Annotated in this window: 102 protein-coding genes, 1 tRNA gene and 1 pseudogene (2 of these 104 running past the window's edge); 41 read left to right on the top strand and 63 right to left on the bottom strand. The window is 70.3% G+C overall.

The annotated features are described in order from the left end of the window. The 11 genes from JYA75_RS09845 to JYA75_RS09795 all read right to left on the bottom strand — a co-directional run. On the bottom strand, positions 1–885 hold the 5' portion of the coding sequence (locus JYA75_RS09845) for an ABC transporter ATP-binding protein (RefSeq protein ID WP_050035822.1). The gene continues 102 nt to the left of window position 1, outside the view; only the first 885 of its 987 coding nucleotides appear in the window; its start codon is at positions 883–885; its stop codon lies beyond the left edge, outside the window. Continuing rightward, the gene (locus JYA75_RS09840) at positions 882–1,787 is read right to left on the bottom strand and encodes an ABC transporter permease (protein ID WP_050035823.1); all 906 of its coding nucleotides are present in this window, start codon (positions 1,785–1,787) and stop codon (positions 882–884) included. The genes JYA75_RS09845 and JYA75_RS09840 overlap by 4 nt, the downstream gene beginning before the upstream one ends. Beyond that, positions 1,784–2,731: an ABC transporter permease gene (locus tag JYA75_RS09835; protein WP_006945898.1), complete on the bottom strand. Its 948-nt coding sequence runs from the start codon at positions 2,729–2,731 to the stop codon at positions 1,784–1,786. Before JYA75_RS09835 ends, JYA75_RS09840 begins: the two co-directional genes overlap by 4 nt. Before the next feature lie 53 nt (positions 2,732–2,784). Then, positions 2,785–4,320 carry an ABC transporter substrate-binding protein gene (locus JYA75_RS09830; RefSeq protein WP_203329933.1) on the bottom strand — a complete coding sequence of 512 codons (1,536 nt, stop codon included), beginning with the start codon at positions 4,318–4,320 and terminating at the stop codon, positions 2,785–2,787. Positions 4,321–4,381: 61 nt separating this feature from the next. Then, positions 4,382–5,905 carry an ABC transporter substrate-binding protein gene (locus JYA75_RS09825; protein ID WP_185713508.1) on the bottom strand — a complete coding sequence of 508 codons (1,524 nt, stop codon included), beginning with the start codon at positions 5,903–5,905 and terminating at the stop codon, positions 4,382–4,384. Between the two features lie 50 nt (positions 5,906–5,955). Next, the gene (locus JYA75_RS09820) at positions 5,956–7,500 is read right to left on the bottom strand and encodes an ABC transporter substrate-binding protein (RefSeq protein WP_203329932.1); all 1,545 of its coding nucleotides are present in this window, start codon (positions 7,498–7,500) and stop codon (positions 5,956–5,958) included. Between the two features lie 146 nt (positions 7,501–7,646). Then, entirely contained in the window at positions 7,647–8,522 is an 876-nt protein-coding gene (locus tag JYA75_RS09815) for an alpha/beta hydrolase (RefSeq protein WP_185713032.1), read from the bottom strand. Between the two features lie 23 nt (positions 8,523–8,545). Continuing rightward, positions 8,546–8,983, bottom strand: a complete 438-nt coding sequence (locus tag JYA75_RS09810) for a PPOX class F420-dependent oxidoreductase (RefSeq protein WP_006947587.1) — start codon at positions 8,981–8,983, stop codon at positions 8,546–8,548. Positions 8,984–8,987: 4 nt separating this feature from the next. Continuing rightward, entirely contained in the window at positions 8,988–10,025 is a 1,038-nt protein-coding gene (locus JYA75_RS09805; protein WP_043798453.1) for a patatin-like phospholipase family protein, read from the bottom strand. 293 nt (positions 10,026–10,318) lie between these two features. Further along, a complete protein-coding gene (dcd, locus tag JYA75_RS09800) occupies positions 10,319–10,909 on the bottom strand; it encodes a dCTP deaminase (protein WP_006947585.1) in 591 nt (196 codons plus the stop codon). 87 nt (positions 10,910–10,996) lie between these two features. Then, positions 10,997–11,614, bottom strand: coding sequence for a TetR/AcrR family transcriptional regulator (locus tag JYA75_RS09795; RefSeq protein WP_006947584.1), 618 nt, complete (start codon positions 11,612–11,614; stop codon positions 10,997–10,999). Between the two features lie 90 nt (positions 11,615–11,704). Here JYA75_RS09795 and JYA75_RS09790 point away from each other — a divergent pair, with 90 nt between their 5' ends. Then, positions 11,705–12,526, top strand: coding sequence for an oxygenase MpaB family protein (locus tag JYA75_RS09790; RefSeq protein ID WP_203329931.1), 822 nt, complete (start codon positions 11,705–11,707; stop codon positions 12,524–12,526). On the opposite strand, the gene JYA75_RS09785 is transcribed toward JYA75_RS09790, so the two are convergent. Continuing rightward, positions 12,477–13,760, bottom strand: a complete 1,284-nt coding sequence (locus tag JYA75_RS09785; protein WP_072636074.1) for an alpha/beta hydrolase — start codon at positions 13,758–13,760, stop codon at positions 12,477–12,479. The two genes, JYA75_RS09790 and JYA75_RS09785, sit on opposite strands and share 50 nt — an antisense overlap. 221 nt (positions 13,761–13,981) lie before the next feature. On the opposite strand from JYA75_RS09785, the gene JYA75_RS09780 reads away from it, so the two are divergent. Continuing rightward, positions 13,982–14,052, top strand: a tRNA-Gly gene (locus JYA75_RS09780). A 73-nt stretch (positions 14,053–14,125) separates the two neighbouring features. Here the strand turns inward: JYA75_RS09780 and JYA75_RS09775 are convergent. The 8 genes from JYA75_RS09775 to JYA75_RS09740 form a co-directional block, all read right to left on the bottom strand. Continuing rightward, positions 14,126–15,115, bottom strand: a complete 990-nt coding sequence (locus JYA75_RS09775; protein WP_044476610.1) for a putative sulfate exporter family transporter — start codon at positions 15,113–15,115, stop codon at positions 14,126–14,128. Between the two features lie 521 nt (positions 15,116–15,636). Continuing rightward, positions 15,637–16,671 carry an AraC family transcriptional regulator gene (locus JYA75_RS09770; protein ID WP_065922126.1) on the bottom strand — a complete coding sequence of 345 codons (1,035 nt, stop codon included), beginning with the start codon at positions 16,669–16,671 and terminating at the stop codon, positions 15,637–15,639. A gap of 224 nt (positions 16,672–16,895) precedes the next feature. After that, complete coding sequence (gene phaZ / locus JYA75_RS09765; protein ID WP_065922125.1) at positions 16,896–17,717, bottom strand: poly(3-hydroxyalkanoate) depolymerase; 822 nt, start codon at positions 17,715–17,717, stop codon at positions 16,896–16,898. Beyond that, a complete protein-coding gene (locus JYA75_RS09760) occupies positions 17,714–18,166 on the bottom strand; it encodes a MaoC family dehydratase (RefSeq protein ID WP_006937051.1) in 453 nt (150 codons plus the stop codon). The genes phaZ and JYA75_RS09760 overlap by 4 nt, the downstream gene beginning before the upstream one ends. 27 nt (positions 18,167–18,193) lie before the next feature. Then, positions 18,194–19,897: an alpha/beta fold hydrolase gene (locus JYA75_RS09755; protein WP_043798465.1), complete on the bottom strand. Its 1,704-nt coding sequence runs from the start codon at positions 19,895–19,897 to the stop codon at positions 18,194–18,196. Continuing rightward, complete coding sequence (locus JYA75_RS09750) at positions 19,894–21,411, bottom strand: long-chain fatty acid--CoA ligase (RefSeq protein ID WP_043798467.1); 1,518 nt, start codon at positions 21,409–21,411, stop codon at positions 19,894–19,896. The genes JYA75_RS09755 and JYA75_RS09750 overlap by 4 nt, the downstream gene beginning before the upstream one ends. Then, a complete protein-coding gene (locus JYA75_RS09745) occupies positions 21,408–21,635 on the bottom strand; it encodes a hypothetical protein (RefSeq protein ID WP_006937055.1) in 228 nt (75 codons plus the stop codon). Before JYA75_RS09745 ends, JYA75_RS09750 begins: the two co-directional genes overlap by 4 nt. Next, the gene (locus tag JYA75_RS09740; RefSeq protein WP_006937057.1) at positions 21,632–22,777 is read right to left on the bottom strand and encodes an acyl-CoA dehydrogenase family protein; all 1,146 of its coding nucleotides are present in this window, start codon (positions 22,775–22,777) and stop codon (positions 21,632–21,634) included. The genes JYA75_RS09745 and JYA75_RS09740 overlap by 4 nt, the downstream gene beginning before the upstream one ends. A 630-nt stretch (positions 22,778–23,407) precedes the next feature. On the opposite strand from JYA75_RS09740, the gene JYA75_RS09735 reads away from it, so the two are divergent. From JYA75_RS09735 to JYA75_RS09700, 8 genes are all read left to right on the top strand, one after another. Beyond that, positions 23,408–24,382, top strand: coding sequence for a quinone oxidoreductase (locus tag JYA75_RS09735; RefSeq protein ID WP_006937059.1), 975 nt, complete (start codon positions 23,408–23,410; stop codon positions 24,380–24,382). Positions 24,383–24,438: 56 nt separating this feature from the next. Continuing rightward, a complete protein-coding gene (locus JYA75_RS09730; RefSeq protein WP_203329930.1) occupies positions 24,439–25,335 on the top strand; it encodes a TauD/TfdA family dioxygenase in 897 nt (298 codons plus the stop codon). Between the two features lie 60 nt (positions 25,336–25,395). Further along, positions 25,396–26,448, top strand: a complete 1,053-nt coding sequence (locus tag JYA75_RS09725; protein ID WP_006937062.1) for a 3-keto-5-aminohexanoate cleavage protein — start codon at positions 25,396–25,398, stop codon at positions 26,446–26,448. 153 nt (positions 26,449–26,601) lie between these two features. Beyond that, a complete protein-coding gene (locus JYA75_RS09720) occupies positions 26,602–27,957 on the top strand; it encodes an MFS transporter (RefSeq protein ID WP_006937064.1) in 1,356 nt (451 codons plus the stop codon). Continuing rightward, positions 27,954–28,550: an alpha/beta fold hydrolase gene (locus JYA75_RS09715; RefSeq protein WP_006937065.1), complete on the top strand. Its 597-nt coding sequence runs from the start codon at positions 27,954–27,956 to the stop codon at positions 28,548–28,550. Before JYA75_RS09720 ends, JYA75_RS09715 begins: the two co-directional genes overlap by 4 nt. Before the next feature lie 150 nt (positions 28,551–28,700). Continuing rightward, on the top strand, positions 28,701–30,641 hold the full coding sequence (ftsH, locus tag JYA75_RS09710) for an ATP-dependent zinc metalloprotease FtsH (RefSeq protein ID WP_232334155.1): 1,941 nt from the start codon (positions 28,701–28,703) through the stop codon (positions 30,639–30,641). Positions 30,642–30,688: 47 nt separating this feature from the next. Continuing rightward, on the top strand, positions 30,689–30,955 hold the full coding sequence (locus JYA75_RS09705) for a hypothetical protein (RefSeq protein ID WP_029545826.1): 267 nt from the start codon (positions 30,689–30,691) through the stop codon (positions 30,953–30,955). A gap of 28 nt (positions 30,956–30,983) precedes the next feature. Continuing rightward, entirely contained in the window at positions 30,984–31,385 is a 402-nt protein-coding gene (locus tag JYA75_RS09700) for a TIGR03668 family PPOX class F420-dependent oxidoreductase (protein ID WP_065922122.1), read from the top strand. Positions 31,386–31,427: 42 nt separating this feature from the next. Here the strand turns inward: JYA75_RS09700 and JYA75_RS09695 are convergent, their stop codons facing one another. The 4 genes from JYA75_RS09695 to JYA75_RS09680 all read right to left on the bottom strand — a co-directional run bounded on the left by JYA75_RS09695 (position 31,428) and on the right by JYA75_RS09680 (position 35,317). Next, on the bottom strand, positions 31,428–32,840 hold the full coding sequence (locus JYA75_RS09695) for an alkaline phosphatase PhoX (RefSeq protein WP_065922121.1): 1,413 nt from the start codon (positions 32,838–32,840) through the stop codon (positions 31,428–31,430). A gap of 117 nt (positions 32,841–32,957) precedes the next feature. Continuing rightward, the gene (locus JYA75_RS09690; RefSeq protein ID WP_006939758.1) at positions 32,958–33,623 is read right to left on the bottom strand and encodes a metalloregulator ArsR/SmtB family transcription factor; all 666 of its coding nucleotides are present in this window, start codon (positions 33,621–33,623) and stop codon (positions 32,958–32,960) included. Next, positions 33,616–34,932 carry an MFS transporter gene (locus JYA75_RS09685; protein WP_006939757.1) on the bottom strand — a complete coding sequence of 439 codons (1,317 nt, stop codon included), beginning with the start codon at positions 34,930–34,932 and terminating at the stop codon, positions 33,616–33,618. Before JYA75_RS09685 ends, JYA75_RS09690 begins: the two co-directional genes overlap by 8 nt. A 145-nt stretch (positions 34,933–35,077) precedes the next feature. Then, a complete protein-coding gene (locus JYA75_RS09680) occupies positions 35,078–35,317 on the bottom strand; it encodes a hypothetical protein (RefSeq protein ID WP_006939756.1) in 240 nt (79 codons plus the stop codon). A 223-nt stretch (positions 35,318–35,540) separates the two neighbouring features. Between JYA75_RS09680 and JYA75_RS09675 the strand changes: the two genes are divergently transcribed. After that, positions 35,541–35,873: a hypothetical protein gene (locus tag JYA75_RS09675; RefSeq protein WP_029545834.1), complete on the top strand. Its 333-nt coding sequence runs from the start codon at positions 35,541–35,543 to the stop codon at positions 35,871–35,873. An 18-nt stretch (positions 35,874–35,891) separates the two neighbouring features. On the opposite strand, the gene JYA75_RS09670 is transcribed toward JYA75_RS09675, so the two are convergent. After that, positions 35,892–37,328 (bottom strand): hypothetical protein, encoded by a 1,437-nt coding sequence (locus JYA75_RS09670; protein ID WP_203329929.1) that lies wholly within the window; start codon positions 37,326–37,328, stop codon positions 35,892–35,894. 180 nt (positions 37,329–37,508) lie between these two features. On the opposite strand from JYA75_RS09670, the gene JYA75_RS09665 reads away from it, so the two are divergent. Continuing rightward, positions 37,509–38,066, top strand: a complete 558-nt coding sequence (locus tag JYA75_RS09665; RefSeq protein ID WP_203329928.1) for a CsbD family protein — start codon at positions 37,509–37,511, stop codon at positions 38,064–38,066. A 29-nt stretch (positions 38,067–38,095) separates the two neighbouring features. Next, entirely contained in the window at positions 38,096–38,788 is a 693-nt protein-coding gene (locus JYA75_RS09660; protein ID WP_050035839.1) for an IF2 family translation initiation factor, read from the top strand. Positions 38,789–38,816: 28 nt separating this feature from the next. On the opposite strand, the gene JYA75_RS09655 is transcribed toward JYA75_RS09660, so the two are convergent. The 5 genes and pseudogenes from JYA75_RS09655 to JYA75_RS09635 all read right to left on the bottom strand — a co-directional run bounded on the left by JYA75_RS09655 (position 38,817) and on the right by JYA75_RS09635 (position 44,284). Next, the gene (locus JYA75_RS09655) at positions 38,817–39,857 is read right to left on the bottom strand and encodes a TIGR03617 family F420-dependent LLM class oxidoreductase (RefSeq protein WP_203329927.1); all 1,041 of its coding nucleotides are present in this window, start codon (positions 39,855–39,857) and stop codon (positions 38,817–38,819) included. A gap of 20 nt (positions 39,858–39,877) precedes the next feature. Further along, positions 39,878–40,078 (bottom strand): hypothetical protein, encoded by a 201-nt coding sequence (locus tag JYA75_RS09650; RefSeq protein ID WP_006939743.1) that lies wholly within the window; start codon positions 40,076–40,078, stop codon positions 39,878–39,880. An 83-nt stretch (positions 40,079–40,161) separates the two neighbouring features. Continuing rightward, on the bottom strand, positions 40,162–41,766 hold the full coding sequence (fadD1, locus tag JYA75_RS09645; protein ID WP_203329926.1) for a fatty-acid--CoA ligase FadD1: 1,605 nt from the start codon (positions 41,764–41,766) through the stop codon (positions 40,162–40,164). Positions 41,767–42,022: 256 nt separating this feature from the next. Further along, positions 42,023–42,922, bottom strand: a pseudogene (locus JYA75_RS09640) (alpha/beta hydrolase); the annotation flags it as partial. Between the two features lie 39 nt (positions 42,923–42,961). Further along, positions 42,962–44,284: an NAD(P)-binding domain-containing protein gene (locus JYA75_RS09635; RefSeq protein WP_050035842.1), complete on the bottom strand. Its 1,323-nt coding sequence runs from the start codon at positions 44,282–44,284 to the stop codon at positions 42,962–42,964. Between the two features lie 190 nt (positions 44,285–44,474). Between JYA75_RS09635 and JYA75_RS09630 the strand changes: the two genes are divergently transcribed. Next, positions 44,475–45,080 carry a TetR/AcrR family transcriptional regulator gene (locus JYA75_RS09630; protein WP_050035843.1) on the top strand — a complete coding sequence of 202 codons (606 nt, stop codon included), beginning with the start codon at positions 44,475–44,477 and terminating at the stop codon, positions 45,078–45,080. Between the two features lie 10 nt (positions 45,081–45,090). On the opposite strand, the gene JYA75_RS09625 is transcribed toward JYA75_RS09630, so the two are convergent. Beyond that, complete coding sequence (locus JYA75_RS09625; RefSeq protein ID WP_029545845.1) at positions 45,091–45,705, bottom strand: TetR/AcrR family transcriptional regulator; 615 nt, start codon at positions 45,703–45,705, stop codon at positions 45,091–45,093. 112 nt (positions 45,706–45,817) lie between these two features. Between JYA75_RS09625 and JYA75_RS09620 the strand changes: the two genes are divergently transcribed. From JYA75_RS09620 to JYA75_RS09600, 5 genes are all read left to right on the top strand, one after another. After that, positions 45,818–47,374 carry a long-chain fatty acid--CoA ligase gene (locus JYA75_RS09620; RefSeq protein WP_203329925.1) on the top strand — a complete coding sequence of 519 codons (1,557 nt, stop codon included), beginning with the start codon at positions 45,818–45,820 and terminating at the stop codon, positions 47,372–47,374. Positions 47,375–47,385: 11 nt separating this feature from the next. Further along, complete coding sequence (locus tag JYA75_RS09615) at positions 47,386–48,597, top strand: acyl-CoA dehydrogenase family protein (RefSeq protein ID WP_006935246.1); 1,212 nt, start codon at positions 47,386–47,388, stop codon at positions 48,595–48,597. After that, the gene (locus tag JYA75_RS09610) at positions 48,594–50,528 is read left to right on the top strand and encodes an alkyl sulfatase dimerization domain-containing protein (protein ID WP_203329924.1); all 1,935 of its coding nucleotides are present in this window, start codon (positions 48,594–48,596) and stop codon (positions 50,526–50,528) included. Before JYA75_RS09615 ends, JYA75_RS09610 begins: the two co-directional genes overlap by 4 nt. Positions 50,529–50,741: 213 nt before the next feature. Continuing rightward, a complete protein-coding gene (locus JYA75_RS09605; protein WP_043798483.1) occupies positions 50,742–52,106 on the top strand; it encodes an MFS transporter in 1,365 nt (454 codons plus the stop codon). Positions 52,107–52,138: 32 nt separating this feature from the next. Next, entirely contained in the window at positions 52,139–53,335 is a 1,197-nt protein-coding gene (locus tag JYA75_RS09600; RefSeq protein ID WP_050036428.1) for a serine hydrolase, read from the top strand. A 55-nt stretch (positions 53,336–53,390) separates the two neighbouring features. Here the strand turns inward: JYA75_RS09600 and JYA75_RS09595 are convergent, their stop codons facing one another. From JYA75_RS09595 to JYA75_RS09575, 5 genes are all read right to left on the bottom strand, one after another. Then, a complete protein-coding gene (locus JYA75_RS09595) occupies positions 53,391–53,924 on the bottom strand; it encodes an acyl-CoA thioesterase (RefSeq protein ID WP_203329923.1) in 534 nt (177 codons plus the stop codon). Then, positions 53,921–54,436 carry a hypothetical protein gene (locus JYA75_RS09590; protein WP_050035848.1) on the bottom strand — a complete coding sequence of 172 codons (516 nt, stop codon included), beginning with the start codon at positions 54,434–54,436 and terminating at the stop codon, positions 53,921–53,923. Before JYA75_RS09590 ends, JYA75_RS09595 begins: the two co-directional genes overlap by 4 nt. Positions 54,437–54,547: 111 nt before the next feature. Then, positions 54,548–55,738, bottom strand: a complete 1,191-nt coding sequence (locus JYA75_RS09585; protein WP_203329922.1) for a fumarylacetoacetate hydrolase family protein — start codon at positions 55,736–55,738, stop codon at positions 54,548–54,550. Continuing rightward, positions 55,735–57,204, bottom strand: a complete 1,470-nt coding sequence (locus JYA75_RS09580; protein WP_203329921.1) for an aldehyde dehydrogenase (NADP(+)) — start codon at positions 57,202–57,204, stop codon at positions 55,735–55,737. The genes JYA75_RS09585 and JYA75_RS09580 overlap by 4 nt, the downstream gene beginning before the upstream one ends. Next, complete coding sequence (locus JYA75_RS09575; protein WP_065922115.1) at positions 57,201–58,538, bottom strand: enolase C-terminal domain-like protein; 1,338 nt, start codon at positions 58,536–58,538, stop codon at positions 57,201–57,203. Before JYA75_RS09575 ends, JYA75_RS09580 begins: the two co-directional genes overlap by 4 nt. Before the next feature lie 157 nt (positions 58,539–58,695). Between JYA75_RS09575 and JYA75_RS09570 the strand changes: the two genes are divergently transcribed. Continuing rightward, positions 58,696–59,496, top strand: a complete 801-nt coding sequence (locus tag JYA75_RS09570) for a GntR family transcriptional regulator (protein ID WP_231385949.1) — start codon at positions 58,696–58,698, stop codon at positions 59,494–59,496. Positions 59,497–59,830: 334 nt separating this feature from the next. After that, positions 59,831–61,108: an MFS transporter gene (locus JYA75_RS09565; protein WP_238406164.1), complete on the top strand. Its 1,278-nt coding sequence runs from the start codon at positions 59,831–59,833 to the stop codon at positions 61,106–61,108. Positions 61,109–61,330: 222 nt separating this feature from the next. Here the strand turns inward: JYA75_RS09565 and JYA75_RS09560 are convergent, their stop codons facing one another. Next, the gene (locus tag JYA75_RS09560; protein WP_006935226.1) at positions 61,331–61,528 is read right to left on the bottom strand and encodes a DUF4177 domain-containing protein; all 198 of its coding nucleotides are present in this window, start codon (positions 61,526–61,528) and stop codon (positions 61,331–61,333) included. A gap of 210 nt (positions 61,529–61,738) precedes the next feature. Between JYA75_RS09560 and JYA75_RS09555 the strand changes: the two genes are divergently transcribed. Next, positions 61,739–62,701, top strand: a complete 963-nt coding sequence (locus tag JYA75_RS09555) for an intradiol ring-cleavage dioxygenase (RefSeq protein ID WP_043798503.1) — start codon at positions 61,739–61,741, stop codon at positions 62,699–62,701. 148 nt (positions 62,702–62,849) lie between these two features. Beyond that, positions 62,850–63,266: a LysR family substrate-binding domain-containing protein gene (locus JYA75_RS09550; RefSeq protein ID WP_006935224.1), complete on the top strand. Its 417-nt coding sequence runs from the start codon at positions 62,850–62,852 to the stop codon at positions 63,264–63,266. A 347-nt stretch (positions 63,267–63,613) separates the two neighbouring features. Here JYA75_RS09550 and JYA75_RS09545 read toward each other — a convergent pair whose 3' ends face one another. Both JYA75_RS09545 and JYA75_RS09540 read right to left on the bottom strand, forming a co-directional pair. Beyond that, the gene (locus tag JYA75_RS09545; protein ID WP_006935223.1) at positions 63,614–64,252 is read right to left on the bottom strand and encodes a carboxymuconolactone decarboxylase family protein; all 639 of its coding nucleotides are present in this window, start codon (positions 64,250–64,252) and stop codon (positions 63,614–63,616) included. A gap of 24 nt (positions 64,253–64,276) precedes the next feature. Beyond that, positions 64,277–64,843 (bottom strand): VOC family protein, encoded by a 567-nt coding sequence (locus JYA75_RS09540; protein ID WP_006935222.1) that lies wholly within the window; start codon positions 64,841–64,843, stop codon positions 64,277–64,279. Between the two features lie 114 nt (positions 64,844–64,957). Here JYA75_RS09540 and JYA75_RS09535 point away from each other — a divergent pair, with 114 nt between their 5' ends. Genes JYA75_RS09535 through JYA75_RS09515 form a run of 5 tightly spaced genes read left to right on the top strand, consistent with a single transcriptional unit; the run spans position 64,958 to position 69,475 of the window. Beyond that, positions 64,958–65,599, top strand: a complete 642-nt coding sequence (locus JYA75_RS09535) for a TetR/AcrR family transcriptional regulator (protein WP_043798504.1) — start codon at positions 64,958–64,960, stop codon at positions 65,597–65,599. A 36-nt stretch (positions 65,600–65,635) separates the two neighbouring features. Next, complete coding sequence (locus JYA75_RS09530) at positions 65,636–66,031, top strand: nuclear transport factor 2 family protein (RefSeq protein WP_029545863.1); 396 nt, start codon at positions 65,636–65,638, stop codon at positions 66,029–66,031. Then, on the top strand, positions 66,028–67,212 hold the full coding sequence (locus JYA75_RS09525; RefSeq protein ID WP_029545865.1) for an acyl-CoA dehydrogenase family protein: 1,185 nt from the start codon (positions 66,028–66,030) through the stop codon (positions 67,210–67,212). Before JYA75_RS09530 ends, JYA75_RS09525 begins: the two co-directional genes overlap by 4 nt. Then, positions 67,209–68,567 carry a phosphotransferase family protein gene (locus tag JYA75_RS09520; protein WP_006935217.1) on the top strand — a complete coding sequence of 453 codons (1,359 nt, stop codon included), beginning with the start codon at positions 67,209–67,211 and terminating at the stop codon, positions 68,565–68,567. Before JYA75_RS09525 ends, JYA75_RS09520 begins: the two co-directional genes overlap by 4 nt. A gap of 14 nt (positions 68,568–68,581) precedes the next feature. Next, the gene (locus JYA75_RS09515) at positions 68,582–69,475 is read left to right on the top strand and encodes an isocitrate lyase/PEP mutase family protein (protein WP_006935216.1); all 894 of its coding nucleotides are present in this window, start codon (positions 68,582–68,584) and stop codon (positions 69,473–69,475) included. A gap of 155 nt (positions 69,476–69,630) precedes the next feature. Here JYA75_RS09515 and JYA75_RS09510 read toward each other — a convergent pair whose 3' ends face one another. The 7 genes from JYA75_RS09510 to JYA75_RS09480 form a co-directional block, all read right to left on the bottom strand. Next, positions 69,631–70,701 (bottom strand): branched-chain amino acid ABC transporter permease, encoded by a 1,071-nt coding sequence (locus JYA75_RS09510; RefSeq protein ID WP_161995326.1) that lies wholly within the window; start codon positions 70,699–70,701, stop codon positions 69,631–69,633. Continuing rightward, on the bottom strand, positions 70,698–71,582 hold the full coding sequence (locus tag JYA75_RS09505) for a branched-chain amino acid ABC transporter permease (RefSeq protein WP_006935206.1): 885 nt from the start codon (positions 71,580–71,582) through the stop codon (positions 70,698–70,700). Before JYA75_RS09505 ends, JYA75_RS09510 begins: the two co-directional genes overlap by 4 nt. 15 nt (positions 71,583–71,597) lie before the next feature. Beyond that, positions 71,598–72,305, bottom strand: a complete 708-nt coding sequence (locus tag JYA75_RS09500) for an ABC transporter ATP-binding protein (protein ID WP_050035854.1) — start codon at positions 72,303–72,305, stop codon at positions 71,598–71,600. Beyond that, positions 72,302–73,102, bottom strand: a complete 801-nt coding sequence (locus JYA75_RS09495; RefSeq protein WP_006935204.1) for an ABC transporter ATP-binding protein — start codon at positions 73,100–73,102, stop codon at positions 72,302–72,304. Before JYA75_RS09495 ends, JYA75_RS09500 begins: the two co-directional genes overlap by 4 nt. Next, positions 73,099–74,334 carry an ABC transporter substrate-binding protein gene (locus JYA75_RS09490; protein WP_050035855.1) on the bottom strand — a complete coding sequence of 412 codons (1,236 nt, stop codon included), beginning with the start codon at positions 74,332–74,334 and terminating at the stop codon, positions 73,099–73,101. Before JYA75_RS09490 ends, JYA75_RS09495 begins: the two co-directional genes overlap by 4 nt. Before the next feature lie 80 nt (positions 74,335–74,414). Beyond that, positions 74,415–75,959 carry a long-chain-fatty-acid--CoA ligase gene (locus JYA75_RS09485; protein WP_185713049.1) on the bottom strand — a complete coding sequence of 515 codons (1,545 nt, stop codon included), beginning with the start codon at positions 75,957–75,959 and terminating at the stop codon, positions 74,415–74,417. Between the two features lie 78 nt (positions 75,960–76,037). Beyond that, positions 76,038–76,964: a cyclase family protein gene (locus tag JYA75_RS09480; RefSeq protein ID WP_050035857.1), complete on the bottom strand. Its 927-nt coding sequence runs from the start codon at positions 76,962–76,964 to the stop codon at positions 76,038–76,040. Positions 76,965–78,055: 1,091 nt separating this feature from the next. On the opposite strand from JYA75_RS09480, the gene JYA75_RS09475 reads away from it, so the two are divergent. Continuing rightward, positions 78,056–81,091: an NAD-glutamate dehydrogenase domain-containing protein gene (locus tag JYA75_RS09475; RefSeq protein WP_203329920.1), complete on the top strand. Its 3,036-nt coding sequence runs from the start codon at positions 78,056–78,058 to the stop codon at positions 81,089–81,091. A 154-nt stretch (positions 81,092–81,245) separates the two neighbouring features. Here JYA75_RS09475 and JYA75_RS09470 read toward each other — a convergent pair whose 3' ends face one another. The 3 genes from JYA75_RS09470 to JYA75_RS28765 form a co-directional block, all read right to left on the bottom strand. Further along, positions 81,246–83,084, bottom strand: coding sequence for an FAD-dependent oxidoreductase (locus JYA75_RS09470; RefSeq protein ID WP_102800481.1), 1,839 nt, complete (start codon positions 83,082–83,084; stop codon positions 81,246–81,248). 261 nt (positions 83,085–83,345) lie between these two features. Next, entirely contained in the window at positions 83,346–84,218 is an 873-nt protein-coding gene (locus JYA75_RS28770; RefSeq protein ID WP_241009813.1) for a helix-turn-helix domain-containing protein, read from the bottom strand. Between the two features lie 2 nt (positions 84,219–84,220). After that, complete coding sequence (locus JYA75_RS28765; protein WP_241009812.1) at positions 84,221–84,844, bottom strand: PucR family transcriptional regulator ligand-binding domain-containing protein; 624 nt, start codon at positions 84,842–84,844, stop codon at positions 84,221–84,223. Between the two features lie 134 nt (positions 84,845–84,978). Between JYA75_RS28765 and gabT the strand changes: the two genes are divergently transcribed. Both gabT and JYA75_RS09455 read left to right on the top strand, forming a co-directional pair. Continuing rightward, a complete protein-coding gene (gabT, locus tag JYA75_RS09460; RefSeq protein WP_203329919.1) occupies positions 84,979–86,367 on the top strand; it encodes a 4-aminobutyrate--2-oxoglutarate transaminase in 1,389 nt (462 codons plus the stop codon). Continuing rightward, positions 86,364–87,809: an NAD-dependent succinate-semialdehyde dehydrogenase gene (locus JYA75_RS09455; protein WP_203329918.1), complete on the top strand. Its 1,446-nt coding sequence runs from the start codon at positions 86,364–86,366 to the stop codon at positions 87,807–87,809. Before gabT ends, JYA75_RS09455 begins: the two co-directional genes overlap by 4 nt. 96 nt (positions 87,810–87,905) lie before the next feature. Here JYA75_RS09455 and JYA75_RS09450 read toward each other — a convergent pair whose 3' ends face one another. Continuing rightward, positions 87,906–88,571, bottom strand: a complete 666-nt coding sequence (locus JYA75_RS09450; protein ID WP_006935192.1) for a TetR family transcriptional regulator — start codon at positions 88,569–88,571, stop codon at positions 87,906–87,908. A gap of 126 nt (positions 88,572–88,697) precedes the next feature. Between JYA75_RS09450 and JYA75_RS09445 the strand changes: the two genes are divergently transcribed. The 4 genes from JYA75_RS09445 to JYA75_RS09430 all read left to right on the top strand — a co-directional run bounded on the left by JYA75_RS09445 (position 88,698) and on the right by JYA75_RS09430 (position 94,384). Further along, a complete protein-coding gene (locus JYA75_RS09445; RefSeq protein WP_185713051.1) occupies positions 88,698–90,116 on the top strand; it encodes an NAD(P)/FAD-dependent oxidoreductase in 1,419 nt (472 codons plus the stop codon). Between the two features lie 279 nt (positions 90,117–90,395). Further along, positions 90,396–91,823 (top strand): gamma-aminobutyraldehyde dehydrogenase, encoded by a 1,428-nt coding sequence (locus JYA75_RS09440; protein WP_006935190.1) that lies wholly within the window; start codon positions 90,396–90,398, stop codon positions 91,821–91,823. 76 nt (positions 91,824–91,899) lie between these two features. Further along, positions 91,900–92,790 carry a universal stress protein gene (locus tag JYA75_RS09435; protein WP_203329917.1) on the top strand — a complete coding sequence of 297 codons (891 nt, stop codon included), beginning with the start codon at positions 91,900–91,902 and terminating at the stop codon, positions 92,788–92,790. 7 nt (positions 92,791–92,797) lie between these two features. Beyond that, entirely contained in the window at positions 92,798–94,384 is a 1,587-nt protein-coding gene (locus JYA75_RS09430; RefSeq protein ID WP_006935188.1) for an APC family permease, read from the top strand. Positions 94,385–94,427: 43 nt separating this feature from the next. On the opposite strand, the gene JYA75_RS09425 is transcribed toward JYA75_RS09430, so the two are convergent. Then, the gene (locus JYA75_RS09425; RefSeq protein ID WP_006935187.1) at positions 94,428–95,039 is read right to left on the bottom strand and encodes a TetR/AcrR family transcriptional regulator C-terminal domain-containing protein; all 612 of its coding nucleotides are present in this window, start codon (positions 95,037–95,039) and stop codon (positions 94,428–94,430) included. Between the two features lie 108 nt (positions 95,040–95,147). Here JYA75_RS09425 and JYA75_RS09420 point away from each other — a divergent pair, with 108 nt between their 5' ends. From JYA75_RS09420 to JYA75_RS09400, 5 genes are all read left to right on the top strand, one after another. Beyond that, positions 95,148–96,113 (top strand): nitrilase-related carbon-nitrogen hydrolase, encoded by a 966-nt coding sequence (locus tag JYA75_RS09420; protein ID WP_006935186.1) that lies wholly within the window; start codon positions 95,148–95,150, stop codon positions 96,111–96,113. After that, on the top strand, positions 96,110–97,126 hold the full coding sequence (locus JYA75_RS09415; RefSeq protein ID WP_203329916.1) for an agmatine deiminase family protein: 1,017 nt from the start codon (positions 96,110–96,112) through the stop codon (positions 97,124–97,126). The genes JYA75_RS09420 and JYA75_RS09415 overlap by 4 nt, the downstream gene beginning before the upstream one ends. A gap of 142 nt (positions 97,127–97,268) precedes the next feature. Beyond that, positions 97,269–98,594: a glutamine synthetase family protein gene (locus JYA75_RS09410; protein ID WP_239010554.1), complete on the top strand. Its 1,326-nt coding sequence runs from the start codon at positions 97,269–97,271 to the stop codon at positions 98,592–98,594. Between the two features lie 79 nt (positions 98,595–98,673). Beyond that, positions 98,674–99,042 carry a hypothetical protein gene (locus JYA75_RS09405; RefSeq protein WP_043798543.1) on the top strand — a complete coding sequence of 123 codons (369 nt, stop codon included), beginning with the start codon at positions 98,674–98,676 and terminating at the stop codon, positions 99,040–99,042. 107 nt (positions 99,043–99,149) lie between these two features. Beyond that, positions 99,150–99,986, top strand: a complete 837-nt coding sequence (locus tag JYA75_RS09400; protein ID WP_043798722.1) for a mycofactocin-coupled SDR family oxidoreductase — start codon at positions 99,150–99,152, stop codon at positions 99,984–99,986. A gap of 32 nt (positions 99,987–100,018) precedes the next feature. On the opposite strand, the gene JYA75_RS09395 is transcribed toward JYA75_RS09400, so the two are convergent. Then, the gene (locus JYA75_RS09395) at positions 100,019–101,332 is read right to left on the bottom strand and encodes an ISL3 family transposase (RefSeq protein ID WP_203329915.1); all 1,314 of its coding nucleotides are present in this window, start codon (positions 101,330–101,332) and stop codon (positions 100,019–100,021) included. A 155-nt stretch (positions 101,333–101,487) separates the two neighbouring features. Next, positions 101,488–102,249 (bottom strand): SDR family oxidoreductase, encoded by a 762-nt coding sequence (locus JYA75_RS09390; RefSeq protein WP_006935179.1) that lies wholly within the window; start codon positions 102,247–102,249, stop codon positions 101,488–101,490. Positions 102,250–102,421: 172 nt separating this feature from the next. Between JYA75_RS09390 and JYA75_RS09385 the strand changes: the two genes are divergently transcribed. Beyond that, positions 102,422–103,198 carry an SDR family oxidoreductase gene (locus JYA75_RS09385; protein WP_006935178.1) on the top strand — a complete coding sequence of 259 codons (777 nt, stop codon included), beginning with the start codon at positions 102,422–102,424 and terminating at the stop codon, positions 103,196–103,198. A gap of 42 nt (positions 103,199–103,240) precedes the next feature. Here the strand turns inward: JYA75_RS09385 and JYA75_RS09380 are convergent, their stop codons facing one another. The 10 genes from JYA75_RS09380 to JYA75_RS09335 all read right to left on the bottom strand — a co-directional run. After that, positions 103,241–104,053 (bottom strand): MaoC/PaaZ C-terminal domain-containing protein, encoded by an 813-nt coding sequence (locus tag JYA75_RS09380; protein WP_050035866.1) that lies wholly within the window; start codon positions 104,051–104,053, stop codon positions 103,241–103,243. 18 nt (positions 104,054–104,071) lie between these two features. Continuing rightward, positions 104,072–105,247: a lipid-transfer protein gene (locus JYA75_RS09375; protein ID WP_006935170.1), complete on the bottom strand. Its 1,176-nt coding sequence runs from the start codon at positions 105,245–105,247 to the stop codon at positions 104,072–104,074. Continuing rightward, entirely contained in the window at positions 105,244–105,684 is a 441-nt protein-coding gene (locus JYA75_RS09370) for a MaoC family dehydratase (protein ID WP_006935168.1), read from the bottom strand. Before JYA75_RS09370 ends, JYA75_RS09375 begins: the two co-directional genes overlap by 4 nt. Continuing rightward, positions 105,681–106,793: an acyl-CoA dehydrogenase family protein gene (locus JYA75_RS09365; protein WP_029545905.1), complete on the bottom strand. Its 1,113-nt coding sequence runs from the start codon at positions 106,791–106,793 to the stop codon at positions 105,681–105,683. The genes JYA75_RS09370 and JYA75_RS09365 overlap by 4 nt, the downstream gene beginning before the upstream one ends. Then, positions 106,794–107,777 carry an OB-fold domain-containing protein gene (locus JYA75_RS09360; RefSeq protein ID WP_006935165.1) on the bottom strand — a complete coding sequence of 328 codons (984 nt, stop codon included), beginning with the start codon at positions 107,775–107,777 and terminating at the stop codon, positions 106,794–106,796. It abuts the gene before it with no gap. Continuing rightward, positions 107,774–108,940, bottom strand: coding sequence for an acyl-CoA dehydrogenase family protein (locus JYA75_RS09355; protein WP_050035867.1), 1,167 nt, complete (start codon positions 108,938–108,940; stop codon positions 107,774–107,776). Before JYA75_RS09355 ends, JYA75_RS09360 begins: the two co-directional genes overlap by 4 nt. A 101-nt stretch (positions 108,941–109,041) precedes the next feature. Further along, positions 109,042–109,926: an LLM class F420-dependent oxidoreductase gene (locus tag JYA75_RS09350; RefSeq protein WP_006935161.1), complete on the bottom strand. Its 885-nt coding sequence runs from the start codon at positions 109,924–109,926 to the stop codon at positions 109,042–109,044. Continuing rightward, positions 109,923–110,795: an SDR family oxidoreductase gene (locus tag JYA75_RS09345; protein ID WP_006935160.1), complete on the bottom strand. Its 873-nt coding sequence runs from the start codon at positions 110,793–110,795 to the stop codon at positions 109,923–109,925. Before JYA75_RS09345 ends, JYA75_RS09350 begins: the two co-directional genes overlap by 4 nt. A 3-nt stretch (positions 110,796–110,798) precedes the next feature. Continuing rightward, on the bottom strand, positions 110,799–112,496 hold the full coding sequence (locus JYA75_RS09340; protein ID WP_050035869.1) for an AMP-binding protein: 1,698 nt from the start codon (positions 112,494–112,496) through the stop codon (positions 110,799–110,801). 14 nt (positions 112,497–112,510) lie between these two features. Next, positions 112,511–112,962, bottom strand: partial view of an NADH:flavin oxidoreductase gene (locus tag JYA75_RS09335; protein ID WP_006935158.1) — the 3' end only. The gene runs 742 nt beyond the window's last position; 452 of the gene's 1,194 nt are visible here — the last part of the coding sequence; its start codon lies off the right edge, out of view — the gene reads right to left on this strand; its stop codon occupies positions 112,511–112,513.

Here is a 112,962-nt window from a genome sequence, read left to right as displayed (position 1 = left end):
CCGGTGCGCGCAGCGCGGTGCGAACCGGCAGCCGACGGGGATCGAGCCGGGCGGCGGTGGTGAGCCGGGGATGGTGTGCAGGTCCGTCCGGCCGCCGATGTCGGGCACCGATCGCAGCAGGCCCTCGGTGTACGGATGCCGGGGCGCCGCGTAGAGCGCCTCGGTGCGGGCCCGTTCGATCACCTGTCCCGCATACATCACCACCACCTCCGTGCACAGGTCGGCGACCACGCCGAGGTCGTGGGTCACGAACAGCACCCCCATGCCGAATCGTCCGGCCATCTCGCGGATCAGATCGAGCACCTGTGCCTGGATGGTGACGTCGAGCGCGGTGGTGGGTTCGTCGGCGACGAGCAGTTTCGGCTCGCACGCCAGGGCCATCGCGATCATCACCCGCTGCCTCATGCCCCCGGAGAACTCGTGCGGATACTGCCGGACCCGGCGTGCGGCATTCGGGATTCCGACGAGGTCGAGTACCTCCACGGCCCGGGCCGTGGCGTCCTTCCGGCTCATGCGGCGGTGCCGGCGCACCACCTCGGTGATCTGGTCACCGACCGTGAACACCGGGTTCAGGCTGGTCATCGGCTCCTGAAAGATCATGGCGATGTCGTTGCCGCGCACGGACTCCAGTTCGCGAGCAGGCATGGTCAGCAGGTCCCGTCCCTGGAACCGGATGCTGCCGGCGACCGTTCGGGACTGCCGGGGCGGCAGCAGCCGCAGCACCGAGGAACACGTGACGGACTTGCCGGAGCCCGACTCCCCGACCAGCCCGACCAGTTCGCCGGCCGCGACGTCGAAGGACACGTCCTGCAGGACCGGCGTCCAGCCGGACGCGGTGGCGAACTCGACGCCGAGGCCGTCGACGCTCAGCAGTGGTTCGATCATCGTTCGCTCCGGTTCTCGCGGCCCACCGAATCGCGGATGCCGTCACCGAGGGTGTTGCAGGCCAGCACGGCAAGGACGATGGCGACGGCGGGAATCAGGACGGGCCAGGCGGTGTAGTTCCAGGCCTCGCGTCCCTCGGCGAGCATCCGCCCCCAACTCGGGTCGGGCGGCTGGACCCCGAGGCCGAGGAAACTCAGCGAGGATTCGGCGAGCATGGCGAAGCCGCAGGCGAGACTGACCTGCACGATCAGCGGGGACAGGGTGTGCGGAAGAATGTGCTTGCGCACGATACACGCGGTCGGGGTGCCGATGCTGCGGGACGCCTCGACGAAGGTGTTCTCCCGCACCGCGATCACCGCGCCGCGCACCACGCGGAAGAACCTGGGCCCGAAGACGATTCCGATGGCAATCATCGCGTTGGTGAGATTCGGCCCCATGACGCCGACGATCGCCATCGCCAGCAGCAGCGGCGGGAAGCTGAGGAATGCGTCGGCGATCCGGGACAGCAGCGCGTCCCAGCGGCCGCCGAGAAACCCCGCCGTCAGCGCTGGGATCACGCCGAACGCCAGCCCCACCGACACCGAGATCGCCGCGGCCGAGACGGCGACCCGCGCGCCGTAGAGCAACCGCGACAGCGTGTCCCGGCCGAGGTTGTCCGTGCCGAGCAGATAGCCCTCGCTCAGCGGCGGCAGCCGGCGCGCCGTCAGTTCCTGCACCAGCGGATCATGCGGCGCGATCAGCGGCGCGGCGAGACCCAGCACCGTGATCAGCGTCAGGAACACGGCCGCCGCGACGGCTGCGCGGCGGCCACGGAACCGGCGCAGGAACCGGCGGCGCGGGGATTCGACGACAACCGGGGACGCATCCTCGACGGTCTTCGGCGGCGTGATGGTTTCGCTCATGCGGCGCTCCTGGTCCGGGGGTTGAGGTAGCCGTACGAGATGTCGACGAGCAGGCTCATCACGACCGTCGCGAAGACACCGAAGATCACCACGCCCTGGATGGCGGGCAGGTCGCCGGACAGCACGGCCTGCACGGCGAAGTCCCCGAGTCCCTTGAGCCCGAACACCGACTCGATGACCGCCGTGCCGCCGAGCAGGAAGGCGATCTGCATGCCGAGCACCGTCGCGGTGGGGATGAACGCATTCTTGAGGGCGTGCTTCCACAGGACGGCACGTCGCCCGAGCCCCTTGGCCGTGGCGGTGCGGACGTAGTCCTGCTGCATCACGTCGATCATGGAACTGCGCAACTGGCGGGCGATCTCGGCCGCGGCAGCCAGTCCCAGCGCGATCGCTGGGAGCAGCAGGTGGCTGAGCCACGGCCACAGCCCCTTTGCGAGCGGTGTGTACCCGGTCGCGGGGAGTGCCTTCAACTGCAGGGAGAACACCAGCACCAGGATGAGACCGAGCACGAAGTTCGGTGTCGCGACGCCCAGCGTGGACCCGAGGCTGGTGGTCCGGTCCTGCCAGCTGCCGGGGCGGCTGCCGCCGATGATGCCGGCCGGAATACCCACTGCCAGCGCGACCAGCACCGACACGAGGGTCAACGACACGGTCACCGGCAGCCGGTCGACGATCATCTCGAGCACGGGGGCCTGATAGGTGAAGCTCGTCCCCAGGTCACCTCGCGCCAGACCGCCGAGGAAGTCGAGATACTGCACGACGACGGGCTGGTCGAGGCCGAGATCCACGCGCACCGCCTCGATCTGCTGCGGTGTCGCGCTCTCCCCGGCGATCCGATGGGCGGGATCGCCCGGGATCAGGAATATCAGGCCGAACGTGATGGCGGTGGCGATCAGCAGCAGCGGTAGCACCGCGAGCAGCCGTTGGCCGATCAATCGAAGCATCCTGCCGGTCCTTTACATCTCTCGAGGTGTCGCTCGGGGCGCTGCCGCAGCGGTCATTCGGCGGCCGTGAGGCCGATCCCTCCCCATTCGTCCAATGCGCGGTACGGCTGGTATCCGACGACCCGGTCGGTGAGGGTGGCGCCGAGGTCGGCGAAGGCCAGGGGGATCATCAGTGCCTGGTCCACGACCGTGGCGGAGACGTCGCCGATGAGCCGTCCCCGGGTCTGCTGGTCCGGTTCGGCGTTCGCGGCGGCCAGGGCCTCCGCGAAGCCGGGAGTGACGTCGTGCGACGGGTTCTGCGGCGAATCCGGGGCGAAGTAGGTGGCCAGCAGCAGCGACGGATCGGCGCGTCCGGAGAAGGTGGTGAGCACGGCGTCGAGCTCCCCCCGGTTGAAGACCGGTGACATCTCGGCCGGGCTGAGCAGGCGGATCTGCATGGTGACCCCGATCGCGTCGAGCTGCTGCTGGACGATCTGCGCGATCCGCTCGTTCTCGGGCAGGTTCATCACCCCGGCGGTGAACGTGAACCCGTCGGGCAGGCCGGCGGCCGCGAGCGTCTCGCGGGCGGCCCGCTCCTCGTAGGCGTAGCGGTCGGCCAGTTCCGGGTTGTAGGCGAAGTAGCCCTGCGGGAAGTTCTGGCTGGCCGCCTCGCCGTGACCTTCGAGGGCGGAGTCGACAAGAGCCTGCCGGTCGATCGCGGTGCTCAGCGCCCGGCGCACGTCGACATTGCCGAATTCGCTTCGGGTGCGGTTGAAGTGCAGGACGTAGTGGTTCAGGCTGGTCTGCACCTGCGAGTCCAGGCCCTGTGCGGCAGCGGGGTCGATCGAGAGCGGCGTGGCCATCGCGATGTCGAGTTCGCCCGACGCCATCGCGTTGATGCGGGTCTGCGGGTCGGTGACGACCTCCCACTCGAAGCGTCCGGCGGTCACCGACTCCGGATCCCAGTAGCCGTCCCAGGCCACGAAGTCGTACGACGCGCCGGGCTGGGCGTCGGCGACGATGTACCGGCCCGCGCCGACGGGTCGCAGCACCAGGGCGGCGTCCTTCTCCGGCGTGCCGAACGCATTCGGGCTGACCATCATTCCGGGCAGATCGGACAGGGTCAGGACGAGTTGTGTGCCGGGTCCGGTCAACCGCAGCACCACCGTGGTGGGGTCGGGGGTCTCGATCGCCTCGACCGGAGCGAGCATCGTCGTGGTGATCGAGTCCGGCTCCTGGGCGCGTTCGAGGTTGGCCTTGACCGCCTGTGCGTCCAGCGGGGTGCCGTCCTGGAACTGCAGTCCCTCCCGCAGGTGGAAGGTGAGGGTGCGGCCGTCGTCGGAGAACTCCCACGACTCGGCCAGTCCCGGAATCGGGTTCGCGTCCCGGTCGCGGTGCACCAGCCGGTCGTACACCTGGGTCAGCATGATGTTGTCCTGCGCGACCCGGGTCTTGTGCGGATCGAAGGACGACGCCCCGTAGGTGGTGGCGTACCGCAGCGTCGCCTGGGGATCGACGGCGTCCGACGTCGCGGTGCCGGCGGACCCGCACCCGGCGAGGAGCGCGACGGCCAGCGCGGCGCCCAGGGCGAGTCTCGTACGACGGACCATGATGTTCTCCGATTCTCGGCGTGGGATGGAGACGGGACGCGGGGTGGGAGGAAGACGGATGTTACGGCGCGGCCACCCCGACGCCGCGCCACTCGTCGAGCACCCGGCTCGGCTCGTAGCCGACGACGGTGCCGGAGGTGATCGCACCCAGGTCGGCGAACGCGACGGGCAACATCGCGGCGTGATCCATCACCACCGCGTTCACCTCCCCGAGCAGGGCGGCACGTTCGCCGGGATCGGTGGCCCGGTTGGCTGCTTCCATCGCCGTCCGGAAGCCGGGGATATCGTCGTGCGACGGGTTCTGCGGCGAGTCCTGCCCGTAGTACGAGGTCAGCAGCAGCGACGGTTCGGCGCGACCGGTCAGGGTGGTGAGGATGGCGTCGAGCTCGCCGCGGTTGAATGCGGGATTGAGGTCGGTCGGCGTCATCGACCGGATCTCCATCGTGATCCCCACCCGCGCCAGCTGTTCCTGCATGATCTGCGCGATGAGCTGGTTCTCCGGCAGGTTCGACGCGCCGGCGACGAACGAGAATCCGTTCGGCACACCGGCCTGTGCGAGCAGGGCCTTCGCGCGTTCGGGGTCGAACGCGTACTGGCCGTCGAGGGCGGCGTTGTGCGCGAAGTACCCGGAGGGGAAGTTCTGGCTGGCGGCCTCGCCGTGTCCTTCGAGTGCGGTCTCGACGACGGCCTCCCGGTCGACGGCGTGGGCGAGTGCCTGCCGCACTTCGAGGTTCCCGAACTCGCTGCGGGTCCGGTTGAGGTTGAGCACGTAGTTGTTGAGGGTGGTCTGCACGTGCGACTCGAGGCCCTGTTGTTCGGCCGGGTCGACGGACAGCGGGGTGGCGATCGCGGCGTCGAGCTGACCGGAGGCCACCGCGCTCACCCGGGTCTGCGGATCGGTCATCACGATCCACTCGAAGGCGCGGGCCTGCACCGCCTCCGGATCCCAGTAGCCGTCCCGGGCGACGAACTCGTACTGCGCACCGGGCTGTGCGTGCGCGACGGTGTAGCGTCCGGTGCCGGCGGGGGTCAGCACCAGGGCGGCGTCCTTGTCGGGGGTGCCGAACGCGTTGGGGTTGACCATCATTCCGGGCAGATCGGAGAGGGTGAGCACGAGTTGCCCGCCCGGGCCGTCGAGTCGCAGGACCACGGTCTGCGGGTCGGGGGCCTCGACGGCGGCGACGCCGGCGAGCATGGCGGCGGTGATCGAGTCGGGCTGCATCGCCCGTTCGAGGTTGGCCACCACCGCGGAGGCGTCGAACGGGGTGCCGTCGGAGAACGTCACGTCCTGCCGCAGGCGCAGCGTCAGGGTGGACCCGTCGTCGGCGAACTCCCACGATTCGGCCAGCCCGGGAATCGGATTCGCGTCCCGATCACGGTGCACCAACCGGTCGTAGACCAGGTTGAGCATGATCGAGTCGCTGGTGATCCTCGTCTTGTGCGGGTCGAACGACGACGCACCGTAGGTGGTGGCATAGCGCAACGTCGCGTTCGGGTCGACGGTCTGCGCGGCGTCCGTCGCCGCGGAACTGCCGCACCCGGCCACCGCGACGGCGACGGCGAGCACGGACAGGGCGGCCTTCATCGATCTGTGAAACATCAGATTCCTCGGGGGGGTTCGGGTCGTCGAGGGGTTCACGGGGCGGCGACGCCGACGCCGCGCCACTCGTCGACGAGCAGGGTGGGTTCGTAGCCCACGACCTGATCGGTCAGGGTGGAGCCGAGCTCGAAGAACACCAGCGGGATCGCGAGCGCGTTGTCGCTGACCAGCTTCGACACGTCGCCGAGCTTGCCGGCGCGCGCCTGCGGATCGGACTCGCGGTTGGCCGCATCCAGGGCCTCCTGGAATCCGGGGGCCGTGCTGCGGGACGGGTTTTGCGGCGACTCCGCCCCGTACAGCGAGGAGAACAGCAGGGCGGGATCGGACCGGCCGGTGAAGGTGGTGACGACGGCGTCGGCGTCCCCGCGGTTGAACGTCGGGGAGGCTTCGGACGGCGGCATCGGCTTCAACTGCATGTCGATGCCGACCTCGGTGAGCTGTTGCTGCACGATCTGGGCCACCTGCACGTTCTCGGGCAGGTTGAGCAGGATCGCAGTGAAGGAGAACCCGTTCGGCAGTCCCGCCTGTGCCAGGAGCTCCCGCGCCCTGTCGGGGTCGTACGGGTAGGCTCCGGCCAGGTCGGGCTCGTAGGCGAAGTAGTCCTTCGGGAAGTTCTGCGTCGCGGCCTCGGCGTGGCCCTCCATCGCGGTGTCGGCGATGGACTGCCGGTCGATCGCGTACGCCAGCGCCTGCCGCACCTCCGGCTTGCCGAACTCCCCGCGCGACCGGTTGAGGTTGATGGCCATGTGGTCGAGCCGCAGCGCCGTCTCGACCCGAAGGCCCTGCTGCTCGGCGGCATCGATGGTCAGTGGCGTGGTGATGGCGGCGTCCAGGTCTCCGGAGGACACGGCGTTGAGCCGGGCCTGCGGATCGGTCATCACGGTCCACACCACGCTGTCGGTGCGGACCGCGTCGGGATCCCAGTAGCCGGGCCGCGCGGCGAACTCGTACTCGGCGCCCGGCTGCGCGCGGGTGACCGTGTAGCGGCCGGCACCGGCCGGGGTGAGCGCCAGCGCGGCGTTCTTCTCCGGGGTTCCGAATGCGTCGGGGTCGACGATCATCCCGGCCAGGTCGGACAGCGCGAGGACGAGCTGGGCGCCGGGCCGGTCCAGCGCGAGCACGACGGTGCGATCGTCGGGGGTCGTGATGCCGGTAACCCCGGCGAGCATCGGTGCGGTCACCGAGTCCGGTTCGAGGGCGCGGTTCAGGTTGGCCCGGACGGCGGCCGCGTCCACGGGGGAACCGTCGGCGAAGCTCACCCCCTCGCGCAGATGCAGGGTGAGGGACTCGTCCGTCAGCTCCCACGATTCGGCCAGGCCGGGGACGGGTTGCGCGTCGACGTCGCGGTGCACGAGCCGGTCGTAGACCAGGTTGAGCATCGTGGCGTCACTGGTGATCTTGGTCTTGTGCGGGTCGAAGGAGGACGCGCCGAAGACCGTCGCGTAGCGCAGGGGGATCGTCGGGTCGGCGACACCCGAGTGCTCGGACACCTCGGAGCCGCACGCGGCCGCCAGCACCGCGCACGTCCCGAGGGCGGCCGTCCACCGCCGGATGGAAAACCTGCCCGTTGCGACCGGCATCTCGCCCCTTCCTCGAAGCGCTCGCGCGCACAGTCGATTTCAGGACGGACGTCGATGCGCACGGCCTGTTACCGACCGAACGTAGGGGCTTGTGACATGCCGCACATCGCCGTTCCCACTGAACGAGACCGTGCGGGAACAGGTGGTCAGCCGAGCGCGCCGAGAAGGGTGGAATTCACCTCCGCGGCCGGGACCATGGGCATCGTGTGGTGCGTTGCTCCCTCGACGATCACCGGCCGCAGCCGCGAGCTCGTCGCCGCGACCGCGGCCGCCACCCGCGCGCTGTCGTGGATCTTGCTGCCGGCCGCGAGAATCACCGTCGTGTCGACCGCGAGCCCGGCGAGGGTGGGACGTGCGGGGCGTTTCGGGACGACCAGCTTCGCCGTCGGGAAGTGCTCGGCGCCCTGGGCGGCGAGGTTCAGCCAGTCCGCGTCGAGGGGCCGGCCGCCGGTCTCCCACGCGAGGAAGCTGCGCTGGCGGTGGTCGCTCGGCCGGAGCAGCAGGGGGATCGCGCGGGCGAGGTACTGTGCGCGCATCCCGGCGAAGCACGAATTCGGATCGAGCAACACCATGTTCGAGATCCGCTCGGGGCGTTCGAGCGCGTAGGCGAGCGCGATCATCGCCCCGTACGAGTGGCCGGCCAGCCGGAACGAGGACAGGCCGAGCGTCGCCGCGATGCCGTCGAGCCACGACAGCAGATCGTCCACGCTGCGCATCGGCTTTCCGTGCGCGACACTCCGTCCCACGTCACCGATCGGATCCACCGCCAGGACCCGGTACCGGGTGGCGAGCGCGGCGGCGTTGGCGAACCACACCGTCGACGTCGCTCCCCCTCCGGGCAGCAGGAGGACCGGCGGCGCGTCCTCGCGGCCGCAGACGTTGATATGCGTTGTGCCGAATTCCGATTCGACCGTCACTGCGCCGACGTCCGCCGGCCACTTCGCGAGCACGGCATCGTAGGCGCGGAGGAACTGCCTCCCCGCAGTGGAGGCCGCGAATTCTGTTGTCGACGCACGCGGCATCGCCTTCCCCCCCTTCGTCCGGATCAGCCGGTCGGTCCGGCCATCCCGTAGAACCGTTCGACCCGCATCGTCAGCACGAGCCGGCGGTCGGCGACCATCGCGTCCCGGAACTCGTCCCAGTCCGGGTGTTCGCCCTGCACCGCCCGATACAGGGCGACGAGTTCCTCGACGGTGTCGTCGTGCGGGTCCTTCGCGACGGGCGACAGTTCGGCGGTGCCCTCCGCGACCGCGTACGCCCAGCCGTCGGCGGCGCTGACATACAGGCTCACGCGCGGGTCGCGGCGCATGTTCGCGGTCTTGGCCCGCCCGTCGGTGATGGAGACCGAGAACGTCCGGGCGCCGGGGTCGTAGTGGTACACGATGTTGGAGAGCTGCGGCCGCCCGTCCCGCTTCAGCGTGACGAGGGCGCCGATCTTCGTTGCAGCGAAGAGTGATTCGATCCTGTCTGCGGGCGCCGTCATGGGATCACCATCTCTTTCCGTGGGAACGGTAGCGCTTGACGTACTCCACCCAGTTCCAGGTCGACAGGAACCCCTGCGCCGCCTCGTACCCCTTGGCGAACTGTGCCTCGATCTCGGACTTGTCGAGGTGGAAGTCGAGGACCCCCACCTCGGTCGAGTCGACCCGGATCGTGCGGGCGCTGACCCACGGCTGGTTGAGGTGGGCCTGGTCACGGCCGACGAGCACGGTGGTGACGATGCCCTCGATCAGCTCCGGGGAGTCGCCGAGGGCCGAGAACGGACGCAGCAGCCGCAGCGGTGGGAGGACCTTGTCGTTGTCGGCGGGCAGGTTCGGCAGCACGGTGACGCCGAAGGTGGGCCAGCGGGGTTGCTCGGTGTCGATCCGGTCGAGCGAGTCGATCGGGAAGTTCGACAGCAGCCCGCCGTCGACCAGTGTCGACGTCAACCCGGACGTGGCGGTGAGCGTCGCGGGCCGGAAATAGAACGGGATCGACATGGACGCGCGCACCGCGTCGGCCACCGACTGCTCGTCGGGATCGAGGCCGTAGACCGACCGGTAGTCCCACGGCAGCCGGACCAGCAGGCCCCGCGTGATGTCCGTGACGGTGACCACCAGCCGGTACCGTCGCTCCTCCGGGATGTCGTCGTCCTCCATCCGCAGATCCCCGAAGGTGCTGACGCCCAGGTCCTTCAGCGTGTCCCGGATCCAGGCGTGCGCGTAGTCGCCCTGGTAGATCCCCGACCCCCGGAGCACCCCGAATGCGGGACCCAGCAGGGGAATCCGTTCGACGGGCCCCGGGTCGAGGAACTTGCGGTACCTGATCCCGAAGACGGCGTCGCGCATCTGCTCGCCCGTCCATCCGGCCTTCGATCCGGCCGCGACGATGGCGCCGACCACCGCCCCCGCGGACGTGCCCGACACCCGGTTGAGCCGGTATCCGGCGTCGGCCAGAGCCACGACGGCACCGGCGAGGCCGATGCCCTTCACCCCGCCGCCGGCGAGGACGAGGTCGGCGACGTCCGGATGCGGGGCTGCGGTCATCGCACACCCCCGAGGCCGCGTCCGCCGCCCGGGACGATCCGTTCGCACCCGTACATGGCCGCCTCCTCCTGCACCGCAGTGCCGCATCGACGAACTGTTCGCGGGACGGACGCACCCGGCTCCCCTGTCCCGTTCACACTATGCCGGGCACCGTGCGAACGCTGGCAGGAAATCGCGGTCCGGACTGTGAAGTGGCGGCTGGACGGGAGGATCTCGTGTCGAGGGGGCGCCTGTTGCGGCGAACGCCGAGAGGCCGGCGCAGCAACCGCCCCTTCGACGCGACAACCGCCCGGTCAGCTCGGGCGGGCGTCGGGGTGTTCGCGCACGAAGTTGAGATACGCCTTCGACGGCGTCGGGCCGCGCTGACCCTGGTACTTCGACCCGACGGCGGCGCTGCCGTAGGGGTGCTCGGCCGGGCTGGTCAGCCGGAACAGGCACAACTGCCCGATCTTCATCCCCGGCCACAGCGTGATCGGCAGGTTGGCGACGTTGGAGAGCTCGAGGGTGATGTGCCCGCTGAAGCCCGGGTCGATGAACCCCGCCGTGGAGTGGGTCAGCAGCCCGAGGCGGCCGAGCGACGACTTGCCCTCGAGCCGGCCGGCGAGGTCGTCGGGCAGGCTGCACGTCTCCATCGTCGAGCCGAGTACGAACTCGCCCGGGTGCAGCACGAACGGCTCCCCGGGCGGGGCCTGCACCAGCGAGGTGAGCTCGTCCTGGCGCTGCGCGGGGTCGATGTGCGTGTAGCGGGTGTTGTTGAAGACGCGGAAAAGGCTGTCGAGCCGTACGTCCACGCTCGACGGCTGCACCATCGCCGCATCGAAGGGGTCGATGCCGAGACGCCCGGAGGCGACCTCGGCGCGGATGTCGCGATCGGAGAGCAGCACGAGGTAGAGGCTAACAACTCGCACAGGGCGACTCCGAGAGCGCTCGAGGTTGTCAGCCGCGCCGGATGTCCGTCGCCGCCGGTCGCGTCAGCGGGCCTGCGACGACATCGTGAGCAGGAAATCGGTGCAGGCCTCGATCACCTCGTCCTGGCTCAGCGGGCTGTCGCCCTCGAGCCACGCCGTGAGCACCTGCGCGAGGCCGCCGACGACGAAGTGCGCCGCGAGGTCGAGCCGGGGCGTCGAGCTCACCTCGAAGAAGTCCACCGCCTGCGCCGTCACCAGCCCGGCGAACATGCGCGACGACTCGAGTCGCCGGCTCACCAGCTGAGGGTTGGCCTGGCTGACGGAGAAGATCAGCCGGCCCATGCGCGGGTCCTCGGCGACCTCGCGGACGATGTTCTCCACGCCGGCCCGGACCACCGACCGTTCGTCGCGCGGTGCCTCCGTGACCGCGCGCAGGGTGCTCTCGGCGATCCGCTGGATCACGTGGTCGTACACGGCGACGGTGAGTTCGTCGCGGTCGGGGAAGTTTTCGTAGAAGTAGCGTGAGGCCAGGCCGGTGCGCTTGCACACGCCGCGGACGGACAGGGTGTGATCGCCGTCGGGTCCGCCGAGTATGTCGAGCCCGGCCTCGATGAGCTGCGCCCGCCGTTCCGCCTGCCGCTGTTCTCCCCCGCGTCCCCCGTAGAGCCGTCCTGTCACCATCCGTCCATCTTCTCAGGAGAGCTCTTTACCCCGATCATATATGTGACTACAGTCGTGTTCACATACAGGACGGACGAAGGGATCGACCTCGTGACCACCCTCGAGAAGCCTGCCGAGTTCGACGACGTCATGGACGGCCTCGGCCTCATGGCCGGCGCGGCGAACGTCATCATGCAGCTGTCCCACCCCGGCGTCGGCTACGGCGTCGTCGAGAGCCGTGTCGCCTCCGGCCGGCTGTTCGACCATCCGATCAAGCGCACCCGCACCACCCTCACCTACCTGGCGGTCGCGGCCACCGGCACCGACGAGGAGAAGCAACTCTTCCGGCGCGCCGTCAACACCGCCCACCGCCACGTCCGCTCCACCGAGGCGAGCCCGGTCGAGTACAACGCCTTCGACCCCGAACTGCAGCTGTGGGTGGCCGCGTGCATCTACCGCGGCTTCGAGGACGTGCACCACGCGCTCTACGGACCGATCCCGGCCGAGGCCGTCGAGTGGTACTACCGCAAGGGCGCCACCTTCGGCACCACCCTGCAGGTCGAGCCCGACATGTGGCCGATCGACCGCGAGGCGTTCGAGGAGTACTGGAACGAAGCGCTCGCCAAGGTCGACATCGACGACGTCGTGCGCGACCACCTCTACGCCATCGCCGCCATGCGGTTCCTGCCCCGCCCGGTGTCGCTGCTGTTCGGCCGGCTCAACCTGTTCCTCACCACCGGCTTCCTGCCGTCGATGTTCCGCGACCGGATGCGGCTGCCGTGGAGCCCGCGCGACCAGCGCCGCTTCGACCGGCTCATGCGCACCCTCGGGGCGGTCAACTCGCGGCTCCCGGTGGCGCTGCGCGAAGCCCCCTACCGGCTGCTCATGGCCGATCTGCGCCGGCGGATCCGGACGGGCCGTCCGCTGGTCTAGGCCCTCCGGGGCCGGTGCGCAGCCACATCAGCAGCTGCCGGTAGACCTCGTCGTCGTTGAGCAGCGTCAGATGGTGCGCCGGCGCCCGGTGCATGCCGTCCTCCATGCGGAAGCCGATGCGCCGGGTCCGGCCGTGCCCCGACGCGCTCGGCACCAGGACGAGTCCGTCCCCGAGCAACCGCCCCAGCGGATGAGCCGGGCTGCGCGTCAGGGTCGCCGACACGAAGCAGTGCATCGCCCCGTCCAGCAGGGGCACCTCCCGGCACACGGCGCGGCGCAGGTCGTCGATGCCGCGACCGGACCAGTCCTCGTCCACCACGGCGCCCTGGTTCAGGTCGCGGATGCCGGCGCTGCGCCGTCGCAGCAGCGTCCCGAACGGCCGCAGCTCCGGGACTGCGACGAGCGCGGCGCTCGCGTAGTGCACCGCCTGCTCGAGCGGCGCCCCCAGATGCGGGGATCCGAGCGAAACGACATGGCGCACACGATGAGTCCACGCCGCATCGGTCTCGGTGCCGTAGAAGCAGGCGCTGCGCGCGACGAGCCCACCCATGGAATGGCCGATCAACGCGAGCTGCTCGACCTTGCGCGGCCACGCCCGCACGAGCGCGTCGAGCAGCGCCGACAGCTCCCGACCGTTCGCGGAGATGCGCCGGCCCGTGTTGTAGCGGACGAACACGGACGTGCAGCCGAGATCGTCGACGAGTCGTTCGCCGTAGGTACGACGGCCGCCGAACCGCCACGTCGTCTCGGTCTCCATCAGACCATGGACGAACACCACCACGCGGCCCGTCGCGGGCGGGAACGCGCGGGCGAGGCCCTCGGTCGTGAGCGGCACGGCCCGGCTGTCCACCCGCACCGACATCGGCAGCGCCAGCGGTGAGCCCTCGGCCTCGAGGACGTCGCCGATGAGGCCCTCGACCGCGGCGATCGCCATCGCCCCGCGGACGCTCTCCGACGGCAACCGGTCGCCGGTGGACTCCGCGAGCCCGAGCGCGGCCAGCTTCCCCGTCGCCGCGGCGGCACCCCTGATCGCGGAATAGACCCCGTCGGCGATCGCGTCGTGCGCGGCCTTCACCGCGAGCGCCGGCGTCCCGACGCCCAGTGCGACCGCCCCGAACACCCGGTCGGAGATGCTGCGGTGCATCGCCTGCACGCCCCCGGTCGCCGCGCCCACCTCGTCCAGCAGCAGCCGAGCCAGCTCGGACGCCTCGGACCGCTCCCCCGTGGCCTTCATGCTCCCAGTGTGCGGGTGCGACGCGCCGCTGTCGCGGCGGGTGCGAGCGGGAGGTTCCGGCGACGAGGGGGTGGTTCCGGAGGCCTCCACTCGGCGCTTGCCGCAACAACCTCCCCCTCGAAACGGAACGCTCCGGGGTGGATGTGACGGCGTCCGTGCGGAGTCTGCTACAGTGTGCGACGAGCGTGGACGGAGCCGAGAAATCGGCAAAAGCCCAGCGTGCCGATGTAGTTCAATGGTAGAACATCAGCTTCCCAAGCTGAATACGCGGGTTCGATTCCCGTCATCGGCTCTCCCGAAGGCCCCGGCCGGCGCATCGCGCAGCCGGGGCCTTCGTCGTCGGCGGGTCGGCGCCCACATACCGGCTAGCCGACCAGCAGCACCCCGGTGAGCGCGGTCGCGGCGACGATGATCGTCGAGGCGGCGGCGAGAGCGAAGGGCCGCCACCCCACACCGCGCAACACGGACAGCCGGACCCCGGTGCCGAGCGCGAACATCGCGGCGGTGAGCAGCGCGGTCTGGGTCAGTCGCGCGGCGTCGAGCCACCCCGGTCCGAGAACACCGGTGGCCCGCAGCGCCACGCAGGCGAGGAATCCGACCAGGAACAGCGGCACCAAGGGCGGTCGCCGCGTCTGCGTGGGCGTGGCGGTGCGGCGTCGTGACGCCACCCCGATCCACGCGACCACCGGCGCCAGCAGCGCCACCCGGGCCAGCTTGACCGTCACTGCAATGGCCAGGGCACCGCCGCCCACCGCCGCGGCCGACGACCCCGCGTCGAGCGCGCCGCCGGCCGCGACCACCTGCGCCACCTCGTGAATCGCCGCGCCGGCCCACATTCCCGCCTGGGTCGAGTCCAGACCCAGGGCGGCCGCAGCCGCGGGAAGAGCCGGAATCATCACGGTGCCGAAGACGACGACCAGCGCGATGGTGGTCACCAGTTCCCGCTTACGTGCGTTCACCACGCCGTCGACCGCGGCCGCGGCCGCGGCACCGCAGATCGAGAAACTGCACGCGATCAGGAGCCGTTGCGTCCAGCCGATCCCGAGCAACTTTCCGAGCGCCATCGACCCGGCGATGCCCAGCCCGACCACGGCAGTGACCACCGCGAGCGTCCCCCACCCCAGTGCCAGCACGTTCGGCAGCAGCAGTTGCAGACCGAGCAGCGCGACTCCGATACGGAGCAGCCGCCGCGAGGCGACGGTCACACCCGGTTCGAAGACCGCCGGCAGCGTTCCCAGATTCGCGACCACCGCGCCGAGCAGGATCGCGATCAGCAGAGGGCTGATCCCACCCAGCACGCGTGCCGCGACAACTGCCACCGCCGCCGCGGCGGCAGACAACACCAATCCGGGCAGCGATGCACGCGCCCGTTCGAGCGCAACCTTCCCGTTGAGCCGGGTGCCGCGGCCGCCGCTGCGCCCGTCTCCGCCTCGGCCGCCCGACTCGGCCTGGCCGGTCCCCACCCCCGCAGCCGGCCGCGTATCCGCTCCGCCCGACGTGTCGTGGTCGGGATCCCTGCGGTCGGACTCCGCGGCCGCGGTAGCATCCAGCACGCTGCACACTCTCCTTCTTCGTCATGTCGGCCCGGGCATCCCGGCCCGGTCGAGGTATTCGACGTGGGGTCGGGTTCGTCAGGCTCGGTGGGTGACCGAGATCTGTTCCACGTCGGTGCATTACGGACACTTCGCGGTGACCGGCTCGCCGGGATCAACGTCGCCGCGATCGAGCGGGCCACGGTCACCGACCCGGCCGGGAATCTCCCTGCAGGGCCTGAATTGCGACGCACCTCACGGTATCCGGATTCGGCACGGCATACTGTCCCTATCGGGACACGGTGTATTCGATATGGGACACCGCGTTCGCGCGGATGCCGGTGTCATACCAGCGCGTTCCCGGCCCGCACGGCGGTGTCCGTCCGGTGTTGAGCGCGCCATTGCCTTGGGCTGCAGTCGAATTCGTTGCTGAACCAGCGGGAGAAGTTGCTTGCCGAGGAGAAGCCGAGCAGATCGGCGACCTCGGTGAGCGAGTAACGACGGCCGGCGACGAGGTGTTCGGCCAGGTCCACGCGGGTGGCGGTGAGCACCGCGGTGTAGTTCTGCCCCGCCTCGGCGAGATGGCGGTGTACGGTGCGCCGGTCGACCCCGAGGCTGCGGGCGACCTGCTCGACCGAGCATCGCCCGGTGGGCAGCAGCAGTTCGATCAGCTCGCGGACCCGGGTGACGGGCGTCGCCTCGGGCCGGGTGTCGATGGTGTCGAGGAATTGGCGCGCATACGGGCCGATCGAGGGACCCGACATGGCGTTGGGAGCGTCGAGATCGCTTGTGTAGAGGACAATTCCGGAGAACTCCTGGTCGAACTTGACCATCGGGCCGAACGCCTCGAGGTGGGCGCTGGTGTCCTCGGGGGCGAAATGGGTGAAGCAGACCGCCAGGGGCTGCCAGCGGCCGCCGCGGAAATCGCGTAACAGCCCGTGCAGTACCCCCATCGCCAGTTCCGTGGCCTGCCGGGTGTCGGCGGGTTCGCCCAGCTCGAGCCCGACCCGGATCGTCGCCACGTCCTCTGCCTCGACCAACCGCAGCCGCAGAGCCTCGTTGTACATGTGCTGATAGCGCATCAGGAACTTCAGCGCGCTGCGGACGTCGGGTTCCTCCCGGATGACCAGGCTCACCGGGCCGAGGCTGGCAAAGCGCCGACGCTCGACGAGCCGCAGCGCGAAGTCGGGGCAGCGGGTCGCGGCGGCCGAGCGTTCCAGCAGGCGGGCGATCGCGACGGCGGGGATCCACCGGTCCGGCAGCCCCAACCCGGCGGGATCGAGCCCGACGCTGCGCAGCAGTGGCGTCGGATCCGTGCCCAGCGACGCGCACAGGTCGGCGTACCCTGTGATCGCGGCGTAGCGGGCCAACGGCTTCATGTCCGGCCCCACCTCTCGCCCCGGAGAGAACACCTATGTCACCTCAAGATACGCTCGATCGGGCGGTGAGACACGCCCCGGATGGCGCCGATCGAAATCGCCGCCGGGGACACCGATGATCACGTGCGCCGTGTCGCACCGACGGCTGTTCGGCAGCGCGGGGACGGTCCCCCGCGCGGGCGGCGGCCGCGAGTGCGTGCGTCGGCGGTCGTGGGCGATCGTCATCATCGTTGTTCGGGTTCGTGGAGGAAGGCGTCGATCACCGGGGCGAGTCTGCCGGCGTTGGTGATCGGTTCGATATGTCCGCCGTTGTGCAGGTACAGGGTGGCGTGGGGTAGCAGTCGGTGCAGGATGTGGGCGTTGACGATCGGAACGATGGGGTCGTCGGTGCCGGCGACGATCAGGGTGGGTTGGCGGATGAGGGGAAGCATCGGCAGGCTGGTCCACACGGCGCCGGCGAGCAGCTGGTGCAGGTAACCGATCGTCGATCCGGCGTGGGTCTGGGTGTCGAAGAGGGCGGCGATGTCGCTGCCCTGGTTTCTCGCGGTGCCGCCGTAGATCTGGCCGGCGATCGCTGCGGTGTGATCGGGGTCGGTGAACCGGCGACCGGTGAGCATCTTGGCGAGCACCCGGGGATGTCCGGGCACCATGAGCGCCCCGGTGGCGGTGGCGACGAGCACGAGTCGCCGGCACCGGCGCGGGTTCTGGAAGGCGAACTGCTGGGCCAGCGCGCCGCCCCAGGACAGGCCGAGTACGTCCACCACGCCGATACCGAGCCGGTCGAGGACCCGTCCCAGCAGCCGCGCCAGGTAGCCGAACCCGTAGGGCGCGAACGAGGTCCGCGACCCGCCGACGCCGGGGACGTCGAACCGGACGATCGTGGTGGCCGGGTCGAGGGCGGCGACGAACGGGTCGAGCACCTCGAGCCCGGCGCCGATCCCGTTGCACAGCACCAGCGGCACCCCCGACCCGCGCCGGATGTGGACCCGGATGCGTTGCCGGCCCACGGTGAGGGTGCGCTGCGTGGTGCGAGCGTCTCCGGTCATCGGTAGACGACGACGACCTCGGCGACGCACACCGGCCGCGTCCCGCCCCGGATCTCGTAGGTGAGGGTGAACACGGCCTCGATGCCGGCGGGTTTCTCCACTGCGGCGGTGAGGGTGACGGTGGCGCGCAGTTCGGCTCCGACCGGGACCGGCGCGGGGAATCGGACCTTGTTCACCCCGTAGTTCACTGCCATCCCGAGGTGGTCGATGGCGAGTACCTCGGCGAGCACGATCGGCGTCAGCGACAGGGTGAGGTAGCCGTGCGCGATGGTGGTGCCGAACGGTCCGGCCACCGCCCGGTCGGGGTCGGTGTGGATCCACTGGTGGTCGCCGGTGGCGTCGGCGAACCGGTTCACCTGCTCCTGGGTGATCTCGCGCCAGTCGGTGCGGCCGAGTTCGTGCCCGACCAGGTCGAGCAGTGCTTTCGGGTTGTCGAGTGTGGTGGTCATGATGTCGCTTCCTGAGGTCGTGGTGGGTCAGATGTGGTGTACGTAGGTGCCGGGTGCGGGGTCGAGCGGGGAGTGGCCGGCGCCGCCGAGCGTGGTGGGTGCGGCGACGGTGGCGCCGCTGCGCGCGGCGAGCCAGGTGGTGTAGTCCGGCCACCAGGAGTCGCGGGTGACCGTCGCGCGGTCGAACCATTGCTCCGGGGTGTCCGCGTCGACGGGCCCGACCCGGAAGGACGCCTTGGGGTTTCCGGGTGGGTTGACCAGCGCGGCGACGTGCCCGCTGGTGGAGAGCACGAACCGGGTGTCGGCGCCGCCGAGCAGGGCGGCGCTGCGGTGGCAGGACTGCCATGGCGAGATGTGGTCGGCGATGCCGCCGATCACGTACGCGTCGGCGGTGACCGCTCCGAGGTCGATCGGGGTGCCCAACAGGTCGATCGTGCCGGGGGTGGCCAGCGCGTTGGTAGCGCCGATGCGGACCAGGTCGCGGTGCAGGCCGGCGGTCATGCGAGTGGTGTCGGCGTTCCAATGCAGCACGTCGAACGGCGCGGGCGGGCGGCCCTGCAGGTAGTTGTTGACCCAGTAGCGCCACACCAGGTCGGTCGGGCGCAGCCAGGCGAACACCTCGGCCAGCTCGTCCCCGTCCAGGAAGCCCCTGGACTGCGAGCGTTCGATCGCGGTCTCGGCGGTGCGTGCGTCGAGGGCGGCGGCGGCGAACCCGGCCTGGGCCTGGTCGAGCACGGTCACCGCCAGGGTGAGCCCGGCAACCCGGTCGCCGTGGCCGGTGGCAGCCAGGTACGCGGCGGTCGTCGCGGCCAGGATCCCGCCCGAGCAGCTGCCCTGCAGATGCGTGCGGTCGGTGCCGGTGATCCCCTGGACGGCGTCCATCGCCTCGAGGATCGCGCCGCCGTAGGTGTCGAGGTCCCAGTCCCGATGCTCGGCGTGGGGGTTTCGCCAGGAGATGGCGAACACCTGCTGGCCCTGGGCGACGAAGTACTCGATCATGCTGCGACCGGGGGCGATGTCGGTGATGTAGTACTTGTTGATCACCGGCGGCACCATCAGCAGCGGCACCTCGCGCACGGTCGCGGATTGCGGGGCGTACTGGATCAGCTCGAACACCGGGGTGCGCAACACCACTGCCCCGGGTGTGACCGCGACGGTCTCGCCGAGGGTGTAGGCGCCGTCTTCGATCATCGCCGGCACCCGCGGCTTGGTGGCCATGTCGCGGGCGAACGCGCGCGCCCCGCGCAGCACGGACAGGCCGCCGGTGTCGATGAGCGCCTTCCACCCGAGCGGGTTGAGCAGCGGATTGTTGCTCGGCGCGAGGCCCTCGACGAGGTTGTCGAGCACGAACCGCATCCGTTCGGTGTCCCGCCAGTCCAAGCCCGCGTCCGCGAGCAGGGCATAGGCGGTGTCGGCGGTGGCGAGGTAGGCCTGCATGCTGCGGTGCAACCAGGGGTTGTTCTGCCACGCCGGGTCGGCGAATCGTTTGTCGCCCTTGCCGGGTGCGCGGTCGGCGCGGCCGGCGGCGACCGCAGCGAGTTCCTTGGCCAGGTTTCCGCCGCGGTGCGCGAGCGTGCCCGGGCGGGTGGCCAGCCCGCCCGCGAGCCGGGCCCAGGATCGGTTGGGCAGCATCCGGCCGGCCACGCCGCGGGCCGAGCCGGCCAGCAGCAGGTCCAGCGGCGCGGCGAGCTCGTCGGGGCGGTGTGCCGGCTTGGTGGTGGTGGTGGTCATGGTCGGTTGCTGCTTTCGAAGGTCGGGATGGTGATGTCGCGGCGCAGGATCTTGCCGGTCGGCCCCTGCGGCAGGGTGTCGAGGATCCAGATGTGGCGCGGATACTTGTAGGCGGCGACCCGCTGTTTGACGAATGCGACGATCTCGGCGGGATCGGCGCTCGCGCCGGGCTTGAGCGTGACCGCGGCGCCGATCTCCTCGCCGAGGCTGGCGTGCGGGATGCCGACCACCGCGGCCTCCGCCACGGCAGGGTGCTCGTAGACGACCTCCTCGACCTCGCGGGGGTAGACGTTGAACCCGCCGCGGATGATCAGGTCCTTCTTGCGGTCCACGATGTAGAAGTAGCCGTCGGTGTCGATGCGGCCGATGTCGCCGGTGGCGAACCAGCCGGCCGCGTCGATCGCGGCCGCGGTCGACTCGGGCAGGTTCCAGTAGCCCTTCATCACGTTCGGTCCCGCGATCTGGATCTCGCCGGGCTGGTCGGCCGGAACCTCGGCACCGGTGCCGTCCACGACACGCATCCGCACGCCCTCGATCGGGGTGCCGATCGAGCCGGTCTTACGGACGCGGTCCGGGTGGTTGAACGAGGCGACCGGGGAGGTTTCCGACAGCCCGTAGCCTTCCAGGATCACCGCGTCGAAGGTCCGCTCGAAGTCGGTGAGCACTGCCACCGGCAGCGACGCGCCGCCCGAGACGCACACTCGCAGGCTCGCCGTCGCCGCCGCGTCGAGTTCCCCGGCGACACCGAGCATCGCGGCGTACATGGTCGGCACGCCCTCGAACACGGTGACCCGGTCGCGGGCGATCACCTCGAGCGCGACTCGCGGGTCGAACCGCGGCACCAGTGTCAGCGTGGCACCCACGAGGACCGAGGCGTTGAGCCCACAGGTGAGCCCGAAGACGTGGAACAGCGGCAGTGCGCCCATCACGACGTCGTCGGGTCCGATCTGGATCAGGGTGCGGGCGGTCACCTCTGCGTTGCCGGCCAGTCCGGCGTGGGTGAGTTCGGCGCCCTTGGGCTTGCCGGTGGTGCCCGAGGTGTGCAGGATCACCGCGGTGTCCTCACCCGCCCGCGCCACCGGCGCGGCCTGCGCCGGCAGGTCGGCGGTCAGCCGGGCGAGGTCGTCGTCGTCGACCAGCCACAACCGGGCGTCGGCCGCGTCGGACGCGGCGCGGGCCTGCTCGGCGAACACCGGGGTCGCGAACAGCGCCGACGCGGCGGTGTTGGTCAGGAAGAACTCGATCTCGCGGGCCTTCAGCAGGGGGTTCATCGGCACCGCGATCGCGCCGCGCCGCAGGATGCCGTAGAACACGATCGCGAACGCCGCGGTGTTGGGCAGCATCACCGCGACCCGGTCACCGGGTGCGATCCCGGCCCGCTCGAGCAGGGTTGCCACCCGCGCCGCGGCCGCGTCGAACTCGGCGAACGCGAGCGTGTCCTCGCCGCACCGCAACGCGGTCTTGCCGGGGTAGTTGCGCGCTGACACAACGAGATTGGTACTGAGATTGGTCATGCCGTGGTTCTCCGGTGTGGTTCGAGAAAGGGGTCGTGGTCGGTGGTCGTCTCCGAACCGGCGTGGGGCCGAAGGGGCACGCACAGCGCCGGAGCCCAGCGAATGGAGCCGAGCACCCCGGTCAGCCACGCGATGCGGGCGGCGGCGTCGGACCGGGTGCGCGTCAGCCGGGCGAGCCACTCGGTGGGTTCGCTCGCGTGGGTGGCCGGCGCGGTGATGCTCACAGTCCGAGGTCCCGTCCGATGATCTCCTTCATGATCTCGTTGGACCCGGCCCAGATCTTGGTCACCCGTGCGTCCTTCCACGCCCGCGCGACCCGGTATTCGTTCATGAACCCGTAGCCGCCGTGCAGCTGGACGCAACTGTCGAGGATCTGGTTCTGCACCTGCGAGCTCCACCACTTGGCCTTCGCGGCGTCCACCGCGGTGAGCCGCCCCTCGGTGTGTGCCTGCACGCACCGATCGACGAACGCCTGCGCCACCTCGAGCGTGGTGACCAGTTCGGCGAAGAGGAACTTGTTGTACTGGAACGAGCCGATCGCCTGGCCGAACGCCTTGCGCGCCCGGGCATAGTCGAGGGTCTCGGCCAGGATCGCCTCGGCGTGCGCGAGATTCGACACCGCCGCGCAGATCCGTTCCTGCGGCAGCATTCGCATCATGTGCGCGAACCCGCCGTCGACCTCGCCGATCACGTTCGCCGCCGGGACCCGGACGTCGGTGAAGAACAACTCGGCGGTGTCGGACTCGGGTTGGCCGACCTTGTCCAGCTTGCGGCCCCGTTCGAAGCCCGCCGTGCCGGTCTCGACCGCGAACAGGGTGATGCCCTTGGCCTTCTTCTCCGGACTGGTCTTCGCCGCCACGATCACCAGGTCGGCGTGGTAACCGTTGGTGATGAACGTCTTGGACCCGTTGAGGATCCAGTCCTCCCCGTCGCGTCGGGCGGTGGTCTTCAACCCGGCCAGGTCCGAGCCCGCGGCGGGTTCGGTCATCGCGATCGCGGCGACCAGTTCACCGGTGCAGAACCCCGGCAGCCACCGCTGCTTCTGCTCCTCGGTGGTCAGCTCCACCAGATACGGCGCCACGATGTCGTAGTGGATGCCGAAACTCGACGCGATCGCGGCACTCACCCGCGAGAGTTCCTCCCCCACAACCGCGTTGAACCGGTAGTCTCCCGCCGCGCTGCCACCGTACTGTTCGGGTACCTCCAGACCGAGCAGGCCGAGCTTGCCCGCCTCGATCCAGATCTCGCGGTCGATGAACCGCTGCTCGATGATCCGCTCGTGCTCCGGAATCAGGTGGCGCTGCGTGAAGTCACGGACCGTGTCACGAAAGGCGAGGTGGTCGGCGGTATAGATGGTCCTGGTCATCGATCTTCCTGAGGGGTGGCGACGGGTGTTTTCGAGCACGTCGGGCAGGTGGCCGCCTCGGCCGGCTGCATCGACGATCCCGGTGCTGGGGACGTGGCCCGCGGAGTGCGGGACTCGATCGAGAACCCATGCGGGTCTTCGGCTTGCCACTCCACGGTAGCCGAACCGTACCCACCGTACTTATCTCATCGGGTCAGCAGACTATTCGTATCGGGACAGGGTTGATGGCGCACAGACGACACCGCCTGCAGTCCACGCGAATCCGATGAGCACCGTTGTCGCACACCGACGCCGCCCCGGTCGGCTCGATCGACCGACACCGTCCCACACCATCACGCCCCTCGAATCCGGGATGCAGCCGGCTCGAACCCGGCGGGATGCACGTCCCGGGCCGGCGAGACCGCTGGATCGCCGCAGCGTCCCGAAGCGAATATTTGGAGTCCCGCCAGGATAAGTATCCATGGGATGGTCCGACTAGAGTTGGGTTCATCACAGCACGGGCCACCCGGTGACCGCCCTCACAAGCCGAACCGGCGCACCCGAGCGAATCCAAAAGCTGTTCCACAGCACAACGTTTCGGATCTCCGAGTCGTCACGACGCGAGCACCCGGGACCGAGAAGGAGAATACCGTGGCGAAGGCCGTTCGTTTCTACGAGACCGGTGGACCGGAGGTCCTGCGGTGGGAGAACGCCGAGGTCGGGGAACCCGGCCCGGGCGAGGTCCGGATCCGCCACGGTGCGGTCGGCCTCAACTTCGCCGACACCTACTTCCGGACCGGGCTCTACCCGGCCGCGTTGCCCGCCGGCATGGGCGTCGAGGCGGCGGGTGTGGTCGAGGCCGTCGGCACCGGCGTGTCGCACGTGCGGGAGGGTGACCGCGTCACCTACACCGGCAGCCCGCTGGGCGCCTACAGCACCGAGCGGGTGATGCCGGCCGAGCACCTGATCACGCTCCCGGGCGGGATCGCGTTCGAGACCGCGGCGTCGATGACCATGCGCGGGCTCACCAGTGCGTATCTACTGCGGCGCATCGTCGCGCTGGACGCCGGGGACACGGTGCTGCTGCACGCCGCCGCAGGCGGGGTCGGCTCCATCGTCACCCAATGGGCGAATCTGCTGGGCATCAACGTGATCGGCACCGTGTCCAGCGACGCGAAGGCCGAGATCGCCCGCGCCAACGGCTGTGCACACGTGATCGTCTACACCCGCGAGAACGTCCCCGCCCGGGTCCGCGAGATCACCGACGGGGTCGGAGTGCCGGTGGTGTTCGACAGCATCGGCGCCTCCACCTTCGCGACCTCGCTCGACTCGCTGGCCCGCCGCGGCCTGCTGGTGTGCTTCGGCACCGCGTCCGGACCGATCCCGCCGATCGACGCGATGTCGCTGGCGGTGAAGGGCTCGCTGTTCGTGACCCGTCCCGCGCTGGCGGACTACATCGCCGACCCGGCCGAGCGGGCCGAACTGGCCGGCGAGGTGTTCGGCCACGTCGCCGCCGGCCGTATCCGCATCGACATCAACCAGCGCTACGAGCTGGCCGACGCGGTGACCGCACACCGCGATCTCGAGGCCGGCGCCAGCATCGGCACCTCGGTCTTCACCCTCTGAACCCGGCGAATACCCGACACCGTCACCGAACCCCAATTCTTCTAGGAGACAACGCAATGTCTGTCACGATCGAGATGCCCCGGCGGACACGGACGGTGACCCCGTTCCGGATCGAGCCGTTGACCGCCACGATCGGTGCGGAGCTGTTCGACGTGGACCTGGGCGAGGTGTCGCGCGACGACGCCCTGTTCGCCGAGCTGCGTGCGCTGCTGCTGCGTCACAAGGTGCTGTTCCTGCGCGGGCAGGACTTCACCCGCGCCGAGCACGTCGCGCTGGCGGAACGGTTCGGCCCGCTCGAGGATCACCCGGTGGCCGGCAGCGACCCCGACCATCCCGGGCTGGTGCGGATCTACAAGGACCTCGACAGCGCGCCGGAGCACTACGAGAACGCCTACCACTGCGACGCCACGTGGCGGCAGAACCCTCCGATGGGTTCGGTGCTGCGCGCCGTGGAGATCCCACCGGTCGGCGGCGACACCGTCTGGGTGAACATGGCGCAGGCCTACACGCGGCTGCCGCAATCGGTGAAGGACCGGATCGACGGGCTGCGCGCCCGGCACAGCATCGAGGCCAGCTTCGGTGCGAACATGCCCCTCGAGGCCCGGCACGCGCTGCACGAGCGGTTCCCCGACGCCGAGCACCCGGTGGTGCGCACCCATCCGGAAACCGGGGAGAAGATCCTGTTCGTCAACGCCTTCGCCACCCATTTCGTCAACTACCACACCCCCGACAACGTCCGCTTCGGCATCGACTACGCCCCCGGCGCCGGGGATCTGCTGCGCTACCTGATCAGCCAGGCCGCGATCCCGGAATACCAGGTGCGGTGGCGCTGGACCCCCAACAGCGTCGCCATCTGGGACAACCGATCCACGCAACACTATGCGGTGCAGGACTATTGGCCCGCAGTACGCAAGATGGAACGCGCCGGCATCGTCGGCGACGCCACCTTCTGACCCCTCCCCCGTCCCGTTCACCCTCACCAACCCCACCACAACTCTGATCGGAGCACCACCATGCACTTCCACGACGACGCCCTGTTCCCGGAGAACCAGGAGAAGCTGGTCATCACCGTCGCCCCCTACGGCCCGGAGTGGGACATCGACGACTTCGCCGAGGACCTGCCACTGACCATGGACGAGCACGTGCAGAAGGCGGTGGACTGCTACGAGGCCGGCGCGACCGTGCTGCACATCCACGTGCGGGAACTCGACGGCAAGGGCTCCAAGCGGCTCTCGAAGTTCAACGAGCTGCTGGCACGGCTGCGCGAGGCGGTACCCGAGATGATCCTGCAGGTCGGCGGCTCGATCTCGTTCGCACCCGAAGGCGAGGGCGCGGACGCGAAGTGGCTCTCCGACGACACCCGCCACATGCTCGCCGAACTCGACCCCAAGCCCGACCAGGTCACCATCGCGATCAACACCAATCAGATGAACATCGTCGAGCTGATGACCGCCGACGACATCGCCGGCACCTCCTTCGAGCGCCCCGAGGTCTACGACGCCTACCGCGAGATGACCGTCCCGGCCGGGCCGGGCTGGGTCGAGGAGCACCTGCGCCGGCTGCAGGCCAACGGTATCCAGCCGCACTTCCAGCTCGCCAACATCGCCCAGCTCGAGACCGTGGAGCGGTTGATCCGTCGCGGCGTCTACACCGGCCCGCTGATGGTGACCTGGGTCGGCATCGGCGGCGGCTTCGACGGTCCCAACCCGTACAACATGATGGAGTTCATCCGCCGCACCCCCGACGGGGCGGTGCTCACCCTGGAAACCCTGATGCGCAGCGTGCTGCCGGTCAACACCATGGCCATCGCGATGGGCCTGCACGCCCGCTGCGGCACCGAGGACACCCTGTGGGGCCGCAAGGGCGAGAAGATGACTTCCGTGGCGCAGGTCGAACAGCTCGTCCGCATCGCGAACGAACTCGGTCGCGAGGTCGCCACCGGCAAGGAGGCCCGCGAGATCTACAAGCTCGACGAGCACTACACCAGCGCCGAGGAGACCCTCGCCAAGATCGGCTTCGCGCCCAACCGCCGCCCCGGCCAGCGCGGCTTCACCCAGCACGCCTGACGCAGCATCCGCGTGATTCGCGGGGCGTGACACCACGCCCCGTGCCGCGCCCCCGGGGCACGCGAAACCCTTTCTCCCACCGGCCGTCAGCACCACAAACTTCACCCCCAGCCACCGCGCTCCTCCCCACCCCACCCGAGGTTTAGGAAGATCATGTCCTCTCTCACCCCCACCGCGCCGGAGCGGACCGCGACCGTGTCGGCGCCGTCTCGCCGCAGCGGGCGATCCCGGTTCTACCCGTGGCTCGTGTTCGCACTCACCTTCGGGCTGCTGCTGTCGGACTACATGTCCCGGCAGGTCCTCAGTGCGGTGTTCCCGTTCCTGAAAGCCGAATGGTCGCTGTCGGATTCGCACCTCGCATCGCTGAACAGCGTGGTCGCGTTGATGGTCGGGTTGCTCACCCTGCCGCTGTCGATGCTCGCCGACCGGTGGGGCCGGGTGCGCAGCCTCGTCGTGATGGCCGCGTTGTGGAGCGTGGCGACCCTGCTGTGCGCGGTGGCGGGCTCCTACGAGCAGATGCTCGGCGCCCGGTTCCTGGTCGGGGTCGGTGAGGCCGCCTACGGCAGCGTCGGTATCGCGGTCGTGCTCAGCGTGTTCGCGCCGCGGCTGCGGGCCTCGCTCTCGGGTGCGTTCATGGCCGGCGGCTCGTTCGGGTCGGTGATCGGCGTCGCATTCGGCGGGGTCATCGCCGTGCAGCTGTCCTGGCGCTGGTCCTTCGCGTCGATGGCGATCTTCGGGCTGATCCTGGTCGCGCTGTTCTGGGCCCTGGTCAGCGAGCGCAAGCTCGCCCGCCACGCCATCGACGACGACACGAACACCACCCACACCGAGGCGCCGGGCCCGGTTGCACGTGCCCCGATCTCGAGCCTGTTCACCAACCCCGCGGTGCTGTGCGCCTACATCGGCGGCGGGCTGCAGATGTTCACCGCCGCCGCGCTGATGGCGTGGCTGCCCAGCTTCTTCGGCCGCTCCTACGGGCTGGCCGCGGACAAGGCCGCCGCGATGGCCGCGGTCTTCGTGCTGCTCATCGGCGCCGGCATGATCGTGTGCGGCATCGTCGCCGACCGGGCCGCCCGCATCGACCCGGCCCGCAAATGGACAGTCGCGATCGCGATCAGCCTCGCCGCCGGGGTACTGCTGATCGTCGGGTTCCGGCTGCCGGTCGGCACCGCCCAGCTGGTGCTGCTCGGACTGGGCGCGTTCTTCTCCGCCGGCTCCACCGGCGCGGTCACCGCGATGGTCGCCAACCTGACCCACCCCACCGTGCGGGCGTCGGCGTTCGGCACCACCACCCTGGCCAACAGCCTGCTCGGGCTGGCCGCGGGCCCGTTCGTCGTCGGTGTCCTCGCGGACAGGATCAGCCTCGCCAATGCTCTGCAACTTGCGCCGCTCGTCTACCTGGGCGCGGTCGCGGTGCTGCTGGCCGGCAAGCGCGTCTACCCCGCCGGCGTCCGCAAGCTCGCCACCCTGTCCGCCACCCCCGCGCAGCAGACCGGAGCCGACAAGTGAGCACCCTCGATACCACGACCGTGGTGATCGTGCCGGGCCTGCGCGGCCACGTCGCCGAGCACTGGCAGACCCTGCTCGCCGCGCGGCTGCCGAAGGTGACCACGGTCGAGCCGCTGCAGCGCGACAAGTTCGGTCTCGCCGCCCGCGTCGCCGCCCTCGACGAGGTCGTCGCCGGCACGACCGGCCCGGTGCTGCTGGTCGCGCACAGCGCCGGTGTGATGATCACCGTGGCGTGGGCCCAGCGCCACGACCACCCCGTCGTGGGCGCGTTGTTGGCCACCCCACCCGACCTCACCGTCGCGCTGCCCGCCGGCTACCCCACCCCCGAGCAGCTACGCGACAACGGCTGGTATCCCACCCCGCGCACACCGCTGCGGTTTCCCAGCATCGTCGCCGCCAGCAGCAACGACCCGCTCTGTGGGTTCGACCGGGCCGCCGCTCTCGCGCGGCACTGGGGCAGCAGACTCGTCGACGCCGGACCGGTCGGGCACCTCAACCCCGCCGCCGGCTACGGCCACTGGCCCGCCGCCGAGGACCTCGTCCGTGAACTTGCCGAGGCACCGCCGCCCCGACCGGTCCCCGTCCGGGCCTGAGCCCCGGACCGTGGCGGCGAACCCTGCGATACCGACATCGAGGTTCGCCGCCACACTCGACAGTCTCTCGTCGATCCTGCTGACACGGGTGAGGACCTCCGTGCGTCCGGATACCGTGGATCCGACACGGACAGGTCAGGAGAGCGCCGAATGATCACACGGACCAGGTTCTTCTCCGTTCACCACTCACGGTCGGCGCGATCGGGGCCTCCCCCGGACCCGCCGCCCCCGCCGGCGCCGTCCTCGGGCCTGTGGTGGCAGCTGGTCGCGGTCGCCGTCCTGCTCGGCGGCCTGGTGGTCGCCCTGGCCCTGCAGACCCCGACCTCGAGCACCCTGACCTACAGCGACTTCGTGGACCGGGTCGACGCGGGCACCGTGGAACAGGTGACGATCGACGACAAGGGATCGGTCTACGGAACACTTTCCGATGGAACCGAATTCGTCACCCAGCTACCCACCGCGCTGGACCTCGCCGGGCTCGACAACAAGCTGCAGGCGAAGCAGGTCCGGGTCAGCGCGGAACAGACCGACGACAGCCCGTGGGGGGCGATTCTGTTCAGCATGCTGCCCTTCGTGGTGTTCGCGGGACTGCTGCTGTGGCTCGGCCGCCGGGCGCAGCGCGCATTCAGCGGCGGCGCCGGCGGTATCGGGGGCATCGGAACGTTCGGCCGCTCGAAGGCCCGGGTGATCGAAGCGAACCGGCCGACCACCCGCTTCGCCGACGTCGCCGGATACGACGGCGTCAAGCAGGAGATCAGCGAGGTCGTCGACTTCCTGCGGGATCCGGAGAAGTACGCGGCCGCCGGCGCGAAGGGTCCCCGCGGCGTGCTGATGATCGGCCCGCCGGGCACCGGCAAGACGCTGCTGGCCCGCGCGGTGGCGGGTGAAGCAGAGGTGCGCTTCCTGTCCGTCACGGGCTCGGAGTTCGTGGAGATGTTCGTCGGCGTCGGCGCCTCCCGCGTGCGGGACCTGTTCGAGCAGGCCCGCAAGAGCCCCCCGTCGATCATCTTCATCGACGAGATCGACGCCATCGGCAGCAAACGCGGCGTCGGGACCTACGCCGGAAACGACGAGCGGGAGCAGACGCTCAACCAGTTGCTGGCCGAGATGGACGGCTTCGATCAGAGCGTCGGCATCGTGGTGCTGGCAGCGACGAACCGCCCGGAGGCGCTCGATCCGGCACTGCTGCGGCCGGGCCGGTTCGACCGCACGGTGGTCATCCCCCTGCCCACCCAGTCGGAACGGGCCGCGATCCTCTCGGTGCACCTACAGGGCAAACACCTCGGGCCCGACGTCGATCTGAGTGTGCTCGCGCGGGCCACCCCGGGGTTCTCGGGTGCGGATCTGGCGAACCTGGTCAACGAGGCCGCGATCAACGCCGTCCGCGACGACCGCACCGTCATCTGCGCCGACGACTTGTCGTCCGCGCGCGACCGCCTGCTGCTCGGCCGCCGCGAGAGCGCCAACGCCCTGCTCCCCGAGGAACGGACCTCGGTGGCGGTGCACGAATCGGGTCACGCGCTGCTCGCGGCCCTGTGCCCGCACGCCGACCCGGTGGCGAAGGTGACGATCCTGCCCGCGGGCATGGCGCTGGGATCGACCCAGCAGCTCCCCGAGGTCGAACGCCACCTCTACAGCGAGGGATATCTCAACGATCTGCTCACCGTGCGGGTGGGTGGGCGGGCCGCGGAGATCGTCGTGTTCGGGGAGGGCTCGACCGGCGCCGCCGACGATCTGAGCGGCGCGACCCGGATCGCCGTGCGCATGGTGCGGGAATTCGGGCTGTCCGAAGCGTTCGGCCCGGTGGGGTACGGCTCCGGCGATCCCAACTACCTCCATGCCGACACCAGCGACCGGAGCCTCGTGCGGCCCTACTCGGAACACACCCAGCAGCTCGTGGACCGCGAGGTCGCCCGGCTGCTGCGGGCCGCCGAGGAACGGGCGGTCGCGCTCCTGACGCAGCATCGGACGGCGCTGGACCGGCTGGCCGCGATCCTCGTCGAGGAGGAGACCGTCGACGGCGACGTCGTCCTCGATGTGCTTCGGGCGGAAGCGGACACGGCCCGGCCGCAGCGCCTCGGCAGCACCTGAGGAATGCGCCCGACATGATTCGCCGCGCCGCGGGGAACCCGGTCCCCATGGCACCTCTCCCCGACCCCACGACGGCACGGCACTACCGCATCCACGAGACTCCCGACGGTCACCGTTGGGTGATCTGCACCCACGACCCGTCGCTGGGCATCGATTTCGGCCCGGGACCGGAGGCCGAGTCCTGGGCGCGGGAAGCCTGGGCCGACCTGGAATCCCCGCCGCCGCAGAACCAGTACAACTGGCGGCCGGCGCCGCCGGGCCTCGCGGGCTCGCGGTTCGGCCCCGACAGGCGGATCCCCGGACCGAGAAGGTGACGACCGGCGGGCGCCTACCGTGGGGGGTGTGGACGCACGCGCTCTCGTCACCGCCGCCCGCGTCGCACGGCTCGCCACCGCCGGGCGCAACGGACGCCCGCACCTCGTCCCGATCGTGTTCGCGCTCGCCGGCGACGTCCTCTACACCTGCGTCGACGACAAACCGAAGACGACGCGCCGGCTGCGGCGCCTGCGCAACATCGAGGGCAACCCGCACGTCACCGTGCTCGTCGACCACTACGAGGAGGACTGGACGCACCTGTGGTGGGTCCGCCTCGACGGCACCGCCACCGTCCACGACCCGCGCTCCGCGGTCGGCACGGCCGGTCTCGATGCGCTCGCCGTCAAGTACGCGCAGTACCGGGCCGCCCGCCCGGCCGGGCCGGTGCTCCGGATCGCCGATCTGCGCTGGCGGTCGTGGTCCGCCTGACACGCACGGCCCGCGGCGCCGCGCGGGCCGTGCGATCGAGGATCAGTTGATCGGACGACGCCACGGCCCGGTGATGGCAAGGACCAGCCCGGGCGACTGGATGTTGACGAACAGGGTCTTGCCGTCGGCACTGAACGCCGGTCCGCAGAACTCGCTGTCGTTGAGTTCGTTGCGGGCGATGGCGAACGGCTGTCCCTCGGCGGTGACGCCGATGAGGTGGCTGATGCCGTCGCCGTCCTCGGCGAGGATCACGCCGCCGTACGGCGAGACGGTGATGTTGTCGGGACCGTCGTAGTTGCCGGTGTCGACGGACGGGTCGGGGTTGACCCCGAACAGCGTCTTCAGCGTGATCGTCTGCGAGGCCGGATCGTAGAACCACACCTGGCCGTCGTGCTCGGCGACGCTGCCGTCGCCGGTGCGGGCGTAGCTGGCGACGAAGTAGGCGCCGCCGTCGCCCCACCACTGGCCCTCGAGCTTGCGGCTGCGGGTGACCTCGTCGGCGGCGAACTGTGCGCGCACCGGCGTGGTGGCGGCGTCGCGGTCGGGGACGTCGACCCACTCCACCGCGTAGCGCACGCCCGGCTCGGTGGCCTGCGACAGGTCGGGCACGTGCGTGCCGCCGTCGAGGCACTTCATCGCCTGCAGGCTGCCCGCCGTGTCGCCGCCCGGCGACACGGCGAGTTCACGCAGGGCGCCCGGCCCGCCGCGGAAACCCTGCGGCGGCGTCCACCGGAAGAACAGGCCGTTGGGCTCGTCGGCGTCCTCGGTGAGGTAGATCGCGCTCGATGCCGGGTCCACGGCGACGGCCTCGTGCGCGTACCGGCCGAGGAACTTCAGCGGCACCGGGCTCTTGCCGCGGTTGGCTTCCTGGCTCGCGGGGTCGACCTCGAAGACGTATCCGTGGTCGAGCGTGAATCCCTTGGAGCCGGCGCGTGCCTCGGTTTCCTCGCACGTCAGCCACGTGCCCCACGGGGTGATTCCGCCGGCGCAGTTGTTCACGGTGCCGGCCAGGCTGACGTACTGGCCCGTGCGCTGCCCGTTCGGCCCCACCGTGACGGTGGTGGTGCCGCCTCGGGCGCCGGGGTCGTAGGTCAGGCCGTCGACGACGGGCACGCCGAACGGCTCGTCCTTGCCGATCTCGTGGTTGGTCACGATCGTGGAACCGTTGCGGTGCGCGAACACGCCGTTGGCGTCGGGATCGCTGGGGACGGGCGTGCCGTCGTCGAGGGTCGTCTCCCCGGAGCGCGACACCACGGTGTACGAAAAGCCCACGGGCAGGGCGAGAATGCGGTTGGGATCCGGGACGAGCGGGCCGTAGCCGATCGCCGTGCCGGGCACGGCGGACGCAAGTCCGGGGCGGACGATCGCCTCGACGCTGCCGGCGAGGGCCACGCCGAGGCCGGCCAGCGCGGTGCGTCCGAGGAACCCGCGGCGATTCAGTGGTGCCGTCGTCACTGTTTCGATACCTCCATCGATCCGGTCGAGTCCTTCGGACCGTAGGTACCGGAAAGCCCGGTTCGGTGGCCGGCGCGTGACCCGGAACTGAACCGGACGCGAACGTCGCGGAGGCGGTCAGGCGACGTCGGAGTCGACGGGCAGGCCGGCGAGTCGCCACTCGAGCACACCGTCGGCGGCGCGCCGGGCGGGCACGCCGTGGGTGCGCAGCAGCCGGACGGCGTCGTGGGCGAGCACGCAGTACCGACCGCGGCAGTAGGCGACGATCTCGCGGCCCGCCGGCAGGTCCGCGAGCCGCTCGGTCAGCTCGTCGAGTGGCACGTGCAGCGCGCCGGGCAGGTGCCCGGCGGCGTATTCGGCCTCGGGGCGCACGTCGAGCAGTACCACCTCGCCGGTCTCGAGGCGGTGCAGCAGTTCCTCGGTGCCGACGGCCGTGGTGTCGTCCGGGCCGAGATACGCGCGACGGGCGAGCTCGGTGTGCGGGCGGTGCCGCTGGGCGACGCGGCGCAGGGTGTCCCACAGGACGGCCACGTCGTCCCCGGCGAGCGAGTAGAAGATCCGCTTGCCGTCGCGGCGGGACTGCACCAGCCCGGCCGCGCGCAGCGTCTGCAGGTGCGCCGAGCAGGTGCTCACCCCGAGCCCGGCGGCGGCGGCGAGCTCGTCCACGCTGCGCGGGCCCTGCGCGAGCAGGTCGAGCAGTTCCAGGCGCGCGGGGTTGCCGAGCACCTTGCCGACGGCGGCGAACTCCCCGAAGAGGGCGTCCTTGGCGGCTCGGTCAGCCATGGGCGGGGTCCTCCTGTGCGACGCGGGCAGGTCGGGGGTGGGTCTCGTACATGCGCACCGCGACGATCAGCCCGGACAGGGCGGTCAGCGCGGCCACGACCCACACGGCGGCGTGGACGCCGAACGCGTCGGCGACGATACCGGCCAGCAGGGCGCCGGCGGCGAATCCGCCGTCGCGCCAGAGCCGGTACACGCCCACGGACCGTGCCCGCCAGGCGGGGTGGGCGACGTCGCCGATCGAGGCGAGCAGGGTCGGGTAGACCAGCGCGGTGCCGGCGCCGAGCGCCACCGCGGCGATCGCCCACGGCAGGAACGCATCCGAGACGGCGATCACGGCCAGGGCGAGGGCCTGCAGCCACATGCCGGCGACGATCATCCACTTGCGGCCCCACCGGTCCGACAGCGCGCCGGTGACCAGCTGGCCCACTCCCCACACGGCCGGGTACAGCGCGGCGAGGACGCCGATCCGGCCGACCGAGAGGCCGGCCGCGGCGAACAGGATCGGGAACAGGCCCCAGGCGAGGCCGTCGTTGAGGTTGTTGACCAGGCCGGCCTGGCTGGCGGACGACAGTGCCGGTTCCTTGAAGCTGGTCTGGACGAACACCTGCCGGTCGGTGAGCTTGTCGTGCAGGTGGTCGTGGCGTCCGTCGGCGCGGGCCACGTGGCCGACGGCTTCGAGGCGCGCGTGTTCGCGGGTCTCCTTCACTGCGAGGGTGGACAGTCCCAGGCCGAGCGCCGCGAAGGCGATGCCGAGCAGGAACGGCGCCGGCCGCAGACCGTAGGCCTCGGCCAGGTAGCCGGTGGCGAGCGCGGTCGCGGCGACGGCGGCATACCCCGCGGCCTCGTTCAGTCCCATCGCGAGCCCCCGGCGGGCCGGGCCGACGAGGTCGATCTTCATCACCACCGTGGTGGACCAGGTCAGTCCCTGGCTGATGCCGAGCAGCACGTTGGCGAAGATCACCCAGCCCCACGACGGAGCCCAGATGAGCAGCAGCGGCACCGGGACTGCGACCAGCCAGCCGGCCACGAGCACCGGTTTGCGCCCGTACCGGTCGGAGAAGGTGCCCGCGAAATAGTTGGTGATCGCCTTCGACAGGCCGAAGACGAGGATGAACGACAGGCCGGCGGTGTAGGCGCGGATGCCGAATTCCTCCTCGGCGAGCAGCGGCAGCACGGTGCGTTCCTGGCCGAGCATGCCGCCGACGAGGGCGTTGACCACCACCAGCAGCGTGAACTGGGCGGCGTTGCGGCGCAGGCCGAGTCCGATCCGTTCGCCGGACGGGGTGGTGGGGCGCGTGGGGCTGTTCATGAGCCGCCCTCCGGGGACGTGTGGGATCAGGGTCGCCGCGCGCCGCGCCTTCCCGGCGGGAGACGCGGCCGACTTCACTACGACATTCTATGGAATTATGGAATGAACCGCCACCGACGGCGGAGCGGGTGTGCCCTCGCGGCGATCAGTGCAGGTTCTCGGCGTGCCGGACCGCCGTCTCCAGATGTTTGTCGACGCTGCGCAGATCCAGGCGCGCGTCGGCGAGGAGGTCGAGGATCTCGAGGAGCGCGGCCTCGGCGGAGTCTCCGTGGGAATGGCGATCGATCCGCCCGAACTCTTCGCTCAGTTCCTTGATACGTCGATCGAACACGTGCAGATCGGCCCGCAACCGCGAGGCGTGCCGGGCCAGCTCGGGGGTGCTCATTGCGGGACCGTCCTTCGATTCGACGTGCGGGGTGTGAAGTCATCGTGGCCGACGGGGTGCTCCGGCGCCACGCCCGGCACCCGGCCGGTCCGCTCGGCGGATACGCCGCAACCGGCCTTCTCGTCCGGCCGCACAGGTGGAAGAATCACCGGAGAGCTCCCGCACCGGACTCGACGCCCGAAGCGAAGGGTCCGGGGATGTGCCGCGGGGAGGCGGTGACGCGATGGATCCTGTTCGGCTGAACAGCGGTGTGCACCGGTGGTCCACCGAGCATCTCGTGCGGCTCGTGGACCAGAGCACGACGCACGATGCCGCCGTGGGGTGCGGGCCTGTCGAGGCGGCCCGGATCGAATTGGCCCGCAGACGCGCCGGTGGAACGTTCGATTGGATGTGCCTGGTCGAGGATCCCGCCGATCCGGACCACCGCACGGAGAGCTTGATCCTGTCCCTGCCCACGGGAGTGACCGAGGAGCAGGTGCGGTCGGAGGCACTGGCGCGTGCGCGCGCACGGTACGGTCCGCGGGTGGTCGTCCGCCACGTCCGCGCGTACGACTGACGAGGTGCCAGCGGACGATCACGGTCCGGTGTCTCCGCTGAATCCCACCTCGGACAGCGACGTCCGGAAGCGGCCGGGTCCGACCGCCGCGAGTTCCGTGATCCAGACGAGCACCTCCGACATCGGTGCCGCCGTTGCCGCCACCGGTATGCGGGTCACGCCGGAGACGAGGACAGCGCCGCCGATCGTCTGCGCCGCGGGGTGCGGGCCGCCACCGCGGGGCGCGGTTCGGATCTCGACACGCGAACCGGCACTGAGGCTGTCGATCCGGACCTCGCCGAGCCGGACCGGCCGCGGGAAGGCGATCGTCAGGCCCACGCCGCTCCGGCCGGCCGGGACCGGCCGGGGATACAGGTCGGTGCTCCAGGCCGTGTTCGGGTTGGCGTCCGCCGCAAGGTCCGCCGTCACCGCATTGTCGGTAGTCCCGTCCCGCGACTGGGCGCGCACGGACAGCGGAACGAGGGGGGCGCTGATCGGCGCCGCCCCGGCACCGATCGTCGGCGCCACGACGGCGACTGCGGGCAGCGTCGGTGCCGTCACCACGGAATCGCCACCCGGGCCACTCAGGGCGGTGCCGGCGACCCAGCCGACCGCGGCGAGGCACGCCACCAGAACCATTGCAGCCGAGGCAGGCACGACCGCGATGCGCCGGGGAGGGGTCGCGGGCGGCCGATGCGCCGGGAACCGTTCCGGTGCCGGCGAAGGGGTTTGGCGGCGTACGGCTTCGGCCGTGCGTTCCGCGCCCCGGAACCGCACGTCGCCACGCGGGAGCATCCGATCCAGCCGGTCGACGAAATCGGTTGCGGTACAAACATGTCCGCCCAAAGCCTCGTCGGCGAGCTGCCGCATCGGCTCTGCGCCGGGGCGCGCCTCGCCGGCGCCGAGCAGGCAGCGCAGCACCGCGCCGAGCCCGGCGACGTCGGTCGTCTCGTCCGCACCGGACAGGATCGCGGGGAAGGCGAGGACGGCGGTACCGCACTCGCCGACCCGGACGCGGACCGGATCGTCCAGGCACAGGACCGTGGACTGCCGGTGCGCGGCGCGCACCGTCTCGGCCAGGCGAAGCGTCATCCGTGCGGCCGCGGCCGGGTCCGGACGGTCGGCGGCGACGTCGCGCAGCGACCGGCCCCGCGTCCACTCTGCCACCACCACGCAGTGGTCGGTGTCGCCGACGACGTCGAAGACCCGGGCCGCGGCCCCTGCCCGCTCGAAGGCCGCCGAGGCGGTCCGCACGCACAGCCCCGGGAAGAAGCCGGCATCCGGGGCGGGGCGAGGCACGAGGGTCAGCGCGACGGTCCGGTTCATGGCCGTGTCGCGCCCCCGCCAGCACTGCAGGCCGCCCACTATGCCGTGCCGTTCCACCAGCCGGTAGCGGCCGCCGCCGACGTGCGCTCCGGCCTCCGGGAGCACCCGTCGAAGCCTCCCGTCCGGAGCCGAGCCGTCGTTCCCGGTCATCGACGTCGCCTCCCCCTGAGCCGGATCCTCGCGCCTCATTGTCCGCCGGAGCGCAGGCGGCCGGGCCCGGATCCGCACTCCGAAAATCCACCTGCGTGATTGACGCGGGCCATTTCGGGTTACCCCCGGGTAGCGGACAACCCCGCACAGACAGTCCCTACCACCGAGGAGCAGGACGTCATGGACGAAGAGGGCACGTCCGCGGAAGCCCGCGAGGGCTTGCTGGATTCCATCAAGGGCAAGGCGAAGGAAGTCGCGGGCGCGGTGACCGGCAACGACTCGCTCACCGCCGAGGGCCAGCTCCAGCAGGCCGAGGCCCACGCACGCAAGGAGGCGAACACCGCCGAAGCCGTCGCGCGGGCGGAGACCGAGGAGGCTGCGGACGAACTCGGGTCGATCCACGAGCGGGGCGCGCAGGAACGAGCGACGGTCCGGCAGGAGGCCGCGGCCGCGGAGCAGGACGTGCGCCGCCGGCAGCAGAGCGAGCATCTGGTCGCCGAGCAGCAGGCGCAGCACCGGGCCGCGGCCGGGCGGCTCGAAGCCGAACGCGACGCCCGCGTCGAGACGGCGCGCGCGCAGTCCGCCGAGCGCGCCCGGGTGGCCGAGGCCACCGCCGACGCGATCGATGCCACCGAGGAACACCAGGAGGCGATGGACGAGGCCGCCGAGGCGCGCGCCGAGGCCGCGCGGGCCCGGCAGAAGGCCGAGAGCCTCGGCGACGACGCCGAAACGCCCTGACCTCTCATACCCGACGAAGCGGAGACGACATGAACATCACCACCGTGCCCCTGGCCGTGTTGCGCCTTCAGTACCAGATCTTCCGATTCCCGCTGCAGATGATCGAGCAGCAGGTGTTCTCGCGGTTCCCGCCCGACGCACCCCCACGACTGATGTACGAGCGGGGCCTCGGCCTGCTCGACGGGACCGTGGGAACCGTGCTCGGCGCCCGCGACGTGCAGCAGCGCGGCGCCGCGATGACCGAGCGCACCGACGCGTTCGCCCGGGCGAGCGCCCTCGAGGAGGAGGCCGCCCGCAAGGAGCAGGAGGCCGACGCCGCGCTGCGCGCCGAGCGCGAGCAGGCGCGGGCGCAGCAGTCGGAGGCCCACGAGGCGAGGCAGCGTGAGGTGGCGCAGGCCCGGGCCCGTGAGGAGGAGCGCAAGCGCACCGCCGCACGGGAGGCCGAGCAACGCGCCGAGGCGGCGAAACGGCAGGCCGACGCCGAGGCGGCACAGCGCACGCAGGCGGTCGAATCGGCCCGGCGGAAGGAACAGGAGCAGATCAGGGCCGCCGAGCAGGCCGCCGCCGCCCCGGCCGAGGCGCAGCTGAAGGACGCCGCCGACAAACAGGGCGAGGCAGCCGACAAGCGTGCCCGCGCCGAGCGGTTGGAGGATCTGTCCGAGGCGGAGAAGGTCGGGCGTCGTGCCGAGCGCAACGGCGAGGCCGCAGGCGGACCGGCCTGACGAGGCGACCCGTCGGGCGCCGCGGTCCTCACCGCACCGGCCGCACCGGGATCGCCCGGATGCGGTCGAGCAAGGCCGCGAATTCGTCGTCGTCGGCCGGGTCCTCGGGCGGGTCGATCGACAACCCGTCGCACGTGCCGCCGTACCAGGATTCGAGGACGGCCGGCAGCTGGGCGTAGGTGCCGTGCGGGACGAGGATGCGCAGGACGTCGTCGCTCACCGTCTCCGTCATCTCGTTCCAACGCTGTTCCCGCGCCAGCCTGGTCAGCCGCTCACCGACTTCGGTGAGACCGAGCGCCGCCAGCGTTCCGCGGTAGGCGGGTGTCGAGTACAGGAACGCGAATTCGGAGCGGGCCGCCTCGCGCGCGGCCGCGACGACGCGGTCGTCGCGGCCGGTGATCGCCTTGGGAACCACCACGACGCGGGGGCCGCCGTCGCGCCGGCCACGGCGTTCGGCGCCCTCCCTCAGTGCGGGCAGGATGTGTTCGCGCAGGAACGTGGGGTGCGAGTTCGTCGGGTGCGTGACGAATCCGTCGGAGCACTCACCGGCGAGCACACACATCCGCCGGTTGACGCCACCGGTCCACAGTTGCGGCGCCGGGACATGGACGGGGCCGGGTCGGAAGTACGGCTGCAACCGGTCGAATGTGTAGTGCGTGCCGCTGTGCGACAGAGGCTCTCCGGTGGCGAACGAGCCGAAGATCGCCCGCAGGGAGTCGAGGTAGTCGCGCAGCTGGGCGGCGGGATTGCTCCACGGCATCGAGAACCGGCCGACGATGTTGCCGCGGACCTGCGTCGCGAGACCGAGCTGGAAGCGGCCCCCGGAGAAGCGGGCGAGCTCCCACGCGGAATACGCGGTCACCATCGGGCTCCGGGCGAAGGCCACGACCATGCTGGTGCGCACCGTCAGCCGCGACGTGTGTTCCAGCGCCAGCGCGCACACGGTGAACGGGTCCCGCACCGTTTCCGACACGTGCACGGTGTCGTACCCGAGCGCCTCGATCCGGCGTACCCGCTCGGCCACCCGGCCCAGTTGCGTGTCCGCCGGCAACGACGCCACCCTCTCCATGGCGAGACCTCTCGTCGCGGTCAGAAGACGACGATTCCGCGCGGGTTCCTGCCCTCGTGCCTGCCGGTGAAGCCCTGGGCGGTGGCGCCGAGCCGGTCGTACGGGGAGAACACCGAGCGTTCCTCGGGCCGCATCCACTCCTCGAGGTGGTCACGCGAGTACTGCTGCCGGCGTTCGAGCAGCGCGTGCACGTCGGAGGCGGCGACGGTGGTTGCGGTCATGACGCGGATGCTAGGAGCGCACCTGCGACGCCCTCGCCGGAGTCCCGCTCAGCGAGACTCGAACGCGCGGCCTCTCCCCCGGCTCACCCGGTCACGACGTAGCCGCCCTCCTCCCCCGATGTCGTGCCCGTCGCGCGACGGTCGCGGCGGGACCACAGCACGCCGCCGCCGGGAGTCGGGCCCTGTTGCACCAGTTCGCGTTTGAGGATCTTGTTCGTAGCGGTACCGGGCAGGTCGGCAGCGATGCGCACGTAGCGGGGCCACGCCTTCGGCGACAGGTCCGGCTGGGCGGCGAGGAACTCCTCGAACATCTCGGGGGTCAGTTCGGCGTCGTCCTGCAGAACCATCGCGGCCATCACCTGGTCGCCGACGTGATCGTCCGGCACCGCGTAGACGGCGACGCGGTTCAGGGCGGGCAGGCGCTGCAGGATCCGTTCGATGGGAGCGGTGGCGAGGTTCTCGCCGTCGACGCGCATCCAGTCCGCGGTGCGGCCCGCCAGGTAGATCCACCCGTCGGCGTCCTTGTACGCGAGGTCGCCGGACCAGAACATGCCGTGGCGGAGTCGCTCGTCGGTGGCCTCCTGGTCGTTGTAGTACCCGGAGAAGAACCCGGCGCCGTGGGTGTTGACCAGTTCGCCGATCGCCTCGTCCGCGTTGATCAGGGCACCGGCGGCGTCGAACTCCGCGGCGGGGCACTCGGTGACGGTGGCGGAGTTGTAGACGGCGACGCCGTCGAGGCCCTTGCCGATCGATCCGCGCGGCGTGCCGGGCTCGCGGGTGACGATGACGGCGTTCTCGGTGGAGCCGAAGCCGTCCCAGACCGTGCAGTCGAACCGGCGTGCGAACTCCTCGATGTCGCGATCGGTGGCCTCGTTGCCGAATGCCACGCGCAGCGGGTTGTCCCGGTCGTCGGGCCGCTCGGGGGTCGCGAGCACGTAGGCGAGGGGCTTGCCGACGTAGTTCATGTAGGTCGCGCCGCAGCGGCGGATGTCGTCGAGGAACCGGGACGCCGAGAAGGCGGCCGGGGCCATGGCGGCGCCGCTGCCGATGCCCACGCTCCAGCCGGCGAGGACGGCGTTGGAATGGAACAGCGGCATCGACAAGTAGCAGACGTCGGTGTCGGCGATACCGAACCGACCGATGAGGTTCTGACCCGCGAACAGCACCATCAGGTGGGCGACGCGGACCGGTTTGGGATCGCCGCTCGTGCCCGACGTGAAGATCATCATGAAGGTGTCCATGGCCTCGACCTCGCGGTGCGGGTGCAGGACACCGGCCCCGGCGAGCAGGTCGGCCCACTCCCGCGACGACGTGTCGAGGATCCGCACCCCCGGCAGGTCGAGCCCGGCCAGCAGGGGCCGGTGTTCCGGGTCGGTGACGACGATCTGGCAGTCGGCGCGCCGGATGTCGCGGGCCAGGCCGTCGCCGCGGCGGGTGGTGTTGATGCCGCACAGGACGTAGCCGCCGAGTCCGGCCGCCGCCATGGCCTCGAGCATGTCGGGAGTGTTGCCGAGCAGGGTGCCCACGTGCATCGGGCGGTCCGGGTCCGCCACGCCCAGCAGGGCCGCGGCCTGGGCGGATGCGCGGCCGAGGTGCTCGCGCCACGTCCATGTCCTGTCGCCGTACACGACTGCGGTGGTGTCCTGGTCGCATCGCTCACGGAGGGCTTGCTGGACGGTCTCTGCCATCGGTCTACCTCGTCGTCGTGGGGGCGGCGTCGTCGTGCCGGGGACTCCCGGCGGTGTCGTCGTGCCGGGGACTCCCGGCGGTGTCGTCGTGCCGGGGACTCCCGGCGGTGTCGTCGTGCCGGGGACTCCCGGCGGTGTCGTCGTGCCGGGGACTCCCGGCGGTGCCGTCGTGCCGGGGACTCCCGGCGGTGCCGTCGTGCCGGGGACTCCCGGCGGTGCCGTCGTGCCGGGGACTCCCGGCGGGCGGGCTCCCGGCACCGAGGTGCCGGGACAGGAACGAGATCTGATGGGCGACCGCGGCATCGAACCAGTCGCGCCCCGGCCAGACGTCGAAGTGGTCGCACGGGTAGTGGCGGACCTCGGCCCGTCCCCGGGCGGCGGCGACCGCGGCGGCGTGCGGGGGTGCACTGCGGTCGAAGTCGGCGATCTGGACGAGCAGCGGGCACCGCAGTCCGGCGGCGTCCTTGCCCGGCCGGTAGGTACCGAGTTCGAGCGCGACGCCTGCGTCGATCTCGTTGCGCCACGTCGGGCCGGCGAGTGCCGTGTAGTCCTCGAAATATCCGTCCAGGGTCAGTGCCGCGGTCTCGCCGGGGCGGCCCACGATCGGAATCGTTACGGGCGGAAGGCCTCTCAGCGCCGCGACTCGGCTGCGGGTCCCGATCGCGGTGGACCGCAGCATCGACGGCATCGAATGGTGCCGCGCCGCCAGCAGACCTGCGGCGGGGCCGTCGACCAGCGGTGTGAGGGCGACGACGGCCGCGACGTCCCGGCGGTGTGCCCCCACCGAGAGCACATGTCCACCCGCCAGCGACACACCCCACAGGATCAGGCGATTCGGGTCGGCCCCGTCGAGGCGGGCGGCGGCGCACAGGGCGGCCCGATAGTCGTCCGCCTGGCCGCGCAGGTCGACCCGTTGACGCGGCGCACCACCGGACGCGCCGAATCCCCGGTAGTCGAAGGCGAGGACGTCGAGACCTGCCGCGGCGAGCCGCTCCGCGAACGCCTGGAGGCCGGAATCCTTGGTGCCGCCGAGCCCGTGCGCCATCACGACGACCGGGCGGCCGCCGTCACCGGCGAACGCCTCGCCCTGCCCGGGGAAGTGCCAGGCGTCGCAGAGCGCGTCACCGGATCGGAAGGTCTTGTGTCGGTGTGTCATTCGGATACCTTCTCGGGGAGGTCGGTCGGGTGGACGCGACTACCGGTGCGCAAGCGCCCGTTTCCTGCCGGCGGGTAGTTCGTGTACCCGCAAGTCGTGTTCGTAGAGGAAGTAGTCGACCTGCTGGGTGTGCCGGGGCCGGTCGAGCATGTGCCCGGTGTACTTGCGCTGATCTGCTTCGATCACCCGCTCCATCTCGTCCACCGACGGCAGCCGGTACCGCCCGATCACGTGGGCCGCGACGAGCCGGGCCTGGCATTCGACGAACGGAAACAGGGTAGGCGTGGCCTGTGCGAACCCGACGAAGGCGAGGTTGTCGATGCCGGGCTTGAAGATCCGCTTGTAGAGCGGGATGTGGTTACCGGGCGCGCTGACGAAGTCCTCGTCGAAGAACGGGAAGGTGATGTTGTAGCCGGTGGCGTAGACGACGACGTCGAAGTCCGACGAGGTGCCGTCCTCGAAGTGCACGGTCGCGCCGTCGAGTAGGCGGATGTTCGGCTTGGCGACGACGTCGCCGGAACCGAGGCGCAGCGGCAGTTCCACCGATTGGGTGGGGTGGGCCTCGAAGAACTTGTGGTTGGGCGTGGGCAGGCCGTACCGCTCGGGACGCCCGGCGATGACGGGCTGCCCGAGCTGGGCGAGCTTGCGCTGCCAGGAGAGCGGAAGGTGGGGGCTGGTCCGGTAGTACTTGTCGGCCGGACGGCCCGCGATGTACTTCGGCACGATCCAGGCGCTCGAGCGGGTGGACAGGGTGACCTCGTTGCCGAGCGCCTTGGACGACAGTTCCACCGCGATGTCGGCGGCACTGTTGCCGATCCCGACGACGAGAATGCGCTTGTCCGAGAAGTCGATCGGCGTGCGCGGATCGACGTACCGGTGCGAGTGGAGGGACATGCCCGTGAACTCGCCCGGAAAGTCCGGGATCCGTGGATCCCAGTGGTGACCGTTCGCCACGACGAGGAAGTCGAAGTACCGGGTACGCCCGTCCTCGGTGTCGAGTTCCCACCGGCCGTCCGCGTTCCGGCGGGCATGCACGACACCGTTGCGGAACTCGATCCGCGACTCGAGGTCGAACGCCGCGGCGTATCCGTCGAGGTACTGCTTGATCTGGGTGTGATGTGGGAAGTCGGGGAAGGACTCCGGCATCGGGAAGTCCTTGAACGAGAGCTGATGCTTGGACGTGTCGATGTGCAGCGAGCGGTAGGCGCTGCTGTGTCCGTTGGGATTGCCGAACGCCCAGTTGCCGCCGAGCCGGTCCGACGACTCGAAGCACGTGTAGGGCACGCCGTAGTCCCCGAGCATCTTGCCCGCGGTCAGACCGCTGATTCCCGCGCCGATGACGGCGGTGGTCGGTGCCGGCATGTCGCAGCTCCTCGTGTGCAGGTTCCGGCCATCCGGTGAGCCGGTCCGATCTCCGGCGCGAGCGCGTCCGGTGACGACGACCACAATGTAGAACATGTTCACAGCGGGTGTACACACATTCCGGAAAGTGTCTACTGCGCGTAGGGTCGGCTCGCGGGCCGCGCGGTCCGCCGGCCGAGAGGAACAGCGCGTGCCCACCGAGACGAAACCCGGAAGCGTCCGCGAGCGACTGCTCGCCGCGACGGAGGACTCGCTGCGCGCCAAGGGAATCCGGGCGACCACGATGGCCGAGGTGGCCGAGGCGGCCGGCGTGTCCCGGGCCTGGCTGTACCGGCACTTCCCGGACAAGGCGAGCCTGGTCGGCAGCGTGATCGTCCGGCTCGACGCGGCGTACTGGGCCGACGCCCGAGCGGCGCTCGCCGGGTACGGCTCCTTCGACGAACAGCTCGCGGCAGGCGTCCGGATCGGCCGGGCCACCTACGACGACCCGGGCGCGCTGCCGCTCCGGCTGCGCGCCACCGAGCCGGAGGAGTTCGAGGCGTGCGCCGGCGCGGGGGTGCGCGAACTGGTTCCCGATCTCGCGGCGTTCTGGCTCGAGTTCGTCGTCGCGGCGATCGAACGCGGGGAGGTCCGTGACGACGCCGATCCCGTCGAGGCCGCCGAGTGGGTGGCGCGCTCGCTCATCAGCCTCGCCACCGTGCCGGGCAACACCCTCGACCCCGACGACGCCGCCGCCGTGCTGCGCTACGTGCGGCGGTACGTGCTCGCCGGCCTGTCGCCCGCCGCACCGCGCTGATCGGCGACCGTCAGGATCCGGCCCCGGGCGGCGGTCCGTCGAAGCCGTTCGCCCAGTACCGGCCGCGCAGGGACAGTTCCAGCAGCATTTCCGTGACGTCCTCGAGGGGAAGCACGGGCGGATCCGACTCGATCCACCAGCGCAGCACGGAAATCTGCTCGCCGACCCAGGCCCGGGCGAGAACGTCGACGTCGATGCGCGGGGTCACCCCGTGGGCGTCCGCGCGCTTGCGGAAGATCCGGGCGACGACCTCGCTGCGGTCGTCCATGAACTCCCGCAGCGCACGGCCGTCGCCCTCCCCGCGCAGGATCACCCGGTACACGTCGCGTTCCTCGGCGGCGTGGCGGAACATCTCCAGGACCGGCTTGCCGGTGAACCCGGCCGACGAGTCCGTGACGAGCGGGCGCAGGCGTTCGTTCAACTCCGCGATCAGATCCGCGACGATCCGCCCGAACAGGTCGTCCTTGTCGGTGTAGTGCCCGTAGAAGGTGGCGCGGCTGAGGTCGGCCCGTTCGGCGATGTCCTCGACGGTGACGGCGCCGTAGCCGCGCTCGAGCACGAGCGTCACGAGCGCATCGCGCAGCAGTCGCTTGGTGCGACGCACCCGGCGGTCTTCCGTTGCCATTGCCGGCTCCCTTCCCGGTACCAGGACGCCCATGCTAGCGCAAGTCTTGACACGGACACCAGTTCAATACATCGTGTCCAATAACAGTCACTCTGTCCGCGAAGGAGCGGAAATGAACCTCGGCATCTATCTGAGCCGCAGCAGTACGTACTGGCCCGACCACGAAGCCGTGGTGTGCGGCGACGAGCGCTGGACGTACCGCCGCCTGGAGGGCTCCACCAACCGGCTCGCCTCGGCACTGCTCGGGCGCGGACTCGAACCGGCGCAGGCGGTCGCCACCTTCGCCGGTAACCGCCCGCAGCTGGTGGAGACCGAGATGGCCCTGTGCAAGGCCGGACTGCTCCGCGTGCCGATCAACGCGCGACTCGGCGCCGCCGAGGTCGCCCACGTCCTACGGGACGCGGCCGTGCGCATGCTGTTCGTCGACGCCGAGCACGCCGAGGCCGCGCTGAAGATCGTCGCCGACACGGGGGCGGACTGCACGGTCGTCGACTACGACGACAGCTGCGACGGCGCGGTGCGCTACAGCGACCTGCTGGCCGAGGGCGACGATCGCCCGGTGGCGATCGAGGTCGACCCCGAGGTTCCCGCGGTCCTGAACTTCACCTCCGGCTCGACCGGAAAACTCAAGGCCGCGGTGCAGACTCACGGCAACCGCCTGGCCAACATGCGCAAGCGCCTGATGACTCCGGACAGCTCGCTCGGTGTCGGCGAGCGCTACCTCGCACCCGGCCCGATCACCCACGCCTCGGGCATGGGCCTGCTCGCCTCCCTCTCCCGCGGATCGACCGTCGTGATCCTGCCGCACTGGGACACCGGGCTGTTCCTGCGCACCCTCGAGTCCGAGCGCATCACCTCGACGTTCATGGTGCCCACCATGCTCAACCTGGTGCTCGACCACCCGGAGGCCACCACCACCGACTACTCGAGCCTCAGATGCGTGCGGATCGGTGGCGCGCCCGTCTCCCCGCAACGCCTGCGTGACGCCGTCGACCTGTTCGGACCGGTCGTTGCCCAGGGTTACGGACAGGCCGAAACCACCAGTGGGGTAACGGTTCTCACTCCGGATGACGTGGAGCGAGGAATCGACTCCGACCCCGAGCTCCTGCTGTCGTGCGGACGCGCGGTGTTCGACACCGAAGTCCGGGTGGTCGACGACGAAGGCCGGCCCGTGCCGGCAGGCGAACTCGGCGAGATCGTCGTGCGCGGGCCGGACTGCGTGCGCGAGTACTGGCACGAACCGGAGTTGTCGGCGGAGACCTTCCGCGACGGGTGGGTCCACACGGGCGACATCGGGCGCCTGCGGGAGGACGGGTATCTGTTCATCGTCGACCGCAAGAAGGACATGATCATCTCCGGCGGGTTCAACATCTACTGCAGCGAGGTCGAGGCTGCCCTGTACGAGCACCCCGACGTGTCCGAGGTCTGCGTCGTCGGCGTCCCCGACGAGCGGTGGGGCGAGGCCGTGAAGGCCGTCGTCGTGCCGCGCCCCGGCACCGGGCCGACGGAAGCCGCACTGATCGACCACTGCGCCCAGCGGCTCGCCGGGATGAAGAAGCCGCGCTCGGTGGACTTCGTCGAGTCCCTTCCGATCAACCGCAACGGCAAGGTCGACCGCCGCGCCGTGCGCGACTCCTACTGGTCCGGCGCCGAGCGCCGCGTTCACTGACAAGGACCCCCATGTCGTTCACCCTCACCCCGTCCTACGACGACCACCCGCGGCTCGCGACGCTGGTTCCGCGCCTGCGGGACTACCTCGACGGCGAACTCGCCGAGTACGAACAACGACTCGGCCTGGGACCGGAAACCCGCTATACCCGAGAGCAACTCGAACCGGTGTGGCGGCGCAGCCGTGAACTCGGGTTCTACGGAATCCATCTGCCGCCGGCCCTCGGCGGTCAGGGCCTGTCCTACACCGAACTCGCCGTCCTCAAGGAGGAGGTGGGGGCCAGCGGCCGGATCCTCGCCCACTCGGTCCTCGGTGACATGGGCGGGCCGCTCCGCGTCGGGTCGATCTTCGGCGTGGCCACGGACCACCAGCTCGAGAAGTACCTGATGCCGGTGCTGCGCGGCGAGCGGGCGTGCTGCTTCTCGCTCACCGAGGAGGACGCGGGATCCGACGTACGACGGATGCGCACCATCGCCACCCCCGACGGGGACGGCTGGCGGCTGACCGGCCGCAAGGTGTTCTCCTCGGCCGGCCCGTTCGCCGACTTCTCCGTGCTCGTCGCGCGAATGGCCCCCGCCGGTGACACCGACCCGGAGGTCTATTCGGCCTTCCTCGTCGATCTCGACTCCCCCGGCTGCACCGTCGTCGACGGTGACCTGCCGATGTCCGGCCAGCACGTGGAGAGCGACATCATCCTCGACGACTGCTACGTCGGGCCCGAGCAGCTGCTCGGCTCCGTCGGCGACGGTCTGCGAATCGGGCTGGGGCGCGTGACCGTCAACCGGTTGCTGCACTGCCCGACGGTGCTGGGCAGCGCGCGACGCGCGCTGCACCTGACCGTCGACTTCGCGAAGACGCGGCACGTGCAGGGCGCACCCCTGGCGGCGTTGCAGTCGATCCAGCACAAGATCGCCGACATGGCCACCGACTACTACGCGGCCCGGAGCATGACCTACGACGCCCTCGCCGCGCTCGACGCCGGCACACCGCCGCGCGTCGAGGCGTTCATGTGCAAGCTGTTCGTCGCCGAGCACGCCTTCCGCATCGCCGACGAGGCCGTGCAGATCCACGGCAAGGCGGGCATGGTCCGCGGCGCCGAGGTCGAATGGCTGTTCCGGCGGCTGCGCATGTTCCGCGTCCTCACCGGGTCGTCCGAGATCCAGAAGAACGGGATCGCCAAGCAGTTGCTCGCTCAGCCGGCGCGCGGAAAGGAAGCGGCATGACCAGCCCACTGTCGAGGCCGAGGGCGGCCACCCCCGCCACCGCGGCGGCCAACCGGGCCGTGCTGAGCACACTGGACTTCGCCGACCGGCGTTCCTTCGACGACGCCCGCCGCGGATTCGTCGCCACGATCGACCCGCCGGTGATCCGCGCCGAGAACGGCCGGGTGGTGTGGGATCTGACCCGGTACGACTTCCTCGGCGGCGACTGCCCCGACACCGTCAACCCCAGCCTGTGGCGGCAGGCGCAACTCACCGTGCGGCACGGCCTGTTCCGGGTCACCGATCGCATCTACCAGATCCGGGGTTTCGACATCGCGAACATGACGATCGTCGAGGGAGACACCGGATACCTGGTGATCGATCCGCTGCTCACCCCGGAGACCGCCGCCGCCGGCATGCGACTCGTACGAGAAAACCTCGGGGACAAGCCGATCCGCGCGATCGTCTACACCCACAGCCACACCGACCATTTCGGTGGGGTCAAGGGCGTCGTGTCCGGCGACGAGGTGGCGCGCGGTGCGGTGCGGATCGTCGCGCCGTCGGGCTTCATGGAACACACCGTCAGCGAGAACGTCCAGGCCGGCAACGCGATGAAGCGGCGCGCACAGTACATGTACGGCTCGCTCCTGCCGGCGGACGACCGGGGTGTCGTCTCGGTCGGGCTCGGAGCCGCACTCGCCAACGGTGCACCGACGCTGCTCGCTCCCACCGACCTGGTCGCCGAGACCGGTACCGAGATGGTGCTCGACGGGGTGCGGATCGTCTTCCAGTACACCCCGGACAGCGAGGCTCCGGCGGAGATGAACTTCTTCCTTCCGGACCTGCGGGCGTTGTGCATGGCCGAGAACGTCTCGCACAACATGCACAACCTCTACACCCTGCGCGGCGCTCAGGTGCGCGACGCCGCAGCGTGGAGCAACTACATCCGGGACGCCCTCGATCTCTTCGGCGACCGGGCCGATGTGCTGTTCATCAGCCATCACTGGCCGGTATGGGGGCGCGAGGCGATCCGCGAATTCATGGAGAAGCAGCGCGACCTGTACCGCTTCATCCACGACGAGACGCTGCGGTGGGCGGCGCGCGGGCTGAACGCGGCCGAGATCGCGGAGAGACTCGAGCTTCCGCCCGCCCTGGCGACCTACTGGTCCAACCGCGGCTACTACGGAACCCTCGAACACAACGCCAAGGCGGTCTACCAGAAGTATCTGGGCTGGTTCGACGCCAACCCGGCGAACCTGCACCCCCACCCGCCCGCCGCGGCGGCGGCGCGGTACGTCGAGTTCATGGGCGGTGCGGACGAGGTCCTCCGCAAGGCACGGGCCTCGTTCGACGCCGGCGACTACCGGTGGGTCGCCGAGGTGGTCGGCCGGGTCGTCTTCACCGACCCGGGGAACGAGGACGCGCGGGCCCTGCAGGCCGACGCCTTCGAGCAGCTCGGATATCAGGCGGAGGCTGCCTCGTGGCGGAACTTCTACCTGACGGGTGCCCAGGAACTGCGCTCGGGCGTCGCCTACGCCGGGGGCGGTGGGGCGCGGGGCGACATGCTCACGGCGATGACCACCGAGATGCTGCTCGATCACCTGGCCGTCCGGCTCGACGGAGCCGCGGCCGCCGAATGCGACGCCCACGTGGCGCTCGATGTGGACGGCGACGGGCGGATCTTCGTCCTGGTCCGCCACGGTGTGCTCGTCCACAGCCGTCGTCCGCAGCGCGGCGACGTGGATGCCACCGTCGCACTGTCGCGGCCGGTGCTGGCGCGACTGGTGCTCGGGGCACTCACCGCGGCCGACGCCGAGGCCGCCGGGCACGTCACGATCTCGGGTGACGCCGCCGCGTGGCGGGTGCCGTTCGACCTGCGCGGCGGGTTCGACCCGGCATTTCCGATCGTCACCCCGCGAGCTACACTGCAGGTGAATTATGCTGTCCTCTAACATATTTCACTGACACAGCCCTTGCGTTATGGCATCCGTCACAGTAGGCTGAGTGCAACACGGGACGGTGTACGACTTCGACTTCTCGTGACGATCGACCGGAATGCGCCGCCCTTCCGTCGGGCCACCGACGACGAACGCGGGCCCGGTGCCGATCGGATTCCCAGACGACGTGGCCACCGATCGAGGATCGGGACGAGCCGAGGAGGATGCATGGCGACAATTCGAACCCCCAGCCCGGCGACCACGGCGCCGGAGGTGAACCCACCCGGGTACAGCCGTCGACGTGCCCTCGCCGTCCTCGTGATGATCGTCTTCTTCATGATCATCAACTTCGGCGACAAGGCCGTGCTCGGTCTCGCGGCGGTACCGATCATGAACGAGTTCCGGATCGACCGCAGCATGTTCGGACTGATCGCCAGCTCGTTCTACCTGCTCTACAGCATCGCGGGCATCGTCGTCGGCTTCGTCTCCGCCCGGGTCTCCAGCCGGCTCCTGCTGTTCTCGATGGCCATGATGTGGACGGTCGCGCAGATTCCGGTGCTGCTGGTCGCCACGGTCCCGGCCCTGGTGGCGGGACGCGTGCTCCTCGGCGCCGCCGAGGGCCCGGCCACGCCGATGTCGATGCACGCCCTGTACAAGTGGTTCCCGGCGCACAAGCGCGGGTTGCCGTCGGCCCTGCAGATCAGCGGTGCCGCCCTGGGAGTCCTCATCGCCGCCCCCGTCCTGACGTGGCTCATCAGCGATCACGGATGGCGGGCCGCGTTCATCGCACTGGCCGTCGTGAGCGGGCTGTGGGGCATCGCCTGGCTCGCGATCGGCAAGGACGGACCGTTCGACCGCGACACCCGGCACGGGCACGGCGCCGCGGCCGGCCCGTCGGGCGCGGCCGGCAATCCGAAGATCTGGAAGATCCTGGTGAGCGGCACGTTCCTCGGCAGCGCAGCGAGCGCATTCGGCGGCCACTGGGCGATGGCGGTCAACTCGGCATGGCTCCCCGAATACCTGCACTCCACAATGCAATTCGGTCCTGCGGACGTCGCCGGCGTGATCAGCGCGATCTCCGGCACGAGCCTCGTCCTGCTGCTCACCATCTCCCCGCTGTCCGACCTGCTCCTGCGCAGGGGACTGTCGGTGCGCTGGGCGCACGGGGCCTTGCAGGGCGTCGCCGTGACGATCGCGGGCCTCGCGATGGTGCTCGTCCCGCTCGCGGACGCGTCCGCAATCCGCCTCGTGCTCATCGTGATCGCGTTCAGCGGCTCGGCCGTCGCGTTCCCGCTCCACTACATGACAGCGGCTGCGGTCGTGCCGCCGGCCAAGCGCGGCGCCGTCTTCGGCATCCTCGCCGCCACCGGCACCCTGCCCGGGCTCGTCGCCCCGTACCTGACCGGCCGGATCGTCGACGGCGGCGCCACGGTCGTGGCCGGATACGGCACCGCGTTCACCCTCGCCGCCGTCGTCATGATCGCGTGCGGCGTGTATGCCATCGCAGCCATCCGCCCCGCCCACGATGCGCGTCGTCTGACCCGGGTCGGGACGACCGGCACCGCGGACGACGCCACGGCCGGTGCGGTGTGACCGCGCACCGCGGAATGGAAGCGGCCCCGTCGATGCGCACCGGTCCGGATCTCACGTGGGCTCGTGGCCTGACCGATCCCGCCGACGTGCGCCGGTACCTGACGTCTCGCCGCGAGACGATGCCCACCCGGCGCGTGTGGCGCGGCCGCGGCGGCGTGTGGGAGCTGCCCGCCGCACCGACCGACCTGTCCGGGCTTCCCATCGAACGGCTCCGAGGACGGCCGGAGACCTTCAAGCGGATGCTGGAGACGTCCGACACCGACGGCATCGCGGTGGTGCATCGAGGCCACGTCGTCCACGAGTACCACCGGCCGGGCTTCGCGGCACACGATCCGCACCTGACCACCTCGATGACGAAGTCCGTCGTCGGCCTGGCAGCCGCGATTCTCGTGCACGACGGCGTCGTCGATCGGCGGCACCCGGCGTCGCGCTACGTACCCGAAGCGGCAGGCACCGCGTTCGGTGACGCACGCGTCGACGACCTGCTGCACATGAGCACCCGGGTGTCGTACAGCGGCCGGATCTACCACCGTCGCGCCGAGGCGCAGCGCCTGCTCGCCGCGGTGAGCCCGTCCGCGCGCCCCTTCGGATACACGGGGCCGGGCTCGATCCGCGAGCACCTGGCGACGGCCCGGGCGACCGGTCCGGCCGGCGCGGAATTCCGTTACGAGAACGGGAATGTCGAAATGGTCGCGGAGGTGCTCCGCCGGGCCACCGGAACCACGCTCGCCGACCTCGTCGGCGAGCTGGTGTGGTCCCGCATCGGCGCCGAGGAGGACGGCTACTTCGTCCTCGATTCCGACGGCACCGAGATGGCGAGCGGCGGGTTCTGCGCCACGTTGCGCGACGTCGCCCGGCTCGGCGAGATGCTGCGTTGCGGCGGTGCGCTGGGTGGCCGGCAGGCGCTGCCGGCCGCGGTGGTCACAGGCCTCGGGGCCCGCGTACCCACCGGTCCCGGCGCGCGTGTGCGGCCACCGAATGCGTCACCGGACTCACGGTCGACGCTGTCGTACCGCGACTACTGGTGGGTGCTCGACGACCCGTTCGGCTCCTACACGGCCACCGGAATCCACGGCCAGATGCTGTTCGTTTCACCGGGACTCGAGCTGATGGTCGCCCTCTACGGGTCGCGCGTCGAATCCCCGTCCGTTCCCGCACCCGCCTTCGTCCTGGCGTGCTATCAGATCGGAGCGCACCTCGGAGCGTTCGAACCCGTGCCCCCGCCGTGACTGTTCCCCCACGGCCCACCTCGGATCGCTTCGTGCCGTGCGTTCGCCGCGGTCCTCACAGGGGGATAGTGCGCCTCGGAGGTCGACCGTTGCGCGTCGTCTCGGGCAGCTCGTCGAGGGGGACGGAGTGCGGGGAGGTGAACGCGGCGTACTGGGCTCGTCGGCGGAGCCGAGCCGCCTCGTAGCGCTCTCGCGTGATGTCCGTATTCGGTGTAAAGGGGGGCACGGCAACGGGTTCACCGGTGTCGTCGACGGCGACCATGGTGAAGTACGAGCTGTTGGTGTGGCGACGCGTTCCGTTTCGGATGTTCTCGGTGTCGACCCGGATCCCGATTTCCATCGAGGTCCGTCCGGTGTAGTTGACCGACGCCGAGAAGGTGACCAGTTCTCCGACGTGAATTGCGTCGCGGAAGAGAACCCGGTCGACGGAGAGGGTGACGACGTAGGTACCGGCGTAGCGGCTGGCACAGGCGTAGGCGACCTGGTCGAGTAGTTCGAGGAGGCTGCCGCCGTGGACGTTGCCGGAGAAGTTGGCCATGTCGGGCGTCATGAGCACCGTCATGCGCAGTGATGCGTTGCCGGAAGTCACAGCGATCCTCCAGGGTGGCCGGGCGAGCCGGAGGCCGAGGGCCGTTGCGCCCATCGCGGGGGACGGCCGACGGTACTCGGGTCGACATGCCAGCCGGCCGGGATGCGGCACCAGACGAAAGCCCGGCACTGCAGGACCGGATGCAGAATCCAACGCCGATGCATGCTCACCCCCCACCCGAGGATGTCCTCGGATGGGGGCGAGGCGGCTCCGGATGGGGGCGGGGTCGACGCGAGCAGGGCGCGCGGGTGGAGGGGGAGCGGCACGGATCTGTCGGTGATGACGGCGGCTGCGCCCACTGCGACTGCGAGGTCTCCGATGCCGGGCCGGTCGGGTGCGACGAGCGGGACGAGGACTGCGTGCCCGGCCGAGTTGGCGTTGTCGATGACCGCCTCGCGGGTCCGGCGGTCCCCGATACAGACGAGAACGGCATCTCCGCAACCGACACCGGCCGCGGCGAGATGGTCGACGATGTGGTGCGGCGCGATGCCGTGCCGGGTGGATTCGGTCATGACCAGCTCCTGATCGGGCGTCGAGTGGGGGATGCGACGAGACACCGAGCGGCGTAGGAGGAGGGTCCACTACGCCGCTCGGCGGGTCCGGTCCCGTGGCCGGCGCGCGGTCTATGCGGTGGTGGCAGCGACCGGCGCAGGTGTGGCCGGGTGGGTGTGCAGGTAGTCGAACAGCTGGCGCAGCCCGAAGGACCATGCGGGCAGGGATTCTGTGGCCCCCACCTCGTTGATCAGCGCACCGAGATGTGCGCTACGGATGGTGACGACATCGCCGATCTTGTGGGTGAAGCCCTGCCCGGGCTCCTCGCGATCGGCGACAGGGGCGAAGAGCGTTCCGGTGAAGAGGGCAAAGCCGTCGGGGTACTGGTGGTGATCGCCCATTGTTGCGGCGACCAGTTCCTCGAACGGCCGGCTGATGCGGGCGAGGTTGTTGACGCCCTCCATCCTGAATCCGTCGGGACCGTCCACGCGAAGCCGGATCTCCTCGTTGCGGACCGTCTCGAGACCGAAGTCCCCGTCGAACAACCGGATGAAGGGACCGAGCGCACTCGAGGCGTTGTTGTCCTTCGCCTTTCCGAGCAGCAGGGCGCTGCGGCCCTCGACGTCGCGCAGGTTCACATCGTTGCCGAGCGTGGCGCCGGCCACGGTGCCGACCGAGTTCACGATCAGCACCAGTTCGGGCTCGGGATTGTTCCACGACGAGAACGACGGGATGCCGATCTTCGCTCCGACCCCGACCGAGGACAGCACCGGAGCCTTCGTGAAGACCTCGGGATCGGGACCGATCCCCACCTCCAGATACTGGGACCACAAACCCTCGTCGAGCAGGATCCGCTTGGTCGCGGCGGCCTCGGGTGAGCCCGGCCGCAAGGCGGCGATGCCGCCGCCGAGGGTTCGTCCGATCGAGGCCCGCACCTCGGCGGCGCGATCCGGGTTCCCGGCCGTGCGTTCTTCGATGATGCGCTCGATCATGCTCTCGACGAAGGTCACCCCACAGGCCTTCACGACCTGCAGGTCGATCGGGGCCAGGAGGTGCGGACGGGCCGGATCCTGCACGAGGGAGGCATCAACGAGATCGGAGACCTGCCAGCGGGATGGCGACTGCGCCGTCACGCTGTCGACGTCGGCGAGGACGGTGGACGACTCGAGCAGTTCGGACACGGTTCCGGCGACTGCATGGAGATCGAAGACACCCCCGTCCCGCACGGCGACGACGCGAGGGCCGCCCGTCTCGACGTCCCACACGCGCCCGATCAATCGCGCCCGGTCGGCGTCCTCGGGCAGGACGTGAGCGTGTGTCATCGCTGCGCTCCCGGCCTTGCAGGACGGTGCCACTCGCCGTCGATCCGCTGTGCGATCCCCCACGGGTTCTCGTCCTGCAACGCCTCGGGCAGACGCGATGTGGGAAAGGACTGGTACGCGACCGGTCGGAGGAACCGGGAGATGGCGGCGGTGCCCACGGAGGTGGTCGTCGATGTCGTCGCGGGGTACGGTCCGCCGTGGTGCTGGGCGTAGCTGACGGTCACGCCTGTGGGCCAGCCGTTCCAGAGTACCCGACCGCTGATGTCGACGAGCACGGCGGCCAGTTCGGTGACGTCGTCGGCGGCTTCGGCCTGCACAGTCGTCGTGAGCTGGCCTTCCAGGAGCCGTGCCAGACCGACCAGTTCCGATTCACCGGCGTACTCGACGATCAGGCTCGCCGGCCCGAACATCTCCTGTCGCAGGAGTTCCGGATGTGCGCGTACGTTCGCGGCCGTGGTGCGCAGCACCATCGGCGACGGCATCGCCGCGAAGTCGCCTTCGACGAGTACCTCGACGCCGGCGGCGGCCCGGACCCGCGTCACCGCCTCGCGGTATCCGTCGTGGAGGCGATCGTTGAGGAGCACGGTCGGCTCGAAGCGGTCGAGGGCGTGCGCCAGCACAGCCGCAACGGATCCGGTGTCACCCGCCGGCACGAACAGCAGTCCCGGCTTGGTGCAGAACTGCCCCATGCCGAGAGTGAAGGACTGCGCGTAGCCGGTGAGAATGTCTTCGCGGCGGCTGTTCCACGCGTTCTCGGTGACGAACACCGCGTTGATTCCACCGAGTTCGCCGTAGAAGGGAATGGGCTCGGGGCGTGCCGCCGCGCGGTCGAACAGGGCGCGGCCGCCACCGGTCGAACCCGTGAAGCCGACAGCCTTGACCAGCGGGTGATCCACCAGCGCCTCTGCTGCGGGTCTGCCGGTCACGAGCCCGAAGAGACCGGCAGGGGCTCCGGCGGCTTCGAGTGCGGCGACCACGACGTCCGCGGTGTGTGCGGCGAGCTCGAGGTGCCCGTCGTGGGCCTTGTGGACGACAGCGCATCCGGCGGCCAGCGCCGAGGCGCTGTCGCCGCCCATCACGCTGAACGCGAAGGGGAAGTTCGACGCACCGAAGACACCGACGACGCCCAGCGGCACGTTGACACGGCGGATGTCCGGCCGCGGCCCCATCCCCCACGAGTCGTCGGCATAGTCGATGACGGCGTCGAGATGCTCGCCGCGGCGGACCTCGTCGGCGAACAACCGGAGCTGGAAAGTACTGCGCCGTAGTTCGCCCTGAAGCCGGTCGAGCCCCAGACCGGTTTCCCGCGCAGCGATGTCGACCAGGGCCGGAGCGTCGCCCTCCAGCCCCTCGGCGACGGCCTCGAGCCAGCCGGCGCGGGTGTCCGGGGGGACCGTCCGGGCCTTCTGAAATGCCGCGTGGGCCGCTTCGACCTTCCGGTTCAGTTCCTCGACGGTCGTGTTCACGGCGCCACCTCCACTCCGGTCTTCGTGGTCGCCGCGCGTCCGTTCACCTCTCGCCAGCCGGGGCCGGTGGGAAAGACCCAGCGTTCGCGCGACGCGGCCAGCATCTCCGCGCCGATACCCGGCAGGGCCGGCGCGGCGTAACGTCCTCCGACAATCCGGACGGGTTCCGCGAAGTGCTCGTGCAGGTGGTCGACGTACTCGATCATGCGTCCCTCCTGGGAGCCACTGAGGGCTGCGTAGTCGAAGAACGAGAAGTGCTGAACGAGTTCGCAGAGCCCGACTCCGCCGGCGTGCGGGCACACCGGCACCCCGAAGCGGGCGGCCAGCAACATGACGGCGATGTTCTCGTTCACTCCGGCAACGCGGGTGGAGTCCAGTTGGAGCACGTCGATGGCCTGGGCCTGCAGCAGCTGCTTGAAGACGATACGGTTCGCGACAGCCTCGCCGGTCGCGACCCGCGTCGGGGCGACACCCTTACGGATGTCGGCGTGGCCGAGGATATCGTCGGTGCTGGTCGGCTCCTCGATCCAGTACGGGTCGAACTGCGCGAGCTCGTTCACCCGATCGATGGCCTCGGAGACCTCCCACCGTTGGTTGGCGTCGATCGCGATCGGCAGGTCACCGACGGCCTTGCGGGCGAGGGCCAGGCGACGAAGGTCGTCCTCGACGCTCCCGCCGACCTTGAGCTTGATCATGGAGAAGCCGTCGGCGGCTGCCTCCTTGCTGAGACGCACGAGCTTCTCGTCGCTGTATCCCAGCCACCCCGGTGACGTCGTGTAAGCGGGGTAGCCGCCGGCCTGGAGTGCGGCGATGCGGTCCGCCTTGCCGATGCTGCCGCGCTGGAGGAGGTCGAGGGCCCGAGCCGGATCGAGGGAGTCGCGGATGTGCGTGAAGTCGACGACGTCGACGATCTCCTCCGGGGACATGGTGCTCAGCAGCAACCAGAGCGGCTTGCCTTCGCGACGGGCCCGAATATCCCACAGCGCGTTGATCAGAGCGCCGCAGGCCATCTGGCTGACGCCCTTCTCCGGGCCCAGCCACCGCAGTTGCGAGTCGTGGACGAGACGTTTGGATGCGGCGCCGAGATCGAAGATCAGTTCCTCGGTGTTCCGGCCGATCAGCAGCTGGGCGTAGGTGTCGATGGCATGGGTGACGACATCGTTGCCCCGACCACAGGTGAAGACGAAGCCGTGCCCTTCGTCGCCGGCATCCGTGCGGATCGTGACATAGGCGGCCGAATAGTCCGGGTCGACGTTGACCGCATCCGAACCGTCCAGTTCCAGCGACGTCGGGAACCGGACATCGTCGGTCGTGATGGAGACGAGGTGAGACATGGCACTCACTTCCGTGAATCGTATAGGAATAGCCGTAATCATATAGGCAGTGTGGCCCGCGTCAAGCCGCCGGAGATGGATCGGTCACCCCGCCGGGGCCCGAGAGGGGCCCCGAGGCTGGTCGACGGCGAAGAGGACCGGGGCGTATACAGTCGGCATGTCCGAGCGCCCGCCACCTGCCGCACCGCCACAGCGGGCCGAGAAGTGGAGAGAGATGGTCATGGCCCGGCGCGATACGTCCGACGCCCCGAGAGTTCAGCCGAAAGTAGCTGCCGGCGAGGTCTATTCGAAGCTGCGGGACTCCATCGTGGCCAGCGAGATTCCGCCGGGCACCCGAATGAACATCGATGCCATCGCGCGCGACCTGGGCGTCTCACAGACGCCGGTCCGAGAAGCGTTGCAGCGGCTCGAGGGGGACAACCTGGTCGTTTACAGCCCCGGCCGCGGGTACAGCACCACCCCCCTGCTCGACCTTCCCGAACTCCGATCCCTCTTCGAGTTCCGACTGCTCGTCGAGCCCTGGGCAGCACGATCCGCGGCGGTGGATCGGCTCACGAACCCGAGCAGGGCCCTGGACCGGGAGCTCGAATCCTTCGAGCGCCGCGTCGAAGAGGGCGGCGACCTGCGTCAGGACCTCGTCGCCCACGACACCCGCTTCCACGACACCATCCTCGGTGCGGCCGGCAACCCAGTGGTCCAGCACGCATTCGTCCAGACCCACTGCCACCTGCACATCTTCCGGCTCTATCCCGCGGACGTCGACGGGTCGGTCACCGTCGCCGAACACCGGCAGATCTGGGATGCCATCCGTGCCTGCGAGCCGCAGACCGCCGAGCAGGCCATGGCCGACCACATTCGCAACTCCTTCACGCGATTCGCGCAGGCCTTCGACGGCAACATGCCACCCCTGGATGCCTCCGAGACCGCACGGACGCAGAAGGCGCACATCGTCGGTTAGCGCGACGTCCCAGGGGAGACGAGGTCGGACGCCGACGATCGAGGCGTTTCCTCGACGCGTCGATTCCGCCGGCGCCCTTTCGCGACCGGAACGGGAAGCTCCGAGGTGCCGGGTTGCCCCTCCCTGGCCCGCTTGACAGTGACGGCAGTCACCTGATTCCATGTGGCCTATACGATCGCCGGTGTTCCTATACGATCCCGTGCCGCGATCGACCTCACCCCACCTGCCTCATGTTCGAGGATTCGAGGAAACAATGGTCATGTCAGGGAGAACCCCCATGAGTACTGCAGTAGGAAGTGACTCCGAAGTGAAAGCACCTCGGACCATGACTCGAATGCGATGGGCCATCATCTGGCTCGCATTCGTCGGCCTCAGTATCAACTACCTCGACCGGTCGAGCCTGAGCGTCGCGCTGCCGTTCATGGGCGAGGATTTCCATCTCACCGCCACCCAGCAGGGCATGATCTTCGCGGCTTTCTTCTGGGCCTACGATGTGTGCCAGCTCGCCGCCGGCTGGTATGTCGACAAGGTCGGCCCCCGGCGATCGTTCACCATCGCCGCCCTCTGGTGGTCGGTCTGCACCATGGCCACATCCTTCGCGCGGGGATTCGGTTCGCTCTTCGCGGTCCGTTTCCTGCTCGGAGTGGGTGAGAGCCCGGCACCGAGTACGTCCGCCAAGGTGGTCGCCACCTGGTTCCCGAAGAGCGAGCGTGCCTTCGCTACGAGCATCTGGGACTCCGGCTCGCGCGTCGGCGCGGTGATCGCCCTTCCGATCGTCACGCTCATCATCTCCTTCACCACCTGGCACGGCGTCTTCATCATCATCGGCGCTCTGGGTGTCGTATGGGCCTTCGCCTGGTGGAAGATCTATCGGGCCCCTCAGGATCACCCGCGGGTCGGTACCGCCGAACTCGCGCATATCGAGAGCGGCGGCGCACGCGGTGCCGGCAGTGACGACGCGGACGCCGCGAAGCTACCCTGGCGGTCGCTGTTCCGGTACCGCACCATCCTGAGCATGATGTTCGGCTTCTTCTGCCTGAACAGCGCGATCTACTTCTTCATCACCTTCTTCCCCAGCTACCTCGTCAGCGAGAGGGGATTCGATCTCCTGAAGCTCGGAATGTTCGGCGCGCTGCCGGGTGTGTGCGCGGTGGCGTGCGGATGGCTCGGTGGATTCGCCGCCGACCGCGCGGTACGTCGGGGACACTCGGTCACCCGGGTTCGCAAGACCCAGATCGCCGGAGGCCTGGTCGGCGGATCGGTCATCATGTTCGCCGCAGTCGTCCCCGAGGCGTGGATGGCGTTGGCGCTCTTGTCTCTTGCGTACTCCAGCCTGACCGTCGCCGCTACCGGAATCTGGTCGCTTCCGGCGGACGTCGCACCCAGTTCGAAGCATGTCGGGTCGATCGGCGGAATCCAGAACTTCGCGTCGAATCTCGCGGGTATCTTCACGCCGCTCGTCATCGGCGTCCTCGTCGACAGCACCGGATCCTACGTCGCCCCGCTCGCGGTGATCGGCGCAGTGGCACTGCTGGGGGCAGCAAACTACTTGTTCGTCATGGGGAGGGTGGAACCACTGAAGGTCAAGGAGCCCCTGGCGCTTCAGCACTGATCGGAGATCTGCACCGGGCAGCTCTCACACGTCGGCTCCGATGAAAGCGAGATCCCACGACCGTCGGTCGTGGGGTCTCGCTTTCGCGTGGCGAAACCTGCAAGAAGCCGAGAGCCGGGACGTCGTCGGCACAGGGGACGCGGGGAGGCGCGGCCACGACAGTGTCCCCGATGCCGCGTTGTTCGAGTCGCGGCGACGGACGAGTCGGGCCGACCGCGCCCGTCAGCCCTCGCGTTCGAAGGTGACGAGCAGCCCCTCGACCCCGCCCGGGCCGACGCGGCCCTTGATCTCGGCGGAGGTGATGGCCTTCAGGCGCCACCCCTGCCGGGCGTGCTCGTTGAGCAGATCCTCGAGCTTGTCACCGGACATCTTCCCGCCGAGCATCTTCTCGCGGACCTCGACAACCTTGTACGAGTACATCGCATTCCTCATGTCGTGGCGATCGGGAATCAGCGGGAGCGCCGACCTTTCGTATCCTACCCGCGCCCGCGCGGCGCGAGCCGGGCTCGACGACCGAAGGACGGATCCACCCGAGCCCGGCTGCCAGCAAGTTCCCAGCATCCGTCCGGTGTTTCCCGAGCTTCCCTTCGTAGCGTGAACCCCACCGAACCGAGCCGAGAGGACACCGCAATGAGTTCACGCCGGGCGCGTCGCGTTCCGACCGACCCCGAACTCCACGAGCACGACCTGGGCCTGGCCCACGACATCAGGACGATGCTGTCGCGCCGGCGGATGCTGGCCGTCTTCGGCGCGGCCGGCACCGCGGCCCTCGCTGCGTGCTCGACGGGCGGGTCGACGTCCACCTCGGCATCCGCGTCGGCCACCACCACCGCCGCTTCGACGACCTCCGCGACCGCCGCGGGCGAGTGCGTCGCCGCCGCACCACAGGAGACGGCCGGCCCGTACCCCGGCGACGGATCGAACGGGCCCAACGTCCTGATCGAGTCGGGAATCGTCCGCAAGGACATCACCACCAGCTTCGGTGACTACACCGGTACCGCCGAGGGCGTGCCGACCACCATCACCCTGCACCTGCAGGATCTCGCCGCCGGCTGCAGCCCCGGCCAGGGCATGGCCGTCTACCTGTGGCACTGCGACCGCGACGGGCAGTACTCCCTCTACAGCGACGGACTGACGGACCAGAACTACCTGCGCGGCGTGCAGGTCGCCGACGCCGACGGCACCGTCTCGTTCACCTCGATCTTCCCGGCCTGCTACTCGGGGCGCTGGCCGCACATCCACTTCGAGGTGCACGACTCCCTCGAGGTCGCCGTCGCCGGCGACAACGCGCGGCTGACCTCGCAGATCGCCCTCCCCCAGGACATGTGCGAGACGGTGTACGCCGGCGCCGACGGATACGCGCAGAGCACCCGCAACCTGGCGCAGATCAGCCTCGACTCCGACAACGTCTTCGGCGACGGCTGGGACGCCGAACTCGCGACCGTCACCGGCAGCATCGACACCGGCTACGCCGTCGATATCACGGTCGGTGTCGCCGAGAAGTCGGCGAACGTCCAGTCCGATGCGCCGCCGCAGGGCGGGATGGGAGGCGGCCCCGCCGGCCGCCCGGCAGGTCCGCCGCCCGGGCAGTGACGGTCGCTTACTCCACCTTCGTCAGCGACCGCACTGCACCCTCGGACGCACGGCAGTCTTGCCGTCGACGCGCCCGGTTACTTCTTTCCCCCGGGGTTTCTCACGAGCTTCTTGTTGGCAAACTCGTTGAAGCCGAACCGGGCCAGCGATGCCGGACTCCCTCGTCGTCGCGCTGCCCGACACCCACCCGCTGGCCGGCGCGCGCCGGTTGTCGATTGCCCAGCTTGCCGCGGAAAGCTTCGTCTCCCTCCCGCCGCACGAGGGTGCGGTGCTTCCCGACCGGTTGCGGCGGCTCGCGCACGCGGGCGGGTTCGTCGCCGACGTCGTCCAGGTCGCCCCCGATACGCAGACCGCCCTGGCGCTGGTCAGCGCCGAGGTCGGGTGCCACCTGACGTTGGCGTCCGTGGCGAGCAACGTCACCGATCCCCATGTCGTCTTCGTTCCGCTCGACGAGTCGACCCCCGACGTCGACCTACGCGTGGCGTGGCGGCGTGACGACACCAATCCCGCGCTGCACGTGGTGCTGAAGGTGGTGCTCGGGTTCGCCGATGCGGCGAACGGCTGAGGACCGGAAGACCCCGAGCGGCCGCACCGGGCTCGGCGCGATCAACGATGTCGGTGAGGGTGAGTCGATGAAGGCCATGGCCGAGGGCATCACCCTCGGTCGTCGCGTCTCCACCGGTGAGGACGTGGCAGCCTTCGTCTTCTACCTGGCCGGCCCCCGACTCGAACTACATGACGGGCCAATCCGTGCTCATCGACGGCGGCATGCTGTTCGTCCGAGATCCCGACGACGACCCGCTCACCGCCTCGCGGTGCGCGGCGCCGCCGGACCGGTTGCGCCGTCGAACAACCCACAACCGGTCCGACGAAGGGCGCGAGAGAACCGCAGCGCGCATGATGCAACGGCCGCTACTCGCCGGCCAGATCGGCGGAGAGGTCGGAGACATGGACGCCGTCCGGGATCCGGACCTCCTCGACCGGTTCGGGTCTGTCGTCGAACTCGAGCTTCAGCGCGCGGCAGATCGTAGCGTGCATGTCGTACATGCACGTGATGTAGGTGAGTTCCATGATCTCCTGGTCGGACAGGTGAGCCCGGAGCAGGGCGAACACCTCGTCGGGCACCCGGCCGCCACCGAGGACGAGCCCGTCCGTGTAGGCGAGCACGGCGCGCTCGAGCTCCGAGAACCGGTCGCTGATCTGCCAGTGCGGGAGGGCAGCGATCTTCTCTTCGGACATCCCGAGAGAACGCATCTGCTTGCAGTGCTGGGAGAACACGAACTGGCTCCCGCGCGCGTACCCGGCCCTGCCCTGACCGAGCTCGCGCAGCAGCGGGTCGAGACCTGCGTTGCGGTACAACGCGAAGCCCCGTACGGCATGCCGGAACACGGCCGGAGACTGTGCGAACACCGTCCACCAGTCGCCCGGCGTGGCATGAATGGTGCCGTGGTCGACGGCGGGGTCCTTGTCGGCGCCGAACAGCCGGTCGTAGAAGAAGAGGATCTTTTCGTCGGTCACCTCGGCACGAGGGACTTCACGGAGGCGGGGCATGTCGATTGTCCTTTCGGCCGTCGGTCAGGAGGCGCCGGTCGTGCGGCGGTCGGCCGCGGTCTTCGGCTCGTGCACGACGTCTTCCGGAGTGAACTCGCGCGTCCAGCAGGCAAATTCGAGGAGGACGCCGTCCGGATCCTGGAAGTAGAACGATCGGACGAAGGTGCCGTCGTGCACCTCCTTGGCTACGCCGGACGGGCTGTCGTCGTGGTTGAGGACGCGGCTGACCTCGACACCGTCCGCTTGCAGCCGTGCGCGGTACTCGCCGAACAGTTCCGGTGGGACAGCGAAGGCCACGTGGTTCATCGATCCGACCGCACTGGCGAGTTCCCCCTCGTCGGGGCGGCCCTTCGGCGCCGCAACGCCGGGGGCGGCATCGGGTGCGTCCTCGAGCCAGAAGAACGCGAGGGTGTTGCCTCCCCCGCAGTCGAAGAAGAAGTGCTGGCCGAGTCCCCCGGGCAGCTCGACCGTCTTCACCAGGGGCATGCCGAGGGTTCCCGAGTAGAAGTCGATCGTCCGCTTCATGTCGGAGCAGACGAGGGCGAGGTGATTGATCCCGCGGAGTTCGAACTTCGAATTCGATGTGGTCACTGCAATCCTTTCGGGCACTGATTCGGAGAAATCCGGGCAGGAAACGGAGAGAATCAGAGAACAAGAGGTACGAGATGACTTGACAGTCATGTCACCTTCGGGGATAGTCTGACCGTGGCCAAGTCATCTGTCAACACCCCGTCCGTACCCGCGCCGGTCGAGACCCTCACGGCGCGGGGGCGGAAGACTCGTGACGCCCTGCTCGACGCGGCGCGCACCGTATTCGAGACCGTCGGATTCCCCGACACCCGGGTCGAGCAGATCACCCAGGAGGCCAACGTCGCTTATGGCACCTTCTATCGGTATTTCGAGTCGAAGGAACACATCTTCCGCGAACTGAGCACCCGCCTGTTCGAGGATGTACACCGCCGCGAACCGACCGATCCCGACCTGTCCCCCGCGGCACGGCTCGTCGCGGCGAATCGCTCGTACTACAAGGCCTATCGGCGCAATGCACGGCTGATGGCGATCGTCGAGCAGGTCGCGACCATCAACGACGAGTTCCGGGAATTGCGCCACGAGCACCGCTCCCAGCTCATCGAACGGACTTCCCGGGCGATCGCCCGCTGGCAACAGGAGGGACTCGTCCGGCAGTCGCTCGACCCGATACTCGCCGCCCGCGCGATGTCCGCGATGGTCGATCACACCCTCTACCTCTGGCTGATCCAGGGGGAGGCGGCGGACGAAGAGGCACTGCTGAGCACCCTCGACCAGATGTGCCTGGGCGCCCTGGGACTGGAATCCGATTCCCCCTGACATCCCATCCGCAGCACCGAGGAGAACCACCTTCGCATGTTGGATCTCGCAGACCGATTCTTCGCCGCCGTCCGAGCCGGTGACGTGGAAACACTGACAAACCTGTATGCGCCGGACGCGCGCATCTGGCACAACGACGACGGCCGCGAGCAGACCGTCGAGGAGAACCTGCGCGTGTTGCGCTGGCTCACCCGCACGCTCGAGGACTTCCGTTACGAGGACGTCCGCCGCGACGCGGTTCCGGACGGCTTCGTACAGCAGCACGTGGTGCGCGGGGCCCTGCCGGGACACGGTCCGCTCGAAGTTCCTGCCGCACTGTTCGTCCGGGTCGTGGACGGACGGATCACCCGCATCGACGAGTACGTCGACTCCGCCGCCATCCGACCGCTGCACGAGACGACCGACACGACAACGAAGGGAAACGGGGCATGACCACCAATCATCCCGAGGGCCACATCGCAGACCTGTGCGCCCGCATGCGCTCGTTCATCGACAACCAGGTGATTCCTGCCGAGCCGGTCCTCGCGCGCGAGGACGACGACGCCCGCAAGGCACTCGATCAGCTGCGCACGCAGGCAAAAGAGCTCGGTCTGTGGGCCTTGGGCCACCCGGCGGACGTCGGGGGTGGTGGTGTGCAGTTCCTCGATTTCGTATACCTCAACGAAATCATCGGCCGGTCCGAGTTCGGGCAGCTCGCCGTCGGGTCCGTGTCCATGCAGGACACCTTGATGCTGCGCAAGCACGGCACCGAGGAACAGCGGGAACGATGGATCCCGCCGCTCGTCGCCGGCGAGTTCCTGCCCTCGGTGGGACTCACGGAGCCGGAGGTCGCCGGCTCCGATCCGACCCTGATCACCACCCGCGCGGAGCTCGACGGGGACACCTGGGTCATCAACGGGCACAAGTGGTTCACGACGGGAGTCAAAGACGCGGGCTACTGCACCGTCTTCGCGCGCACCGAGCCCGAGGACGTGCCCCGCCACTCCCGGATCAGCGCGATCATCGTTCCGACCGACACCCCCGGTTTCGAGATCCTCCGCTCGATCCCGACGATGGGCCACGATCCCAGCGACCACTACGAGGTCCGTCTCTCCGACGTGCGGGTGCCTGCCGAGAACCTGCTCGGCGAGCGCGGCAAGGGGTTTGCCGTCGCGCAGGACCGCCTCGGACCCGGGCGCATCTTCCACGGCATGCGCTGGCTCGGTCAGGCGCAGCGGGCCTACGAGCTCATGTGCGAGCGGGCCAACACCCGCTACGTGCACGGTTCTCTCCTGGCAGAGAAGGGCGAGGTCCACCGGTACATAGCGGAATCCGCCGCGCAGATCCACGCTGCCCGGCTGATGACACTCGATGCCGCCCGCGCGATGGACTCCGGCGACGATGCACGCATCCGGATCGGGCTCGTCAAGTTCTGGTGTGCACGGATGCTGCACGACGTCGTCGACCGCGCCATCCAGGTGCACGGAGCGCTCGGGCTGACCGCCGACACGCCGTTGGAGCGGATGTATCGGCAGGCCCGGTACGCCCGCATCTACGACGGCCCCGACGAGGTCCACCGCATGTCCACAGCTCGCAAACTGTTGCGCGACCCGGGCGCGGCGCCGTGGCTGTGACCGAGGCTTCCTCGTCACTGGGTGACGGGATCCGAGCAATCCTCATCGAGGTGCGCGGCGAGAACGTCTCGGTCGGCGAACCCCGACAGCTGACCGGCGGCGCGAGCCGCGAGGTGTGGTCGGCGCAGGCAACCGATGCCGCGGGCAACCCCCTGCCCGTAGTCCTCAGGCGTGATCCCCCCGGGCACGGCGACGCACAGCGGATGCGCGCGGAGACGGCATGCCTGCGCGCCGCCGCCGCCGCCGGTGTGCCGGTACCCGCTGTCCTTGCCAGCGGTGACACCGCCCCCGGCATCGATGCCCCCTTCCTGCTGATGGAAAGAGTGGCCGGCGAGTCGATTCCCCGGAAGATCCAACGGGATCCGGCGCTCGCCGAAATGCGGGAGCGGCTGGCCGAGAAGATGGGATTCGTGCTGGGACAGATCCACAGCAGCGCTGTCGGAGCCCTCACGATGCTCGACACCAGAGACCCGATCGACGTGCTCGAGTCCGTCTATCGGGCTCTCGACGACCCGCGCCCGGCGGTCGAAATCGGGCTGCGGTGGCTTCGGGACCATCGGCCTTCGCGCCGACCGGCCACTCTCGTGCACGGCGACTTCCGCCTCGGCAACCTTCTGGTCGACGACACCGGAATCCGGGGCGTCCTCGACTGGGAGCTCGCCCATCTGGGCGATCCGATCGAGGACCTCGGATGGCTTTGCGTCCGGGCATGGCGGTTCGGTGCCGAACTCCCGGTCGCCGGTGTGGGGACCCGCGAGCAGTTGCTCGACGGCTACGAGAAGGCGACGGGTGAGCGGCCTTCGACGGCAGAGCTGCACTGGTGGGAGACCTACGGCACCCTGCGGTGGCTGGTGCTCAGCCGGTTCCAGGCGCAGCGGCATTTCGGCGGCGCCGAGCGCTCGCTCGAACTCGCCGCGATCGGCCGCCGGGTCTGCGAATCCGAATACGACCTGCTCCTGATCCTCGATCTGCTCGACGACGAGCCACCGGCGGCACCTGCTCCGCCGGCCGAGTCGCTGCACGACCGCCCGAGCCTGGCCGAGATTCTCGAGCTCGTCTCCTGGACGCTCACCGACGAAATCGGTCCGGCACTCGACCGGACGCAGGACCGGGAGCGCTACCTGCTGCGGATCTGCGTCAACCTCCTGGGCACGGCGCGTCGGGAACTCGACTCCGGCGACAGCACCGTGCTCGGGGACCTGTTGACCGAAGTCGGCTGCGCCACCGAGGCCGAGCTCGCAACCGCGCTTCACCGGGGAACGCTCTCGTACACCGACCCCCTTGTGCGTCGAGCCGTCTCGACAGCGGTCATGGCCCGTCTGCGCGTCGCCAATCCACGCCACCTCACCACGTGATCGAAAGCGATTCCATGTCAGATTTTCTCGGATCACCGACCCCTACCAGACCACGGCTGCGCCAACTGCTGGACAGCGCGGCACCGGTCCTGGCGCCGGGGGCCTACGACAGCCTGTCCGCGCGCCTGGTCGAGGCCGCCGGGTTCGATGCGGCGTACATGACCGGCTTCGGCACCTCTGCGAGTCTGCTCGGTCGCCCCGACGTCGGATTGCTCACCGCTACGGAGATGACCGACAACGCCCGCCGCATGGCTGCTGCCGTCGACGTCCCGTTGATCGCCGATGCCGATACCGGGTACGGCAACCCTCTCAACGTCATTCGCACCGTCCGCGACTACGAGAGGGCCGGCGTCGCGGCCATCCAGCTCGAGGATCAGGTCGCTCCCAAGCGATGCGGCCACATGGAGGGCAAGGCGGTCGTCCCGGTCACCGACATGGTGGCCAAGCTGGAGGCGGCCGTCGCGGCCCGCACCGATCCGGACCTCCTGATCATCGCTCGGACCGACGCCGCGGCCGTCGACGGGCTGGACGCGGCAATCGATCGCGCCCTGCACTACGCGGACGCCGGCGCCGACCTGTTGTTCGTGGAGGCTCCGGCCAGCATCGACGAGGTGCGTGCGGTGGCGACCCGGTTGAAGGGACATCGCCTGGTGTTCAACTGGGTAGAAGGCGGGCGCACTCCGCCGGTGCCGCTGGATGTGCTGGGCGAGCTGGGATTCGCTCTTGTGCTGTTCCCGATCGGCGCGCTGCTGGCCGCTACGAGGTCGATCCAGGACTTCCTGGCCACGATCGTGCGCGACGGGACCCCGGCGGCGGCGTTGTCGCGCCTGCCCTCCTTCGACGAGTTCACCGGGTTCATCGGACTGTCCGAGGTGAACGAACTCGGTTCCCGTTTCGCCGATCGCTGAGCCGGAAGGGTCCGCCTGGCCACATGGCCAGGCGGGCTTTTTCGGTACCGATCGCACCGGGCGACAGCCGGAGACCACTAACACCGCAGCGACGGACGGGCACCCTAGATCCTGATCGAGGGTGCCCGTCCGTCGCCGGTCGTGGTCCGGGCAGTTCAGCCGGTGGCCACCGGTTCCAATTCCAGTCCCGGGTCCTTTGTGCCCTCGGACCGTCCCCCGTCGCTGCGACGACCCGGGATGCATGCCACGAGCGGCGCGAGCCCCCACCGCACCAGACTGATCAAGCCGTAGGGCAGTACGAAGATGAACAGGATCAACGCCGCGCCGTAGGTGATGCCGGCCGCCGACTGGTTGAGTTCAGCAGTCCACTGCGGGACGTAGACGACGAAGAAGGCGCCGAACACGACACCGGGCACGGTACCGAGACCTCCGACCACGATCATGGTGATGAACGCGATCGCCAGCGGCAGCCCGAAGGCCTCCGGGCCGACGTACTGGACGACGAAGCTGTAGAGCACCCCGCCGACGCCGGCGAGTGCGGCACTGAGGGCGAACACGGTGGTCTTCGTCCGGGTGGCCGGCATACCGAGGGTCGTCGCCACGGCCTCGTAGTCACGGATCGCGATCAGCGATCGCCCGATGCGGCCGGCGGAGAGCCGGCGCACCACGAGATAGGTCAGCGCGGCGACGAGCAGGCACAGGTAGTACACCCACTGGTCGCGATCGAGACCGGAGGATACGGGTGCCTCGGCCGCGGTGACGTTGATGCCCGCCTGACCGTCGGTCACGTGCTCGAAGCGTTTGATCACGGCGGGGGTCACCAGTGCGAGACCCAGTGTGGCGAGCGCCAACTGGAGGCCGTGGAGCCGCAGCGCCGGCAGCCCGAACAGGTATCCGCCCACATAGCAGACCGCGAAGGCGAGCGGGAGCACCACCGGATAGGCGACACCATGGTTCTCGATCAGCACCGCACTGAGATACGCGCCCACGGCGAAGAAGAAGCCATGGCCCAGGGAGATCTGACCGGTGTTGCCTGTCAGCAGATTCAGGCCGAGTCCGACCACGACGTACACGAGAACCATGGAACGGTCGAAGTTGACGTACGGCGCCGAGACGAGCGGTGCGACCGCGGCGAGGACGAGCACCACCGCAACGGTGGTACGGCGGAGCCACACCGGTGCGTCGAGTTCGGCGCGGGGGCGGCGGAGCATATCGAGGACTTTCATACCCGCGCCACCTTCCGCGCACCGAAGAGACCTTCCGGCCTGAAGAGCAACACCCCCAGGATGAGGACCAGTGCCACGGCTTGCTTGAAGTCGTGGCCGATCCACTCGATGTACGTACCGGCGAGGTTCTCCGCGACACCGACGCACAATCCGCCGACGAGGGCGCCGACCGGACTGTCCAATCCGCCGAGAACGGCGGCAGCGAATGCGTAGATCAGCGACGCGACGAGCATGTTCGGCTGGAGGAACAATTGCGGGGCCGCGAGCGACGCCGCGAGCGCGCCGATCGCCGCCGCCAATCCCCAGCCGATCATCAGCATGCGACCTACCGGAATACCCACCAGCTCAGCGGAATCCGGATTTCCGGCGGCCGCCCGCATCGCGAGGCCGACACGGGTACGCTGGAACAGGAGGAACAGCAGCGCCGCGACAACCACGACCGCGCCGACGATCACGAGGGACTGCCGCGAGACTGCCACCGTCCCCAGCGTCACCACCGGTCCGGACACCGTCGACGGAAATTCCCTGCTCTGCACACCCCAGATCCAGCCGGCCGCGCTGTTGAGGACCAGCATCAGTCCGAGAGTGATGATGACGAGCGGCATGTGGTTCGGCGAGCCCGCCAGCGGCCGGATCAGCACCCGCTCGGTGACGGCGCCCATGAGGAACGCTACCGCCATCGCCCCGAGGATCGCGACATACAGCGGCGCACCCCACTGGTGGAACTGCCACGCGAAGAACGCCGCGAACATCGCCATCTCCCCCTGCGCGAAGTTCACGATCCCGGAGGCCCGGTAGACGAGGACGATGCTCAATGCGAACGCACCGTACAGTGCGCCCCACGTGAGCCCGTCCACCAATTGTTGAAGAAAGACGTGCATGACTCACTCCTGTGCTCAGTAGCCGAGGTAGGCGCGTCGCACCGACTCGTCGTGTGCGAGACCGGCGGCGGGACGCTGGGCGACGACGCGACCGGCGTCGACGAGCACCGCGGACGACCCGATGTCGAGGGCCAGGTGCGCGTTCTGCTCGACGACGAGAATTGTCGTCCCCATCTCCGCATTGATGCGGCTCAGCGCACGGAACACCTCCTGGGTGATGCGGGGGGCCAGGCCGAGGGACGGCTCGTCGAGCAGCAGCAGCCGTGGTGCGGCGACGAGGGCCCGGGCGATGGCGAGCATCTGCTGCTCGCCGCCACTGAGTCCGCCGGCCTGCTGCCGACGCCGCTCCCGCAGCCGGGGGAAGAAGTCGTACCACTGCTCGATCGCCCGGTCGGTGTCGGCGACGGCGGCCGCGTACCCTCCGATGCGGAGGTTCTCCTCGACCGTCAGGTCGCCGAAGGTGCCGCGGCCCTGCGGAACGTGCGCGATCCCGAGACGCGCGATCCTGTCGGTGCGCATGCCTGCGATGTCCCGGCCGTCGAATTCGATCCGGCCACGAGTGCGGACCATGCCGCACAGCGCCCGCAGGATGGTGGTCTTGCCGGCACCGTTCGCGCCGAGCACCACCGTCACCGCGCCCTTCTCGGCTTGAAATTCGATGCCGTGCAGAACTTCTGCACTTCCGTACCAGGCGAAAAGCCCCTCGACGCTCAGCAGGCTCACGCCGCACCCCCCAGGTACGCCTCGACGACCTCGGGGTGCGCGGCCACGTCGGCCGGAAGCCCCTCCGTGATCTTCTGCCCGAAGTTCAGCACGACGACGCGGTCCGAGATCGACATCACCATCGCCATGTGGTGCTCGACCAGCAGCACCGAGAATCCTCGTTCGTCACGCAGTTGCCGGACGGTCTCGGCGAGTTCGAGCACCTCCTCGTGGATGAGCCCGTTCGCGGGTTCGTCCAGCATCAGCAACTTCGGACGCTGCATCAGCGCCCGCGCGAGTTCGATCCGTTTCAGCGTCCCGTACGGAAGGGTGCCCGCCGGTTCGCGACCGACCCGGGCGAGGTTCATCGACTCGAGCAGTGCCCATGCCTCGTCGCGCTCGCGTCGCTCTTCACGTCCGGTCATCGGCAGACCCAGCGCGGCCCCGAGAAACCCGGTCCGGGTACGCGAGTACGCACCGGTCAGCACGTTGTCCACAACCGACATCGTGGGGAACAACCCGATGTTCTGGAACGTTCGGGCGATACCGACATCCGCGACCCCGTCCGCCGACAGCGACAGCAGATCCTTGTCCCCGAAGGCGATTCGTCCCGATTCCGGCTGGTACAGCCTGCTGATGCAGTTGAACAGTGTCGTCTTTCCCGCCCCGTTCGGACCGATCAACCCGACGATGTGACCGGGCTCGATCGTGAACGAGGGACCGTCGAGCGCGACGACGCCGCCGAACCGGAGCCGGACCTCCTCCACGACCAGGGCGGGAACCGCGCCGTCGTCGCCGGCGTCCGGTACGGACGTCATCGCTCGGTGCTGCGGGTGACCGCAGCGTCGTAGTGCCACCTGCCGTCGCGGAACGTCATCGGCGCCATCGAGGTGATCGCGTAGGGATAGTCCGGCGTGGTGTCGAAGGTGATTCCCTCGATCGCGAGATCGGTGGTCACACCCCGCATGTTCTGCACCGCGTCGAGCAGGTCGGCCCGCGTGCAGCCGTCCATCTGCTTCAGGGCGGTCACCAGCAGCTGGGCGGTGTTGTAGCCGGTCGCCGCGATGGTGTCGGTGGTCTTGATCTTCCCGGGGTTGCGTTCGGCGAATTCCCGCCATTTCTGCACACCGGGCTTGGCGTCGTGATCGGTGCTGCTGACGTCGTAGATCCAGTAGAAGGAGTGGACGCCCTCGGCGGCGTCCGGACCGGCGGGGGCGAGGACGAAGTTGGTGTCGGTGGCGCCCGAGTAGATGTAGGTGTCGGGTTTCCATCCGAGTTCGTGCGCCTTCTTCAGCGACTGGGTCACGAAGCTCGCCGTCGCAAAGTTGACGAAGACGTCGGCGCCGGAGTTCGCGAGGTTGACCACCTGCGAGTCGACGGACGGCGTCGTCTGCTCGTAGGCCTGCTGTGCGACGACCGCGGTACCGCTGCCGTCGAGTGCGGACTTCAGGGCGTCGAGGCTTCCGTTGCCGAGGCTGTCGTTCGGGTACAGCACCGCGATCTTCGCCTGTGGATGGTCGCGCAGGATGATCTCGGCACGCTCCGAGACCTCCCATCGTGTCTGCGGGTTCACCGCTCCGGCCACGACAGGGCGCTGCTCGTGCGTGGCCAGCAGTTCGTCGGTGCCGGTCATCGGGAACACGAGCGGCACGTTCTTCTGCGTCAGGTAGTCCACGACGGCGAGCGTCGAGGCGGTGCCGATCAGATTCTGGATCGCGAAGACCTGTTCCTGTTCGACCAGTGAGCGGACGTTGCCGACGGTGCGTGCAGGGTCGTATCCGTCGTCCATCGCGATGTACTCGATCTTGCGGGTCTTCCCGTCACCCATGGTGACCCCGCCCGCGGCGTTGATCTCGTCGAACAGCGCGGTTGCGGCGACCGCTTGAGGTCCCGCGACGGACTGCATGAGGCTTGTTCCGAAGCGGATCTCGGTGTCGGTGATTCCGGGATCGCAGTCACCCGCCGAAGTGGCGGTGTCCCGGCCGGAACAGGCTGCCAGGGCGGCGGTGGTGCACAGGGCAGTAAGGCCCACGGCAAGAGTACGTTTCATGGTCGCTCCGTGTGTCGAGAGGTGCGCAGGGCAGGACAGAAGTGCCGCTCGGGGCGGCGGGCCGGACTGGGAGGCTTGTGCTAGACGAGTGTTCGGGTGGCGAAGCGCTCGCGAAGATCGCGCTTGAGGATCTTGCCGCTGACGTTCTTCGGGAGGGCGTCGACGAACTCGACGCGCCTCGGCACCTGGAATCCGCCGAGGTGCTCTCGGCACGTCGCGATGATCTCGTCCGCGGTAGCGGTGGAGCCGGAGCGCAGAGCAACAATGGCGCAGACGATTTCGCCCCACGTCTCGTCCTTGACGCCGATCGCGGCCGCCTCGGCCACCGCCGGATGACTGTACAGGGCCTGTTCCACCGTGAGAGAAGCGATGTTCTCGCCACCACTGATGATCAGGTCCTTCTTGCGGTCCACGATGTAGACGAATCCTTCGGCGTCCCGTCGCACCAGATCACCGGTGCGGAACCAGCCGTCGGTGAACGCGGCGTCCGTCGCGTCGGTGTCGTTCCAGTAGCCGGCCATCACCTGGTCGCCACGGACGACCATCTCGCCGATCTCTCCGACCGGAACGTCCCGCAGCTCGTCGTCCACGATTCGAATATCCGCCAAACGCATCGGCTTTCCGGCTGCCGCAAGGAGGTTGGACTCCCCGTTCGCGGCGCGCCGATGCGCCTGCTGGTCGAGGTGCAGCACATTTCCGGCCAGCTCGGTCATGCCCATACCCTGATAGAAGTCACAACCGAGGCGGTCGAGTCCCTCCCGCAGTACGGGAGCGGGAATCGCCGACGAACCGTACCCGATCGCCTCCAGCGTGCCGAGGTCGTGCGCGTCGAGCGCCGGATCCTGCAGCAGGAAGTTGATCATCGTGGGCGCCAGGCCGGTCTGGGTGACCTTCCACTGCTGGACCAGCCGGAGGAAGGTGGCATTGTCGTAGGCGCGGATGATCCCGACCGTGGCACCCATCAGGTGGTTCAGGAGCGTCACGTAACCGCCGACGTGGCAGAGCGGGAAGCAGAACAGGAAGACGGTGTCCTCCGGCAGCGCCCACTGGAGGGCCGAGGAGGTTATGCCGGTGAGGAGGTTGCGGTGGCTGAGCATCACACCCTTCGGCACCCCGGTCGTGCCGCTGGTGTAGACGATCCATGCGATGTCGTCAGGACGCGGACGCACCTTCGGTTCCGTCGCGGGCGCGCCGGCGACGAACGCGTCCCATGACAAGAACGCCGCATCGGCGTCGGCGTCGCCGATCACGACGACGGTATGCACCGACGTGATCCGGTCGCGGATACTCGCGACCATCTCGGCGAAGTCCTCGGAGACTACGAGGACCGCGGCGCCCGAGTGCTCGACGAGCGCCGCGATCTGCTCGGGATGCAGCCGGAAGTTCAGGATCGTCAACGCCATGCCCGCCATGGGCACGCCGTAGTAGCAGTCGAAGTACTCGGTGCGGTTCGTGGAGAGGATCGCGACGCGGTCGCCGGGGTCCGCGACGCCGAGGAGTGCGTTCGCGAGGCGGCGGCTGCGGTCGCGCAGCTGGCCGTAGCCGACCGTCTCGTCTTCGAAGCGCAGGGCGATGCGATCGGGATGCTTGCGTGCGCCGTACTCGACGATGTCGCTGAGCAGCATTCGGTTCTCCTTGGCGTGATGAAATGGGCGGTATCGGGTCGGTTCAGCCGAGCGGGAGGATTCCGGCTGCCGGTCGTGTCAACGGATGGCGAGAGGGTTGATCGGGGAACCGACTGCCCGGGTGAACTGCAACGGCGGCCCCGTGTAGAAGAAGTCGTAGACGCCGTCGGCGGCGCATGCCTTCGAGAGTTCTTCGAAGTCGAGCATCTCGGCGAGCGTCATGCCCATGTCTCGGATCAGGACCATGTGCAGTTCGAAGAGGGCGCCCGGGTTCTCCCCGGGTATCACCTCGACGGCCCAGTTGTCGGCACCTACGACCGCCACGTCCCGGTCGCGCAGCCACTGTGCGCACGACAGGCTCAGCCCCGGCTCTCCCGCCATGTACGCGGCCGCATCAGACTCCGCGAGAAACTTGGCGTGCCAACCGGTTCGGATCAGGAGGATGTCGCCCGGCCCGACCTCGACGCCCTGCGCTTCCACGACGGCATCGAGTTCCTCGGGTGTGATCGCGGTTCCCGACTCGAGCCATGGGAGACCCCGGTGCCGGGCGACGTCGAGGAGCACGCCGCGGCCCGCGATGCCCTTGGCCTGGGTGTGGATGCCGCACTTGTCGGCACCCTTGACGGTGACGCCGTCGCCGGGATGCCCGTTGTACAGCTGCTCGTCGTAGTGGACGTGCGCGAGGGAGTCGTACTGCGACCCGGCTTGCAGCGGCATGAAGACGTAGTCGTCGGCCCACTTGAAGCCGCCCGGCAACACCTGCTCCTGGCCGTTCTCGGACATCAGCCGGATCGGGTTGATCCGGCTTCCGCCCGGCTGCGGACCGTTGCCGTCGAGTGGGATGCCCAGTTCGAAGATCTGTCCGGTTCGGATCAGCCGTGCCGCGTCCCTGACCCGCTCGGGGGTGATGAGGTTGGTCGTGCCGCGCTCGTCGTCGGCGCCCCACCGCCCCCAATTCCGTACCTTTCGTCCGAGTTCACGCATGTCAGGAACGGCGGCGGTCATCGATATCTCCTCTGAACAGTGAAACGCGTCGGACATGCAGTATGACGTGACAGTCATGTCAACTGCGCTCAGATTGTGTTCCACAACACTCGGAGTGTCAACACCCGGCCGGACATCATCGGACGATGGCGACCACTGGTGGTCGGATGCAGCGTCGGCTCGATGAGCGGATACCGACGCGCCGCCGAACTTCGTCGCACCCCAGGTGAGTACGTCGCGGTCCTCATCGTCCGCCCTGGAACGGAGGTCCTGGCACAGTGCAGTCGGGGCACCGAAAACGCTTCCGGCACCGCTGCCCCGTGGGACGGCGTAGGCCCCGCCGAGTGCCTCAGTGCCGGGACCTGGATCAAGAACACTCCTCTCCGTTCCACGCCACCTGTTGACCGACGCAGTGCCCGACCTCGACTCGGCTCTCATGCGGACACTTCCGGACTCTCCGAATCCGAAACTGTTGACCGCATGGCTGGACGTGTCGATGCGGCACCTCGACGCCGACGGAGCGCACACCGGCGCATGGCGCTCGATCTCCTCCGTTCGGCGATTGCACGAACCCGCGGCGACGCCGGCGACTCCCGCCAAGTAATCCTGAAGAAGGTGAGCTGATGAGCCCGCCGACAGAGCTGCCCGGCGGCGACGCGGGACGGGGAAACCATTATCTGTACGCCCGAACGCCCTGGGGTAGCACCATCGAACTCGTCACCTGTCCCACGTCACAGGCCTACGAGTCCGGCACCGGGCTACGCCGATGGCGTCCGTCGGCCACGAAGCCGAACGACTCGCGTCACCAGGAGCCCTGACCCTCGTGAGGCCGCGTACGACGGCAAACCGGTCCAATCCATGAACCGGTGAGAAAGGCCCCGGGCCGAGAAGCTCCCCGCAGAGATCTTCTCGGCCCGGCCCTCGCCCACCGGCGCGGCGTACAGTTCGCCGACGCCGACGGATATACACAGGTCACCCGCAGCCTCGAGCGGATCAGCCTCCACTCCGAATCGGCGATTCGCGGCGCTCCGACCGCTCCACTTCGGCCCTGCCTTACCGGGGGCAGAGGCGGCAGACTCGCCCCATCGCCGCCGCCCCGGAAAGGACCCCACGTGAGCGCCCCCTCCCTGTCCCAGCACACGACGACGCTGCGTTTCCTCGACTCCGCCGACGGCAGTCCGCTCGGCTGCCTCGCCTCGTGGCCGAACCACCGGTTCACTCTCACCGACGTCGTCGACGTCCTGCGGCGCTTCGGTCTTCACGTGAGCGACCACCGGCCGCTGGACGAGCCGGGGACGCACCACTTCATGATTGCGCCGTCCGGAACCGCCGCTCCGGATGCCGGGGTGCTCGACCTGATCGCGGAGGCGTTCGTCGCGGGCGCCGAGGGTCGCACCGACATCGACGACTTCTCGATACTCGTTCTGCAGGAGGGTATTTCGTGGAGGTGGGTCGACCTGATCCGGGCAGCCGTCCGGTTCCTGGCGCAGGCCGGCATCGGCCTGTCGCCGACGTACATGCTCGGCTGCCTGACGGCCACCTCCGGCTACGCCGCGGCCCTCGCCGCACTGTTCGACGCCCGGTTCCGGCCCGGGCTGCCCGACCGGGAAGCCGCCGTCGCCGCCGCGGCCTCGGCGGTGGCCGGCCACATCGATCGCGCCGCGACCTTCGACCTCGACCGGACCCTGCGAGGGCTGCGCTCGTTCGTCGACGCGACCCTGCGTACCAACTGGTTCCAGAGCGGGGGCACCAAACCGTACGCGTCGTTCAAGCTCGATCCGTCCGCACTGACCGTCGGCGGGGCGATCGTGCCGCTGCGGGAGATCTACGTCCACTCCCGCGACGTCGAGGGCGTGCACGTGCGGGCCGAGCTCGTCGCGCGGGGCGGGCTGCGGTTCTCCGAACGCCCGGAGGACTACCGCACGGAGGTCCTCGGACTGATGGCGACCCAGGCCGTCAAGAACGCACCCATCGTCCCGGGCGGCGCCAAGGGCGCCTTCGTGATCCGCCCCGGATCCACCGCGGACCTCACCACCGCATACACCACTTTCATCCGCGGCCTGCTCGACGTCGTCGACAACGTCGTCGACGGAGCGCCGACCACCCCGACCGACACCGTCGCCTACGACGGCGCGGACGCCTACCTGGTGGTCGCCGCCGACAAGGGCACCGCCCGCATGTCCGACACGGCGAACGCCGTTGCCGCCGAATACGGTTACTGGCTCGGCGACGCCTTCGCCTCGGGCGGCTCGGCCGGCTACGACCACAAGGCGATGGGCATCACCGCCCGCGGCGCGTGGGTGGCCGTGCGGCACCGCTTCGCCGAACTCGGTCACGACGTCGACACGCAGACCTTCACCGTCGCGGGCATCGGCGACATGTCGGGTGACGTCTTCGGCAACGGCATGCTGCTCAGCGACCGCATCCGCCTCGTCGCGGCCTTCGACCACCGGCACATCTTCCTCGACCCCGACCCGGATCCCGACGCCTCCCACCGCGAGCGCGCGCGTCTGTTCGCGCTGCCGCGCTCGTCCTGGGCCGACTACGACCCCGCGGCGATCTCCGCGGGTGGCGGCGTGTGGCCGCGCACCGCCAAGGCCGTGCCGCTGTCCGCGGCCGCCCGCGCGGCCCTCGGGATCGACGCCGAGACCTTGACGCCCGACGAACTGATCAAGGCCGTGCTCCGCGCGCCCGTGGACCTGCTGTGGAACGGCGGTGTCGGCACGTACGTGAAGGCCTCCGACGAGACGCACGGCGACGCCGCCGATCCCGCCAACGACCGGGTCCGGGTCGACGCCTGCGAGGTGCGTGCGCGCATCGTCGGCGAAGGCGGCAATCTCGGCTTCACCCGCGCCGCACGTGTCGAGTACGCGCGCCACGGCGGCCGCTGCGACGGCGACTTCATCGACAACGCCGCCGGCGTCGCCACCTCCGACCGGGAGGTCAACATCAAGATCGCAGTCGATCGCGCGGTCGCGGCCGGAACGCTGGCGCCCGGACAGCGGGAGACGTTGCTCGCCGCGGTGACCGACGACGTGGCCGAGGCCGTGCTCACGGTGTCCCGGGATCAGGTGCTCGCCCTGGGTTGCAGCGAGCACGACGCCCCGGCGCTGCTCACCCAGCACGAGCGGCTGATCGAGGATCTGGCGCGGGCCGGCCGGATCGCCCGCGACGGCGACGGCCTGCCCCCGACGGCGGAGATCCGGGAGCGGAGCCGGGCGGGAACGGGCCTGCTGCGACCGGAACTCGCTGTGCTGCTGGCGCAGTCGAAGAACGTCGTCGCGAGCGAGCTGGCCGCGTCGTCGCTGCCGGACTCCCCGGCCTGCACCCCGTGGGCCGAGAACTACTTCCCAGCCGAGATCCTGGCCCGCGCCGGAAGCGGCGTGGCCGAGCATCCGCTGCGCCGGGAGATCGTCGTCGCGTCGCTCGCGGACGAGCTCGTCAACCGTCTCGGCCCGGGAGCCCTGTACCGGTTCGAGGAACGGTTCGGCGCCGCCACCGCGGACTCGGCGCGCGCTTACGTGGTGGTCAGCCGCGTGCTGCACACCGAGGACATCCGAACCCGGATCCTCGCGGCGGGCTCCGATGCCCGCAGCACGCTGGCGGAGCTGAGCGCGCTCGCGCGCGTCGTCGAGGCCGAGATGGCGTGGTTGCTGCGCCACACCGCCCGCCGGACGCTCCGCGACGTGCTCGCGGGTGCGTGCGACGACGCGGACACACCGGAGGCTCTCGTGGCGCTCTTCGCCGCGCCCGTCGCCGCCGCACTGGGCGACCGGCCGTCGGCCGAGGACTGCCGTGGCGCGTTCGCGAACGCCGCGGTGGCGCTGCGCCTGGGCACCGACCCCGCCCGTGTCGCCGCGGCCCGGGACGCACTGATCGACAGCCTTCACCTCCGTTGGCTGCTCGAAGGTTTCGCCACCCGCGTCCGCGGCTCCTACTGGGAGGCCATGGGTGCGGCGGCCCTGCGCGACGAGATCTCCGACCGCCTCGACACGCTCGTCGTCACCGCACTCGACGGGAGTGCCGCGGACCCGACCGGTCGCACGCACCGTCTCGTGCGACTCCTCGACCGGCTCCGCGGCGAGGACGCGGTGGACACCGCACGGCTGGCCGTGATCGCCGGGGAACTGCGCCTGCTCGACCGTTGAGCGCGTGCCTCGCAGGGACGGGACCCTGTGTGCGGCATGGTGCTATGGCGTGGTCGATGCGTTGTCTTCGCGCTCGGTCACCTGCGGCGAAGGCCGGTGCTCGCGAGGGTGCCCTCGACCGCCGTGCCGACGGTCGAGGGCACCGACGAGATGCTTACGCGTCGTCCTGCCGCTTGGCTGCTTCCCGTCCCGCGAGGTAACCGAACACCAGCCCGAGCGAGATCGTCCCCCCGGCGCCTCCGTAGAAGCCCTTCGTGGGTGCGCCTCCTGCGTTGCCGGCGGCGTACAGGCCGGGAATGACCTTGCCTTCGGTGTTCAGCGCGCGTCCGAGTGCGTCGGTCTTCGGGCCGCCCACGGTGCCGAGCGCGCTGGCCTGGACCTCGAGCGCGTAGTAGGGCGCGGTGTCGACCGGTCCCAGCACGCTCGACTTCGGGCTCTTCAGCATGGGTCGGATGATCTTCGCCAGGGGTCCGACCACGAGGGAACGCACGCGTTCGGGGTCGTTCCTCTTCGCCACCCGTCCGGCGAGCTTGCTCACGATCGGACCGATCGCCGCGGCGATGCGCATCCGCGCCTTTGCGGTGGCGGCGGGGAACCGCGCGTCGGGCGAGTTCTTGCCCAGCCGGGGATAGTAGGCGCCGAAGTAGCGGTCGAACAAGGTCTCCCCGCGGTGGAACTGCGGGTCGCGAGCTCGGGCGGCCTCGGGGTTGAACCGGTCGACTGTGCGGAGCAGCCCCACCTCGTCGACCCCGATCCTGTTCGCCAGCTCCGACAGGGTGTCGGCGCGGTGGAGGTAGTCGGGCACCTCTGCGCCCGGCGTGACGCCGAAGATCCCGAACTTCGTCCAGTAGTTGTGGTCGAAGATCAGCCAGGCCGTGGCATTGGGCATGGTGCCCGTCTCCGGGTCGACCTCGCGCATGATCTGCCCGAACTGGTCGTAGGCCAGGGCCTCGTTCGCGAAGCGCTCACCCTTGCTGTTGACCATGATGCTGTGCGGCAGCGCTCGCTCGCCCAGGAACACACGACTGAGCGGGCGGCCCTCCAGCTCTTCACCGGGCAGCTGCACGCCGGGCATCCACCAGGCGTCCTCCATGCCGGTCAGATCAGCGCCCACCTCCTGCGCCAGCTGCACCGCGATGCCGTCGTGGCCCTGGGGGGAGACCTGCACGCCGAAGGGCGCGTCGAGGTAGGTCGTGGTGATCTCGGTCGAGCTCTCGAACCCGCCGCTGGCCAGCAGGACCCCCCGGGTGGCACGCACCGTGTGCTCGGCGCCGGCGGCGCGCACGACGATCCCCCGCACCCCCGACTCGTCGGTGACAAGCCGGGTCGCGGGCGTCTCGACGCGAACGTCGACGCCGTTGCGCAGGCCCGCCTCGAGCAGCGCTCCGATCAAGGCCGGTCCGGCGAGCCAGACGTCGTCGATGCCGATCCCGCCCAGCAACCAGAACGGGAGCGGGTTCTTGGCCATGCCCGTGGTCAGGGCCGGTCGCACGTACTTCGCGTTCTCCCCGAGTCCCTCCGGGGAGTACGGGCCGGGGAACAGTGCCCGACCGACGGACGCGCCGTCGATGTCGGAGCGGTAGTCCGGCCAGATCGTCGGGATCCACCCGAAGGAGGTGTGCTCTTCGATGAACCGGGCGACGTGCGGTCCGGTCTCCAGGAACTTCTCCACCAGGTCGTGGTCGAGGATCCGGTCGCGACCTTGGCCGTAGATGTACCGTCGCGCCTGGTCCAGGTCGTCGTGCACTTTCAGGTCCTTGGTCGAGAAGCCGTGATTGGGGATCCAGGCGGCACCCGCCGAGATCCCGGTGGCGCCCCCGACGATCTCCCGGGACTCGACCACGAGGACTCGTGCCCCCTCCTTGGCGGCGGTGAGCGCCGCCATCAGGCCTGCGCCGCCGGACCCGACGATCGCCACGTCCACCTCGTCGGGGATGCCCTTCTGGGACACGGTCCCGATGGAGCCGCTGTGCTCGGTCGAACTGCTAGCCATGATCCTCCGTACGGTCGGTTTCGGTCACGCCCCTCCCAGCGGAAGGGCGCGACGCTCGTCATATAGTTGATTACTCAATCATATAGTTGAACACTCAACCATACTTTCCTGTTCCCGGCCGAAGTCGCCCCGCGAAGACCACTCGGGCTCTCCCCGGGAAGGGTGCCGCGCCGGTTCCGACGGCATTCCGGCCGGCTGGACGAACTCGCCCGCAGCGTGAAGGGCCGACTACGACTGCAGCACTACGCCGTTTCCAGCTACCTAGGGCGCCGGTTCCCCGATCAGCAGGGCGAGCAGCAGCTCGGCCCGGACGCGGGCGTCGCCGAGGTCGACGCCGAGCACCTGCTCCGCCTTGGCGATCCGGCTGCGCAGGGTGTGCCGGTGCACCTCCAGAGCCGCGGCCGCCGCCTCCCACTGCCCGTTCGCCTCGAGGAACGCCCGCAACGACGCGACGAGCCTGGTCCCCCGGCCGCGGTCGTAGTCGGCGAGAGCGGAAACAGTGGACGCAGCCACGGATTCGAGTACGGCCCGCACCGCCGGGGAGGCGAGCAGGGCGGTTCCGTGCGTGGCGTCGAACTCGACGAGGCGGTGGGCCGCGTCCGCCGCGGCCACGGCGTGTTCGGCCTGCTCGACGGCGCGGCGGGTGTCGGCGAGCCGGTGCGCGGCGCTGAGCCCGGCGCGGAGGGTGCGCGCCTGCGACGGGGCGAGGTCCGCCAGTAGCGCCGCCACGTCGGACAGCGTGTCCTCACCGCGCAGCAGCACGGTGAGCGCCTCGTCGCCGCTGCGCGCGTACAGCGGGCGCTGCCGGGCGCCGAGACCGGTGTCCAGCACGCGCCGCACGTCGGCCGCGGCCGGGGTGTGCAGACGCAGGATCCGGATGCGGTTGCGGGCGCCGACCGCGTCGGCGAGATACTCCAAGGCGTCGCCGGAGTCGAGGACGTCGTCGACGAGCAGGCCGAATGCCTTCGCGCCCAGCGCATTCCGCTCCGCGCGCAGCCGCCGCGGCTTGTCCAGCTCGAGGGTGACGAGGGAGACGGCGTGGCCGATCAGGACGAGCTCGACGTTCTCGAGCGGGCGGTCGGCCTGCACGGCCAGGTGTCCGCTGACGAGGCCGGCGTGCGTGACCGGTTGCACCGTCAGCGTCCGGCCGGGCCGGCTCGTGGTGACCGAGCCGGCACCGTCCCGGCGCAGCTCCGAGATCTGCTCTGCCAGCTCCGCCGCGGCCTCGGGGCGACCACCTCCCCGCTGCGCTCGTCGAGGTAGGCGACGGCGGCGCTGGTGGCGACGGCCAGTTCCCGCACGATCGCGGCCACGCCGCCGCGCAGCGCGGCGCGGGTGATGCGCACCTGGGTGTCGGCGGCGCGCCGCACCAGCTCGTACTGCTGTTCGGCGAGCCGGGCGGTGACGGCACGGCTGACGGCGGCGAACGGCGTCGTGTACGGCACCTCGAGCAGCGCCAGCCCCACCGCGTCGGCCGCCTCGAGCACCGACTGCGGGATCCGCTCGTGCGACAGCCCGGTGCCGAACCCCAGGGCGGCGACGCCTGCCTCCGCGAGGCGGCGCACGTAGTCACCGCCCTCCTCCGGCTGCAGTCCCAGGCCGGTGGTGAGGACGAGTTCCCCGCCGGAGAGCCAGGGCCGCGGGTCCAGCAGTTCGGTGGGCTGGACGAAGCCGATCGGCCGCTCCTTCCCGGTCCGGCCGCCGCGCAGAGTCAATCCCAGTCCCGGTTGCCGCAGCAGCCAGGCGATGCCGACGCTCATGGGGCCATCGTAAGGCCGCTCGACGAAATGGCGCGGTGCGATTCACCGGGTTGTACGAATCGGCCCTGTCTCGGGTCCGCGGACGCTCCCATACTCGAATCGTCTCTACGCCGCCGAGCCCGAGGAAGTCCCCCATGACGAGCATCGAATACCGCCTTCCGCAGCAGCGTCGCCTGGTCACCGCGCTGCCCGGCCCGCGCTCGGCGGCACTGACCGAGCGTCGCCGCACGGCCGTCGGGGCGGGTGTGGCCTCCTCCGTGCCGGTCTACGCCGCCGACGTCGACGGCGGCATCGTCGTCGACGTCGACGGCAACGCCCTGATCGACCTCGGTTCCGGCATCGCGGTCACCAGTGTCGGCGCCTCGGACCCGGCGGTCGTGGCGGCGGTGCAGGAGCAGGTCGCGCACTTCACGCACACCTGCTTCATGGTCACTCCCTACGAGGGCTACATCGCCGTCGCCGAGAAGCTCGCGGCCCTGACCCCCGGCGACCACGCCAAGCGCACGGTGCTGTTCAACAGCGGCGCGGAGGCGGTGGAGAACGCGGTCAAGATCGCCCGGGTCGCGACCGGTCGCAGCGCCGTGGTGGTCTTCGACCACGCCTACCACGGCCGCACCAACCTGACGATGGCGCTGACCGCGAAGAACCAGCCCTACAAGGAGGGCTTCGGCCCGTTCGCCCCGGACATCCACCGCGTGCCGGCGTCGTACCCGTTCCGCGAGGGCCGCAACTACGACGGCACCGAGGTCACCGGTGAGCAGGCCGCCCATCGCGCGATCGCGCAGATCGACAAGCAGATCGGTGCGCACAACGTCGCCGCGATCGTGCTCGAGCCCATCCAGGGCGAGGGCGGATTCATCGTGCCGGCCAAGGGTTTCCTGCCGACCCTCGTCGACTGGGCGAAGGCCAACGGCATCGTCTTCGTCGTCGACGAGGTGCAGACCGGCTTCGCGCGCACGGGCGACTGGTTCGCCAGCAACGACGAGAACGTCGTGCCGGACCTGATGACCCTCGCCAAGGGCATCGCCGGCGGCATGCCGCTCGCCGCGGTGACCGGCCGCGCCGAGCTGATCGACGCCGTCCACGGCGGCGGCCTCGGCGGCACCTACGGCGGCAACCCCGTCGCGTGCGCCGCGGCGCTGGCCACGCTGGACCGGATCGAGCAGCTGGACCTGTGCGGCCGCGCCCGGCGCATCGAGCAGATCGCCACCGAGCGGCTGCGGGCGCTCGCCGCGGACGTCGACATCGTCGGCGAGGTCCGCGGCCGCGGCGCGATGCTCGCCGTCGAGTTCGTGCAGCCCGGCACGCGCGAGCCGAATCCGGAGGCCACCAAGGCGATCGCCGCGAAGGCGCTCGAGCAGGGTGTCATCGTGCTCACCTGCGGCACCTACGGCAACGTCGTCCGCCTGCTGCCACCGCTGGTGATCTCCGACGAGCTGCTCACCGACGGCCTCGACGTCCTCGCTGCCGCCGTCCGCGATGTCGCGGGCGTGCGCCCGACCCTGGCAGGAGCCACCCGATGACCCACACCCTCCCCGCGGGCGTCCCGACCCGGCTCTGGCTGGGCGGCAAGCTCACCGACTCGTCCACCGGCGCGACGTTCCCCGTCGAGGACCCCGCCACCGGCGCGGTGCTCGCCGACGTCGCCGACGCCTCCGCCGACGACGGGCTGCGCGCCCTCGACCTCGCCGTCGCCGCGCAGGCCGAGTGGGCCGCGACCGCGCCCCGGGTGCGCGGCGAGATCCTGCGCACCGCCTTCGACCTCGTCCACGCCCGCGGCGACGACTTCGCCCGCGTCATCACCCTCGAGATGGGCAAGACCGTCGCCGAGGCGCGCGGCGAGGTGAACTACGGCGCCGAGTTCCTGCGCTGGTTCGCCGAGGAGGCCGTGCGCATCGGCGGCCGCACCGCCACCGCCCCGGCCGGCAGCGGGCGCATCCTCGTCACCAAGGAACCGGTCGGGCCGGTCCTGGCGATCACCCCGTGGAACTTCCCGCTGGCGATGGCCACCCGCAAGATCGGCCCGGCCCTGGCCGCGGGCTGCCCGATCCTGGTCAAGCCGGCCGCCGAGACCCCGCTGACGATGCTGCTGCTCGGGCAGGTCTTCGCCGACGCCGGCCTGCCGGCCGGGGTGCTGTCGATCCTGCCCGCCACCGACGCCGCGGCGCTGACCGGGCCGCTGCTCACCGACGCGCGGCTGCGCAAGATCACCTTCACCGGCTCCACCGGCGTCGGCAAGCTGCTGGTCCGCCAGTCCGCCGACCGGCTGCTGCGCACCTCGATGGAACTCGGCGGCAACGCCCCGTTCCTGGTGTTCGCCGACGCCGACGTCGACGCCGCCGTGGACGGCGCGATGGCCGCGAAGATGCGCAACGGCGGCGAGGCCTGCACCGCCGCCAACCGCTTCCACGTCGCCCGCAGCGTCGCCGGCGAGTTCACCGACAAGCTCACCGCCCGCATCGCGGCGCTGCGCACCGGCCACGGCCTCGACGACGGCACCGACCTCGGCCCGCTGATCACCGCCCGGCAGCGCGCCACGGTCGAGGCACTGGTGCGCGACGCCGTCGAGCGCGGCGCCCGGGTCCGCACCGGCGGGCAGATCCCCGCCGGACCCGGCACGTTCTACCCGCCGACCGTGCTCGACGAGGTCCCGGCCGACGCGCGGCTGCTGCGGGAGGAGATCTTCGGTCCGGTCGCGGCGATCACCGTCTTCGACACCGAGGACGAGGCGATCGCCGCCGCCAACGCCACCGAATACGGCCTGGCCGCGTACTTCTACACCCGCGACCTCGACCGCGCGATGCGCGTGGCGTCCGCGCTGAAGACCGGCATGGTCGGTGTCAACCGCGGCATCATCTCCGACGTCGCCGCCCCGTTCGGTGGCGTCAAGGAGTCCGGATTCGGCCGCGAAGGCGCGGCCGAGGGTATCGAGGAATACCTCGACACCAAGTACATCGCCCTGTAGGCCCCGCGGCGGGACCCCGCCCGGCAATCGAATACCGGCTCGGTCCGGGATCACGGCACACCGCCGGTCCCGGACCGAGCCGTATCCTCTTGCGGCTCAGTCCTTCCGGAGCAGCTCCAGGCGCGCCTCGAGTCCGGCGATCATCGCGTCGAGTCCGGCGTCGAAACCGGCGTCCGGGGTGTAGTGGCCGCCCGATCCGGCGAACGCGTCGATCGCCGCGGTGAACACCGGGCTGTCGCCGGCGAGGTCGGCGGTGTCGAAGATGTCGGCCGGTGCGTTGGCGTCGAGCGCGGAGCCGAAGATGAACGACTCCAGCGCGACGACGACCGGCACGATCGTGTCGATCGGCCACCCGGCCTCCGCGAAGCCCGCCGCCACCGCCTCGTACACCGCCAGGGTGCGGGGCGCGCCCGCGACGGGCATCACGGCGATCACCGGGACCAGCGGCGCGTGCCGGGCGAACACGTCCCGGTAGGACAGGGCCCACCGCCGCGTCGCCACCGCCCACGGCTCGGCGCCGAAGCCGCTCACGTCGACCTTCGTCATGAGGTCCTCCTGCACCCACAGCAGGACGTCCTGCTTCGAGCTCACGTGGTTGTACAGGGCGGACGGGGCCACACCGAGGGCACGGGCGAGCTTGGCGACGGTGAAGGCGTCGTAGCCGCCCTGCTCGATCACGTCGAGCGCCGCGTCGGTGATCGCCTGCCGAGACAGCACTTTCGTCGACGGCCGGCCGGCGCGTCGATGCGTCCCCTCTCCCACGCCGCTCCCCTTCGCCTCACGATTCCGGCCACGAATTGCCGCGAAGGTCTTCTCCTCGCGCCCCGATGAGGTTACAGTGTGATGCGACACATATGAATGTCGTTCATTTTCTCGAAGGGGAATCCCATGAAATCCATCGAGCGTGACGTCGTCGTCGTCGGGGCGGGCCCGTCCGGCCTGACCGCCGCCTACCGCCTCCGGCAGGCGGGCCTGCGGGTCGCCGTCCTCGAAGCCCGCGACCGCGTCGGCGGCCGCACCTGGACCGACACGATCGACGGAGCGATGCTCGAGATCGGCGGTCAGTGGGTGTCCCCCGACCAGACCGCCCTGATCGCGCTGCTCGACGAACTGGGCCTGCGCACGTTCTCCCGCTACCGCGAGGGCGAGAACATCTACCTCGACGCCGAGGGCCGGCCCGTCCGGTACCGCGGCGAGATGTTCCCCACGTCCGAGCACACCCGCGCCGAGATGGACAAGCTGATCGCGCTGCTCGACGAACTCGCCGCCGAGATCGGCCCCCGGGAGCCGTGGGCGCATCCGCGGGCGCGGGAACTCGACACCGTCTCCTTCCACCACTGGTTGCGGGCCAACTCCGACGACGAGGAGGCGTGCAACAACATCGGGCTGTTCATCGCGGGGGGCATGCTCACCAAGCCGGCCCACGCGTTCTCCGCGCTGCAGGCGATCCTCATGGCGGCCTCCGCGGGCTCGTTCAGCAACCTCGTGGACGAGGACTTCATCCTCGACCAGCGCGTCGTGGGCGGCATGCAGCAGGTGTCGCAGCGGCTCGCCGAAAAGCTCGGCGACGACGTCTTTCTCGGCAACCCGGTCCGGACCCTGCACTGGTCCGAGGGCGAAGAACCGGGCGCGCCCGGGCACGTGCGGGCGGTGGCCGACGGCGTCACCGTCGATGCCCGCTTCGCCGTGCTCGCCGTGCCGCCGAACCTGTACTCCCGGATCTCCTACGTCCCGCCGCTGCCGCGCCGCCAGCACCAGATGCACCAGCACCAGTCCCTCGGTCTCGTCATCAAGGTGCATGCCGTGTACGACATGCCGTTCTGGCGCGAGGACGGCCTGTCCGGCACGTGCTTCGGCGCCGGGGCACTCGTCCAGGAGATCTACGACAACACCAACTTCGAGGATCCGCGCGGCACCCTGGTGGCCTTCGTGGCGGACGAGAAGGCCGACGCCGTCTTCGAACTCCCCGCCGAGGAGCGCAAGGCCGCGATCCTCTCGTCCATGGCCGGCTACCTCGGCGAGAAGGCGCTGAGCCCGGTCGTCTACTACGAATCCGACTGGGGCTCGGAGGAGTGGACCCGCGGAGCCTACGCGGCAAGCTACGACCTCGGCGGCCTGCACCGCTACGGCAAGGACCAGCTCACCCCCGTCGGTCCGATCCTCTTCTCGTCGTCCGACCTCGCCGCGGAGGGCTACCAGCACGTCGACGGAGCCGTGCGCATGGGCGAGGACACGGCCCGGCGCATCCTCGACGCCCTCGGCTCCCGCTCGGCCGCGGCCGCGGTGGCCGGTGCCCCGGCACACTGACCGCCCCTCGCGGCCCGGCCGCCGCGACACCGAAGACCCTTTTCTACACCGTTTTTCACGACTCCTTCGGCGCGCCCGTCGCGGCGCCCGACGCGCTCACGACGACGTGAGCGTTCCGGTCGCGGCGGCGCCGCCCCTCCGGCGGCGCCGCCGGCTTCCGAGCTTGCGCTCCCACCCCGCCGCCGGACCCCTGGCCGGGCACCCGCGGCGCGGCCCACACTGATCACCAGAGATCCCTGCCCCTCCCACCCGGCCGGGCAGGCTTCCGAGAGGACCCCCATGACCGACATCCGCGAGAACTACATCGACGGCGCGTTCGTGCCCTCGACGGCCACGGAATCCCTGCCGCTGATCGACCCGGTCGACGAGTCCCTCGTGGGCTCGATCCCGGTGTCGACCGCCGCCGACGTCGACGCCGCGGTGGCGGCCGCGCAGCGCGCGTTCCGGAGCTGGGGCAGGACCACCCCCAAGGAACGCCAGGCGGCGCTGCTGAAGCTCGCCGACGCCCTCGAGGAGCACTGCGACGAACTCGTCGAGGCCGAGTGCCGCAACACCGGCCAGCCGAAGTCCATGATCGCGGACGAGGAGGTCAAGGTCGGCGCGGATCAGCTGCGCTTCTTCGCCGGCGCGGCCCGCCTGCTCGAGGGCAAGGCGGCCGGTGAGTACATGGAGGGCCACACCTCCTACGTGCGGCGCGAGCCGATCGGTGTGGTCGGCCAGGTCACGCCGTGGAACTACCCGCTGATGATGGCGCTGTGGAAGATCGGTCCCGCGCTCGCCGCCGGCAACACGATCGTGCTCAAGCCCAGCGACACCACCCCGGACAGCACGCTGGTGCTGGCCCGCCTGACCCAGGGCATCCTGCCCGACGGTGTCTTCAACGTCGTGCTCGGCAACGCCGCCACCGGGGCCGCCCTCGTCGAACATCCCGCACTCGGCCTGGTGTCGATCACCGGCTCGGTCCGCGCCGGCATCGAGGTGGCGGTCTCCGCGGCCCGGCAGCTCAAGCGCGCCCACCTCGAACTCGGCGGCAAGGCCCCCGTCCTGGTGTTCGACGACGCCGACGTGGCCAAGACCGCCGAGGCCGTCGCGGCGGCCGCCTTCTTCAACGGTGGCCAGGACTGCACGGCCGCCACCCGGGTACTGGTCCACGAGTCCGTCCACGACGATCTCGTCGACGCGCTGGCGCGGCAGGCCGAGCAGCTGCGACCGGGCCGGCCCGACGACCCCGACGCCTTCTACGGCCCGCTCAACAACGCCCAGCACTTCCAGCGCGTCACCGACAAGATCGCCGCCCTGCCCGCCTCGGCGACGATCGTCACCGGCGGCACGCGCGCCGGCGAGAAGGGCTTCTTCTTCGAGCCGACGATCGTCACCGGCGTGGACCAGCACGACCCCATCGTGCAGGACGAGACGTTCGGCCCGATTCTGACGGTGCAGTCCTTCGCCACCGAGGACGAGGCCGTCGCCCTGGCCAACGACGTCCGCTACGGGCTCGCCGCGAGCGTGTGGACCCGCGACCACGGGCGCACCCAGCGCCTGTCCGCCGCGCTGGACTTCGGGGCGGTGTGGATCAACTGCCACATCCCGCTCGTCGCGGAGATGCCGCACGGCGGGTTCAAGCACTCCGGCTACGGCAAGGACCTCTCCGCCTACAGCGTCGAGGACTACACCCGCATCAAGCACGTGATGAGCACCCACGACTGACCTTCCGCGGCCCCACCGCGCCGTCGCCGGAGCCGGCACCACCCCGGCTCCGGCTTCCCTACCGGATCGGATTCCCATGAGACTGGTTGTCGGATACCTCGCCACTCCCAGCGGCGCGGACGGGCTGGCGCTCGGCGTCCAGCTGGCCCGCAGCCTGGGCGCCGAACTCGACATCTGTATGGTCCTGCCCCCGGATCGCCCGGTGCCCTCCCGGGCACCCACCGAGCCCGGGTACGAGGACGTCCTCGCCGGAACGGGCGAAGCGTGGCTCGCCCAGGCGGCGGCCACGGTGCCCGACGACGTGCGGGCACATACCCACCTGAGCTTTCACGAGTCCTTTGCGCAGGGCCTGCTCGACGAGGTGGCGCGGCTCGGCGCCCGCGCCGTCGTCGTCGGTGCCGCGGGCGACGGGCTCCTCGGCCGGCACTCCATCGGCACGGTGTCGTCCGAGCTGTTGCATTCCGCGCCCGTGCCGCTGGCCCTGGCACCGCGGGGATTCCGGCACTCCGCCGCCCCCCGGATCCGCGAGGTCACGTGCGCACTCGGCACCCGCACCGGAGCGGACCTCCTGCTCCGGACCGCGGTGCGCGCCTGCGAGCACATGCGCACGCCGCTGCGGCTCGTCTCGCTCGTCGCGTTCGATCCGCACGGGGTCGGGCGCGGCGCACATCCGTCCCATGAGCACGTGCTCGAATCGGCGCGGGCACATGCCCGGTGCGTCCTGGACACCGCACGCGCCCAGCTCCCCGACGACTTCCCGGTCGCCTCCCTCGTCGCGGACGGTGCGACCGTCGAATCGGCGGTGGCCACGCTGGAGTGGCGCGACGGCGACGTGGTGATGGTCGGCTCGAGCCGGCTCGCCCAGCCGCACCGGCTCTTCCTGGGTTCGACCGCAGCGAAGATGCTGCGGGTCGTTCCGGTGCCCATGGTCGTCGTTCCCGCCCACGACCCCGAGAACAGTGAGTAGGCCCGCCATGACGAATTCGCTTCCTCCCACCCGGGTTCGAGAGGCCGACCCGGTGATCACCCCCGGCGACGGCGTCGTGCCGAAGGGCCTGGCCGCCGGCAGGATCGGCACGTTCGCCGGCGCCGTCCTGGGCATCTCGTCCGTCGCGCCGGGCTACACGCTGACGGCGAGCATCGGCCTGATCGTCGCGGCCGTCGGGCTGAAGATGCCGGCGATCTTCATCGCCGGGTTCATCCCGATGTTCCTCACGGCGTACGCCTATCGCGAACTCAATTCCGAATCACCGGACTGCGGGGCGTCGTTCACGTGGTCGACGAAGGCCTTCGGCCCGTACGTCGGGTGGATGTGCGGCTGGGGCATGGTGATCGCGACGATCATCGTGCTGTCCAACCTGGCCGCGATCGCCGTCCAGTTCTTCTACCTGTTCCTCGCCCGCATCACCGGAGACTCCGCGATCGCAGATCTTCCCGGGAACAAGTTCGTCAACGTGGGCACCACCCTGGTGTTCATCGCGATCGCGACATGGATCGCGAGCCGCGGCATCACCACGAGCGAACGCGTCCAGTACGCGCTCGTCGGGTTCCAGATGGTGCTCCTGCTCGCGTTCGCGGTCGCGGCACTCGTGCACGTCGGCGCGGGCGACGCGCCCGCCGGGCTGTCGCTCGACGCCTCCTGGTTCGACCCGTTCCACGGGCTTGCGATCGGCGCCTTCGTGATCGGCGTGACCGGTTCGATCTTCGCGTTCTGGGGGTGGGACACGTGCCTCACCCTCGGGGAGGAGTCCCGGGACCCCAAGAAGACCCCGGGCCGGGCCGGCCTGTTGTGCGTGGCGACGATCCTGCTGACCTACCTGCTGGTGTCGGTCGCGGCGATGATGTATGCCGGTGTCGGTACGACGGGTCTCGGGCTGGGCAATCCCGACAACTCCGAGAACATCTTCGGCGCCCTCGCCGATCCGGTCCTGGGCCAGTGGGGTGGTCTGCTGCTCTTCCTCGCCATCTTCGTCTCGTCGGTGGCGAGCCTGCAGACCACCTTCCTCCCGGCGGCCCGGACGATGCTCGCGATGGGTGCCTACGGCGCGTTCCCGCGCCGGCTGGCCGCGGTGCATCCCCGCTTTCTTGTGCCCTCGTACGCGACGGTCGTCGCGGGGGTCGTCACCGCGGTGTTCTACGCCGGCGTGACGTTCCTGTCCGAACGCACCCTCCTGGACACCATCGCCGCGCTGGGCATCATGATCTGCTGGTACTACGGGATCACCGCGTTCGCGTGCGTGTGGTACTTCCGCGGACGTCTGTTCACCAGTGCCCGCAACGCCGTGTTCCGGTTCGTCTTCCCCCTGTCGGGCGGGATCATGCTCGCCGCTGTCTTCGCGATCTCGGTGGGCGAGAGCATGAATCCCGACAACGGCAGCGGCGCCGAGATCGGCGGCGTCGGGCTGGTGTTCTTCCTCGGCTTCGGCATCCTGCTGCTCGGCGCGGTCCTGATGCTGGTGATGCGGGTGCGCAATCCGCAGTTCTTCCGCGGGGAGACCCTCACGCGCAGCACCGCCGCGCTCACCGGGGAGACGGACGTGTTCACCACCGACCGCGGTTGAACCCGGACCGCACCGACCACCGCGCCGACGCCGGCCGGGCCGTTCAGGCCCCGGCCGGCGTCTGGGCGACCAGGCCGGCCACCAGTGCGCGCAGGCCGAATTCGAAGGCGGCGTCGGCCCGTTGCGGATTCGGGCAGGCGGTCTGCAGCGCGGCGCGCATCGCGTCGCCGGTTTCGGGGACGTTCGCCCACACCACCTCGGGCGCGGCGAGGTCGAGCGCCGAGCCGAGGACGAAGCTGTCCACGGTGGTGATGGCATGCAGCACGTGCGCGGGCGTGAATCCGGCATCCGTGAAGGCCTGCGCGAGAGCGTTGTAGAGCCCGAACGCGACCGGCGACTGCACGGTCTGCGCGGTGAACAACGGGATCAGCCGCGGATGCGCGGCGTAGGCGCGACGGTACTCGCGGGCGAGGCCGGCGACCGTCTCGGACCAGTCGCCGGCCGGTTCGCCCACGACGATGGTGGACATGATGCGCGCCCGCATGGCCTCGACGATCTCGGCGCGTCCCGACACGTGGTTGTACAGCGACGACGGCCGCACCTTCAGCCGCTCGGCCAATCCCGGCATGGTGAAGTCGCCCGCCGTGTCCACCATGTGAATCGCTGCGTCCGTGATGATCTCGGGCGACAGCAGCCGCTTCGGCGGTCGTGGCATACGAATACTCCTCGAAATCGTCGTGGGCTCTTGCCCGGGACGCGCTCGTCCACCATACTTAACGAATCAAATTCGTTTTATCCCCCCGGATCGAGCCGAGGACTTCCCATGCTCACTATCACCGCCACCACGCCGCCCGACTCGCTGTGCCGGGTCGACGCCCCCGATCGGCCGCCGCTGCGCGTCGGACTGGTTCAGCACCGCTGGCACGACGACGAGCGGGCGTTGCACGCCGAACTCACCGAGGGCATCGCCCGCGCCGCCGGACTCGGCGCGCGCGTCGTGTTCCTGCCCGAACTCACGTTGAGCCGCTACCCGGCCGACACGCCCGGCGGCGCCGACGCCGCCCGGACCGCCGAGGACCTGCGGACCGGCCCGACCGTCGCCTTCGCCGCGGCCGCCGCGTCCGCCCACGGTGTGTTCGTACACGCGTCCCTCTACGAACGCGCCGACGCACCCGACGGCCTCGGCTACAACACCGCCGTCCTCGTCTCCCCCGCCGGCGAACCGGTGGCCCGGACCCGGAAACTGCACATCCCCGTGACCGCCGGATACTACGAGGACACCTACTTCCGGGGCGGTCCGGCCGGTGACCCGTATCCCGTCCACACCCCCGACGGCCTCGACGGCGCCCGCATCGGCATGCCGACCTGCTGGGACGAGTGGTTCCCGGAGGTGGCGCGGGCGTACTCGCTCGCCGGGGCCGAGATCCTGGTCTACCCGACGGCGATCGGCTCCGAGCCCGACCACCCCGAGTTCGACACCCGCCCGCTGTGGCAGCAGGTGATCGTCGGAAACGGCATCGCCAACGGCACGTTCATGATCGTGCCGAACCGGCACGGCTGCGAGGGAGCCATCACCTTCTACGGCTCCTCGTTCGTCTCCGATCCCTACGGGCGCATCCTGGTGCAAGCTCCGCGCGACGAATCCGCCGTGCTGGTGGCCGATCTCGACCTCGCGCAGCGCCGGGACTGGTTGTCGCTGTTCCCGTTCCTGAGCACCCGCCGCCCGGACACCTACGGCTCGCTGACCGCACCGGTGGACGCGCACGCACCCTTCGGAGCCACGCGATGACCTGGCGCATGCCCGCGGAGAGCGAACCGCACGAGCGCACGTGGATGGCCTTCCCCACCGAGGGATATTCGCTGGGCGACACCGCGGAGGAGCACCACGAGGCCCGCGCCACGTGGGCCGCGGTCGCGCACGCCGTCGCAGAGTTCGAACCCCTCACCGTGGTGGCCGATCCCGGCCAGGTCGACGCGGCCCGCCGGTACCTGTCCCGCGACGTGGAACTCGTCGAGGCCCCGCTGAACGACGCCTGGATGCGCGACATCGGGCCGACCTTCGTCCTCGACGACGACGGCCGGTGCGGCGGGGTCGACTGGGTGTTCAACGGCTGGGGCGCGCAGGACTGGGCCCGGTGGGACCACGACGCCCGGATCGCGTCGTTCGTCCTCGAGCGGGCCGGCGTGGAACGGGTCGCGTCGACACTCGTCAACGAGGGCGGTGGCATGCAGGTGGACGGTCTCGGCACCGTCCTGCTCACCGAGACCGTCCAGCTCGACCCCGGGCGCAACCCGCACCTCGACAAGGCCGCGGTCGAAGCGGAACTGCGGCGCACCATCGGCGCGACCTGCGCGATCTGGCTCCCGCGCGGGCTGACGCGGGACCAGGAGCGCTACGGCACCCGCGGTCACGTCGACATCGTCGCCGCGATCGCGTCCCCGGGTGTGGTCCTCGTCCACGACCAGCGCAACCGGAATCACCCGGATTTCGACGTCACCGCGCTGATCGTCGAGCGGCTGCAGCACACGGCGGACGTGCGCGGTGAGCCGTGGCGCATCGTCCGGGTTCCGGCCCCGGCGACGGTCCGCGACGACGAGGGCTGGGTGGATTACAGCTACATCAACCACTACGTCGTCAATGGTGGGGTGATCGCCTGCCGCTTCGGCGACCCCGCCGACGACGAGGCCGCGGAGATCCTGGCGGCCGCGTATCCCGGCCGTCGCGTCGTGGGAGTGGATGCCCGGCCGCTCTTCCGCCGCGGCGGCGGCATCCACTGCATCACCCAGCATCAGCCGCGGTGAGGACGCCCGTCTTCGCCGGCACGGCCCTGTATCGGCGAAGACGGTCCCCGTGACCCGACCTCGCCTCTACTGTGTCCTTGTGCCCGGCGTCCTCGTGCCCGGCGACGCCGCCGGTGGCCGACGGCGCGGGCGGGAGGTCCCTGTGACGGAGGAAGGCTTCGACCCCGTGACGGGCGAACGCGCCCGCGAGGAGCGCATCGTCGGCTCGGTCGTCGATTCGACCGGCATCTCGCGGGCGAAGGTGTTTCCCGGACACAGGCTTACGTCGTTCGTCGAGTCGGGCGCGGGCGCGTCGCCGAGCTGGGTGGTCTTCTGCGTCGACGACCACCTGGCGTTCACGCCGTCACTGTCGGTGACGGGCGATCTCCGGCTGCGGATCGACGGCGACCGGCTCCGGCCCGTCGGGGACGGCGTCCGGTGGGCGCCGGCCGGCCTGTACGAGCAGGACGGGACGCGGTCACCGTTGTGCACGCGCGCAGCGCTCGAACGCGTCGTCGAGGAGCTCGCCGCGGCCGGCGTGCAGGCCCGGGCAGGGCACGAGATCGAGTTCACGCTCTTCGACGGCGGGCGCAGCGAATGGTCCGCATACGGTCTCGGTGCCGTCCTCGGGCGGGACCCGTTCGTCGCGGATCTGTTGCACGCGGCCGCGCAGGCGGGTCTGGGCATCGACCAGATTCACGCCGAGGCGGGCGCGCAGCAGTTCGAACTCTCCCTGTCTCCGGCAGCCCCCGTGGAGTCGGTCGACAACCTGGTGCTCGCACGCATCCTGATCAGCCGCACCGCCCGGCGGCACGGTCTGCGGGCGTCGTTCTCCCCCGTCCCCGTCGTCGGCGGGGCGGGCAACGGGGCCCACGTCCACGTGTCCTTCACCCGCGAGGGGCGGCCGCTCCTGTCCGGCGGCGACGGCCCGCGCGGGGTGACTGCGGCGGGCGGCAGCGTCGTCGCCGGCATCGTGCGCGCGCTGCCCGAGTTCGGGGCGGTCCTCACCGGGTCCGTGCTCTCGCATCTGCGGCTGCAGCCGGGCATGTGGTCCGGCGCGTGGTGCTGCTGGGGGCTCGAGAACCGTGAGGCCGCGCTGCGGCTGTGCGCGCTCACGCCCGGGAGCCCCTACGGCGCCCACCTCGAGGTCAAGCCCGTGGACCCGTCGGCCAACCCCTACCTCGCCGGCGCGGCGATCCTCGGGGCGGCCCACGCCGGTCTCACCGACGCACTCCCGGTTCCGCCGGAGATCCCGGTCGATCCGGGCCGGATGACCGATGCCGAACGCGCCGAACTCGGGGTCCGCGTCCTGCCGACGGACCCCGACGGCGTGCTCGCCGCGCTCGGGTCCTCCGGCCTCGCGCAGCGCCTGTTCGGACCGTCGATCATGGAGGCCCTGCTCGCCGTGAAACGCTACGAGTTCGGGGAGTACCGCTCGCGGCCGCCCGCCGAACTCGCGGAACGGTTCCGCTTCGCGTGGACCGACTGACCGTGTCGCGACGATCGAGGTAACGGACGTCTCCGAATCGGCGATTCACGGCCGTCGGCAATGGAGAGAACGGACGGCCATGCACAACCTCGAGTCGGTGGACCCCCAGGCGATCACACAGCCCATCGCACAGGTGCTCACGCCGGGCGATTCCGCGGTGGAGCCGGTCCGCCCGCCGGCGTCCCGGCACGCGGCGGCCGCCCACTCCGCCCCGCCCGCCGCCGAGGTCCGGCGCGTCAAGCGGCTCACCTACGGCGACGAACCCCGCCGACGGTCGTTGCGGCCGGATTTCTGGTCGATCGTCGGCGCGCTCGCGCTCGTGCTGGCGATCGCGTTCGTCGTCGTCGCGCTGCTCGTCGCGGGGAACCGGCCCCAGCCGTCGTACCGGCCGAACTACGCGCCGTCCGGCCTGGGCGCCGCGCTGGTGCCCGCCGCAGCGGTGGTGTGACGGCCCGCGGCCTGCCCTTTTCCCGCTGAGCGGGATCGCCGCACCCCTGCGGGCCCGCCGGGGCTGGAGCATCGACCTGCTGACCGAGGAGGACAGGAGTGGATTCGATGAGTGAGTTCGAAGGCCGGGTCGCGCTGATCACGGGCGGGGCGCGGGGCCAGGGCCGCAGCCACGCGGTGGCGCTGGCCGAGCGCGGCGCCGACATCGTGCTGTGCGACCGGTGCGCCGACAGCCCGGTGGTGCCGTACCCGCTGGCCACGGAGGCGGATCTGGAGGAGACCGCGGCGGCGGTGCGCGCCACCGGGCGCCGGTGCCTGACCGCGAAGCTGGACACCGCGGACCGCCCGGCAATGGACGAACTCGTGGCGCAGGCGCACGCCGAGTTCGGGCGGATCGACATCGCGGTGGCGAACGCGGGCGTGTCGGTGGCCGCCCCGATCCAGGCGATGACCGAGGCGCAGTGGGCGGAGGCGATCGGCTCGAATCTGACCGGTGTCTTCAACACCGTCGGTGCGGTGGCGCCCGGCATGGTCGCGCGCGGCTACGGGCGGATCGTGACGATCTCGTCGATGCTCGGCCGCGCGGGCAACACCAACATGGCGGCGTACAGCGCATCGAAGTGGGGCGTGATCGGCCTGACCAAGAGCGCCGCGCTGGATCTGGCGCCGCACGGTGTCACGGTGAATGCGATTGCCCCCGGGAACATCTCGACACCGATGATCCACAACGACTTCCTCTACGGCCTGATGCGCCCGGATCTCGAGCATCCCGGCGCCGACGACGTGGCCCCGATCTTCCAGAGCCTGCACGCGCAGCCGGTGCCGTGGCTCGAACCGGCGGAGATCACCCGCGTGGTGCTGTTCTTCGCCGCCGAGGCGAGCGCCCACATCAGCGGCACCGTGCTGCCGGTCGACGCCGGCAACGCCGGGCGGGTCACCGGATAGGCGCCTGCGGCGCCGGTGCGTCCTTTGGGGCTCTACTGACTGATCCGTGGGTTTGTTCTACCGGGTAGTCGGGGTCGGTCGCCTCCGAGGCTGAGCATCGCCAGGGCGATGACGGCCTCGGGGGTGTGGAACCCGAAGCCGCGGCGGACGATGAGCCGGATCTTGGTGTTGACCGATTCGACCCGCCCGTTCGACAACCGGTGTTCGATCGTGGCCAGGATCGCCGGGCGTTGGGCGGTGATACTGCGGGCCAGGCCGACGAACGCCGGCAGGCCACTGGCGGCGGCGTCCTCGATCCACGCATCGAGCGCATCGGGGGCCACCGCAGACGGCAGCTTCAAGATCAGCCGTAGCTGTTCCTTGAGCTGCCAGGCCCGGAACAACCGGGCGTCGTGAGCCTCGATCCAGGCCAGCTGATCACGCTGGGCCGCGGTCAGGTGTTCGGGATTCTTCAGCAACGCCCATCGGCTGTTCTTCACCGCCGCGGTGGCCGGATCCCCGGCCGAGCGGGTGCGCGATTTGTATCCCGCCCCGGCCCAGGGACGGGCCGCCGGACGCGGGCCCCGGGCCCGGTTCCACGCCGCCCGCCGCTCCACGTCGAGGGCGCCGGTCGCCCACGCCACGATGTGGAACGGGTCGGCGCAGCGCACCGCGGCCGGGCACCACCGGGCCACCGTCGCCGCGATCCAGCCGGCCGCATCCGAGGTCGCATGCGTGATCTCGGCGCAACGGTCCGGCCCGAGCGCGGTGAAGAACCCGGCGAGCACCGCGGCACCGTGACCGGGAGCGGCCCACACCAACCGCCCGGTGTCGTGGTCGACGACCACGGTCAGGTACTTGTGGCCCTTCTTGTAGGACACCTCGTCGATCCCGATCCGCCGCACCCCGGCCAGCCGGTCGGCGCCGGCGTCGCCGTCGGCGAACACCCGCGCCACGATCGCCCCGACCGTGCGCCAGGCGATCCGCATCAACTCGCACACCGCCGTCTGGGAGGTCTGCGTGGCCAACCACGCCACCGTCGCATCGAAACCATAGGTGTGCCCGGCGCCGTGCCGGGCCCACGGCACCGCCGCCACCACCACCGCGTGTTCGGCGCACCGCACCCGCGAAGCGGGGGCTTCGACGAACACCGGCACCGCACCCCAGTCCGGGGCCCGCCACCGGCGCCGTCCAGCTCCTCCGTCGTAGCGCGGGCAACGGCGCCGGCACACCCCGCACCGGTGACGGGCGCGGGCCTGCGGCCGCACCGAGACCACCACCGCCCCGGCCTGCTCGTCGAAACCGACCGCGTCGATGACCGTGTTGTCGACACCCAACACCCGACGCCATATCCTGGCTGCGCGCACGCCGTCTCCGCACCTGTAGCGAACTGACCCTAGACAAGCCAGAACGCTACTGCGGCAACGGCGTGCGCTTCCACCACGGCCGGACCCCACCCACGGTTACGTCAGTAGAGCCTCCTTTGGGCCGCCAGGGCAGCCCAAAGGACGCACCGGGGGCGTCAGCCCCAGCGCGACTGGCCGCCGTCGAGGGGGATCGTCGCGCCGGTGAGATACCCCGCGTCCTCGCCGACGAGGAAGACCACCGCCCGCCCGATGTCGGTCTCGGGGTCGCCGATGCGGCGCAACGGGATTCCCGCGCGGAACTCCTCCGCCTCCTCCGGGTTGCGCGCCATCCAGGCCTCGAGTCCCGGCGACATCGCGTGTGGTGCAATGGCGTTGACGCGGATCCCGTCGACTCCCCACTCGCAGGCCGCGGCGCGGGTCAGCGACCGCATGCCCTCCTTGATCGACCCGTAGACGCCGTAGTTGCTCGCGTCCCAGCGGACCGCCGCCGACGTGACGAGGTTGACGATCGAGCCGCCCCCGCGCTCCTTCATCACCGGGTAGCAGGCCCGCATCAGCCGCAGCGTCGCGAGCGGGCCGGTAGCGAAGGACCGCTCGTACTCGGCGTCGGTGAACGACAGCAGCGGGCCGGGCCGGCAGTCGTTGGCGTTGTTGACCAGGATGTCCACGCCGCCGAAATGCGTCACGGTGCGCTGCACCGCCGCGTCGACGTCGTCGGCGCTGCTCACGTCGCAGCGCAACGCCAGCGCCTTGCCACCGAGTTCCTCGATCGCCTCGGCCGTCGCGACCACCTTGGATTCGGTGCGGCCGGCGGCCGCGATGTGCACCCCCTCCTTGGCGAGCGCGAGGGCGATGCCCCGTCCGATCCCCTGTCCCGCGCCCGTGATGAGCGCGACCTTGCCGTCCAGCTTGCCCATGTGTCCCTGCTCCCGGTTCTCTCGCCACTACGGAAATCCTGGTGCCCCAGGCGTCCCGTCCACTATCCTTGACCAAGCACTTGCTTGTCCACGTCGGTTCCCGTTCGCGTCCACGAAAGGCGCGCGACGGCAAGCAGTCTCGAACCGACCCGAGTTCCAGAAAGGTAGCCACGTGCACCTTCCCAATCCCGTCGACCACACCGGACGCGCCGTGATCGTCACCGGCGGCACCAAGGGCATCGGCTTCGTCGTCGCCGAACACTTCCTCGCCGCGGGCGCCGACGTCCTGGTATGCGCCCGCAACGAGCCCGGGTCCCTGCCCTCGGCCGGCGGGCGGAGCGCGGCGTTCCGGGCCGTCGACGTGCGCGACCCCGCCGACGTGGCCGCCCTGGTCGACGACGCCGTCGCCCGGTTCGGCCGGCTCGACGTGCTGGTCAACAATGCCGGCGGGTCGCCGGACTCCGACGCCGCCACCGTCTCCCCGCGCTTCGTGGAGAAGATCGTCGCGCTGAACCTGCTCGCCCCGTTCTACGCGGCGCAGGCGGCCAACCGGGTGATGCAGGAGCGGCCCGGGGGCGGCTCGATCATCAACATCGGCAGCGTCTCGGCACACGATCCGCAGCCCGGCACCGCCGCGTACACCGCCGCAAAGGCCGGTCTGCTGGGCCTGACCAAGGCCCTCGCCCTCGAATGGGCGCCGAAGGTGCGGGTCAACCACATCACCACCGGCCTGATCCGCACCGAGGCCGCGGCCTCGGTCTACGGCGACGACGGCGGCGCCGCGGTGACCCGCACCCTGCCGATGGAGCGGATGGCCGTCCCGTCGGACATCGCGCGCGCCTGCCTGTTCCTCGGCAGCGACCTCGCGTCCTACGTCAACGGCGCCGACCTGGCGGTCCACGGCGGCGGCGAGTACCCCGCCCGCTACATGGCCCTGCACGGCAAGTGACGCGTGGACCGGTGCCCGGCAGCCGGGCACCGGTCCACGACCTCACGCGAACGACGCTCGCGCCCCCGAGATCACGGCCTGCCCGTCCGCGGCCACCTCGAACACGGCGTCGTCGCGTCCGCCCCACACCCGCAGCCCGGCGACGTCGCCGGGGAACACCGGCGCCGCGAAGCGGCCCTGCAGTTCGGTCAGGTCCGCCGGATGCGCCCCGAGGAGCCGGGCCAGGGGCAGGGTCGCCGCCGCCAGGGTGCACAGCCCATGCATGATCGGGCGCGGCTGACCGATCCGCGCGGCCGCCTCCGGATCGATGTGGATGTGGTGCCGGTCGCCGGTGAGCCGGTACAGCGCGGCCTGGTTCGCGGCCGTGGCCAGTGCCCCGGTCAGCTCCGGCTCGCCCTGCGGCGCCGCCGGCTTCGACGGGCCGCGCTCGCCCCCGAAACCACCCGCGCCGGGCGCGAAGATCGACCACGTCGCGACGAAGTACTCGCACTCGACGCGGACCTCGAACACGGCCGCGGCCCCCTTGTCCCACACCTCGCCCACCGACGCCCGCAGCTCCACCTCACCGCGACGCGGCAGCGGGGCCAGCACGGTCAGCTCCTGCGAGCCGTGCAGCGCCGTCGTCGTGTCGAACGCGCCGCGCGAGCCCAGCTCGTCCGGTGCCCACTGGGCCAGGGTCAGCGCGAACGTCGGCAGTACCCGCAGCCGGTCCTCGAGCACCAGGTCCAGGTCGGTGGCGGGCTGGGCGCCGACGGCGAGCGCGTAGAGGATCGCGTCGCGCTCGTCGTAGGCCACCGTGCGGGTGCCCAGGTCGGCTCCGCGCCACGCGCCGGCCTTCTGCTCCACTGCCGTCATTGTCGAATCCTTCCGGGATCAGGCGGCACCGAGGATCAGTCCGGACGTGGGAACCGCGGTTCCCGCCGTGACGATCACGTTCTCGACGCCGTCGGGTTGATTGGTGGAGGTGCCGCGCACCAGGCGGACCGCCTCGGCGATGCCGTTGACACCGTGCAGATACGCCTCGCCGACCTGGCCGCCGTGGGTGTTGCTCGGCAGCCGGCCCCCGATCTCGAGGTTGCCCTCGCGGACGAAGTCCCTGGCCTCGCCGACGCCACAGAAGCCGAGTTCCTCGAGCTGCGGCAGCACCAGCGGGGTGAAGTGGTCGTAGAGGATCGCCGCGTCGATGTGGTCCGGACTCAGTCCGCTCTGGCCGTAGAGCTGGCGGCCCACCAGTCCCATCTCGGGGATGCCGGTGATGTCCGGACGGTAGTAGCTGGTCATCATGTGCTGGTCCTTGCCGGAGCCCTGCGCGGCGCCCTTGACGAGCACGGGCCGGTGCCGCAGGTCCCGGGCGCGTTCCGCCGAGACGACGACGAGGGCCTGACCGCCGTCGGTCTCCTGGCAGCAGTCGAGCAGGTGCAGCGGCTCGGCGATCCACCGCGAGTTCTGATGGTCCGCGAGCGTGATGGGCTTGCCGTGGAACCACGCGGCCGGATTGTTCGCGGCGTGCTTGCGGGCGACGACGGCAACCCGACCGAAATCCTCACTCGTGGCACCGTACTGGTGCATGTAGCGGCGGGCGAACATCGCGACCCACTGAGCGGGCGTCGCCAGCCCCTGCGGGGTCAGCCACGCGTAGGCGGCGCGGTCGGCGGTCGAATCCATCGGCCGGTCGTGCTGGCCGAGACCGAACCGGATACCGGAACGTTCGTTGAACGCGCGGTAGACCACGACGACCTCGGCGACGCCCGTCGCGACGGCCATCGCGGCCTGCTGCACCGTCGCGCACGCCGCCCCGCCGCCGTAGCCGATGCGGGAGAAGAACTTCAGCTCCCCGAGCCCGCAGTTGCGGGCGACGAGGATCTCGCCGTTGGTCTCCATCGTGTAGGTGGCCAGTCCGTCGACCTCGGACGGGTCGATGCCGGCGTCGGCCAGTGCGGCGACGACGGCCTCGCACGCGAGCTGCAGCTCCGAGCGGCCGGACTTCTTGGAGAACTCGGTGGCGCCGATGCCGACGATCGCGGCGGCACCGGAGAGCGGGCTGGTCATCGGGTTCCTCCCGGCCGGTCGGTGAAGGCGATCGTGACAGTGCCGGTGGCGTGGTCGCCGAGGCTGTTGGCGCCGCGGACGCGGACCTCGACGAGGCCGTCGGACTTGCCGACCACCTCGCCGGTCATCGTCATGGTGTCCCCGGGGTAGTTCGGTGCGCCCAGACGGATCTTCACCCGCCGCACGACGGCGCACGGACCGGACCAGTCCGTGACGAACCGGCCCACCAGGCCGTTGCTGGTGAGGATGTTCATGAACACGTCCTTCGAGCCGCGCTCGCGCGCCAGCTCGGGGTCGTGGTGGACATCCTGGAAGTCGCGGGTCGCGAGGGCGGTCGCGACGATCAGTGTGCGGGTGAGCGGGATCGCGAGTTCGGGCAGTACCTCGCCGATCTCGATGTCGTCGTAGCTGCGGCCCGTGGACACGGTGGCGGTCACGCGACCACCTCGACGCCGGCGGCGAGCTGGGCGCCCAGGCGCGCCAGATCCGACGCGGAGCCACCGAGGTTGGCGCCGATCTGCTTGCCCCACAACAGGTGCCGATGCACCGGATAGTCGGTGTCGACGCCCATGCCGCCGTGCACGTGCGTGGTGCGGTGCACGACGCGCTGGCCGCCGTCGGTGGCCCACCACTTCGCGACGAGCACCGAGGTGCCGGGGTCCTGTCCCTCGGCGAGCAGCCACGCGGCCTGCCACAGCGTCACGCGCATCGCCTCGAGGTCGATGTAGCAGTCGGCCAGCTGGTGGCCCACGGCCTGGAACGTCGCGAGCGGACGTCCGAACTGCATGCGCCCGTTGAGGTAGGTGACGGCCTGCTGGACGGCACCCGAGCCGACACCGAGCTGGATCGCGGCGAGCGCGAGCTCGACGCGGTCGAGCAGCCACTGCGCTGCGGTGCCGTCGGTGGGCCCGAGCAGCTCGGCGGGAGCCGAGTCGAACGTGACGTTGCCGCAGATCTCCCAGGTGGTCGAGTGCGTCTGCTCGACGGAGACGCCCGCGCCGGCGAGATCGACGACGAACAGCGCGGCACCGGCCGGCGTGGTCGCCGAGACGATCGCGCGGGACGCGACGTGGGTGACCGGGACGACGGCCTTCGCGCCGGTGAGGGTCCACCGGCCACCGGCCTCCGTGGCGGTGGTCTGCGGGTCACCGGGGACGTAGGGGCCGAACTCCTCGAGACCGATCGTCAGGAACCGGCTGCCGTCGGCGACACCCGGCACCAGCGCGGTGCGCTGGTCGTCGGTGCCGAACTCGGCGACGGCGAGCGCGGCGAGCACCGATTGCCAGATCGGCACCGGCGCCACGTGCCGGCCCTGCTGCTCGAGCAGGACGTACAGCTCCGCCAGGCCGAGCCCACCGCCGCCGAGGTCTTCGGGCAGCGCGACGCCGAGCAGACCCGTGGTGGCCAGCTCCCGCCACAGCTCCCGGTCGAGGCGCTCGTCGCTCAGCTCGACCTGCTTGACCCGATCGATGCCGGCCTTGCCGGTGAAGACCTCGTGCGCGAGGCCGCGAATCGCTTCCTGCTCTTCGCTGAAGTTGAAATCCATCTACGAATCCTTCCGTGCGGCCGGCCGGAACGCGGGCAGCGTCAACTCGGGGTCGGCGTCGATCCAGTCCAGTTCCACCGCCATGCCGATCTCGACCGCGTGCGGTTCTACACCGGTCATGTTCGCGATCAGCCGGGTGCCCTCCTCGAGTTCGATCGTCGCGACGACGAGCGGGTACTCGAACCCGGGGATCCGCGGGTGGTGGTTGACGACGAAGCTGTAGACGGTGCCGCGGCCCGACGCGTCGACGGTGTCCCACTCGAGGGAACGGCACCGCCCGCACATCGGCCCGGTCGGATGCCGCAGCGTGCCGCACGCCGCGCAACGCTGGATCACCAGGCGGTGCTCCCTGGCCGCCTCGAACCAGAAGGCGTTGTCGGCGTTGATCGCCGGACGCGGGCGCAGACCCTTCGGAGCGGCGGATTCCGAGCCGGGCGAGCTCTCGCGCTTCGGCTCCGGCTGCGCCGTGTCCTTCGGCCGGAAGCGCAGGGTGCGCCAGCGCTGGGTGGCGACGACCGCGCCGTCCCCGTTGCGGTACGTCTTGAGGGTGGTCACGAAGTGACCCGCGCCGAGCCCGGTCCTCTTCTCCTCGGAGATCGATTCGATCACCTCGGTGAGTGAAACCCGTTCGCCGGGGCGCAGTTCGACGAAGAACTCGAAGTCCGAGTCCGTCGCGACGACGGACGTGAAGCCGGCGTCGTCGAGCGTGGCGATCAGGTCGGTCCACACCGGCGACGGGTCGTTGTTCGCCATCTTGTCGGTGAAGGTGCGCATCGTCCACACCTGCGTCATGAGCGCGGGCGCGACGGCACCGTCGCGGCCGGTGGCGCGGGCGGCGGCGTCGTCGAGGTAGATCGGGCTGGTGTCACCCATCGTCTCGACCCAGTGCCGGATCATCGGGGTGTTGACCGCGTCCGGGCCCCACGTCGTCGGCGTCAGGGTCTGCCCCTCGAACGCCCTCAGCCTGGTCAGCAGTTCGCTCACTTGACCCTCTTCTCCCGCACCAGGCCCAGGCCCATCGTGCCGACCATGTCGCGCAGGACCTCGTTGACACCGCCGCCGAACGTGTTGACCATGCCCTGACGGGAGATCTGCTCGATCTGTCCGGCGAGCACGGCTCCCGGCGACTCGGGGCGGATCCGGCCGGCGGCCCCGAGAATGCCCAGCAGCGTCCGGTACACGTCGACGTGCGTCTCCGTGCCGTACACCTTGGTCGCGCCCGCGTCGGCACCGGAGAGGGTGTCGGCCGCGACGGCGGCGGTCATCTTCCAGTTCAGCAGCCGCATCGCCTCGAGCTTGGCGTGGGTGCGAGCGAACTCCTGCTGCACCCAGGGAATCTCGACGGCGCCGTTCTCCTTCGCCCAGTCCAGCACCTGCTGCCACAGCCCGTAGGTGCGGCCGCCGATCGCGGCGAGGCCGATGCGTTCGTGGTTGAGCTGCGCGGTGATCAGCGGCCAGCCGCCGCCGACCTCGCCGACGACGTCCCGGTCCGGGATTCGGATACCGCTGTAGTAGGTGGCGGTGACCGAGAGACCCCCGACGGTGTGGATCGGCGACCACGAGAACCCGGGCGCGTCGGTCGGCACGATGAGGATCGAGATGCCCTTGTGCTTCGGGACGTCCGGGTCGGTGCGGCACGCGAGCCACACGTAGTCGGCCGTGTTCGCGCCCGAGGTGAAGATCTTGTTGCCGTCGACCACCCACTCGTCGCCGTCGCGCACCGCGCGGGTCTTCAGCGACGCCAGGTCGGTGCCGGCCTCCGGTTCGGTGTAGCCGATGGCGAAGACGATGTCGCCGGAGAGGATGCCGGGCAGGAAGCGGTCCTTCTGTTCCTGCGTGCCGTATTTCATCAGGGTCGGCCCGACGGTGTTCACGGTGACGAACGGGAAGGGCAGGCCCGCCCGCTGCACCTCGTCGAAGAACACGAACTGTTCCTCGATGGAGCGGCCCTGCCCGCCGTACTCCGTGGGCCAGCCGATCCCCAGCCAGCCGTCCTTGCCGAGCAGCGTGACGACCTCGCGGAAGTGCTCGCCGCCCACCCCCTGCTCACCGGCACGGCGGCGCTTGTCCTCCGGCAGCAGCGACGCGAAGTAGGTGCGCAGCTCCTTCCTGAGCGCGACCTGCTCCGGGGATTCCTTCAGATCCATCGCGATTCTCCTAGCGACCGAATGTCGTTGTGACCTCGGACGCTAGTCAGCGTTGCCGGCGGCCGGGCGGAGCATCTCGGCCAGCGGGAACCGGCCCGGCGTCAGACCCGGCCGAGGCGTTCGGCGCAGGCGGCCATCTCGTCGACGACCTGGCTCAGCGATCCCGCGTTCGGCGAGGCCGACAGCACCATCCGCCCCGCCCCCAGCTTCCGGGCCCGGTCCATCCGCGCCTCGTCCAGCCGCGGCAGGGTCGCCCCGAGCACCAGCTCGACGGTGCCGGGATCGCGGCCCGCCGCCTCGGCGGCGCGGCGCATCCGCCCGATCGCGCGGTCGAGGTCCTCCCCCGCCAGGCCGAGCGGCTGGAACCCGTCGCCGAGCCGGCCGGCCCGCCGCGCGGCGGCCGCGCTGTGCCCACCGATGTACAGCGGCACCCCGGTCTCGCGGTGCGGTTTCGGCCAGCTGTGGGCGCCGCGGAACGTGTAGAACTCGCCGTCGAAGTCCACCCCGGCCGGACCGGTGCCGGCCCACAGGGCCCGCATCACCGCGATCGCCTCGTCGGCGATCTTCCCGCGACGGTCGAAGTCGCCGCCGCACGCCTCGATCTCCTCCCGCATCCAGCCCAGTCCCAGGCAGATCCGGACCCGGCCGCGGGCGAGCCGGTCGAGGGTGGCCAGGCGTTTGGCCAGGACCACGGGATGGTGGTTGGGCAGCACCAGCACCCCGGTCGCGAGCCCGAGGTCGGTGGTGGCGCCGGCGACGAACGACAGCAGCTCGAGCGGGTCGGGCAGGTCGCAGTCGTCGGGCAGGTGCGACTTGCCGGTCGGCGCATACGGGTACGCGCTGCCCGTGTTCGCGACGACGACGGAATGCTCGACGGCGGAGATCTCGTCGAAACCCAGTTTCTCGGCGGCGCGGGCGAATTCGAGGATCCACTCGGGTTCCCCGCTCTGCTCCAGCTCGACCGGCACCACCACACCCAGCTTCACGTGACGTCCGTCCTCTCGTTCCGCCGCTCCACCGCGGAAGCGGACATCCTCTCGATCAGCGTCGGCGCCCATACGACCTTGCCCAGCAACCGGTCCGCGTCGGGCACCGTCGCCAGCCACACCGCGGCGTCGGCGGGCACCGTCGCCGGCACCGCGTCGAACCCGGCGTCCTCCACCGCGCGGGTGCCGCCCCGGGCCCGCCCCGACTCGGTGACGACGAAACCCGGACTGAGGTTGAACGCCCGGACACCGCGGGCGCGGTACTCGGCGTTGATCATCCCGGCGACCCGCGCGAACGCGGCCTTCGACGCCGCGTACGACAGGCCCCAGCCGCCCTCCCCCGGCGGCGCGGGCGGATCGATCGCGGCCGACCCGGACACGAGGTCGATCACGACGCCGCCGCCGCGGGCGAGCATGGCCGGCAGCACCGTCTGGATCAGCGCCAGCTGGTGCAGGTAGTTGCCCTCCACCATGGCGGCGGCGTCGGCGAGATCGATGTCGAGGAGCCGGTCCATGTTGCCGCTCGTCTGTGCGTAGGCGTTGTTGACGAGCACGTCGATCCGGCCCCACACGTCCAGCACACGGCGGCCCGCGGCCCGCACGGAGTCGACGTCGAGCAGGTCCATCGGGACGGGCAGTGCCCGCACCCCGAGCGATTCGATCGCCGCCGCGGTGGTCTCGAGGCTGCCGGGGACGGCGATCGGCTCGTCGCCGTCGCGGCGGGTGCGCGGAGGCACCGTGCCCCGGCCCTCGCGGACCGTGCGGGCGGTGACCGCGACGTCGAAGCCGGCCCGGGCGAACGCGAGGGCGGTCTCGCGCCCGATGCCGCGGCTGGCACCGGTGACGAGGGCGACGCGGGTGTCCGGCATCGCCTACACGCTCAGCAGCCGTTGCCGGCCGTGCGCGGCGAACTCCCGGTCGAGCGCGGCCTTGTCGTCCGCGCTCATCGCGGTGTACTCCGGCGCGCCGCGTCCCACCCACCGGTACACGGGCTCGGTGGTGTGCCAGCGCTGCGCCTGCAGCTCGCGCTTGAGGACCTTGTTCGAGCCCGTCACCGGCAGGTTCGTCGACACGCGCACGAACCGCGGCGCGGCCTTCGAACCGAGATCGGCCTGACCGGTGAGGAATTCGGCGAACTCGACCGGATCGAAGCCGGCGAGGGACTCGACCTCGATCGCCGCCATCACCTGATCGCCCGACCGGGGATCCGGCACCGCGTAGACGCCGGTGCTCACGACCTTCGGATGCCGGCGCAGGACCCGCTCGATCATCAGGGCCGAGGTGTTCTCGCCGTCGACCCGGATCCAGTCGCCCTTGCGGCCGGCGAAGTAGATGAAGCCGGCCTCGTCGACGTAGCCGAGATCGCCGGTCCAGTACCAGCCGTTGCGGATCCGCTCCGCGTCGGCGACGTCGTTCTTGTAGTAGCCCTCGAAGGCGCGGGCGCCCTCCTTGTTGATCATCTCGCCGATCGCCTCGTCCGGGTTGAGGACGCGGCCGTGCTCGTCGAGCACCGCGCGGGCGCACTCCTCGAGGGTGTCGGGGTTCACCACCGCGATACCCGCGTGGGCGGGCCGGCCGAGGGCGCCCTCCGGGGCCTGCGGATCGAGCCGGACCGAACCGGCGCCCTCGCTCGAGCCGTACCCCTCGTACAGCACCGCACCGAACCGGCGCACGAACTCGGCCTTGTCCTCGGGCGAGGCCTCGGTGCCGAAACCCCGTTCGAGCCGGTTGTCGGCGTCGTCGGGCTGCTCCGGCGTGGCCATCAGGTACGCCAGGGCCTTGCCGACGTAGGTGAAGAACGTCGCCCCGAAGAACTTCACGTCGGGCAGGAAGCCGGACGCGGAGAACTTGCGGGTCAGGCACACCGTCGCGCCGTTGGCCAGCGCCGGCGCCCACAGCGCCATCAGCGCGTTGCCGTGGAACAGCGGCATGCAGCAGTAGTCGACGTCGTCGCGGTGGTGCCCGTACTTGGCGGTGTTGGCGTACGCGAGCCGCGACAACCGGCCCTGGGAGCACTTGACGGCCTTCGAACGGCCGGTGGTGCCGGAGGTGAACAGCAGCAGGAACAGGCTGTCCTCGCCGACGCCGTCGGCGATCGCCGGTTCCACCCGCTCGAGCCGCGCCGCGTAGTCGGGATCGTCGATCAGCAGGAAGCGGTCCTCGTCGAGGCCCAGGTCGAGGCCGCGCAGCTTCGCCATCCCGGCGGTGTCGGTGACGATGAGCTGGCAGTCCACGTACCGGATCTCGGCCTCGAGCTCCGCCGCGCCGCGCGTGGGATTGATGCCGACGACCGTCGCGCCCGCCAGGGCCGCCCCGCCGAGCCAGAACAGGAAGTCCGGGACGTTGTCGAGAAGAATGCCGATGTGGAACGGGCCGTCGACGCGCAGCGCGCGGGCCAGCTCGCCGCGGGCCGCGCTCTCGCGCACCACGGCGTCCCAGGTCCAGTCCCGCTCCCGGGTCCGCAGGCCGAGCCGGTCGTCGCCGACGCGGTCGAGCAGCATCTCGGCGATGGTGGCGCGCTGCACCCCCGTCTCCGTTGCGGCGGCGCGGGGGTTCACGGTGCTCGTCATCGTCGCGGCTCCCTTCACGCCGTCCGGAGCACGCAGTGGGTGCCCCCGTAGATGGCGGTCATGCACTTGTTGCAGTGGTTGCACAGCGACGCGGCGGCCGCGTCCTCCTGCATGCGGTTGACGAGATCCGGCTCGCGCAGCAGCGCCCGCGCGGCGGCGACGAACTGGAAGCCCTCGGCCATCGCCTCGTCGATGATCGCCCGGTTGGTGATGCCGCCGAGCAGGACCAGCGGCATCTTCAGCTGCGACCGGAACTGCTTGGCGTCCTCGAGCAGGTAGCCGTCGCGGTAGGGGTACTCGCGCAGGAAGTGCTTGCCCACCAGCTGGATCCCGAGCTTCGTGGGCTGCGGCATCACGGCGGCGAAGTCGCGCAGCGGCGCGTCGCCCTTGAACAGGTACATCGGGTTGAGCAGGGAGCTGCCGGCGGTGAGCTCGAGGGCGTCGAGGGAGCCGTCGGCCTCGAGCC

This window comes from Rhodococcus sp. PSBB066 (genome assembly GCF_017068255.1).
GTDB lineage: Bacteria > Actinomycetota > Actinomycetes > Mycobacteriales > Mycobacteriaceae > Rhodococcus > Rhodococcus aetherivorans.
Note: the sequence above shows the minus strand (reverse complement) of the source record. Positions and strands in the feature narration are given on the sequence as shown.

What these genes read in the sequence shown, in the direction of transcription:
- JYA75_RS09620 (WP_203329925.1), top strand. Translation starts at nt 45,818, where the DNA reads ATGAACCTCGGCATCTATCTGAGCCGCAGCAGTACGTACTGGCCCGAC.
- JYA75_RS09705 (WP_029545826.1), top strand. Translation starts at nt 30,689, where the DNA reads ATGGCACCTCTCCCCGACCCCACGACGGCACGGCACTACCGCATCCAC.
- JYA75_RS09545 (WP_006935223.1), bottom strand. Translation starts at nt 64,252, where the DNA reads ATGCCCCGCCTCCGTGAAGTCCCTCGTGCCGAGGTGACCGACGAAAAG.
- JYA75_RS09525 (WP_029545865.1), top strand. Translation starts at nt 66,028, where the DNA reads ATGACCACCAATCATCCCGAGGGCCACATCGCAGACCTGTGCGCCCGC.
- JYA75_RS09490 (WP_050035855.1), bottom strand. Translation starts at nt 74,334, where the DNA reads ATGAAACGTACTCTTGCCGTGGGCCTTACTGCCCTGTGCACCACCGCC.
- JYA75_RS09530 (WP_029545863.1), top strand. Translation starts at nt 65,636, where the DNA reads ATGTTGGATCTCGCAGACCGATTCTTCGCCGCCGTCCGAGCCGGTGAC.
- JYA75_RS09575 (WP_065922115.1), bottom strand. Translation starts at nt 58,538, where the DNA reads ATGTCTCACCTCGTCTCCATCACGACCGACGATGTCCGGTTCCCGACG.
- JYA75_RS09615 (WP_006935246.1), top strand. Translation starts at nt 47,386, where the DNA reads ATGTCGTTCACCCTCACCCCGTCCTACGACGACCACCCGCGGCTCGCG.
- JYA75_RS09590 (WP_050035848.1), bottom strand. Translation starts at nt 54,436, where the DNA reads ATGACCGAATCCACCCGGCACGGCATCGCGCCGCACCACATCGTCGAC.
- JYA75_RS09510 (WP_161995326.1), bottom strand. Translation starts at nt 70,701, where the DNA reads ATGAAAGTCCTCGATATGCTCCGCCGCCCCCGCGCCGAACTCGACGCA.
- JYA75_RS09820 (WP_203329932.1), bottom strand. Translation starts at nt 7,500, where the DNA reads ATGCCGGTCGCAACGGGCAGGTTTTCCATCCGGCGGTGGACGGCCGCC.
- JYA75_RS09515 (WP_006935216.1), top strand. Translation starts at nt 68,582, where the DNA reads ATGTCAGATTTTCTCGGATCACCGACCCCTACCAGACCACGGCTGCGC.
- JYA75_RS09480 (WP_050035857.1), bottom strand. Translation starts at nt 76,964, where the DNA reads ATGACCGCCGCCGTTCCTGACATGCGTGAACTCGGACGAAAGGTACGG.
- JYA75_RS09430 (WP_006935188.1), top strand. Translation starts at nt 92,798, where the DNA reads ATGACGAATTCGCTTCCTCCCACCCGGGTTCGAGAGGCCGACCCGGTG.
- JYA75_RS09670 (WP_203329929.1), bottom strand. Translation starts at nt 37,328, where the DNA reads ATGACCGGGAACGACGGCTCGGCTCCGGACGGGAGGCTTCGACGGGTG.
- JYA75_RS09400 (WP_043798722.1), top strand. Translation starts at nt 99,150, where the DNA reads ATGAGTGAGTTCGAAGGCCGGGTCGCGCTGATCACGGGCGGGGCGCGG.
- JYA75_RS09635 (WP_050035842.1), bottom strand. Translation starts at nt 44,284, where the DNA reads ATGCCGGCACCGACCACCGCCGTCATCGGCGCGGGAATCAGCGGTCTG.
- JYA75_RS09375 (WP_006935170.1), bottom strand. Translation starts at nt 105,247, where the DNA reads ATGACCAGCCCGCTCTCCGGTGCCGCCGCGATCGTCGGCATCGGCGCC.
- JYA75_RS09420 (WP_006935186.1), top strand. Translation starts at nt 95,148, where the DNA reads ATGCTCACTATCACCGCCACCACGCCGCCCGACTCGCTGTGCCGGGTC.
- JYA75_RS09425 (WP_006935187.1), bottom strand. Translation starts at nt 95,039, where the DNA reads ATGCCACGACCGCCGAAGCGGCTGCTGTCGCCCGAGATCATCACGGAC.
- fadD1 (WP_203329926.1), bottom strand. Translation starts at nt 41,766, where the DNA reads ATGGCAGAGACCGTCCAGCAAGCCCTCCGTGAGCGATGCGACCAGGAC.
- JYA75_RS09680 (WP_006939756.1), bottom strand. Translation starts at nt 35,317, where the DNA reads ATGAGCACCCCCGAGCTGGCCCGGCACGCCTCGCGGTTGCGGGCCGAT.
- JYA75_RS09830 (WP_203329933.1), bottom strand. Translation starts at nt 4,320, where the DNA reads ATGGTCCGTCGTACGAGACTCGCCCTGGGCGCCGCGCTGGCCGTCGCG.
- JYA75_RS09650 (WP_006939743.1), bottom strand. Translation starts at nt 40,078, where the DNA reads ATGACCGCAACCACCGTCGCCGCCTCCGACGTGCACGCGCTGCTCGAA.
- JYA75_RS09810 (WP_006947587.1), bottom strand. Translation starts at nt 8,983, where the DNA reads ATGACGGCGCCCGCAGACAGGATCGAATCACTCTTCGCTGCAACGAAG.
- JYA75_RS09660 (WP_050035839.1), top strand. Translation starts at nt 38,096, where the DNA reads ATGAACATCACCACCGTGCCCCTGGCCGTGTTGCGCCTTCAGTACCAG.
- gabT (WP_203329919.1), top strand. Translation starts at nt 84,979, where the DNA reads ATGACGAGCATCGAATACCGCCTTCCGCAGCAGCGTCGCCTGGTCACC.
- JYA75_RS09455 (WP_203329918.1), top strand. Translation starts at nt 86,364, where the DNA reads ATGACCCACACCCTCCCCGCGGGCGTCCCGACCCGGCTCTGGCTGGGC.
- JYA75_RS09495 (WP_006935204.1), bottom strand. Translation starts at nt 73,102, where the DNA reads ATGACGTCCGTACCGGACGCCGGCGACGACGGCGCGGTTCCCGCCCTG.
- JYA75_RS09355 (WP_050035867.1), bottom strand. Translation starts at nt 108,940, where the DNA reads ATGGATCTGAAGGAATCCCCGGAGCAGGTCGCGCTCAGGAAGGAGCTG.
- JYA75_RS09785 (WP_072636074.1), bottom strand. Translation starts at nt 13,760, where the DNA reads ATGAAGGCCACGGGGGAGCGGTCCGAGGCGTCCGAGCTGGCTCGGCTG.
- JYA75_RS09835 (WP_006945898.1), bottom strand. Translation starts at nt 2,731, where the DNA reads ATGCTTCGATTGATCGGCCAACGGCTGCTCGCGGTGCTACCGCTGCTG.
- JYA75_RS09685 (WP_006939757.1), bottom strand. Translation starts at nt 34,932, where the DNA reads ATGAACAGCCCCACGCGCCCCACCACCCCGTCCGGCGAACGGATCGGA.
- JYA75_RS09415 (WP_203329916.1), top strand. Translation starts at nt 96,110, where the DNA reads ATGACCTGGCGCATGCCCGCGGAGAGCGAACCGCACGAGCGCACGTGG.
- JYA75_RS09730 (WP_203329930.1), top strand. Translation starts at nt 24,439, where the DNA reads ATGTCTGTCACGATCGAGATGCCCCGGCGGACACGGACGGTGACCCCG.
- ftsH (WP_232334155.1), top strand. Translation starts at nt 28,701, where the DNA reads ATGATCACACGGACCAGGTTCTTCTCCGTTCACCACTCACGGTCGGCG.
- JYA75_RS09555 (WP_043798503.1), top strand. Translation starts at nt 61,739, where the DNA reads ATGAGTTCACGCCGGGCGCGTCGCGTTCCGACCGACCCCGAACTCCAC.
- JYA75_RS09625 (WP_029545845.1), bottom strand. Translation starts at nt 45,705, where the DNA reads ATGGCAACGGAAGACCGCCGGGTGCGTCGCACCAAGCGACTGCTGCGC.
- JYA75_RS28765 (WP_241009812.1), bottom strand. Translation starts at nt 84,844, where the DNA reads ATGAGCGTCGGCATCGCCTGGCTGCTGCGGCAACCGGGACTGGGATTG.
- JYA75_RS09550 (WP_006935224.1), top strand. Translation starts at nt 62,850, where the DNA reads ATGCCGGACTCCCTCGTCGTCGCGCTGCCCGACACCCACCCGCTGGCC.
- JYA75_RS09840 (WP_050035823.1), bottom strand. Translation starts at nt 1,787, where the DNA reads ATGAGCGAAACCATCACGCCGCCGAAGACCGTCGAGGATGCGTCCCCG.
- JYA75_RS09505 (WP_006935206.1), bottom strand. Translation starts at nt 71,582, where the DNA reads ATGCACGTCTTTCTTCAACAATTGGTGGACGGGCTCACGTGGGGCGCA.
- JYA75_RS09365 (WP_029545905.1), bottom strand. Translation starts at nt 106,793, where the DNA reads ATGGATTTCAACTTCAGCGAAGAGCAGGAAGCGATTCGCGGCCTCGCG.
- JYA75_RS09690 (WP_006939758.1), bottom strand. Translation starts at nt 33,623, where the DNA reads ATGGCTGACCGAGCCGCCAAGGACGCCCTCTTCGGGGAGTTCGCCGCC.
- JYA75_RS09610 (WP_203329924.1), top strand. Translation starts at nt 48,594, where the DNA reads ATGACCAGCCCACTGTCGAGGCCGAGGGCGGCCACCCCCGCCACCGCG.
- JYA75_RS09665 (WP_203329928.1), top strand. Translation starts at nt 37,509, where the DNA reads ATGGACGAAGAGGGCACGTCCGCGGAAGCCCGCGAGGGCTTGCTGGAT.
- JYA75_RS09340 (WP_050035869.1), bottom strand. Translation starts at nt 112,496, where the DNA reads ATGACGAGCACCGTGAACCCCCGCGCCGCCGCAACGGAGACGGGGGTG.
- JYA75_RS09440 (WP_006935190.1), top strand. Translation starts at nt 90,396, where the DNA reads ATGACCGACATCCGCGAGAACTACATCGACGGCGCGTTCGTGCCCTCG.
- JYA75_RS09560 (WP_006935226.1), bottom strand. Translation starts at nt 61,528, where the DNA reads ATGTACTCGTACAAGGTTGTCGAGGTCCGCGAGAAGATGCTCGGCGGG.
- JYA75_RS09740 (WP_006937057.1), bottom strand. Translation starts at nt 22,777, where the DNA reads ATGACCAGGACCATCTATACCGCCGACCACCTCGCCTTTCGTGACACG.
- JYA75_RS09755 (WP_043798465.1), bottom strand. Translation starts at nt 19,897, where the DNA reads ATGACCACCACCACCACCAAGCCGGCACACCGCCCCGACGAGCTCGCC.
- JYA75_RS09655 (WP_203329927.1), bottom strand. Translation starts at nt 39,857, where the DNA reads ATGGAGAGGGTGGCGTCGTTGCCGGCGGACACGCAACTGGGCCGGGTG.
- JYA75_RS09750 (WP_043798467.1), bottom strand. Translation starts at nt 21,411, where the DNA reads ATGACCAATCTCAGTACCAATCTCGTTGTGTCAGCGCGCAACTACCCC.
- JYA75_RS09345 (WP_006935160.1), bottom strand. Translation starts at nt 110,795, where the DNA reads ATGCCGGACACCCGCGTCGCCCTCGTCACCGGTGCCAGCCGCGGCATC.
- JYA75_RS09825 (WP_185713508.1), bottom strand. Translation starts at nt 5,905, where the DNA reads ATGAAGGCCGCCCTGTCCGTGCTCGCCGTCGCCGTCGCGGTGGCCGGG.
- JYA75_RS09600 (WP_050036428.1), top strand. Translation starts at nt 52,139, where the DNA reads ATGCGCACCGGTCCGGATCTCACGTGGGCTCGTGGCCTGACCGATCCC.
- JYA75_RS09605 (WP_043798483.1), top strand. Translation starts at nt 50,742, where the DNA reads ATGGCGACAATTCGAACCCCCAGCCCGGCGACCACGGCGCCGGAGGTG.
- JYA75_RS09725 (WP_006937062.1), top strand. Translation starts at nt 25,396, where the DNA reads ATGCACTTCCACGACGACGCCCTGTTCCCGGAGAACCAGGAGAAGCTG.
- JYA75_RS09770 (WP_065922126.1), bottom strand. Translation starts at nt 16,671, where the DNA reads ATGAAGCCGTTGGCCCGCTACGCCGCGATCACAGGGTACGCCGACCTG.
- JYA75_RS09485 (WP_185713049.1), bottom strand. Translation starts at nt 75,959, where the DNA reads ATGCTGCTCAGCGACATCGTCGAGTACGGCGCACGCAAGCATCCCGAT.
- JYA75_RS09405 (WP_043798543.1), top strand. Translation starts at nt 98,674, where the DNA reads ATGCACAACCTCGAGTCGGTGGACCCCCAGGCGATCACACAGCCCATC.
- phaZ (WP_065922125.1), bottom strand. Translation starts at nt 17,717, where the DNA reads ATGACCGGAGACGCTCGCACCACGCAGCGCACCCTCACCGTGGGCCGG.
- JYA75_RS09390 (WP_006935179.1), bottom strand. Translation starts at nt 102,249, where the DNA reads ATGGGCAAGCTGGACGGCAAGGTCGCGCTCATCACGGGCGCGGGACAG.
- JYA75_RS09675 (WP_029545834.1), top strand. Translation starts at nt 35,541, where the DNA reads ATGGATCCTGTTCGGCTGAACAGCGGTGTGCACCGGTGGTCCACCGAG.
- JYA75_RS09435 (WP_203329917.1), top strand. Translation starts at nt 91,900, where the DNA reads ATGAGACTGGTTGTCGGATACCTCGCCACTCCCAGCGGCGCGGACGGG.
- JYA75_RS09720 (WP_006937064.1), top strand. Translation starts at nt 26,602, where the DNA reads ATGTCCTCTCTCACCCCCACCGCGCCGGAGCGGACCGCGACCGTGTCG.
- JYA75_RS09380 (WP_050035866.1), bottom strand. Translation starts at nt 104,053, where the DNA reads ATGACGGCAGTGGAGCAGAAGGCCGGCGCGTGGCGCGGAGCCGACCTG.
- JYA75_RS09445 (WP_185713051.1), top strand. Translation starts at nt 88,698, where the DNA reads ATGAAATCCATCGAGCGTGACGTCGTCGTCGTCGGGGCGGGCCCGTCC.
- JYA75_RS09565 (WP_238406164.1), top strand. Translation starts at nt 59,831, where the DNA reads ATGCGATGGGCCATCATCTGGCTCGCATTCGTCGGCCTCAGTATCAAC.
- JYA75_RS09470 (WP_102800481.1), bottom strand. Translation starts at nt 83,084, where the DNA reads ATGGCTAGCAGTTCGACCGAGCACAGCGGCTCCATCGGGACCGTGTCC.
- JYA75_RS09805 (WP_043798453.1), bottom strand. Translation starts at nt 10,025, where the DNA reads ATGACCGCAGCCCCGCATCCGGACGTCGCCGACCTCGTCCTCGCCGGC.
- JYA75_RS09795 (WP_006947584.1), bottom strand. Translation starts at nt 11,614, where the DNA reads ATGGTGACAGGACGGCTCTACGGGGGACGCGGGGGAGAACAGCGGCAG.
- JYA75_RS09760 (WP_006937051.1), bottom strand. Translation starts at nt 18,166, where the DNA reads ATGACCACCACACTCGACAACCCGAAAGCACTGCTCGACCTGGTCGGG.
- JYA75_RS09585 (WP_203329922.1), bottom strand. Translation starts at nt 55,738, where the DNA reads ATGACACACGCTCACGTCCTGCCCGAGGACGCCGACCGGGCGCGATTG.
- JYA75_RS09815 (WP_185713032.1), bottom strand. Translation starts at nt 8,522, where the DNA reads ATGCCGCGTGCGTCGACAACAGAATTCGCGGCCTCCACTGCGGGGAGG.
- JYA75_RS09570 (WP_231385949.1), top strand. Translation starts at nt 58,696, where the DNA reads ATGTCCGAGCGCCCGCCACCTGCCGCACCGCCACAGCGGGCCGAGAAG.